This window comes from Streptomyces sp. CB01580 (assembly GCF_001905795.1).
In the GTDB taxonomy this organism is placed as follows: Bacteria; Actinomycetota; Actinomycetes; order Streptomycetales; family Streptomycetaceae; genus Streptomyces.
The window spans coordinates 1-115,343 of sequence record NZ_LIXJ01000006.1 but is presented as its reverse complement, the minus strand read 5'-3'; the positions used below and the strand labels follow the sequence as shown (position 1 = coordinate 115,343).

General features: G+C 70.7%; 95 protein-coding genes and 10 pseudogenes (1 of these 105 running past the window's edge). 57 read left to right on the top strand and 48 right to left on the bottom strand.

All coding sequences use genetic code 11. From position 1 onward, the window contains the following. The 3 genes in view from pabB to AMK22_RS12135 are tightly spaced (at most 57 nt apart) and all read left to right on the top strand, a layout consistent with a single transcriptional unit that may run on beyond the window. On the top strand, positions 1-262 hold the final stretch of the coding sequence (gene pabB / locus AMK22_RS12145) for an aminodeoxychorismate synthase component I (protein WP_073784222.1). 1,985 nt of this gene lie to the left of the window's left edge; 262 of the gene's 2,247 nt are visible here — the last part of the coding sequence; its start codon lies beyond the left edge, outside the window; its stop codon occupies positions 260-262. Positions 263-319: 57 nt separating this feature from the next. Next, positions 320-520, top strand: coding sequence for a Trm112 family protein (locus AMK22_RS12140; protein WP_073784221.1), 201 nt, complete (start codon positions 320-322; stop codon positions 518-520). 37 nt (positions 521-557) lie between these two features. Then, positions 558-2,048, top strand: coding sequence for a peptide MFS transporter (locus AMK22_RS12135; protein WP_073784219.1), 1,491 nt, complete (start codon positions 558-560; stop codon positions 2,046-2,048). A 76-nt stretch (positions 2,049-2,124) separates the two neighbouring features. Here AMK22_RS12135 and AMK22_RS12130 read toward each other — a convergent pair whose 3' ends face one another. The 7 genes and pseudogenes from AMK22_RS12130 to AMK22_RS40770 form a co-directional block, all read right to left on the bottom strand. Further along, positions 2,125-3,936 carry an ABC transporter ATP-binding protein gene (locus tag AMK22_RS12130; protein WP_073784217.1) on the bottom strand — a complete coding sequence of 604 codons (1,812 nt, stop codon included), beginning with the start codon at positions 3,934-3,936 and terminating at the stop codon, positions 2,125-2,127. Continuing rightward, positions 3,933-5,720 (bottom strand): ABC transporter ATP-binding protein, encoded by a 1,788-nt coding sequence (locus tag AMK22_RS12125; protein ID WP_073784215.1) that lies wholly within the window; start codon positions 5,718-5,720, stop codon positions 3,933-3,935. The genes AMK22_RS12130 and AMK22_RS12125 overlap by 4 nt, the downstream gene beginning before the upstream one ends. 86 nt (positions 5,721-5,806) lie before the next feature. Beyond that, positions 5,807-6,754, bottom strand: a complete 948-nt coding sequence (locus AMK22_RS12120) for an aldo/keto reductase (RefSeq protein ID WP_338014153.1) — start codon at positions 6,752-6,754, stop codon at positions 5,807-5,809. An 88-nt stretch (positions 6,755-6,842) separates the two neighbouring features. Continuing rightward, positions 6,843-7,418 (bottom strand): AAA family ATPase, encoded by a 576-nt coding sequence (locus AMK22_RS12115; protein WP_073784213.1) that lies wholly within the window; start codon positions 7,416-7,418, stop codon positions 6,843-6,845. A 60-nt stretch (positions 7,419-7,478) separates the two neighbouring features. Then, positions 7,479-8,360, bottom strand: coding sequence for a class I SAM-dependent methyltransferase (locus AMK22_RS12110; protein ID WP_073784212.1), 882 nt, complete (start codon positions 8,358-8,360; stop codon positions 7,479-7,481). Between the two features lie 321 nt (positions 8,361-8,681). Continuing rightward, positions 8,682-8,798 (bottom strand): annotated as a pseudogene (locus tag AMK22_RS40020) (IS5/IS1182 family transposase); the annotation flags it as partial. 31 nt (positions 8,799-8,829) lie between these two features. Beyond that, positions 8,830-9,075 (bottom strand): annotated as a pseudogene (locus AMK22_RS40770) (IS630 family transposase); the annotation flags it as partial. 179 nt (positions 9,076-9,254) lie between these two features. Between AMK22_RS40770 and AMK22_RS12095 the strand changes: the two are divergent. Continuing rightward, positions 9,255-9,728: pseudogene (locus tag AMK22_RS12095) on the top strand (amino acid permease); the annotation flags it as partial. A gap of 415 nt (positions 9,729-10,143) precedes the next feature. On the opposite strand, the gene AMK22_RS12090 reads toward AMK22_RS12095, so the two are convergent. The 3 genes from AMK22_RS12090 to AMK22_RS12080 all read right to left on the bottom strand — a co-directional run bounded on the left by AMK22_RS12090 (position 10,144) and on the right by AMK22_RS12080 (position 11,824). Beyond that, entirely contained in the window at positions 10,144-10,602 is a 459-nt protein-coding gene (locus AMK22_RS12090; RefSeq protein ID WP_143203554.1) for a hypothetical protein, read from the bottom strand. Positions 10,603-10,709: 107 nt separating this feature from the next. After that, entirely contained in the window at positions 10,710-10,976 is a 267-nt protein-coding gene (locus tag AMK22_RS40765; protein ID WP_242433935.1) for a DUF3761 domain-containing protein, read from the bottom strand. A gap of 206 nt (positions 10,977-11,182) precedes the next feature. Continuing rightward, positions 11,183-11,824 (bottom strand): HNH endonuclease family protein, encoded by a 642-nt coding sequence (locus tag AMK22_RS12080; protein WP_107430533.1) that lies wholly within the window; start codon positions 11,822-11,824, stop codon positions 11,183-11,185. Positions 11,825-11,894: 70 nt separating this feature from the next. Here AMK22_RS12080 and AMK22_RS12075 point away from each other — a divergent pair, with 70 nt between their 5' ends. From AMK22_RS12075 to AMK22_RS12065, 3 genes are all read left to right on the top strand, one after another. Continuing rightward, positions 11,895-12,191, top strand: coding sequence for a hypothetical protein (locus AMK22_RS12075; RefSeq protein ID WP_073784456.1), 297 nt, complete (start codon positions 11,895-11,897; stop codon positions 12,189-12,191). An 87-nt stretch (positions 12,192-12,278) separates the two neighbouring features. Beyond that, positions 12,279-12,920: a DUF6461 domain-containing protein gene (locus AMK22_RS12070; protein ID WP_073784208.1), complete on the top strand. Its 642-nt coding sequence runs from the start codon at positions 12,279-12,281 to the stop codon at positions 12,918-12,920. A 435-nt stretch (positions 12,921-13,355) separates the two neighbouring features. Then, the gene (locus tag AMK22_RS12065; protein WP_073784206.1) at positions 13,356-13,547 is read left to right on the top strand and encodes a hypothetical protein; all 192 of its coding nucleotides are present in this window, start codon (positions 13,356-13,358) and stop codon (positions 13,545-13,547) included. A gap of 193 nt (positions 13,548-13,740) precedes the next feature. Here AMK22_RS12065 and AMK22_RS12060 read toward each other — a convergent pair whose 3' ends face one another. Both AMK22_RS12060 and AMK22_RS12055 read right to left on the bottom strand, forming a co-directional pair. Beyond that, a complete protein-coding gene (locus AMK22_RS12060) occupies positions 13,741-14,100 on the bottom strand; it encodes a hypothetical protein (protein WP_242433934.1) in 360 nt (119 codons plus the stop codon). Further along, on the bottom strand, positions 14,097-14,945 hold the full coding sequence (locus AMK22_RS12055; protein WP_073784454.1) for an IS5 family transposase: 849 nt from the start codon (positions 14,943-14,945) through the stop codon (positions 14,097-14,099). The genes AMK22_RS12060 and AMK22_RS12055 overlap by 4 nt, the downstream gene beginning before the upstream one ends. A 289-nt stretch (positions 14,946-15,234) precedes the next feature. Here AMK22_RS12055 and AMK22_RS12050 point away from each other — a divergent pair, with 289 nt between their 5' ends. Next, positions 15,235-16,458: a PP2C family protein-serine/threonine phosphatase gene (locus AMK22_RS12050; RefSeq protein WP_073784452.1), complete on the top strand. Its 1,224-nt coding sequence runs from the start codon at positions 15,235-15,237 to the stop codon at positions 16,456-16,458. 175 nt (positions 16,459-16,633) lie between these two features. On the opposite strand, the gene AMK22_RS12045 is transcribed toward AMK22_RS12050, so the two are convergent. The 5 genes from AMK22_RS12045 to AMK22_RS12025 all read right to left on the bottom strand — a co-directional run bounded on the left by AMK22_RS12045 (position 16,634) and on the right by AMK22_RS12025 (position 19,161). Next, positions 16,634-17,161, bottom strand: coding sequence for a GNAT family N-acetyltransferase (locus AMK22_RS12045; protein ID WP_073784204.1), 528 nt, complete (start codon positions 17,159-17,161; stop codon positions 16,634-16,636). Further along, a complete protein-coding gene (locus AMK22_RS12040; RefSeq protein ID WP_073784202.1) occupies positions 17,158-18,072 on the bottom strand; it encodes a DUF6924 domain-containing protein in 915 nt (304 codons plus the stop codon). Before AMK22_RS12040 ends, AMK22_RS12045 begins: the two co-directional genes overlap by 4 nt. A gap of 70 nt (positions 18,073-18,142) precedes the next feature. Next, positions 18,143-18,472, bottom strand: a complete 330-nt coding sequence (locus tag AMK22_RS12035) for a NucA/NucB deoxyribonuclease domain-containing protein (protein ID WP_073784200.1) — start codon at positions 18,470-18,472, stop codon at positions 18,143-18,145. Positions 18,473-18,577: 105 nt separating this feature from the next. Beyond that, on the bottom strand, positions 18,578-18,871 hold the full coding sequence (locus AMK22_RS12030) for a hypothetical protein (protein WP_073784198.1): 294 nt from the start codon (positions 18,869-18,871) through the stop codon (positions 18,578-18,580). After that, positions 18,868-19,161, bottom strand: coding sequence for a hypothetical protein (locus AMK22_RS12025; protein WP_073784196.1), 294 nt, complete (start codon positions 19,159-19,161; stop codon positions 18,868-18,870). The genes AMK22_RS12030 and AMK22_RS12025 overlap by 4 nt, the downstream gene beginning before the upstream one ends. A gap of 346 nt (positions 19,162-19,507) precedes the next feature. Here AMK22_RS12025 and AMK22_RS12020 point away from each other — a divergent pair, with 346 nt between their 5' ends. From AMK22_RS12020 to AMK22_RS11985, 6 genes and pseudogenes are all read left to right on the top strand, one after another. After that, positions 19,508-20,227, top strand: a complete 720-nt coding sequence (locus tag AMK22_RS12020; protein ID WP_143203553.1) for a hypothetical protein — start codon at positions 19,508-19,510, stop codon at positions 20,225-20,227. Positions 20,228-20,272: 45 nt separating this feature from the next. Further along, the gene (locus AMK22_RS12015) at positions 20,273-22,249 is read left to right on the top strand and encodes a S9 family peptidase (RefSeq protein WP_199883198.1); all 1,977 of its coding nucleotides are present in this window, start codon (positions 20,273-20,275) and stop codon (positions 22,247-22,249) included. A gap of 878 nt (positions 22,250-23,127) precedes the next feature. After that, positions 23,128-23,334: a hypothetical protein gene (locus AMK22_RS39140; protein ID WP_143203552.1), complete on the top strand. Its 207-nt coding sequence runs from the start codon at positions 23,128-23,130 to the stop codon at positions 23,332-23,334. A gap of 155 nt (positions 23,335-23,489) precedes the next feature. Then, a complete protein-coding gene (locus AMK22_RS12000; RefSeq protein ID WP_073784190.1) occupies positions 23,490-24,422 on the top strand; it encodes an aminoglycoside phosphotransferase family protein in 933 nt (310 codons plus the stop codon). A gap of 144 nt (positions 24,423-24,566) precedes the next feature. Next, positions 24,567-24,819 (top strand): annotated as a pseudogene (locus AMK22_RS11995) (IS701 family transposase); the annotation flags it as partial. Between the two features lie 782 nt (positions 24,820-25,601). Then, positions 25,602-25,928 carry a hypothetical protein gene (locus AMK22_RS11985; protein ID WP_073784186.1) on the top strand — a complete coding sequence of 109 codons (327 nt, stop codon included), beginning with the start codon at positions 25,602-25,604 and terminating at the stop codon, positions 25,926-25,928. Between the two features lie 550 nt (positions 25,929-26,478). On the opposite strand, the gene AMK22_RS11980 is transcribed toward AMK22_RS11985, so the two are convergent. After that, on the bottom strand, positions 26,479-27,003 hold the full coding sequence (locus AMK22_RS11980) for a S26 family signal peptidase (protein ID WP_073784184.1): 525 nt from the start codon (positions 27,001-27,003) through the stop codon (positions 26,479-26,481). Positions 27,004-27,106: 103 nt separating this feature from the next. Here AMK22_RS11980 and AMK22_RS42020 point away from each other — a divergent pair, with 103 nt between their 5' ends. Beyond that, the gene (locus tag AMK22_RS42020; protein ID WP_338014152.1) at positions 27,107-27,241 is read left to right on the top strand and encodes a hypothetical protein; all 135 of its coding nucleotides are present in this window, start codon (positions 27,107-27,109) and stop codon (positions 27,239-27,241) included. Further along, positions 27,241-27,462, top strand: coding sequence for a hypothetical protein (locus tag AMK22_RS11975; RefSeq protein WP_073784182.1), 222 nt, complete (start codon positions 27,241-27,243; stop codon positions 27,460-27,462). The genes AMK22_RS42020 and AMK22_RS11975 overlap by 1 nt, the downstream gene beginning before the upstream one ends. Before the next feature lie 244 nt (positions 27,463-27,706). On the opposite strand, the gene AMK22_RS11970 is transcribed toward AMK22_RS11975, so the two are convergent. The 4 genes and pseudogenes from AMK22_RS11970 to AMK22_RS11950 all read right to left on the bottom strand — a co-directional run bounded on the left by AMK22_RS11970 (position 27,707) and on the right by AMK22_RS11950 (position 35,186). Further along, entirely contained in the window at positions 27,707-30,478 is a 2,772-nt protein-coding gene (locus AMK22_RS11970) for a hypothetical protein (protein WP_073784180.1), read from the bottom strand. Positions 30,479-31,091: 613 nt separating this feature from the next. After that, entirely contained in the window at positions 31,092-31,298 is a 207-nt protein-coding gene (locus AMK22_RS11965) for a hypothetical protein (RefSeq protein WP_199883197.1), read from the bottom strand. A gap of 159 nt (positions 31,299-31,457) precedes the next feature. Further along, a pseudogene (locus AMK22_RS11960) lies at positions 31,458-32,472 on the bottom strand (ISL3 family transposase); the annotation flags it as partial. A 656-nt stretch (positions 32,473-33,128) separates the two neighbouring features. Further along, positions 33,129-35,186, bottom strand: a complete 2,058-nt coding sequence (locus tag AMK22_RS11950) for a phosphocholine-specific phospholipase C (protein WP_073784176.1) — start codon at positions 35,184-35,186, stop codon at positions 33,129-33,131. Between the two features lie 425 nt (positions 35,187-35,611). Here AMK22_RS11950 and AMK22_RS40750 point away from each other — a divergent pair, with 425 nt between their 5' ends. Continuing rightward, entirely contained in the window at positions 35,612-36,463 is an 852-nt protein-coding gene (locus AMK22_RS40750) for an isochorismatase family protein (protein ID WP_242433933.1), read from the top strand. 211 nt (positions 36,464-36,674) lie between these two features. Here the strand turns inward: AMK22_RS40750 and AMK22_RS40745 are convergent. Continuing rightward, positions 36,675-36,878: pseudogene (locus AMK22_RS40745) on the bottom strand (cupin domain-containing protein); the annotation flags it as partial. A gap of 698 nt (positions 36,879-37,576) precedes the next feature. On the opposite strand from AMK22_RS40745, the gene AMK22_RS11925 reads away from it, so the two are divergent. Continuing rightward, a complete protein-coding gene (locus AMK22_RS11925) occupies positions 37,577-38,323 on the top strand; it encodes an SDR family oxidoreductase (protein ID WP_073784172.1) in 747 nt (248 codons plus the stop codon). Positions 38,324-38,638: 315 nt separating this feature from the next. Here AMK22_RS11925 and AMK22_RS11920 read toward each other — a convergent pair whose 3' ends face one another. The 6 genes from AMK22_RS11920 to AMK22_RS11895 form a co-directional block, all read right to left on the bottom strand. Next, entirely contained in the window at positions 38,639-39,565 is a 927-nt protein-coding gene (locus tag AMK22_RS11920; protein ID WP_242433932.1) for an ATP-grasp domain-containing protein, read from the bottom strand. Between the two features lie 41 nt (positions 39,566-39,606). Continuing rightward, a complete protein-coding gene (locus AMK22_RS11915) occupies positions 39,607-39,864 on the bottom strand; it encodes a hypothetical protein (protein WP_073784448.1) in 258 nt (85 codons plus the stop codon). Positions 39,865-40,213: 349 nt separating this feature from the next. Continuing rightward, complete coding sequence (locus AMK22_RS11910) at positions 40,214-42,346, bottom strand: ATP-binding protein (RefSeq protein ID WP_073784168.1); 2,133 nt, start codon at positions 42,344-42,346, stop codon at positions 40,214-40,216. Next, a complete protein-coding gene (locus AMK22_RS11905) occupies positions 42,343-43,047 on the bottom strand; it encodes a DUF4255 domain-containing protein (protein ID WP_073784166.1) in 705 nt (234 codons plus the stop codon). The genes AMK22_RS11910 and AMK22_RS11905 overlap by 4 nt, the downstream gene beginning before the upstream one ends. Next, positions 43,044-46,199 carry a DUF11 domain-containing protein gene (locus AMK22_RS11900; protein WP_073784164.1) on the bottom strand — a complete coding sequence of 1,052 codons (3,156 nt, stop codon included), beginning with the start codon at positions 46,197-46,199 and terminating at the stop codon, positions 43,044-43,046. Before AMK22_RS11900 ends, AMK22_RS11905 begins: the two co-directional genes overlap by 4 nt. A gap of 199 nt (positions 46,200-46,398) precedes the next feature. Next, positions 46,399-47,124, bottom strand: a complete 726-nt coding sequence (locus AMK22_RS11895) for a helix-turn-helix transcriptional regulator (protein ID WP_073784162.1) — start codon at positions 47,122-47,124, stop codon at positions 46,399-46,401. 225 nt (positions 47,125-47,349) lie between these two features. Between AMK22_RS11895 and AMK22_RS11890 the strand changes: the two genes are divergently transcribed. The 16 genes and pseudogenes from AMK22_RS11890 (at position 47,350) to AMK22_RS37435 (ending at position 64,771) form a co-directional block, all read left to right on the top strand. After that, positions 47,350-48,654, top strand: a complete 1,305-nt coding sequence (locus tag AMK22_RS11890) for a COG1470 family protein (RefSeq protein WP_073784160.1) — start codon at positions 47,350-47,352, stop codon at positions 48,652-48,654. Positions 48,655-49,508: 854 nt separating this feature from the next. Beyond that, positions 49,509-51,038, top strand: a complete 1,530-nt coding sequence (locus AMK22_RS11885) for a phage tail sheath family protein (RefSeq protein WP_073784158.1) — start codon at positions 49,509-49,511, stop codon at positions 51,036-51,038. A 39-nt stretch (positions 51,039-51,077) separates the two neighbouring features. Continuing rightward, on the top strand, positions 51,078-51,518 hold the full coding sequence (locus AMK22_RS11880; protein ID WP_073784156.1) for a phage tail protein: 441 nt from the start codon (positions 51,078-51,080) through the stop codon (positions 51,516-51,518). Beyond that, positions 51,515-52,009, top strand: a complete 495-nt coding sequence (locus AMK22_RS11875) for a hypothetical protein (protein WP_073784154.1) — start codon at positions 51,515-51,517, stop codon at positions 52,007-52,009. The genes AMK22_RS11880 and AMK22_RS11875 overlap by 4 nt, the downstream gene beginning before the upstream one ends. After that, positions 52,006-52,164 carry a DUF6760 family protein gene (locus AMK22_RS40015; RefSeq protein WP_003966147.1) on the top strand — a complete coding sequence of 53 codons (159 nt, stop codon included), beginning with the start codon at positions 52,006-52,008 and terminating at the stop codon, positions 52,162-52,164. The genes AMK22_RS11875 and AMK22_RS40015 overlap by 4 nt, the downstream gene beginning before the upstream one ends. 2,704 nt (positions 52,165-54,868) lie before the next feature. After that, positions 54,869-55,291 (top strand): hypothetical protein, encoded by a 423-nt coding sequence (locus AMK22_RS40740; RefSeq protein WP_242433931.1) that lies wholly within the window; start codon positions 54,869-54,871, stop codon positions 55,289-55,291. Positions 55,292-55,345: 54 nt separating this feature from the next. Next, positions 55,346-55,702 (top strand): annotated as a pseudogene (locus AMK22_RS11865) (phage tail protein); the annotation flags it as partial. A gap of 157 nt (positions 55,703-55,859) precedes the next feature. After that, entirely contained in the window at positions 55,860-56,582 is a 723-nt protein-coding gene (locus tag AMK22_RS11860; protein ID WP_073784148.1) for a CIS tube protein, read from the top strand. Then, entirely contained in the window at positions 56,579-58,345 is a 1,767-nt protein-coding gene (locus AMK22_RS11855; RefSeq protein WP_073784146.1) for a VgrG-related protein, read from the top strand. Before AMK22_RS11860 ends, AMK22_RS11855 begins: the two co-directional genes overlap by 4 nt. A gap of 60 nt (positions 58,346-58,405) precedes the next feature. Further along, on the top strand, positions 58,406-58,723 hold the full coding sequence (locus AMK22_RS11850; RefSeq protein WP_073784144.1) for a PAAR domain-containing protein: 318 nt from the start codon (positions 58,406-58,408) through the stop codon (positions 58,721-58,723). Next, complete coding sequence (locus AMK22_RS11845; RefSeq protein WP_073784142.1) at positions 58,720-59,142, top strand: GPW/gp25 family protein; 423 nt, start codon at positions 58,720-58,722, stop codon at positions 59,140-59,142. The genes AMK22_RS11850 and AMK22_RS11845 overlap by 4 nt, the downstream gene beginning before the upstream one ends. Beyond that, positions 59,142-61,103, top strand: coding sequence for a putative baseplate assembly protein (locus AMK22_RS11840; protein ID WP_073784140.1), 1,962 nt, complete (start codon positions 59,142-59,144; stop codon positions 61,101-61,103). The genes AMK22_RS11845 and AMK22_RS11840 overlap by 1 nt, the downstream gene beginning before the upstream one ends. Then, on the top strand, positions 61,100-61,663 hold the full coding sequence (locus AMK22_RS11835) for a phage tail protein (protein WP_073784138.1): 564 nt from the start codon (positions 61,100-61,102) through the stop codon (positions 61,661-61,663). The genes AMK22_RS11840 and AMK22_RS11835 overlap by 4 nt, the downstream gene beginning before the upstream one ends. Before the next feature lie 4 nt (positions 61,664-61,667). Beyond that, a pseudogene (locus AMK22_RS41755) lies at positions 61,668-61,730 on the top strand (zinc ribbon domain-containing protein); the annotation flags it as partial. Between the two features lie 315 nt (positions 61,731-62,045). Next, complete coding sequence (locus AMK22_RS11830; protein ID WP_242433954.1) at positions 62,046-62,825, top strand: NADase-type glycan-binding domain-containing protein; 780 nt, start codon at positions 62,046-62,048, stop codon at positions 62,823-62,825. A gap of 278 nt (positions 62,826-63,103) precedes the next feature. Next, entirely contained in the window at positions 63,104-64,771 is a 1,668-nt protein-coding gene (locus tag AMK22_RS37435) for an eCIS core domain-containing protein (RefSeq protein WP_443333289.1), read from the top strand. Between the two features lie 10 nt (positions 64,772-64,781). Here the strand turns inward: AMK22_RS37435 and AMK22_RS11820 are convergent, their stop codons facing one another. Beyond that, positions 64,782-65,912 (bottom strand): CapA family protein, encoded by a 1,131-nt coding sequence (locus tag AMK22_RS11820; RefSeq protein WP_073784135.1) that lies wholly within the window; start codon positions 65,910-65,912, stop codon positions 64,782-64,784. 464 nt (positions 65,913-66,376) lie between these two features. On the opposite strand from AMK22_RS11820, the gene AMK22_RS11815 reads away from it, so the two are divergent. The 8 genes from AMK22_RS11815 to AMK22_RS11780 are packed head-to-tail and all read left to right on the top strand — an operon-like array spanning position 66,377 to position 73,031. Beyond that, on the top strand, positions 66,377-67,276 hold the full coding sequence (locus AMK22_RS11815) for a LysR substrate-binding domain-containing protein (protein WP_073784133.1): 900 nt from the start codon (positions 66,377-66,379) through the stop codon (positions 67,274-67,276). Next, on the top strand, positions 67,273-68,376 hold the full coding sequence (locus tag AMK22_RS11810) for a mandelate racemase/muconate lactonizing enzyme family protein (protein ID WP_073784131.1): 1,104 nt from the start codon (positions 67,273-67,275) through the stop codon (positions 68,374-68,376). Before AMK22_RS11815 ends, AMK22_RS11810 begins: the two co-directional genes overlap by 4 nt. Before the next feature lie 25 nt (positions 68,377-68,401). Continuing rightward, the gene (catA, locus tag AMK22_RS11805) at positions 68,402-69,256 is read left to right on the top strand and encodes a catechol 1,2-dioxygenase (RefSeq protein WP_073784129.1); all 855 of its coding nucleotides are present in this window, start codon (positions 68,402-68,404) and stop codon (positions 69,254-69,256) included. A gap of 6 nt (positions 69,257-69,262) precedes the next feature. Further along, on the top strand, positions 69,263-69,559 hold the full coding sequence (gene catC, locus AMK22_RS11800; RefSeq protein ID WP_073784127.1) for a muconolactone Delta-isomerase: 297 nt from the start codon (positions 69,263-69,265) through the stop codon (positions 69,557-69,559). Further along, positions 69,559-70,314 (top strand): CoA transferase subunit A, encoded by a 756-nt coding sequence (locus tag AMK22_RS11795; protein ID WP_199883195.1) that lies wholly within the window; start codon positions 69,559-69,561, stop codon positions 70,312-70,314. The genes catC and AMK22_RS11795 overlap by 1 nt, the downstream gene beginning before the upstream one ends. After that, positions 70,314-70,961, top strand: a complete 648-nt coding sequence (locus AMK22_RS11790) for a CoA transferase subunit B (protein ID WP_073784123.1) — start codon at positions 70,314-70,316, stop codon at positions 70,959-70,961. The genes AMK22_RS11795 and AMK22_RS11790 overlap by 1 nt, the downstream gene beginning before the upstream one ends. After that, positions 70,958-72,160, top strand: a complete 1,203-nt coding sequence (locus AMK22_RS11785) for a thiolase family protein (protein WP_073784121.1) — start codon at positions 70,958-70,960, stop codon at positions 72,158-72,160. The genes AMK22_RS11790 and AMK22_RS11785 overlap by 4 nt, the downstream gene beginning before the upstream one ends. Before the next feature lie 19 nt (positions 72,161-72,179). Beyond that, positions 72,180-73,031, top strand: coding sequence for an alpha/beta fold hydrolase (locus AMK22_RS11780; RefSeq protein WP_242433930.1), 852 nt, complete (start codon positions 72,180-72,182; stop codon positions 73,029-73,031). Positions 73,032-73,231: 200 nt separating this feature from the next. Here the strand turns inward: AMK22_RS11780 and AMK22_RS11775 are convergent, their stop codons facing one another. Both AMK22_RS11775 and AMK22_RS11770 read right to left on the bottom strand, forming a co-directional pair. Beyond that, positions 73,232-73,786, bottom strand: coding sequence for a cysteine hydrolase family protein (locus AMK22_RS11775; RefSeq protein WP_073784120.1), 555 nt, complete (start codon positions 73,784-73,786; stop codon positions 73,232-73,234). Between the two features lie 382 nt (positions 73,787-74,168). Then, complete coding sequence (locus AMK22_RS11770; protein WP_073784118.1) at positions 74,169-76,532, bottom strand: ATP-binding protein; 2,364 nt, start codon at positions 76,530-76,532, stop codon at positions 74,169-74,171. 549 nt (positions 76,533-77,081) lie between these two features. Between AMK22_RS11770 and AMK22_RS11765 the strand changes: the two genes are divergently transcribed. The 5 genes from AMK22_RS11765 (at position 77,082) to metE (ending at position 83,352) form a co-directional block, all read left to right on the top strand. Beyond that, complete coding sequence (locus AMK22_RS11765) at positions 77,082-77,654, top strand: flavin reductase family protein (RefSeq protein ID WP_073784446.1); 573 nt, start codon at positions 77,082-77,084, stop codon at positions 77,652-77,654. A gap of 49 nt (positions 77,655-77,703) precedes the next feature. After that, a complete protein-coding gene (locus AMK22_RS11760; RefSeq protein ID WP_073784116.1) occupies positions 77,704-79,278 on the top strand; it encodes a 4-hydroxyphenylacetate 3-hydroxylase N-terminal domain-containing protein in 1,575 nt (524 codons plus the stop codon). A gap of 52 nt (positions 79,279-79,330) precedes the next feature. Further along, on the top strand, positions 79,331-80,188 hold the full coding sequence (locus AMK22_RS11755) for a dioxygenase family protein (RefSeq protein WP_073784115.1): 858 nt from the start codon (positions 79,331-79,333) through the stop codon (positions 80,186-80,188). A 40-nt stretch (positions 80,189-80,228) separates the two neighbouring features. Continuing rightward, a complete protein-coding gene (locus tag AMK22_RS11750; protein ID WP_143203551.1) occupies positions 80,229-80,936 on the top strand; it encodes a hypothetical protein in 708 nt (235 codons plus the stop codon). Between the two features lie 97 nt (positions 80,937-81,033). Further along, complete coding sequence (gene metE, locus AMK22_RS11745) at positions 81,034-83,352, top strand: 5-methyltetrahydropteroyltriglutamate--homocysteine S-methyltransferase (RefSeq protein WP_073784112.1); 2,319 nt, start codon at positions 81,034-81,036, stop codon at positions 83,350-83,352. A 61-nt stretch (positions 83,353-83,413) separates the two neighbouring features. On the opposite strand, the pseudogene AMK22_RS11740 reads toward metE, so the two are convergent. The 4 genes and pseudogenes from AMK22_RS11740 to AMK22_RS42285 all read right to left on the bottom strand — a co-directional run. Next, positions 83,414-83,655 (bottom strand): annotated as a pseudogene (locus AMK22_RS11740) (citrate/2-methylcitrate synthase); the annotation flags it as partial. Positions 83,656-83,940: 285 nt separating this feature from the next. After that, positions 83,941-84,774, bottom strand: a complete 834-nt coding sequence (locus AMK22_RS11735; protein ID WP_073784110.1) for a cytochrome c oxidase assembly protein — start codon at positions 84,772-84,774, stop codon at positions 83,941-83,943. Continuing rightward, entirely contained in the window at positions 84,774-85,325 is a 552-nt protein-coding gene (locus tag AMK22_RS11730) for a DUF2243 domain-containing protein (RefSeq protein ID WP_073784444.1), read from the bottom strand. Before AMK22_RS11730 ends, AMK22_RS11735 begins: the two co-directional genes overlap by 1 nt. Next, positions 85,322-85,657 (bottom strand): hypothetical protein, encoded by a 336-nt coding sequence (locus AMK22_RS42285; protein WP_079186093.1) that lies wholly within the window; start codon positions 85,655-85,657, stop codon positions 85,322-85,324. The genes AMK22_RS11730 and AMK22_RS42285 overlap by 4 nt, the downstream gene beginning before the upstream one ends. Positions 85,658-86,013: 356 nt before the next feature. Between AMK22_RS42285 and AMK22_RS11720 the strand changes: the two genes are divergently transcribed. The 3 genes from AMK22_RS11720 to AMK22_RS11715 all read left to right on the top strand — a co-directional run bounded on the left by AMK22_RS11720 (position 86,014) and on the right by AMK22_RS11715 (position 88,095). After that, entirely contained in the window at positions 86,014-86,193 is a 180-nt protein-coding gene (locus AMK22_RS11720; protein ID WP_073784106.1) for a CsbD family protein, read from the top strand. Positions 86,194-86,502: 309 nt separating this feature from the next. Continuing rightward, positions 86,503-87,135, top strand: a complete 633-nt coding sequence (locus tag AMK22_RS39135; protein ID WP_143203550.1) for a histone protein — start codon at positions 86,503-86,505, stop codon at positions 87,133-87,135. Between the two features lie 6 nt (positions 87,136-87,141). Further along, entirely contained in the window at positions 87,142-88,095 is a 954-nt protein-coding gene (locus AMK22_RS11715; RefSeq protein ID WP_073784104.1) for an SRPBCC family protein, read from the top strand. A gap of 331 nt (positions 88,096-88,426) precedes the next feature. On the opposite strand, the gene AMK22_RS11710 is transcribed toward AMK22_RS11715, so the two are convergent. The 8 genes from AMK22_RS11710 to AMK22_RS11675 form a co-directional block, all read right to left on the bottom strand. Continuing rightward, the gene (locus AMK22_RS11710; protein ID WP_073784102.1) at positions 88,427-88,831 is read right to left on the bottom strand and encodes a gas vesicle protein K; all 405 of its coding nucleotides are present in this window, start codon (positions 88,829-88,831) and stop codon (positions 88,427-88,429) included. Positions 88,832-88,833: 2 nt separating this feature from the next. Then, complete coding sequence (locus tag AMK22_RS11705; RefSeq protein WP_073784442.1) at positions 88,834-89,055, bottom strand: gas vesicle protein; 222 nt, start codon at positions 89,053-89,055, stop codon at positions 88,834-88,836. Positions 89,056-89,060: 5 nt separating this feature from the next. Further along, positions 89,061-89,873: a GvpL/GvpF family gas vesicle protein gene (locus AMK22_RS11700; RefSeq protein WP_073784100.1), complete on the bottom strand. Its 813-nt coding sequence runs from the start codon at positions 89,871-89,873 to the stop codon at positions 89,061-89,063. Next, a complete protein-coding gene (locus tag AMK22_RS11695) occupies positions 89,870-90,334 on the bottom strand; it encodes a gas vesicle protein (RefSeq protein ID WP_073784440.1) in 465 nt (154 codons plus the stop codon). The genes AMK22_RS11700 and AMK22_RS11695 overlap by 4 nt, the downstream gene beginning before the upstream one ends. Before the next feature lie 109 nt (positions 90,335-90,443). Continuing rightward, entirely contained in the window at positions 90,444-90,695 is a 252-nt protein-coding gene (locus AMK22_RS11690; RefSeq protein WP_073784098.1) for a gas vesicle protein GvpG, read from the bottom strand. An 8-nt stretch (positions 90,696-90,703) separates the two neighbouring features. Further along, entirely contained in the window at positions 90,704-91,417 is a 714-nt protein-coding gene (locus tag AMK22_RS11685; RefSeq protein WP_073784096.1) for a GvpL/GvpF family gas vesicle protein, read from the bottom strand. Positions 91,418-91,420: 3 nt separating this feature from the next. Continuing rightward, complete coding sequence (locus tag AMK22_RS11680) at positions 91,421-91,864, bottom strand: gas vesicle structural protein GvpA (RefSeq protein WP_073784094.1); 444 nt, start codon at positions 91,862-91,864, stop codon at positions 91,421-91,423. An 82-nt stretch (positions 91,865-91,946) separates the two neighbouring features. Then, positions 91,947-92,330 carry a gas vesicle protein GvpO gene (locus tag AMK22_RS11675; RefSeq protein ID WP_073784092.1) on the bottom strand — a complete coding sequence of 128 codons (384 nt, stop codon included), beginning with the start codon at positions 92,328-92,330 and terminating at the stop codon, positions 91,947-91,949. A gap of 270 nt (positions 92,331-92,600) precedes the next feature. Here AMK22_RS11675 and AMK22_RS11670 point away from each other — a divergent pair, with 270 nt between their 5' ends. The 3 genes from AMK22_RS11670 to ctaF all read left to right on the top strand — a co-directional run bounded on the left by AMK22_RS11670 (position 92,601) and on the right by ctaF (position 95,516). Continuing rightward, positions 92,601-92,822, top strand: a complete 222-nt coding sequence (locus AMK22_RS11670; protein WP_073784090.1) for a DUF6480 family protein — start codon at positions 92,601-92,603, stop codon at positions 92,820-92,822. Between the two features lie 586 nt (positions 92,823-93,408). Beyond that, complete coding sequence (ctaD, locus tag AMK22_RS11665; RefSeq protein ID WP_073784088.1) at positions 93,409-95,130, top strand: aa3-type cytochrome oxidase subunit I; 1,722 nt, start codon at positions 93,409-93,411, stop codon at positions 95,128-95,130. Then, positions 95,127-95,516, top strand: coding sequence for an aa3-type cytochrome oxidase subunit IV (gene ctaF, locus AMK22_RS11660; protein ID WP_073784086.1), 390 nt, complete (start codon positions 95,127-95,129; stop codon positions 95,514-95,516). The genes ctaD and ctaF overlap by 4 nt, the downstream gene beginning before the upstream one ends. Before the next feature lie 83 nt (positions 95,517-95,599). Here the strand turns inward: ctaF and qcrB are convergent, their stop codons facing one another. Then, positions 95,600-97,237, bottom strand: coding sequence for a cytochrome bc1 complex cytochrome b subunit (gene qcrB, locus AMK22_RS11655; RefSeq protein ID WP_443333288.1), 1,638 nt, complete (start codon positions 97,235-97,237; stop codon positions 95,600-95,602). A 670-nt stretch (positions 97,238-97,907) separates the two neighbouring features. Between qcrB and AMK22_RS11650 the strand changes: the two genes are divergently transcribed. Both AMK22_RS11650 and AMK22_RS11645 read left to right on the top strand, forming a co-directional pair. Then, positions 97,908-99,041 carry a site-2 protease family protein gene (locus AMK22_RS11650; RefSeq protein WP_073784084.1) on the top strand — a complete coding sequence of 378 codons (1,134 nt, stop codon included), beginning with the start codon at positions 97,908-97,910 and terminating at the stop codon, positions 99,039-99,041. Positions 99,042-99,418: 377 nt separating this feature from the next. Continuing rightward, complete coding sequence (locus AMK22_RS11645; RefSeq protein WP_073784082.1) at positions 99,419-100,345, top strand: glyoxalase; 927 nt, start codon at positions 99,419-99,421, stop codon at positions 100,343-100,345. Between the two features lie 155 nt (positions 100,346-100,500). On the opposite strand, the gene AMK22_RS11640 is transcribed toward AMK22_RS11645, so the two are convergent. Then, on the bottom strand, positions 100,501-101,778 hold the full coding sequence (locus AMK22_RS11640) for an ATP-binding protein (RefSeq protein ID WP_073784080.1): 1,278 nt from the start codon (positions 101,776-101,778) through the stop codon (positions 100,501-100,503). A gap of 375 nt (positions 101,779-102,153) precedes the next feature. Next, positions 102,154-103,566 carry an aminopeptidase P family protein gene (locus AMK22_RS11635; protein ID WP_073784078.1) on the bottom strand — a complete coding sequence of 471 codons (1,413 nt, stop codon included), beginning with the start codon at positions 103,564-103,566 and terminating at the stop codon, positions 102,154-102,156. A 236-nt stretch (positions 103,567-103,802) separates the two neighbouring features. Here AMK22_RS11635 and AMK22_RS11630 point away from each other — a divergent pair, with 236 nt between their 5' ends. Next, positions 103,803-104,786, top strand: a complete 984-nt coding sequence (locus AMK22_RS11630) for a LuxR family transcriptional regulator (RefSeq protein ID WP_199883194.1) — start codon at positions 103,803-103,805, stop codon at positions 104,784-104,786. A 151-nt stretch (positions 104,787-104,937) separates the two neighbouring features. Continuing rightward, entirely contained in the window at positions 104,938-105,447 is a 510-nt protein-coding gene (locus tag AMK22_RS11625; RefSeq protein ID WP_073784074.1) for a GNAT family N-acetyltransferase, read from the top strand. Between the two features lie 189 nt (positions 105,448-105,636). Here the strand turns inward: AMK22_RS11625 and AMK22_RS11620 are convergent. Beyond that, a pseudogene (locus AMK22_RS11620) lies at positions 105,637-115,254 on the bottom strand (amino acid adenylation domain-containing protein); the annotation flags it as partial. Positions 115,255-115,343 lie beyond the last annotated feature (89 nt).

The window sequence follows — 115,343 nt, the reverse complement described above, 5'->3', positions numbered from 1 at the left end:
GTACTCGGGTTCGATCGGCTACCTGGGGCTGACCGGGGGCGCCGACCTGAACATCGTCATCCGTACCGCCGTCCGCTCGGGCGGCCGCTGGTCGGTGGGGGCGGGCGGGGCGATCGTCCTCGACTCCGACCCCGCCGAGGAGTACCGCGAGGTGCTCCTCAAGGCCGCCGCTCCGGTGCGTGCCCTGCTGCACGCGGCGAGCGGAACGAACGCACCCCCCGTCACCGTGCCGGCTCTCGACGTCCCCGCCCTTCCGGGCTGATCCGCCGACGTCCGGACCGGAACGCCGTCACACCCGCACTCACCGAAGGAGAACACCATGCCCATCGACAGCCGCCTGCTGGACATCCTCGCCTGTCCCGTGTGCGCCGCACCGCTGCGGGCCGATGACCGGGAGACCAGTCTGACCTGCGGGGAGGCGGGTTGTGGCCGCTCCTACCCGGTTGTCGGGGGCATCCCGGTGCTCATAGCCAACGAGGAGCTGGCGGCCGCGTCGGTGTCCGGTTCGCTGGACAGCTGACCACGCCGGGCACGCCGCCGAGGGAGTGAGGGGCGACATGGTGAAGACGGGGGAAGCGGCACGGGCCCGCCCGGCCGACGGCCGCCACCCGCGCGGCCTGCTGACGCTGTGGAGCGTCGAGATGTGGGAGCGGTTCAGCTTCTACGGAATGCGGGCGATTCTCGTGCTCTTCCTCGCCGCGCCCGTCGGGAACGGCGGCCTCGGCCTTGCACCGCACACGGCGGCGGCCGTCTTCGGCGTGTACGGCGCGCTGGTCAACCTGCTGGCGCTGCCGGGCGGCTGGCTCGCCGACCGGCTGTGGGGCTCGTACCGGGCGGTCGTACGGGGCGGTGTGGTCATCACCGCAGGGCACACGGTCCTCGCGATACCGGCGGGCGCCGCCTTCACGTACACCGGCCTGGTGCTGGTCGCCATCGGTACCGGGCTGCTCAAACCGGGCATCTCCACGCTCGTGGGCCGGCTGTACGACGCCGAGGGCTCCGGCGAGGGCCGGGCGGCGCGGCGCGACGCCGGCTTCTCACTGTTCTACATGGGCATCAGCCTGGGCGCCTTCGCCGCTCCGCTGGTGACCGGCTTCCTCGGAGAGCGTGTCGACTGGCACGCCGGGTTCGGCGCGGCCGCGGTCGGCATGCTGCTCGGTCTGCTGCTGTGCGTGCGCGGACGCGACCGGATGCCCGGCGCGCCGGGCCGGCCGGTGGCCTCCCCGGGGGCGTCGCGCCGTGCCCTGCTCGCCGTGGGCGGGGCGGTGGTGTTCCTCGCCGGTGTGTTCGCCGTCGCGGTGCTGTGGGGGCAGCCGCCCACCCAGGCGGTGGTCCAGGCGGTCACGGCACTGACCATCGCCGTTCCGGCGGTCTGGTTCACGGCGATGTTCCGCGCTCCCGGCCTGGCCCCGGTGGACCGCCGCCGACTGACCGCCTATGTGTGGATCTTCCTGGCGGCCACCGTGTTCTGGATGATCGCCGAGCAGGGCGGTTCGCTGATCAGCCTGTTCGCGCGCGACCACGTGGACCGCACGCTGTTCGGCTGGGAGTTCCCGACCAGTTGGTTCCAGTCGCTGGGGCCGCTCTACAGCATCGTGCTGGCCACCGCGTTCGCGGCGCTGTGGCTGTGGCTGGGCGAGCGCCAGCCCAGCACGGTGGTCAAGTTCGCCCTGGGACTGCTCGGGCTCGGTCTGGCCACCTTGATCATGGCGGGGGCGGGGTGGGCCGCCGCGGACGGCGGCCGGGTCACCCCGCTGTGGCTCGTCGTGGCCTTCTTCGTGCAGATCATGGCGGAAATGTGCCTGAGCCCCACCGGGCTGAGCGTCACCACCCGACTGGCGCCGACTCGGTTCGCCAACCAGATCATGAGCCTGTGGTTCCTCTCGGTGGCGCTGGGCAGTGCCCTCAGCGCCCAGGTGGTGCGGCTCTCCACGGTGTGGTCGCCCGGGACCTACTTCGCGATGCTGGGAGCCGCCGCCATGCTCTGTGCGGCGGCCCTCGCCCTGTCCCGCGCGCGTCTGCGCCGCCTCATGCGAGGAGTCGGCTGATACACCCGGCGCCGCCACGCCGTCGAACGTCCACGACCGCCCCGCCCGAGGCCGCGGCCCGGGCGGGGCCGTCCGCTCACCGCACTCCGGCCGCGCCGGTCGCCGACATCCACGCCGCGTACAACTCGGCGTACCGGCCCGGCCGGACGACCAGTTCCTCGTGGCTGCCCTGCTGGACGATGCGGCCCCGGTCGAAGACGAGCACGTGGTCGGCGGCCTCGGCCGTCGACATCCTGTGGGCCACGGACACCGCCGTGCGACCACGGGTGGCGTTCTCCAACGCCCGCTGCAGGCGCTGTTCGGTGGCCGGGTCGACGGCCGAGGTGGCCTCGTCGAGTACGAGCAGGTCGGGGTCGGCGAGGTAGGCCCGTGCCAGCGCGACGAGCTGGCGCTCACCGGCCGACAGGGCTTCGCCGCGCTGTCCGACCGGGGTCTCCAGCTCGCGCGGCAGCCCGGCCAGCCAATCGCCCAGATCGAGGTCGCGCAGGGCTCGCCGTACGTCGTCGGCGGTGGCGCCCGGCCGTCCGTAGGCGATGTTCCTTCCGACGGTGGTGTCGAAGAGGAAGCCGTCCTGCGGCACCATGACGACCCGTCGGCGCAGCGACGAGAAAGGCACCTCGGCCAGCGGCACCCCGCCCAGCGCGATCCGCCCCGAGGTCGGATCGGCCAGCCGGATCAGCAGCTTGACGAAAGTCGACTTGCCCGAGCCGGTCTCGCCGACCACGGCCACCCGGGCGCACGGGGCGATGTGCACGGAGACGTCGCGCAGGACCGGCGGACCGCCCGGGTACGCGTAGCCGACATCCTCGAACCGCACCTCCACCGGTCCCCCGTCCAGGAGCGTGCCGGCAGGCCCGGGATCGGGCACGTCGACCGGCGTGTCGAGCACCGCCAGGGCACGGCGCCAGCCCGCGAGGGCGTTCTGCAGTTCGTTCAGCACCTCGGTGCTCATCTGGGCCGGTCCGATGAACAGGGTGACGAGGAACAGGAACGCCACCAGCTCGCCGGCGGTCAGCCGGCCGCCGACCCCCAGCAGCACCCCCAGGCTCACCACGCCGCCGATGGCCAGCGCGGCCGCGACCTCACCACTGGAGAGGGTGACCGCCACCAGCCGCTGGGCCCGGCTCTGTGCCCGCCGGTGCTCCTCCACCGCCGTGTCGATCCTGCGCCCGATCAGGTCACCCGCGTCGTAGGCGTGGATGACGGCGGCACCCACGACGGCCTCGCCGGTCGCGGCGAGCATGTCACCGCCTCGGGTGCGTACCCGGCCGTACGCCTCGGACAACCGGCGCTGCAGGCCGGGCAGGACCAGGACGAGCGGCACGAACACCACCCACACCATCAGGGCGAGCTGCCAGGAGTAGACGAACATGACCACGCTGCCGACGAACAGCTGGCACAGGCTGACCAGGAACATGCCGCCGAACTGCAGGAAGGTGCTGAACTGGTCGATGTCCGCGGTCACCCGGGCCACCAGGTCACCGCGGCGTTCGCCGGTCAGCGCGGGGGCCGACAGGTCGTGCACCCGGCGGAACGCCCTGACGCGGAGCGTCGCGAGCCCGGCCTCGACGCTGCGGTACAGGCGGTGGTTCATCCGGGAGGTGATCCAGGCGGTGGCCAGGACGGCGGCGGCGCACACGCCCGCGATCACCAGCACCAAGCCGGTACGCGGGCCGCCCTCCGCCTGGAACCCCTCGTCGAGGGTGAGCTGCACGGCGATGGGGACCACGACCCGGCCGGCCGCGGCGAGAAGGGCCAGGAGCAACACCGTCAGCAGCCCCTCGCGCAGCCCGGGCGAGACCTCCAGCGCCCGCCGGAGCGTGCCCAGGCTCCCCCGCCGCTCGCCCACGACACGGCTGTCCGTCCGGTCCTCGACGCGGCCGTTCACGCGGTCCTCCCATCGGGATGCTGCTGCTGTTCCTGCCGTTCGTAGGCGGTCACCAGGCGGCGGTAGCCGGGACAGCGGTTGCGCAGTTCTTCGTGCGTGCCGCTGTCGACCACCCGGCCCCGTTCCACGTACACGACGCGGTCGGCGAGCGCGATGGCGGACTGGCGGTAGGCGACCAGGACGAGGGTGGATGGGACCCGCGCGTCACGAAGACCACGCAGGATGCGGCCTTCGACCTCGGGATCGATGCTCGACGTGGCGTCGTCCAGCACCAGCAGGCGGGGACGGCGCACCAGGGCCCGCGCGAGCGCGATCCGTTGACGCTGCCCACCGGAGAGGGTCGCGCCGCGCTCCCCGACGCGGGTGTCGAGGCCATGCGGCAGCGCCCGGACCACGTCGGCGGCCTGGACCGCCTCCAACGCCTCCCAGACCCGGTCGTCGGGCACCTCCAGCCCGAGCAGGACGTTCCCGCGGACCGTGTCGTCGAACAGCAGGGTCTCCTGAGGGACGAACGCCACCGCCGACGACACCTCTCCGGAGCGCATCTCGCGGGCGTCGAGGCCGTCCATGAGCACGTCGCCGCGCACCGGGTCGACGAGCCGCACCATCAGCGTCGCCAAAGTCGACTTGCCCGCGCCGGTGGGCCCGACGATGGCGACGGTCCGCCCGGAGTCCACGCTGAGGGTCACGTCGTGCAGGACGGCGTTGTCGTCGTAGGTGTAGCTGACGCCCCGGGTGTCCAGGCTGATCGGGCCGGCATCCGACAGCTTCAGCCGCCCGGTGGGCAGCTCGCCCTCGGCGTCGAGGACGTGCCTCACCCGGGCCCAGCCGACGGAGCTGCGCGGCAACTCGGCGAGGACCCATCCGAACGCGCGCACCGGAAAAGCGATCATCGTGAACAGGTAGGAGATCTGGACGAGTTCGCCGACGCTGACGGCTCCCGCGGCCAGCCTCGCCGTCCCGACCGCGAGCACGCTGAGGATGCCCAGGTTGGGAAGCGCGTCGAGCAGGGGGTCGAAGGACCCGCGGGTGCGGCCGACCGCCACGTTGGCATCGCGCAGGCGGGCGGCGGCGTCCGCCATCCGGGCCGTCTCGTGCTCTTCCAGACCGAGTGTCTTGACGACCAGGGCGCCGTCGAAACTCTCGTGGGCGATGTCGCTGGTCTCGGCTCGCAGGCTCTGGGCACGCGCCGCGAGTGGCGTGAGCCTGCGCTGGTAGAAGACGTTGAGGAGCCCGATGGCGGGAAAGACGAGCAGGGCGACGGCGGCCATCACCGGGTCGACGGCGAACATCGAGACGATGGCGGCGGTGAGCATGACGACGACGCCGATGGCCGTGGGCAGCGGCACGATGGGCGCCCAGGCCGCCTCCACGTCCGCGTTGACGTTGGACAGCAGTTGGCCGGCCGGGTGGCGCTGGTGCCAGGAGACGGGCAGTCGTAGATAGCGGTGGGCGACCCGGCGGCGGTACGTCGCCTGGAGCCGGAACTGCATGATGCCCGCACCGACGCGGCGTCCGATCACCCCGACGACCCGCAGCATCGCCACACCGAAGACGGCCAGGCCGGCGGCGACCAGGGCGGCCGCGGTGGTCCGGCCCTCCTGGAAGGCGGGCAGGATGACGTCCTCGGTGATGCGGCCCAGCGTCCAGGACGTGGCGACCGGCGCCACGCCGTACAGGGCGCTGGCGAACAGGGCCGCGCAGAAGATCCAGGGTTCCTCCCGTACGGCGACGGCAAGGACCCCCAGGCCCCGGCGCAGAGTCGACCGGTCGGTTGCGGGCACGGGCGAGGTTCCTTTCGTGCGGGTCGTGCGTTGTCCGCCCGACGGTATGGCCGCGGGCGGGGCGGATCAGGGCGAGACGCCCGGTGTCACTGGCGCGCTCCGGTCGCGGCCGGCAGTGCGTCCAGCAGGCCGAGGTCGTCGTCGTCCAGCCGGACGTGGGCGGCGGCGACGTTGTCGTTCAGATAGCGGACGTTCTTGGTTCCCGGGATGGCGACGACGTGCGGGGCGCGGGACAGCACCCACGCGAGCGCGACCTGGGCGGGGGTGGTCCCACGCCGGTGCGCCACGGTGCGGACACCCTCCAGAAGACGGAGGTTGGCCGCGAAGTTCTCCTTCTGGAAGCGCGGGTTGTGGCGTCGGTAGTCGCCGTCCGGCACGTCCTCGACGGAGCCGAAGCGGCCCGCCAGGAAGCCGCGGCCGAGCGGCGAGCAGGCGATGAGCGCGATGCCTTCCCGCGCGGTGAGGGGCAGCAGTTCGGCCGTGGCGTCCCGGCTCCACAGCGACAGTTCCGTCTGAACGGCGGCCACGGGGTGCACGCTCTGCGCGAGGCGTATCTGAGGGACGGTCACGTCGGGCAGGCCCAGCATCCGGGCCTTGCCGGCCTTCACGGCCTCGGCCATGGCTCCCCAGGTCTCCTCCAGCGGCACCTCGGGGTCGACCCGGTGCAGTTGGTAGAGGTCCACGTGGTCGGTGCGCAGCCGGCGCAGGCTCGCGTCGATGGCCGCGCGGACGTGCTCGGGCCGGCCATCACGGCGCAGCCGAGTCTCCCCGGCGACGAATCCCACCTTCGTGGCGAGAAACGCCTTTTCACGGCGGTCGGCGAGCGCCCGGCCCACCAACTCCTCGTTGGTGCAGGGGCCGTAGACATCGGCGGTGTCGATGAGGTCGGCGCCGAGGTCGAGAGCGCGGTGGAGCACGGCGATCGAGGTGTTCTCGTCGCGGCCGGCGGGGTCGTAGGCGTAGGTCATGCCCATGCAGCCGAGGCCGACGACTCCCACCGAAGCGTCTCCGGGGCCGATCCGTAGGGTGCGCAACGCGTGTCCTTCCTTGGATGTCGGGCGGGGCGGGTCACAGGGCCGGACCGGGCTCCCGGGGCGGCGCCGCGGGAGCCCGTCGGCGTGATCAGGAGACGGCGCCCTCGCCCCAGGCGCGCTTGAGGATCTCGTCGACGGTCTCGTCGACCGTCTGGTGGGAGGTGTCGAGCCACAGCCCGATGCGGGGCGTGCTGTCCCGGAGGACCTTGTCCAGGTCCTTGGGCTGCCAGTCGGGTCCGTAGCCGGTCTTGGAGCGCTTCTCCTCGCGCCGGGCCACGACGTCCGGGTCGGGCGCCAGCATCACCACGGCGAGCGGACGGCTTCTGATCATCTCGGTGATCTCCAGCAGGTGCTCGCCGAGGAGGATGTCCTGCAGGACGACCGTGAACCCGGCCTCGACATAGGCGTCCGCCGACGCGGCGGCCAGGCGGTACCGCAGGCGGAGCTGCGCGACGGCCTCCGGCGGGGCTTCGGCGGTCATGTGCACCTGACCGTTGACGACCATGCGGCGGAACGTGTCGCCGCGTACGTGCGCCGAACGGGGCAGGCGCTCGGCGAGGGCCTGCGCGACGGTGGACTTGCCTGCGGCGGAGATGCCCGAGACGACGATGACGCCGGGGTTTCCGTCACCGGGGACGGCTGTGGGGTTGGTCCTGTCGTTCATGGACGGATGGATTTCCTCTCTTGTGCGGGTATGCGGGTGCCGTTGCGGCACCCGGTCGTCTCAGGCGCGTTCGAGGACCAGCAGGTCCATCGAGGCCGGACGTCGTGTGGAAACACCCCAGGTACCCGGTCGGGGGTCCCGGCGCATGCGCAGACCGTGCCGTGCCGCCACCGACAGGATGTGCTCCAGCCGGTAGGCGATGGCATACGTGGGTTCCTCCTCGGAGTGCACGTAGTAGTCACCGTGGTCGTGCGTGAACTCGAAGGCGGTCGTGCCGCGCGCGATGTTCGCGGCGACCGTGTCGTCCACCAGGTAGGCCGTGGCGAAGCACTGCCCTCCGGGCCGCAGGACCCGGGCGGACTCCGCCAGGTAGTTCTCCAGCTCGGCCGGGCGGAGATGGCTGATGAGTCCCACCAGCGCGGCGGTGTCGAAAGCCGCGTCGTCGGCGGGGAACCGCAAGTCGGCCGCGGAGAGGGTCCCTTGCGGGTTGTAGATCTCCTGGCGGATGTCGACGTGGGCGAAACGGAAGTTCGGATGGCGGGGAGTGATCGTGCGGGAGCACCACTCGACGGCGTGCGGCACGATGTCGAAGCCGAGATAGGAACCTTCGGTGAGCACGTCCGTGAGCGGCACCGCGATGCGTCCGGCGCCGCATCCCGCGTCCAGGACGTCGTGCCCGGGGCCCACACCGAGTTCGTCCCGCATGTACGCGGTGATCTGGCGGCCCACTTCGAGGAAGTCACCATTGCCGATGAAGCGGCGGTGGCGTCGGGGCGGCAGCAGCGGGTGGTCCCTGCCGCGCAGCGTGTCCCACAGGTCCAGCGCCTGCAGTCCGGCGTTGTACCCCAGGCGGCGTAATCGCTCCAGGCTTCCGGTGGTACGCGTCGACGAGGTGTACTTCGTCGCCCTGAGCGACTTCAGATCCGGCTTGGTGCCTGGCAAGGGCTGCCCCTTTCAGTGGTGTGCGCGGTGGGTGTGTACGTGCGGTTGCCACCCGTTCCGGCCGGGACGGAAGCCCTGGGCCTCGGGGTGTCCCCGGTGCTGCCTTGCGGCCGGCCCGGCCTCGGTAACGCCGCGGCCGTCTTCGAGCACGCCGAAGAACGGGGCACGGACGCCTCGGTGCCTCCCCCTGCCCTGCGTTCAGCATGTCGATCACTCAGGAGACGGTCAACCGGACTCATTCGGACAGCGTGTCTTTCCGGCCTGTTGGCAGCGGGCGGACGGTGCGTCAGCCGTCCCACTCCGTCCTTGGACTGTGTCCCATGTGGTGAGGCGAACGAGCCGTTCGTAGCAGCAGATGGCGGCCGCGAGGCCGAGAAAGGCCAGATAGTCGCGGGGGCGGCGTTCGTAGCGGTGGTTGAGTCGGCGATAGACGGATACTGAGGTTGAACTCGTGACGTCGTGCTGCTGTTCAGGCGGGGCCGATAGTTAGGCCGGTTTCGGTGAGACAGCCGTCCATGAGGTGACCGCGGTACTGGATGTGCCGTAGGCCGCGTCGGATGCGCTGCTCGAGGTGCTTCGAGGGTGCTGAAGCGACGTTGGAGAGCCGGCCGCACCGCAGGAGGGACCAGATGCCGTCGACGGGATTGAGGTCGGGGGCGTAGGGCGGGAGGCAGTAGACGGTCGGCCAGTCCCGGGCTTCGGCGAACTCCCGCAGGTCGTACCCCGCCGGGTCCGGCATGTCCGCGGATGACCCTGCGCTGCCGCTGGCGGGGGATTCCCGCCGGCGGCGCCACACGGGTGCGTCTGACGCTCTTCTGACGCACTGAGCGGGGATATCGGGCGACCGGCGTCCTAGAGTCGGTGGAGCCGACCGGCCTGCAGGACTGGAGGGGTCTGGTATCTGCACGCGCTGAGAACGCCGACGGCTCAGGTGGCCAATCGCCAGGTTCCAACGCCGAGCGCTCGGAGCGGGACCGGCCGACTGTGCCGCAGGGGCTGGCAGCACTGTCGCTGGACGCTCTGGCCTCCGTGGCCCACGGGCCAGAGGCGATCGTGATCGTGCTGGCCGCGGCCGGCAGCCGGGGTCTTGGCTTCACCTTGCCGGTCACGCTGGCGATCGTTGTACTCCTGGCAGCGCTGACGATTTCCTACCGTCAGGTGATCGCCGCCTTCCCCAACGGTGGCGGCGCGTACGCGGTGGCCGGGCGCCACCTGGGACGGCGCCTCAGCCTGATCGCTGCCGCCTCGCTGATCATCGACTACGTGCTGAATGTCGCGGTATCGGTCTCCGCCGGCGTCGCGGCGCTCACCTCAGCCTTCCCCGCCCTGCACGGCGAACGTGTCCTGCCCCTGCCGCTCGGCGTCCTCGGCCAGGAAGGCTCCACCGTCATCGTCGGCCTCAACGACGCCCAGGCCTGGGCCCGCTCTCTGGAGCGTCCGCCGCGGATCGATTTCCAGGGCGCAGTGTAGGAGTCGTCGGGTCGAACGATCGCGACGCTCCCCGCGGAACTCACGCGCCTGGTCGAGCTGCCGTGGGCGGATCCGTTCACACGGTTGGACAACGGCGACATCGATGTGGCCGTCGTCCTCGCTCCCAGCACGGAAAGCGACTTCCGGCACCTCGTCGAGTTCTCGCGCCAGCCGCAGCACCTCGCGGTCTCCCGCAGTCTCCCGCTCTCCCCCACGCTCACCCGCTCGCCCGCTCGCCGCGAAATCACATGTCGTCTCGGCCGGTCTCTCGCAGGTGTGGGCATGGTGTCCCCCCACGCCGTGGGCACCGGAGCTACTGTTCCTGGTCCACGTCCGGAATGTTCAGCAGTCGGTTCATGACCGTCATGGGCAGGGGGTTCGTGAAGCCGTCGACCAGGTCCGCCGGTGATCCCCGTCCGACCAGTTCGACCAGCACCTGGTCGATGGCGCCGACCACCCACGGTTCCATGTGGCCGACGGCTCGTGGATCGAGCATCCGCTGGAAGAGGTGGCGCAGCCGCAGGTGCTCGTCGCCCTCCTGGCGGGGAAGAGCGTCGGGGCTGTTCGCCAGGTTGGAGGCCGCCGGGAGCGGCGCGTTTGACCCTCGTGCTGGGGAGCGCGTGAAGCGGGTATCGCCCAGCACCTGGCAGACATCGGCGTAGCGGGTCAGGGTCCAGGCCAGGGTGCCGTCGGCCAGCGTCGTGCGTCTGGGCGGGCCGGGATCGTCGAATCGCAGGCGGTGCAGGGGAAGGCAGGGCCCGGATGCATTCACGGCCGATCGCATCGGGAGCGCTCTGGACCACGCTGCGGGCCGGGGCAACCGACGAGGCGTGGCCGGTCCTGGGGTGTGCGCCGTCCCAGGGCCGACCGTCTCTGGCCCTACTTGCACCAGTAGCGGACGCCGCTGTGGTGGCTGCAAGTGCCGCGGAACGTCTTCGAGTAGCTGTGGGTCCCGTCGTTGCACTGGGCTGTCGCGCCCGCCGGATGCGGACTGCCGGCCCTGCACGCGCTGGTGGTGTGCGGCGCGCACGTGCCCGTGGCTTCGGCCTGGGCGGCCGGGACCAGGAAAGCGGCGGCGACAACGAGCGCCGTGATGGTGCCGCGGAGGATGCCGCGAGGGTTTGGTGCGGTGATGGTGCGGGTCACAAGGTGCCTCTTTCTTGAGCCCCCGGCCTCGGTGCGGTGAAGCGCGGGCCAGGGGTTGATGGGTCGCCGCGGGGACAGCGGTCGGGGCGGGGTGTCCTGTCTCCCCTGTCTCGGCGGCGGGTCAGGGCCGGACGTCACCGTCCGGCGCTCAGGCAGCCTCCCGGGCCGTGTTCCTGCTCGGCCACCGGGTGCTTCGCCTGAAAGGATCAGGCGAAGCAGGTGTCGAGCATCCGGGACAGGGCGTCGACCTCGCTCTGGTTGGCGGTGAGGGCGTAGTCGGACTTCACGCTGATCCAGGCGCGGCTGTGGGTGCAGTGGTACGACTGAAGCGGCGGGCGCCAGTTGCCTGGGTCCTTGTCGCCCTTCGCACGGTTGCTGCCGGCCGACACCGCGATCAACTGCGAATGCGTCAGGTCGTTCGCGAACGCCCGCCGCTCCCCCGTCGACCACTCGGACGCCCCGGAGCACCAGGCTTCCTTGAGCGGCACAATGTGGTCGATGTCGATACCCGAGGCCGAGGCAACCGTCTTTCCGTCATACTCCGAGTACCAAGTCCCGGACACCGCCCGGCACTGAACGTCCTGGACCACGTCCCGGCCGTCGCGCTGGAGCACGGCCTCGCGAGTGTCGCAGGCGCCGTACTGGGTGATCCAGTGCGGGAACTTGGAACGGCTGTAGCCGGGGGCGTCGTTCTCACCGGCCACGACGAGGCCCGCGAGCAGCTCACGGGCCTTGGTGGCGTCGGGTGGTTCGGGGAGGTCACGGACGGTCGGGGTCCGGCCGATGGAGGCGGCGGTGTGGGGGTGGCGGCGGTAGCGGTGGAGGGGGCGGTGGTGGCCGACCGACAAGGCATCGTGCGATGAGTTCGCCTACGCCTCTACCTACAACTCCGGCGGCATGCCCGTCAGCGTGGACGGCATGAACGAGGTCGACACCGGCCACGACTGCGTACAGACCTATGCCACCCGGGTCAAGCAGGGCGAATGGCACCTGTACGACGACAGCCGTGAGGCTGCTCCGACGTGGACGGAGGTGTGTGGCCGCTCGGCCATGTCAGGTTGGATCAACTCCACCTCGATGGGTGGAGCGTTCAGCGGAGGCTTCTCGGGCAAGTACCGGATGCTGGACAAGGACCCGTACTGGGTGGACTTCCCCCGGTTCGCGCACTGCGACGCGTCCAAGGTGACCGTGGCCTGCACGGTTCCGAGGCCGTAACAGGCTGCTGAACGCTGGTGGGGGCACAGTGCTGACTCTCGCTGTGCCCCACCAGCCCCACGTCGTGCACGAAAGGGAAAATCTCCAATGACCGACGATCTCGCATGGGTCGCCGACGCCTGGCGTGGCGCAAGCCCGAGCGCCACCGACTTGTACATCACTTGCGCCCGTGGCCTCAGCCCCCAGCAGCTGGCCGAGCGCATGGCCGACCACGAGCCTGTCGAGGTCGGGCCCGCCCTCACCATCCAGGAAGCGCACCGCATGGTCGACCTCGCGGAGATCTACCGCGCGGGCCGCATCGGCCAAAGCGGCGACTGGTCATTCATCGTGGAGTGCGTGGGCAGCGAAGGCTGGACCTTGGACCCGGCCGTGTCCCGCGGCGCCGAGGTTCTGATCCTCGACCCACGGCCGGACGATCCGCCCTCCTTCTTCACGTATCTCGCCGACGGGGAGGTACAGCTGCACTTCGAGTTGGGCTTCGGCTACGACCCCGCCGGAGCCCAGCCCGACCTGCTGCGCCCGGCGCTGGAAGCGGCCGGAGTCATCCCGCCGGAAGACTGCATCGATGTCCTGCTCGGCGAGGACGAGGAGCTGTCACCTGCCGAAGAGAAGCGCCGAGTGCTGAAGGCCGCCGGTGAGTACTTCGGGCTGTCACTACCACGGCAGGCGATCGAGAACGGACAGCTTCCCACGGTGGTCACCCGCACCTCACCCCCGTCCTCCTGGTGACCAGGAGCGTACTCACACGTCCGAGGCCTCAGGGGCTACAGCATCGGGCACGGGCTGTTGATCAGCTGGGAGACACCGGTATCGGGGCGAGGCGGCGCGTGAGCAAGCAGCGGCAGGCTTGGAGGTGTATGAGGCCGTGACGGTGGATGCCGCCGCAGGCCAGGGATCTGGCAAAACCGCGTCTCAGAGGACGGTTCGTGAGCTGATATCCGAATCTGGGTGAGGTTGGGGCAAGGCTGCTGGTCCCGGGGCTTCGGCCGACTACTGCCTCCTGGCAAAGCACCGGCGTCGGCTTCGGCGAGGACGTTGAATCTGCCTGAGCGCCAGGCCGCATAGGATGCGCTCCACGAACTGGTCGTACGGATGAGGGATTGGGGACTGAAGGTGTTGGGAGGCAGGAAAAAGGAGGGCGGGCTGCCGAGGATCCCGCGGAGCGTGGATCCACGGCGAGCCCGTGTCCTGCCGGTTCCGGCCGAGGCGCAGGCCGACGCGCGCATGTTCATGCTGGGTGGCGACACCCTCCGGGCGGTCAAGGTGATCGTGGACGCGACGGGCTACGACCTACGCCAGGCCCGGGACATCGTGTATGCGCTGGTCTACGACATCGAGGTGCCGAGGGGGAGCTGAGCCGAGGCGCGACGCACGCGGATCCGGATGTCCTTCGTGATCACCGAGGTGAGACTTGAGCCAGGTGATCAGAGGACGGGTTCGAGAGCTGATATCCGTTTCTGGGTGAGGTTGGGGCAAGGCTGCTGGTCGCGGAGCTTCCGTCGGCTACTGCTTCCTGACGAAGCTGCCTGCGTCGACCTTGGTGAGGACGTTAAGCTTGACGAGGCGTTTCAGCTTGGCGCGGGTGCCTTCGATGTTCTTCGGCAGCAGTTCGTGGTCGAGGGCTTGTGCAGACGTCGCGAGCTCGGAGGGGGCCGGTGGCCTCGTTGAAGACGGTGAGGATGCGGGGGTAGTCCGGGTGCTCGGGCAGGTCTGGCGAGGCCGACTGGACCGGGAGACGGTCAGCGAGAGCAGTGACGGTCTTCCTGGTGATCGCGAGGTACTCGAGATGGGTCTCAGCCTCCCGCAGCCGGTCCTGCAGTTCGTCGATCTGCGTGCGGAGTTCGTCGGCCAGGGCCCGGGCGGCGTCTTCCTGGAGGTCGAGCGCGTCGAGCAAGGGCTCGATGTTCACGCCGTCACCGCTTCCTCGTCGCGCCAGGTGGGGGTGCTCGCTCCGGTCAGGCGGCGGACCATGACGTGGGTCATCGCCCAGTAGACGCGCGAGGCGGAGGAGGACAGGCGGTGCTCGTAGTCGCGGACCAGGCGCCGGTGCAGTATCAAGCCGCCGTAGGTCTGCTCGACCTTCCACCGCTTCGGCTGCGGGACGAACCCCGCCTCCTGCGGGATTCGTTCGACGATCTCGACCTCGATGCCCAGGCCGCTGCCGTGCGCGACGACCTGGTTCTTGAAGCCCTGATCGACCAGGGCCTTACGGACGGTTTCTCCGGCGTGCTCGACGACCTGGTTCAGCAGGGCGACCCCCGCGGCGTTGTCGTGCGTGTTCGCGGCCAGCACGATGACGGCGATGACCAGACCGAGCACGTCAACGGCCAGTCCCCGCTTGCGGCCCGGGACCTTCCTCACCGGATCCCGGCCGGTCGTGGCGGCAGGGACCCCAGCGGCCACGTGGACACTCTGGGTGTCCAGGACCAGCAGGGTCGGGTCCTCTAATCGGCGGGCCTTCTCCCTCATCTGGCAGCGCAGGAGTTCATGGATGACCTGGTCGGTTCCGTCGTCGCGCCAGGCGGCGAAGTAGTAGTACGTCGCGCTCTTCAGCGGCAGATCGTGCGGGAGGTAGGCCCACTGGCAGCCGGTCCGGCCCTGGTAGAGGAGCGCGTTCACGATCTCTCTCATCGCGTAGGCGCCCTGGTGGCCTCTGACCGAGCGATGCCGTTCCTTCCACGCCGTGATCACCGGCTCGATCAGAGCCCACTGATCGTCCGATAAGTCGCTTGGGTACGGCGTGCATTCACTCACCCCGCCACCCCAACAGACCATCGGCTGCGGACCGGCAGATTCCGCCCGCACCCACACCATCAGGCGACGACAGAACCACTCAAAGTCTTACGAACCGTCCTCTCAGAACCCCACCATTTGCGAGGTGTTCTGCGAGTGGCGACCAGGGGTACGCAAGCGGCCCTGGCCTCGTCCGTCGTCTCTCTCAGCTGCTCATTTCTGCAGACACGGGTGTGCTGTCCTCTCTGGAGTCACGCTGGTGCATATCGTGACGGAGCACGTGATCGACACAGCGGCGCTGGCAGGTGGCATGGTGAACGCATCCGAGATCGACTACGAGGCTGTTTTCCAGGCGCTGCCGCGCGCGGTGGCCTTGTTCAAGACGGACCTGGTGTACGCCGATGTCAATGAGGCGTTCCTGCGCAGCATGGGGCGTGCCCGTGACCAGGTGGTGGGCCGTTACCTGCATGATGCGTTCCCGGACGATCCGAAGAACCCTGCGGTAACCGGTATGCGCAAGCTGCAGGCGTCGTTGCGGTGGGTGGCCGCCACCGGTGAGCGCGACGCCATGACGCTTCACCGCTACGACGTGGAGTACCCGGACCGGCCCGGGGTGTGGGAGGAGCGGTACTGGAGCCCGGTCAATGTCCCCGTCTTCGACCCGGATGGGCGGGTGGCGCTGCTGCTGCACCTGGAGGAGGACATCACCGAGCTCGTCCGTACCCGACGTGGTAAGGACCGGGCGACAGCGCTGGAAGCCGAGCTGTACACCAAGGCCCGGGAGTTGCAGGAGGTCAACGAACGGCTGCGCGAGGCGCATGCCAGCGAACATGAAGTCGCTCTGAGCCTGCAGGAGGCGATGCTTCCCACCCCTGCGCCTTTAAGGCATCACCATGCAGCAGTGCGCTACCGCCCGGCTGTCGGAGCGTTGAATGTGTGCGGGGACTGGTACGACCTCGTCGAACTGCTCGACGGCCGTATCGCGGTGGCCGTCGGCGACGTCGTCGGCTGCGGCCTGGCTGCCGCCTGTGTCATGGGCCAGCTGCGCAGTGCCCTCGGCGCCGCTTCCCACATCGCCGACGGCCCCGCCCAGGCCCTGGAAGCTCTTGGTCTGTACGCCCGGTCGGTCGACGGTGCGGAGTCAACGACGACGGTCCTGTGTGTCATCGACAGCATCAACCGCTCCATTGCCTACAGCAGCGCAGGCCACCCTCCACCGGCACTGCTGCACCCCGACGGCACCGTGGAATTCCTCGACCAGGCCACCGACCCCCCTCTCGGCGCCCGCCCCGAGCACAGGCCCCGTCCTCAGACCGAGGCCCCGTTTACCGAGGGGGCCACCCTTGTGCTGTATACCGATGGGCTGATCGAACGCCGTCGCGAGGACATCGACGTCGGCCTGAACCGGCTTGCCAACTCCCTCGCCGGGCACCAGGGCACCGACCCCGAAACGCTTGCTGACGCACTCCTGGACGACCTGACCCCACCTTCCGGTACCACCGACGACACCGCCCTGGTCGTGATCCGCCTGTGACAGCGGCGGCCCCCACGGTGCTCACCATCAGGTCGTCGGCGGCCCCGCTCGGGGCCTGGAACCATGATGCCGACCGGCCCGTGTCGACGTGCTGTTCGCCATGCTCCGCGACGGAACCTTCTACGAATCACGACCCGAAGCGGCCGCCTGACTAGGGCGCGAGGCAAACCGACCTCTACACGGAAGAACCTTCCACACCCGGCAGGTGCACTGCGCCGCTCAGCGGATCCGCCATTCCCAACTCCAGCTCCCCAACCTTCTGATCCCCGCTCATCTCCCCGGTCAGTCGGAAGCCCAACCCAAGGTAGAAACCCTCGGGGCCGTCCTCGCCCGGGTGCCAGGTGGTGGTCAGTCGGGTGCCGCCACGGCGGCGGATTTCGGCTGCCACGGACTCGACCGCGAAGCGGCCGTATCCGCGTCCCTGTTCGCCGGCCGCGATGTTGAGCCGCCACAGTCCCGAGCGGATGTCGGCGCCCTTGCCATCGCCCGCGAAGTCGATGTCGAGGAAGCCCATGAGGAAGCCGACAGGCCGGTCGCCGTCGAAGATGAGGCGGGGCCAAGCTATGTCGAGGTATACGTATGCCTCGGCGAGGGACTTCATCACCGGCGCCACCAGGTGCTCCTGGTCAGGGCGAACCTTCAGACCGATCGCGACATCGAAGTTGGCGGCAGTAACCGTTTCCAGGCGGAGCGTAGTCGTCATACGGAAACCGTAGCCAGCGGATCAAGTGCTTTTCCGGCGTTGCATACCTCCTCCCTCAGACGACAACACCGCCGACCACGCCCGGACCCCGTGCGCTGCCCCGCGGAACACAGTTCTGGGCCGGCCACGGCCGCTGCGAGGGTGATCCTGACCGGATCGTCATCTTCGTCGGGCAGGTTGTTCAAGGCCAGCAACGGGAACTCTGCGGAGGCCAGCGTGCGCTCGTCGGCGATCAGGACGAAAGTACTGCTGGGCCATTCCTCGTCATCTCGCCTGATCCGCGCCCGGATCTGACCTGGTGTGAAGCCCGCGTAGGCGCGGGTGTCGATGACGGTAATCGACTTGTAGTGCTCCGATCCTCCTTCGAGGACGTGGAGCAAGCGTGCCCACTCATCTGGTTGCTCGAAGGATGTCCGCACCAGGAGCGGACCGGCGGACTCCTCGATCGTGGAGGAGGCCGGCTCGGGCTCGGCTCCCGTACGCTCGCCGGGGACGACCTGGATGAGGAAGCGGGGCTTCTTGCCGTCCGACGACCGGTCACTGGCATGGACGCGGATCAGGTAGGGGCCGGCTCCCGCGGTGGCGAGATTCTCTTTGCGTAGTGGCTCGTATCCGCTGTCGCACAGGGCGAGGAAGTCGGTCGTGGAAATCACGGTGATCTCTTCGAGCTCGGCCCAGCCGCTCTCCGTTCCCGGGTCGTCTCCGGTGTAGAGGGTGACGATGGGGTTCTCCAGGGCGTTTCCGGCGTCGATGTGCAGCCAGTCCTTCTCGGCCGCCAGGAACCCGTGTCCGCGTGGCTGCTTGTCGGCGTCGGGGTCCATGATAGCCAGGTCGCCCCACTCCTTCATCTTGAGCGGCCGGGTGCGGCCGTCAAGGAGTGGCCAGTTGGAACGCTGCATGGAGAACCCCATCGTGCTTACGGTGCCTGCCGGTTACGTCCTGGAAGGGTAGACGGGACCTGTGGCAGGCGCGTTGCGTCTCCTACTTGATGCGGACGTAGTAGCCGTCGCCGTTGAGGATGCGCTGGGCCTTGTAGAAGCCGCCGAGGCGGGCTCCGGCGCTGCGGTTGTCACCGGCGGAGATGATGCGGGTGCTGCCGCGGGCCGGATTGCCGCCCTCCTTGCTCGCGGCGAACGGGTACTCGTCGCAGTCGTACTTCTTGGGGTCGGGGTTGTGCACCTTCGCGCACATGGCCTTGCGGTGGGCGTTGATGGTCTTCTCGTTGGTGATGCGGTGCAGCGGGGTGGAGGCGCCCGGGTGACCGGTGATCTTGCGCTGGGCGTCGAAGATGTGGTTGGCGGACTGCTTCACCTTCGCGTCGCTGCGGGAGAGGGTGAAGACTGGGGAGTAGGAGGGGAAGACGCAGCCGGGGTTTTTGGTGCGCTTCTTGGGGCCCCAGAACGTGTCGTCGCAGCGTTACTTGGCGGAGTTGTAGGTGAAGCCGCCTATCGTGTAGCCGGGCTTGGTGAAGGTGAACCGGTAGGAGGCCGGGCTGGCGAGCTGCTTCTTCTTTCCGACGCTGGCGGCGTAGCCGACGGTTCCCTTGTGAGCGGCGCCGAGGGTGGACCCTTGCGGGAACTTGACGGCGGTCTTGACACCCTTGCCGCCGCCGACGGACACGTTGACGTGGATGCCGCTGGCATTGACGAGCTTGGCCTTGCCGACGGTGAAGCTCTCTGTCCGCTTCAGCTTGTTGCTCTTCAGCGTCATGGCGTGCTTGATGTCGAAGGTGGCGGAGCGAACGGCTTGCCGTTCTTGAGCAGGTCGATGCGGGCGCCGATATCCATGCACATGCTGGTACGGGTGATGGTGATGGTGTTGAGCTTGCAGCTCGCGGCGGCGCTTGTGTTGGCGTAGACAGTCTTGGCAGCCGGGGCCTGGGTGACGGTGATGCTGTACTTCTCCGGTGCGGCTTGTGCGGTTGCGGCGCTCATGCCGGTGAGGAGGAGGGCGCCGAGAGCGGCACCGCTGGCGGCTTTCCTGGGCGCGCTGATGCGCATAGATGTGTCTCCCCTCGTTGGTCGAGGGACGGCACCACGTCGGGCTGCCGTCCGTCAGGCGAGCACGCTATGCGCTTCAACATGCCTGTATCTATTGGCTGTTGGGGCACTGTCGGATAGGACAAGTCGGGATTCGGCCAAAGCCACGCTGCCCGTCAGCGTCCGCCGCGGGCATTCCCTCACCGAGCCTTCCTCCGGTACGTACGAACGGAATCCGCCCCTACGCGGACCTGCCAGCACGCGTAGTCGCTCGAACGTTCAACGCGGTTGACGTCCTGGCGTCAACCGCCCCTGCCCGGGACCCCGGTCAACTGGCGACTGTTCCGTCTCACTGAACTTTGACGTGATGCTGACCCTGCGCACCGCGCGCACCGGCACCGGCAACCTCGTCGGGCAGGACGTGACCGCGCTGGGCCTGACCGACCCGGAGGACCTGGTCGAGAAGCTGACCGACTGCGGCTGGCTGTCTTGTCCCGGTACCGCCTGTGACCTGCTCGCCCCGCCCCCGCCCCCGCCCCGAGAACCCCACCCGGGTCACGGATCCGGCCTCGTGCCCTGCGGGGACGGGACGGGCCCGTTCACGTTCGGCAGGAAGATGCGGCCCAAGCTCTCCGGATGGGCCCAGAAAGTCGTCTCGGACAAGAAGCTCTGCAAGGCCAAGGCCGCCGCCAGCACGCGGCTGCTCGTCCTGACCCTGGCCACGCACACCAGCGTCCCGGGGCAACTCGGCCCCGGCGTCACCCTGGATTCCCTGGCCGTTGGGTGCCCCGCCGGCGCCGGCGAACTGCAGCGCCTGGTCGACCAGCTGGCCGCAGCAGACTGGCTCACCGAAGCCGCCGTCATCAATGCCCACCTCACCGGGCGGGTGACCGAACGCGTCCTCCCTCCGACCTGTCCTCTTACTTTGTGGGTGGCTTCTGAAGCCCTTCGGGGGTTGACGTGGGGTCATGCTGGTGTGGTGTCCAGGTCGGCGAGGTGTGGGGACCAGGCGTTCGTGAGCAATGACTATGGGCATTGGGATGTCGCGGGCGATGGAGTCCCTCGTCTGGGCGGGTTGCTCTTGTGATAAAAGGAGGGGCCTTAGCGCCGGTTGAACGGAAAATCAGCGAGCATGATGGAAGATGTTGCGACTGAGTTATCCGCGGAGTTGGTGGCTGACGGTTATGCGCCGCGTGCCCCGGTGGTCTCGCCCGACGGCTGTTGGGTCGTCTATGAAGTGGCGGCGATCGGGCAGGCCGGCGAGCGTCCGGTCAGCCATCTTTGGATAGCGGCCGTTGACAGAAGCACGGCGCCCCGGGAGCTGGCCGCAGGCATGACGGCGGATCGGTCCCCGCAGTGGGCGCCGGATTCGGAAGCGGTCTTCTTTCTCTCGGACAGGGCCGAGGATGGCACGACCCAACTGCACCGGACTCGGCTGGCCGACGGTGATGTGGAGACCCTGACTGCCTGGAGTGGCGGGATCCACGGCTACCTTCCCCTGAGCGATCCCGACCTCATCGCCCTCTTCGCGCAGGACGAGCCGACCGATGAGGACAGGCGTCGGGCGAGAGAACGGGACGACGCCCGGGTCTGGGGCGAGCGTGTGCCACTGGACCGGATTCGGCTGCTGGACTTGCGCACCAGGCAGATCCGTACCCCGGTCACGGTCGTTGATCGTCACGCCGTCGAGATGGTCCAGCGACCTGATGGTGGCCCGCTGGCGGTGCTCACCTGGGCGACGCCCGATCTGGACCCCGGCTCGCAGGCGCCCCGACTCCACCTGCTGGATCTGGAGAGTGAGACGACGCAGGACCTCGGACCGGCAGCAGCACAGGCGTCCTCGCTCACCTGGTGGCGAGCTGAAACCGGCTGGCACCTGGCATATCTGGCTGTCACCCCACCGGGACTGGTGGGCGGCACCGCCGTGTTCGACGTTGTGGTGCCGCTCTCCGGGGCTGCGGCCGGGCCCCGCAACCTGACAGACGGGATGACCGCATGTCCCTTGGGTCTCGTCCAGGTCGCCTCTGGTCCGCCGCTGGTCGTTGTCGCCGACGGCCTGGACACCGCTGTCCACCGGCTCGACCCCGGCGGGCCGCACCTGGTGGAAGTAGCGCGTGTGGATGGTCTGTTGACGGCGTTGACCGCGAGTCGATCCGGTGATGTCGTCGCTGCCCTGGTGAGCACGGCCTACGAACCCGTAAACGTCCACGCAGGGGCCCCGAGGGGGCCGCTGGCCAGGATCAGCGATACCAGGCCTGAGTATCGCGGCATCCGGTGGGGTACTCAAGAACGCCTGTCCTACGAGGCGTCCGATGGACTGGCGCTGGACGGTCTGCTGATCCTCCCGGCTGGTAAGACCCGGAACGAGCGGCCCTTCCCCCTCGTCACGTTGGTCCACGGCGGCCCGGACGACCGGTACGCGGACCAGTTCATGCTGGGCGTGCACGTCAGCGGACAGTGGCTGGCCACCGCTGGCTACGCGGTGTTTCTGCCGAATCCGCGCGGTGGCCAGGGGCACGGTCACGCGTTTGCCGCAAGCGTCGCGGGTGCGGTCGGCATGAATGAGTGGACCGACATCGTCACCGGGATTGATCTGCTGATCACCAGCGGGGTCGCCGACCCGGACCGCCTCGGGATCGGGGGATGGAGCCATGGCGGCTTCATGGCCGCCTGGGCCGTCGGGCACACGGACCGATTCCGGGCCAGCCTGATGGGAGCCGGCATCAGCGACTGGGGAATGCAAGCGGCAACCGGCGAATACGGGGCGTTCGAGGCCGCCCTGGGCGGCAGCACCGGTTGGGAGGGAACAGGCCCGCACCCGCACGACCAGCTCAGCCCGGTCTCGTTCGCCTCGAAGATCCGTACCCCGGTACTGATCTTGCAGGGCGAGGACGACACGAACGTCTCACCGTCCCAGGCCGAGTTCTTCCACCGCGCTCTGGTCCGGTTCGGCGTCGAGCACGAGTACGTCCTCTACCCGCGAGAAGGCCATGGGATACGGGAACGCAACCACCAACTCGACCTCCTGCGCCGTACCAGGGACTGGTTCGATCGGTGGCTGGTCCTCGGTCGACGAGACATCGCCGTGACCGAGCCGATCGCCGAATGAACCACCCTCGACGCCCTGGCAAGCCCAGATTCCTCGTGATCGACAGACCGCAGAAACCCATCCGCAGTGCCTACCGCGACCGCCATCGCTGCTCAGAAGCGAGTCGTTGCTCACGGAACCGCGGACGGTACGGCGTAGGAGGAGGGTGCGTGCGGTGAAGTCCCCGCCGTAGCGGTCGGTGCGCCGGTTGGCGAGAGGAAAGAGGAAGGAGTGAAGGAGCTGGCCGTGTCCGGCGTGGAACTCCAGGAGGCGGCCCCGGCGGTGGCGGCCGAGAACTGGGTGACGGCCGTGTCGATCTCGTCGTCTGTCATCTCTTTCGGGGGGTGGTAGCCGTGTGCGAAGGAGATCGGGGAGGGGCCGAGGGGCATCCAGCCGCCGTCGGCCGGGGTGAGTGGGAGGTCCGCCCGGTGCCTCGCCAGTGGAGCGGTCAGTGGACCTCATGACTCCAGTCCCACACCACGGCCCTGACCCGAGCCCGGCGGGCAGAGGACTTCCCCACCCTCCGGGACGCTGTGCGCGAGCTGACCACGCACCAGCGGGTGCACCAGCGCCACCTGAGTGACCAGTCCTTCCCCATCGATTTGATCGCCGCTATGGCGCAGGAGGCCGAGAAGGTCCTGGCCGCTGACGGATACCTTCACAACGGTATGTGGAACGCGGCTGTTGGTGACGCCGCGAACCACTTCGCCAGGCAAGTCGATCTCGCCGCAGTCGTAGCGCAGCCACCGGTCTGGAGGTCGAGCAGCCGCACAATGGCGTCTACATCGCCTACCTGGAGGAGGGGCAGTTCCTCGACTTCCACGTCGATGAGTTCGGCTTCGGTGAGGCCAACCCGATCCTGTGTCTCAAAGCACGATCGTCTCGCCACAGCTCCCACCGTGAGCACCACCATCCTCATTGGCGCAGACGGCTACCGTGCGTGCGATCTCGCACCGGGGGAATGCATTACGTTCGATGGAGCGATCAACCCGCACGGAAGGACGCTCCTCAGTGCTGGCGAGAGCGTCATCCTCATCAGCTTCGGCTTCCGTGCGCGTGATGAGGCCAAGCGTTCGGCCACCCACCTCCCAGCAGCCCCGCGCTGAGGAGCGAGCGCCTGCTTTCGCGTTATTGGCAGAGCAATCTCCGAAATGCAAAAAAGAGCCCCGCCCTGGCCCCTACTACTTGGGTTCTATCCATCGTCGCAACACCCCAGGGTCGGGCTTGGTGGCGGCGTCAGGCCGACGCGTAAGGTGCCCAGGTGATCGAGATACCAGAGGCGTTCGCGCAGAGCACCATTGAGCGCGAAGGAGAGCCCGGAGCGGCGTGGCTCGGCGAACTGGCCAGGATCGTGGAAGAGCTGCTGGGGCGCTGGGAGTGCGTGCCGGACGGGAAGGTCATGCACGGGGGCGTCGGGGTGATCATCCCCGTGCGGCAGCGGGCCGAAGGTACTGCTGTGCTGAAGGTGTCATTTCCGCACCCCGGCAACGTCCACGAGCCCGACGCTTTCGCGGCGTGGGACGGGCGCGGAGCGGTCCTGCTGTACGAGCGCGACGACGAGCGGTTCGCAATGCTGCTTGAGCGGGTCCAGGCGTCAACCCTGGCTGGAGTCGAAGACGGCGACGAGGTTGTGACAGTCGCAGGGCGGATCAGTCGTCGGCTGGCCATTCCCGCACCCCCGGGCCTGCCCCGGCTGAAGGAGCAGGCCAATGTCTGGGAGGAGCAGCTACGCAAGGACGCTGAGGAGCTGACGCACGCACTGTCGCGCTACGTGGTGGACGCCGCCGCGGCGACCGTCCGCGAGCTGGGCCGCGTCCAGCCGGACACCCTCATCCACGGTGACCTCCACGCCAGGAACATCCTGCGCGCCGACCGTGAGCCATGGCTGGCCGTCGACCCCAAGGGATATGCAGGAGATCCCGCTTACGACGGCGGCACGCTGCTCAAGTCGCGCGCGTTGACACTCCTCGACGCGGACGACCTGCGCAAGGCGGTCCACCGCGACCTGGACGTCTTCGCCGAGGCCGCGGAAGTCGATCGCGAACGCGTCCAGCGTTGGGCCCAGTTCCGTGCCGTCCAGGCTGCGTTCTGGGGCCGCCGCCACGGATTCCGCATCGCTCGCAGCGGACTACAGTTGGACTGGCTCACCGAATTCGCTGACCATCTGGCGGAGTTGCTCACCGAACGCTCGTAGGTCGTGATCTCGCTGGGCCAGGGCCGCGGCGGAGACGGGTGCGGCCACCGTTGATCAACGTGAGTTGTGTGGACTGGCGAAGAGACGGTGGCCGCAGGTCACAGCACAGATCCCGCCCGCTGGCGGGAGGCGTTCGAGGTGGCCATGGGCCGGATCGCTGCCCGGTTCGCCCGGGTCGAACCCCGCCTGCAGGCCGGGCGGCTGGTGCTGGGCCTGCTGTCCGACCTGCCGCGCAAAAACTGCTGGACCATCGCGGAATGGGCCGGGGCTGCCAGCCCGCACGGCAATGCAGCACCTGCTCGGCCGGGCCAAATGGGACGCCGATGTGGTCTGCGATGACGTGCGTGAATACGTCGTCGAGCACCTATATGACGATGCCGCGGTCCTGGTTGTCGAAGGCTCGCATGTTCATTGGTCGGCTCCGACGACACCGTGAACAGTAGCCGAGGGCCTTTGCGATGACGGGGGCTGGGTCTGAAGGACGAGTTGGCGGATCGCGTGGTGCCCGAGGTTCGGCCCCGCGACTGGGCCGAGTTCCTGACCGCCGACTGGGACCTCGCGGCCACCGCGTCCGACCGGTTCGCCGACGAACTCGGAACTGGCGAAAGAGGAACCCGGCACACGGTACGCATCACGCTCGCGACGGCGCACCCGTCACGCGGCCCGGAGCGGCCGGGACCGTTTGGGAGGCGGGAACGGCCGGGCAGGTGCCGCCGGCCGCCGCCCACCGGTTGATCCGGCCGGATACTGAGGTGGCGACTGGTGGCCCAGGGTGCCGCCGACCTCGCCCCCTTGGCCGCCCCGACGGGCCCGGGCGGCATCTGGGCGTCCCCCGACACGCCCTGACCCCCGAGCGTCCAGCGGCCAACGCACCTGACGACGCGGGGTGTTGACTCACCGGCTGGAGACTCCGCCTACGTCCCGCGCCACCGACGGACCGATGATTGGTCTGTACCAAATCTGGCCAAGCTCTTGCCAGGAACCGCGTACCTGGGCAGGATTTGGCTCGCGATCAAGCAGGTAATCACCTGCTTTCTCATCCATTGTCGCGCTTTGGTATCCGCGGCGTCCGTGGCACCCCATGGGATCCGCCCGTCGAAGCCGGATCGCTCCGCTCCACGCTCCACCCGCACATGCGTCTCTTCCCATCACGCATCGTCATCGGACAAAGGAGTCTCCATGTTCACGAAGTCCCTGTCCAAGAAGCGCGGTATCGCCGGCGCCGTGGCCGTCGCGGCGGCCACGGCGGGCATGATGCTGGCCACGGCGCCCGCTGCCCAGGCAGTGCCCGGCGACTGCACCATCTCGTCCGGGAGCAGCCTCTCCAGTCTCTGCACCAGCGGCACTGGTCAGCACCGGATTCACGCGGTGCTCAACCCGCTCGACCCCAGACTGCCGCAGCGCATCATCCTCGGTGACTGGGCCCCCGTCGGCCAGACTTCGGTCGCCTCCAACCCGTGGGGCACGGGGTACGTCGTGAGCGTCTGGGTGGACCGCATCGACTAGTGCCGTGACCGGCAAGGTTTGCCCGGAAGGAGCATCGTCCGGTGCGTGCGATCGCAAGGCGGCCGAAAGCCCTCGTAGCGGGCTACGTGGGCTTTCGGCCAACGCCGCGAGCGTGCGTGCCGGACGATGCGACGGGGCAAACGTTGCCGGGAGCGGCACTAGTGGTCGACCGGTGACGGCGAACGCCGACAGCCGTACGAAGTGAGAGACAGGCCGGCCCGTGACTCGGGCCGGCTCTGTCGCGGTGGTCTGCGTCGTGGACGTCACGCCGCTTCGCCCGTCGAACGAGGGCGACTTGGCGAGCCGGTCGCCCGATCGGCGCGCTCGGCGAGGGCGCTCGGCCCGGGCAGTTCGGATGCTGCTCTCCGGTGTCCGGACGGACTCGGTGCGGTGGTGCTGGATTGTACACGTCAATCTCGGCCGCGGGCCCATGCCAGCGGTCGACGGCGAAGTCGGCCCGGCGACCTGGGCTGCCCTCCGCTCGGCGCCCGGTTGATCCGTCGTGCCGGTCATGGCCGTTGCGGAAACGGTGCCATAACCGCTGTCCGCCTCACCGATGGCGTTCGAGCCTGTGGATCACCACTCCGAGGATGTCGCGCGCTGCGACGTAGCCGGTGTGGCGGCAATCGTGGCTGTGAGCGGCGTTGTCGCCCATGACCACGAACCGGTCCTGCGGTACGGGCTTACCGGCCTCAACGACGAGGGCGGGGCCCAGGCCTTCGGGCACCGGGTCGCCGGGGCCTGCCACGACGCGCTTGATCATCCAGCCTCGGGCACCGGGTGGCTCGCCGGTCGGCCGGCAAGGCCTGCCGGGCGTCTCCGCGGGCTCTGCTGGCGGGTCACCGGAGGGCGGTCGCCAGCTCGCGACGACGCCCCCTCCCCTCTTGATGCCTGTGCGCCCACTCTGGCTGAGCCGTCGGATCAGCACCCGGTCGCCGCTTCGATAGGCCGGCTCCATGCTGGCGCCGGCGACAGTGATCACCACGAAGCGGCGCCGTGCCAGCAGTACGCCCAGCAGGGGCGTCCCGACCGCGATGACGGCAAACGGGTACAGCCGCAGGCCGGATGGGAGCACCTCCTCAGGTGTCGAGGGCGGTCACCGGTGTTCCGGACCGGTAGCCGCAGGCCTGCATCGCGAACAGCCGGACGTAGGCCCCGTCGGCCCGCATCAGCTGATCGTGAGTGCCCTGTTCGATGATTCGACCGTTCTCCAGCACCACGAGGAGGTCGGCATCCCGGAGGGCGCCGAGCCGGTGCGGGACGCCTTCGGGAGCCTGAGCGGCGATCGTGCGACCCCGCCTTCCAGGGCCTGATGCAGTCCGCCAGCACCACGCTCACCGCCGGGGCCCGCCCGCTCGCCGTCGCCACCGCCGACGTCCTGGTCCTCCTTCTCGACGTCCGGGCCACCCTCGCCGTCGGCGCGCTCCTCCAAGTCGTCCCCGTCGTCCTGCTGCTGGCCTCCCCCATCCGTGTGCTGCGGACGATCCCCGCCCGCGCGGCCGTGCCAATCGCCCGTGAAGGAGTCGCTTCGTGACCACCGCGTCCACCGCGGCCGCGACCTACTGGGAGCCGCTCTGGTCCCAGGGCCGCCGCTACCGACAGCTCGACGACACCGAGAACCGGCTGGTGCACTCTGCCCGGCCGGTCCCGGCGCCATTCTTGCCTGTCTCCCCGGCGGGAGCCGCAGTGGCCGTCGAGGGGAAAGCGGGTTTCCGTGGCCCCCCGCGTGGCTCCCTCACGCCGATGGCACCGTCAGCGCGGGATGTGGCCCCTGGGCGTCAGCCCTGGCGCGCGTTCGTGACCTTCCCCGTGAGGAGGGGGCCCTCCATCCACTCGTCCTCCTTGAGGATGTACACCTGCATCCGCAGGGACTTCTCGGACCCGGTCAGCGCGTTGGGGACCGTGGGCACGGACACTTCGGTGCTCGTCTCGCCCTTGGGGACGGACACCCAGAGGGAGGGGCTGTCCGTGGACAGGGGCCGCTCCGGGTCGGCTTCCTCGCCGAGCGCGGAGAGCCATTCCTTGTCGACATCCTTCGTGGACAGCTCCGTGCCCTCGCTCACCGGCAGGAAGTCGAACCGCGTCTCGATGTCGGTGTCGGCGGGCTCTGAGAGCTCCACCTTCCAGGTGAGCTTCTGGCCCTGGGTGACCGAGTCGGCGACCGGGGTCACGGTGACCGTGGGCATAGGGACGTCGTTCTCGACGAGCACGCCCCCGAAGGCGCTGCCGACCGCTGTGCCGCGCACGGCCTTGGCCGCGACCTCGTGGCGGAGGTCGTGGTTGTAGCGGGTGCTGCCCTTGACCGTGATCGGCACGTCTACGGAGCCACCGGCCTTCACCGTTACGGTGCGGACGGTGGACGTGTAGGTCTCCGGGTCGCGGACGGCGAGCTTGATCACGCCGGTGCCCTGGCCGGTGACCTGGACGGGCACGTTGTAGGTGTGGGTGCCGGAGTCGCCCTTCTTGACCGTCAGCCTGCCGATGTCGACACGCGGGAGCGCGACGGGGCTTACCACAGGGGTGCCGGGGCGCCAGCCCCAGGCGTCCATCAGCCAGAGCTTGCCGGAGCCGCTGCGCGGGGTGAGCTCCAGCGACTGCGTCTGCTTCAGGTCGACACCGGCGCTGACGGCGGCCTTCAGGGGGACGCGGACCTCACGCGCCCAGTGCGCGGCCGTCGAGTCGGAGCCGGGAAGGCCGTCGACGATGACCTGACCGAGCCTCACCCGCTTGCCGGAGGTGTCGGTGAGGGCGACGTCGAGCCGGGTGCCGCGGGTATTCGGCGGCACCATCACCCGCAGGGCGAGCGCGTCGGAGCCCGCCAGCGAGAATGCGTGCTCCGGCGTCAGACGGACCGGGGTGCCCGGCTTGGTCCAGCGGGCCGTGACCGCGTTGCGACCCGGCTCACTGGTGGTGTCCGCCCACGACGCGAAATGCGGCGACCTACCGGGTTCGGAGTCCGGCCTACATGCCTGGGTAGTGCTCGTCGTGATCTGCTGGCACACGCGCCCGTTCGTCACCGAGAGCGGGTCGTCGGGCCGGATCGCCGGGGTACGGTTGCCGCCGACGGCGTGGGTCAGCACCCGGGCGGGGCCGGCCGAGGGCGCGCTCCGGTTGGAGCCGTCGAGCAACGGGCGGACCCGGTCGTCGCCCACGAGGAAGAGCCGCGCGGCGGCGGCGATGTAGGTGGTGCCCGCCGTCTGCTGCTGCTTGGCGCTCAGCCGGGTCTCGGCCTGTGCCGAGCAGACCGGGTCCGGGTTGTTCTTGTCGTCCCAGAAGTCGTCCGCGGCCGGGGCCTCGGCCTGGCCGGGCGTCCACTCCGTGTTGAAGAAGTTGTGGTTGGCGCCGACCATGTACACCGCGCTGTGCAGCGCCGTGCCCCGGCCGATGCCCCGGGTGCCGTCGAGGTAGATCTGGCCCTGAAGATCGCTCACATCGCCGTCACAGCCCGGCAGGATGGCCATGGAGGGCACGTCGGGCGTGGGGTTCTGGCCGAAGAGGGTGGAGCCGATCAGGACGGTGCCGCGGATCCGCCAGCCCACTGGCCCCCGGTAGCCGTCCTCGGCGGGCGGCGGCGGGGAAACGCTGTCGAGAGCCGCCCGGTTGACGCCCTCGCCTCCCCGGGAGTGGCCGACCAGGAGCACCTTCGAGAGGTCCGCGGGCTCCGTCGCGCGCACGGCCTTGGGAGCCTTCGCGGGGTTCGCGCCCCACTCCGCCCAGCGGGCGAGGTGCTGGCGCACCAGGGACGAACGGGCTTGCGCCCCGAAGTCGGCCGCGCGGCCGTCCTGCGCGTTGACACCGTTCGCGGAGATGGAGACCGTCACATAGCCCTGGGATGCCAGGCGCTCCTGGTCGTGCAGAAAGCCGCGGTAGCTCGGGACCTCCTTCTTGCCCGGCTTGCACGGCCACTCCATGCCCGCGCTGTTCTTGCCGGGCTCGTAGCAGGTGGCGCTGCGACCGTGGAGGAGGAGCGCGAGCGGTCGCTTCCCCGGCGCGTCCGTCGGGCCGACGACCGTGGCGCGCATTTCCACGGGCTCGGCGTAGCCCGGCAGCCTCACCGACTTCAGGGTGTACTCACCGCTGATGGTGCGGTACTCACCGGCGACACCGGGGTCGACCGGGTTGGCGGGGAACGGGTCCTGGGGCGCCGCCGCGGCCGACGAGCGCCGGTGACCGGGTGCCTGTTCGGCCCCTGCGGCGTCAAGCCGCCGCGAACCGGCGACCACCTGGAGCTCGCTCACCGGTCCGACCCTCGCCCCGTCGAGGCGGAGCCGGAAGGTGCGTTGGTCGGGGGAGGGCTTCGGGACTCCGAGGGTCCGCTCCCCTGAGCGGAACTCGACCAGGGCACCGCCCATGCCCACGGGCTTGGGCGAGCTCCAGATCAGCTCCCCGCCCTCGACACGCCACCCCTCCGGCAGCCGCCCCCCGGAGGCGCCCGGCGGCGCGTCGGGTATGGACTCGACGGCCGGTTGCGCGTGCGCCAGCCCCGGCGCACCCGCCGCCAGAGCCACGGCCGCCAGGGCAGCCGTTAGTGCGCGTGAGACCTGTCTCACGATGGTGTCTCCTCGTCGTTGGTCGTGCTTCAGCGCCCCAGGAATCCCAGGAGCACCCCCCGCACCGGGGAGAGGATGACGTGTCGTCACCGGTTGTCCCGCCTCGGAAAATCTGACAGGAATCTGACAGGAGCCAAACAGAAGCCAGACGGGAGTCACGGGGCCGGTCCGCTGATCGAGGGATCCTGGCCCGGAGCAGCGGTCCGGTCGCGCTGGGCACCAGCTCAAGCGGCACGGATGCGGGATCGGCGCATCGCCCGAGAAGGTCGGAGAAGCAAGACCTCAGCGGCGACCGAGTAGCCGCCGAACTTGCCGTCGGCGTGCAGCTTGGTCATGACACCGACATCGGAGAGCCGATCCGTAGCCGTCGAGCGCCTCGTCGACGGAGTTGTCGCTAATCTCGCACAGGCGTCAGGGGCCTGCCGGCAGTGGCAGAGGTCGTTTCTAGGTGTTCGCTTGTGAAACACCGCGACGCCCGCCGATCACGCTGCACGTTTCTTGTTTCATGAGTTGTTGCAAACGACTGGACGCCTGAGAGTGCGATACGTGGCGTAATGCCCGTTTCGGGTTTGGGGTTGGGTGAGGGGTCCTGGTCGGCGGGGTGGGCTGGCGGTCAGGTGCGGGGCTGAGTGAACAGGCCGCGTTCGGATTCGGTGAGGATGCCTCGTGTGACCAGGCGTTTCAGCTTGCACCGGATGCTTTCGGTGTTCTTCGGGAGGATCAGCAGATCGAGGGCCTCGCACAGATCGCGGGCTCGCATCGGACGGCCGGCGTCGGTGAGGGCGGTGAGTATCTGCTGGCAGGCCGGGTGGTCCGGCACGTCGGGGCGGGCAGTGCGTCGACTTCCCCGCCCAGATCACGGCGGTGCTTGGTCTCCTCGGCCTGGGCAAGCGGCGATCGTGCGGGGCCGCTGTCCTGAAGGGGCACCGGCCTGCCCGGCGCGGCTGCGCCGCCGAGGCCGGATACGGCTCACGAGGTCGGACCGGCGCCGGCGCAGGTGGTCGCGGTAGGGATCGACCAGGGTGGGCCGGTAGCGGGGGCGATTCGGTCCGCGGGCGGTTCGGGGATGCGGGCGTAGCGCTTGACGGTATTCAGGGCGAGGTCCAGTCTGCGGGAGCAGTCGAGCAGGCCGACGCCGGAGTCGAGGAGGGCGTGGACTTTGTGCCGGCGCTCGCGGGTGGTCTGCTCGCGGACGCTTCCGGGCCAGGGCGGGTTGACGGTGGCCCAGCAGGGGGCGTGGGCGCGGACCTCGGTCAGGACTTTGTTGCACAAGTTCCGCCACAGATGCCAGCGGTCGCTGGCCTGCACCGCGTCGGGCAGGGCCCGGCGGATCGCCTCGGCGTAGGTGGCCGAGCCGTCCCGGCACACGACTTCGATCCCTTTCTTCCCGGCAGCCATGCCTCCAATGTGGCGGCTTCGCGGTCGGGCAGGACATCGACGCGTTCCCCGGTCTCGGTATCGATGATGATCGTGGCGTAGCGGTGACGGCGGCGCAGGGCGAAGTCATCGACCCCGATCACCCTCGGGATCCGTACCGCCCGCGCGGGAATTCGCCGCAGCGCCCGCAGGGCGGTGGCGAACGATACGGGAACGGCCAGTAACCGGGTGAGCCGGGCGGCCGCCCGGCCGCATAACTCCTTGACCACCCCCGAGACCTGGCTGGTCGGACGCGTGGTGCGGCGCTGAAGGCGCTCGACCAGCCCAGGGACTTGCTCGCGGAAGGTCTGCCGCCGACAGCCCAAGACCGGGCAGACCAGGCGCCGCACCCGGACGTGGGCCACGACCTGCCGACCATCCACCGGCACATCCGCCACCGTCCGAACGTGATACCCGTGCACCTTCCCCGTCGGTACCCCGCACGCCGGGCAGGGCACCCGAACATCCCGGGTCCGGGCGATGACCCCGATCACCTCGCCGTCGTCCGCCACATCATCGCTGACCAGCGCCGAGAGCCCTGAAAACACCGTCGCTAAAAGGGAGTTAACATCTCGCACGCAACTTCAACGACGCCCGTCACCTGCCGTCACCACCGACTACGGAACAGAGCCACTCGTTTGACAGACCCGCCCATGACTGAGTCCCCACAGCGGGCCAACACTTACTCCCAAACGCACCCACAGGGTTGCCGAGTGGGGCCGCTGCACGTTTCCGTGACCAGCCGTCGGACCTGGCTGCGAGAAACTGCCAACTGCAGTGCGAATCCCGGAAGCAGGAGGCCAAGGGCCCGGACCGGTACGTCCCGGGCGGGTACCCCATGGGCTCCGGGGACGTGGGGTACGTCCGGGGCGGCTCTCTGAACCTGCACGAACCGGGCGCCGTCCGGGCCAGCATAAACCAGCCTACTGCGAAGAAGGGACCGGGGCCGGCGTTCGCAGGGTCGTCGCACTTGGCGCCGCAGACGGGCCGCCGCGCCGGGGCATGGGCTTCCCGGGCCTGGAGCCCGATTCCGTCGGCGGCGGGGCGGCTGCGGACGGGCCCGGCCGGGCGGCCTCCCACGACGGGTGGTCCGCCCAACCGGTCTGGGTTTTCCTGCCGGTGTGCTAACTCGTGCGTGTGTCCAAGATCCTGATGGACTCCGGCACGTCGCGCTGCTGCCTCGCCACCCTCCGAGTGTGTGCCCCTCCGTCCGTCGGGTGGTGGGGTGCGGATTTCACACGGTTGCGATGCCCGGATCACTCACGCCGGCTTGACCGTTCTCGACGTGCCCGGCCAGGCGCCGCAGGTATCCGGCTTGGCCCTCGACGACGACCGTCAGGTCGTACCAGCGCTTGGTGGCGCGCAGGCCGATACTCTGCTCGACGGTGGCACCGGCGCGGACTGTGTAGGTTTGGGGCCCGCCGCCGTAGGCGTTGGTCACGGTGAGATGTGCGTCGGTGGCCGACGGGTTGACCAGGGTGAGCTTCAGGTTGCCGGTGCTGGCATCGTGGCGTGCCGTCACCTCCGGCTCGCCAACCTTGTTGTTGCCCTTGAAGGCGCGCAGGAAGCCGTTCGGGCCATGGACCGTGAGATCGTAACTACCGCCGGAATAAAACGAGTTCCAGCTGTCGGAGACCGGCTTTCCGGCTGCCGCCGTGTATGTCCACGGGCCGTCGGTGCGCTTTTGTGAGCGTACCTGGAAGGCGGCACCCGCCTGGTCCCCTGCACTGAACGTCAGCTTGTACTTGCCGGTCGTGAGGTCGGCGGCCCCGTCGACGTAGGGCGCGTACGCGAGCGGGCGACTCGGCCGCGACCCGGCCTCTTGCCGGGGCAGGGTGCCCTGGAAGGGTGGCCTCGGTACGTAGCTGCTGTGGCGGTTACGGTCCGGCGGGGCGTAGCCCGCGGTGTCCGGCAGGTCCGCCGGGCCCGTGACCTCGAGGGAGAAGTCGAAGGCGGACGTCAGGTCGCCGCAGATGGCGCGCCGCCACGGCGAGATGTTGGTTTCCTTCACTCCAAACCGGTTCTCCATGAAGCGCAGGATCGAGGTGTGATCGAAGGTCTCCGAGCAGACGTACCCGCCGGTGGACCACGGCGAGGCGACGATCATCGGGACGCGCTGCCCGAGGCCGTAGGGGCCTGCGGCATATCCGATACTGCCATCGTAGTGGTCGAGCGTGGTGTCGACGGTGGACAGGCCCTGGCTCGCGGAAGCCGGCGGGTAGGGCGGCACGACGTGGTCGAAGTAGCCGTCGTTCTCGTCGTATGTGATGAACAGGGCGGTCCTGCTCCATACGTCAGGGTTCGAGGTGAGCGCGTCAAGGACTTGCGAGATGTACCAAGCACCGTAGTTGGCAGGCCAGTTGGGGTGCTCGGAGAATGCTTCGGGAGCGGCGATCCAGGAGATCTGCGGCAGATTTCCGGCCTTGACATCGGCTTTGAGGATGTCGAAGTATCCGTCTCCCGCCTTGGCGTTCGTGCCGGTGCGGGCTTTTTCGTACAGAGGGTCGCCGGGCTTGGCGTTGCGGTAGTTGTTGAAGTACAGCAGGGAGTTGTCGCCGTAGTTGCCGCGGTACGCGTCGTTGACCCAGCCCCATCCGCTGGCCGCGTCGAGGCCGTCGCCGATGTCCTGGTACACCTTCCAGGAGACGCCCGCCTTCTCCAGGCGCTCGGCGTACGTCGTCCAGCCGTAGCCCGCCTCCTGGTTGCCGAGGACCGGGCCGCCGCCGGTGCCGTCGTTGCCGACGTGGCCGGAGAGCATGTAGTAGCGGTTCGGGTCGGTCGCGCCCATGAACGAGCAGTGGTAGTCGTCGCAGATGGTGAATTTGTCGGCGAGGGCGTAGTGGAACGGGATGTCTTCCCGTGTCAGGTACGCCATGGTGCCGGCGCCTTTGGCGAGGATCCAGTTGTCGTACTTGCCGTTGTTGAACGCGGTGTGGCCGCCGGCCCAGTCGTGGTCGAGGCCCGCGATGAATTGCATGCCCAGGTTGTCGGCGTTCGGGTGGTACGGCAGGGTCTCGATGCCGACGATCGACTGGTGCCATACCGGCTTGCCGCTGGGGAGTGTCACCGGGCGGGGGTCTCCGAAGCCCCGGACCCCCTTCATCGACCCGAAGTAATGGTCGAAGGAACGATTTTCCTGCATGAGGACGACGATGTGCTCGATGTCCTGGACGGTTCCGCTGCGGCGCGCCGCGGGGATGGCTGCGGCGCGGTCGATGGAGCCGGACAGGGCAACGAACCCCGCGGTGGCTCCGGCGATTTGAAGGAAGCGGCGCCGATTGACGTCGGTCATGGGTGGGGGGTCCTCCTGTTGCTTCGGTGATGTCCGTCGACGAAGAGGGGCAGACGGAGTATTTCAAGAGGACCCGGGCTCGGGGAACGTAGGCTGAGGTGACGGTCGCGCAAAATGTGGGCGGTTGGTGCGCGAGCGGTCAGCGCGTCGCCGCGCGTCGTGCTACAAGTCTCGTTCCACTGCCCTCGGATCGGCCTCCGTTCGGTAGGCCGAGGCGTCGAGGTTCGTGACCCTTTGATTGGAAGTGGTTCTGGCGTCGCCTGAAAGTGTGGGTGTGGGTTGAAGTCCGTCGAAGGGCGCCGGATGCAGTGCAGCGGGAGGTGTGGGCGGGACACGTCGGTTGTCAGGGGCGGGGGCTAGGGTCGGCGGTGTATGACCACCAGCAGCAGCGGCAGGGCAAATACTCGCGGACACGGCTTGAGACCATGACCAGCGCGCTGGTCATCTTGGTCGGGGCCGACGTGATACGCCCCTCGCTGGCCTGGCTCTTCACCGGAGGAAAGAAGCGCAAGGTCGCCCGGAACATGATCTGGTCCCGCGGCACCGCAAGCTTCGACCGCGTCGACCGGTTCTGCCGCCAGGACCCCGGGATCACCGACAACGCGCGTGAGCACATCGTGTTCCGCCTCGCAGTGATCACCGCGGCCAAAGGCGGGACGATGGCCGACATCACCGTCGGCGACCTGCTGGAGTCCCTGGACGTCGAGTACTCCCTGCGCGGAGAACGGCGCCTGGGCTCAGCCGCGTTCCGGGTCCTGCGAGAGCTGGGGGTCTTCGGCCCCGGCGTCCCGATGCTGCGGGAGATCACAAGCAACGGCCAGCTGGCCGTCGAGGAACTCGTCGATCGCTACCCGATCGCCTGCCGCCCGGTCCGCGACCTGCTGGTGGACTACCTCGGCGGTGCGGGCGGCGGCAGCCGGCGAGCCAGGAGACCGTCCTCTCCACGGCCCAGCGGTGGCGGCCCGGCCGTGTGGAGGAAGCTGATCTTCGCCGGGGTGTCGCTCGAAGTGTGCGCCGCGCTGCCGGCGATCTCCGCGACGGCCGCCGGCCACGACGCGTACGTCGCCATGGACGCCTCCGGCACCTTCAGCCGGGCCAAGCGCGAGGCCGGACTGCTATGGATGCAGCAGGCGGGCGTCATCCTCAGCGACTACGCCACCCTCATGGTCGAGGCCCTGGCCGACAACGCCGCCCCCGAATCCGGAGCCCTCTACGCCGCCCTCGACATGCCGTTCGCCGTCCTGGTCGGCCAGATTGCCGCTGCCCGGCATGCCTGAGGGCTGTCCCGTAATCCGTGGCGGATCGGCGCGCGGCGTCGGATGTGGTGCATCGCAAGACGGAGGGGCACCCGCATACCGGATGCATGCGGGCGTTGCGACGCCGCGGCGAGGTGCCGCAGCTGTCGTCGGGCGCCCGTCAGGGATTACGGGACAGCACCAGGCCGTCTCGTCGAAGTGCCGTCGTTCGGCCGGAGGCCGGGACGCGCGGCGTCCGGCCGCCGGGCACCACGAAACCGCGATCCGGTTCGAAACGGACGGCGCCCTCGATGACGTGTCCGAACGCCGGACCCGAGTGGCGGTGCGGAGGAGTGCCCGGGTCGCCGGGTTCCCACTCCACGTGCACGGTCATCGCAGAAGCGCCCTCGGGGATGGTGATCGGCGAGGCGTCCTGCAGCACCTTCACCGCCGTCATCCAGCTTTCCGATCCGTCGTACTGATCGGCTCCGTGCGCGTGCGCCGAGTCCTCGTGGGTCACCGTGTCGCACCTTCCGTAGGTCCACCAGGTCGTGGGATGGGTGCACCGTTCGTAAAAGGCCAGGTCGCGGTCCCATGACCGTACGACAGTGTCGACCGAGAACTCCGGAATTCTGTGACAGCTTCGACTCGTCGCCGCCCTGCCGCAGCCGCGCGGTCCCGCACGATGTCGCCTCCGAGGTGGCCCATGCCGCCGTGGGGCCGCCACTTTCGGCGTTCTCGAATCACAGGTCTTGAGAAACACCGTCTGGACGACCTCACCGCAAGACTCCTTGTTGCCCGTCGTTTCGACATCCCGAAGGTCTCGCCACGGAGTCCCGGCTCGCCTTCATCGGCGCGATCCGTGCCGATGAACGATTGGGGCCGGAACGAGTAACCTCCCGGTCCTTCCTTTCCGCCGACAGGTGTCTTTCATGTCGCTTTCCAGTGGCTGATCCGCTCCCCCGTCGCATGGTGCGCCATCATGCCTCGTGCGGAAACCCGACCGTCTCGTGGTGAGATCTCCCGAGATTCACCCGGGCGCCTGTCACACATTCAGTGACCACGCTGTCCTATCCGATACGAGCGAGCGGCCGATGAGACGGGCCGTCTGGCATCGGAAGAAGCAGAAGAATCTCCGAGAGAGGACTTTCCATCATGAAGGTCGTAGTGATCGGTGGTACCGGACTCATCGGCTCGAAGCTGGTCGCCAAGCTCAACGAGCACGGCCACGAGGCGGTGTCGGCGGCGCCCAACACTGGCGTCAACACACTGACGGGCGAGGGCCTTGCCGAGGCCCTGAAGGGCGCCTCGGTCGTGGTCGACGTGTCGAACTCCCCTTCGTTCGAGGACGATGCCGTCATGACGTTCTTCCACACCTCGACCACCAACCTTCTCAGGGCCGAGGCGAACGCCGGTGTGACCCACCATGTCGCGCTCTCCGTGGTCGGCACCGAGCGGCTCCAGGAGAGCGGCTACTTCCGTGCCAAGCAGGCGCAGGAGGAGCTGATCAAAGCCTCCGGGATTCCTTACTCCATCGTCCACGCCACGCAGTTCTTCGAGTTCGTGAAGGGCATCGCAGCCTCGGCGACCGACGGTGACACCGTGCGGCTGGCTCCCGTGAAGATCCAGCCCATGTACTCCGACGACGTGGCCGCCGCAGTGGGACGTACGGCTGTCGGCGCCCCCGTCAACGGCATCGTGGAGGTGGCCGGCCCCGACACCTTCCGGTTGGACGAACTCATCCGCACCGGCCTCGCGGCCGAGAACGACCCACGCGCTGTCGTGACCGATCCGCAGGCCCCGTACTTCGGAGCCGAGCTGCGGGAGAACACTCTCCTTCCCGGCCCCGACGCGCGCATCACCGAGACCCGTTTCACCGACTGGCTCGCGCGGCAGAGCTGAGTTCTCCCGGGGTGGCCCTGTGGGCAGGGCCACCCCACCTCGGTCGTGCCTTCCGCCACCCGAAGCACATCCGAGTGCCCGGCATCCGCTTCGGGCTTCGGCGGCATAGTGGCGTGCGCGCACGATCGTGGTCGTGCCTGCCCGGTCCGGGCTGTCCAGCGGACGGTGAGGAAGAGAACGTCGTGCGCGGAGACAACGTCACCGTCGGTCGCGTCGTCGTCGCTGCCGCACCGGCCCACGTCCGGCCGGTGCGGCTGGAACGACGTCGTCGAGGAGACACTGCGCCACGACGCGGGTGGTGTCGTGGTGGCGCCTTCATTCCTGCGCTTCGGGCGGTGTGTCGGCTGCGGAGAGCAGGAAGTCGGCGAAGTGTTCCGTCAGCGGCTCGCCCATGAGTGGTTCCAGGAACAGGAACTGGCCCTGCGGGTTCACCTCGAGCCATACCGGCTGCCCGTCCGGCGTCAGCTTCAGGTCCACCACGCCCATGCGCAGTCCCAGTCGGTTCAGGACTGCGCCCACCTGCCGGCCGATGTCCTCCGGAACGGACCAGGGAGATATGGGCACTTGGAGGTCGGGCCGCCAGTCGAGTTCTTCCGTCTCGATGAGCGCGGCATACATGTGCTCACCGAAGCAATTGAGCCTGATGTGCCGGCAGCCCTCGATGTACTCCTGGTAGGTGGCGGGACACACCTCGAACGACTGCGCCGGAATCGATTCCGGGTCGTCGATCCAGCGTGTCCAGAGGGACGGTCCCCGGGCACCGACCACTGGTTTGACGATGGCTCGCCCGACTTGCCTCGTGAAGGCTATGACGTCTTCTCGTGACTGGGAGACCAGGGTGCGCGGTACCCGGAAGCCGGCATCCTGTGCCACCGCGAGTTGGTACACCTTGTCGGCAGCCCGATCGGTCGCCTCGGGTGGCGAGATCCACTGGCCGTCGAAGGCGGCGGCGAGGATGCCTCCGAGAGCGCCGCGACAGTCGTTGTTCACGAGGCTGCGCTCGTGGGTGCTGCCCGCATGCGCGGCGATCTCCTGATCGGCCCTGGGCCGCCGCCACCACAGGACAGCAGCCTCCTCCGGCGCGACAGGGACACCCTCGGAGGTGAGAAGGGTTGCGGCCCGAATCCCACAGGTGTCCTCGTCGCTGTGCGAGTACCAGGACAGTGTCTGTCGGCCGGCGATGGTGTCGCTCTCCACGATGTGGAAATCGTGCCTTCGCCGGCTGCGCACCGCATGCTGCACAGCGAGAGTGTGCAGGTCGTCGCGGACCGAGACGGCCAGTATCACGCCAGTCCGCAGTCGTCGCTATGGCTCGCCTCGCCGTACGAGCACCCGGTTTCGGAGGCCACACCCGCGAGATTCTCAGCCACGATCTCAAGCCCGGTCGTCTGCCGGACCGCTTGCTCCCAAGCCCGCAGCTGCTCAGGGGTCTTCAGCTTCACGTAACTGTCCGGCTGCGCACGAAAAACGACCGGGGGAGGCATCTTGACGACGTCCTCGGCGTGCTCGTCCATCGGATCGCCCAGCTTGAAGTCAGGCATCGTGCCCACCTCGGATCGGTAGTCGACTTCGCCTGCTTCCACGAAACCACCGATGGGCCACCCGCGCATGTTCCGCGCATGCCCGGCCCGCCGTGATCTCGGCTGAGGCGCTCTCGACGACCGAGTTCTTCGAGTCCCACAACAAGTGGACTCCACAGGCCGTTCGGACACTCCGATACCCGACTCCGTCGTCGGGCACCAGCGGTTGCGGCCTCCGCACCGCCCACCGCGAGCAGAGCCGTCCTCGCTGGTCAGTCATGCATGGGGCGCTACCACCGGCGGACGAAGAACCTCCTCGCTCGTACTCGCCGAAGAGGCCCGGCTTCTTCCGGGAGAGGAAGAGAGGCATCTACCCCGCGCCGCGCCCCTGCGTACGGTCCAGCCAGGGGCCGAACTCGCTCTCCATGACCAGTCGACCGAGTTTGCGGTACTCCTGGAGCACGGCCGAGACGATCTGCTTCATCCCGAGCGGTCCCCCCGATTCCGCCGCCCGATAGGCTGCGGTCACCGCGCAGGCGCGGATCGATCCTCCCGCCAGCTCGAAGCGCCGCGCGCAGAATTCCAGGTCGAGGTCCGCGTCGCGCGGGATCGCCGTCCCGAGGCAGCGGTCCCACAGGGCCAGTCGCTGCTGGGCGTCCGGCATGGGGAACTCCGCGATCACGTCGAGGCGGCGTGTGAAGGCCTCGTCCAAATTGGCCCGCAGGTTGGTGGTGAGCACAGCGATCCCGTCGAAGGATTCCATCCGCTGCAGCAGGTAGGCCGACTCCACGTTGGCATGGCGGTCCTGAGCGTCCTTGACCTGCGAGCGCTTGCCGAAGATGGCGTCCGCCTCGTCGAACAGCAGGATGCCGTTGACGTCCGCCGCCTCGACGAAGATTCTTTCGAGGTTCTTCTCGGTCTCGCCGATGTACTTGTCCACCACGATGGACAGGTCCACGACGTAGAGGTCCACGCCGAGCTCCGAGGCCACCACTTCGGCGGACATCGTCTTCCCGGTGCCCGACTCGCCGGCGAACAACGCGATGACCCCTCGCCCCCGGCCTCCGCCGGGGCGCATCCGCCATTGGCCGAGCACCTGTTCGCGGTGGCGTGCGCGCAGGGCGAGTTCGGACAGCTGCCGACGGGTCGCGGCGGGCAGGACGAGGTCGTCCCAGCCCACGGTCGGCTCGATGCGGCGCGCGAGCCGTTCGAGCCCCGCGCCGTTCTGGGCCCGGACCGCCCTGCGCAGGTCCTGCGGGTCCACCGGACGCTCCTGCGCGGCCGCCAGCCGGGAGGCGACGGTGGCGGCCCTGCGCAGCTGCTCGGAGTCGAGCCGGTAGGACGTGACGGCCGTCGCGATTTCCTCGGCCGCCCGCACGTTCTCGGGAGGCAGCCCGACCGCGGTGCCGGCCGCGGCGAGCGCCCGGCTCCACCGCCGCGCCGCACCTGCGTGACCAGTGGGCAGGACACGGACCGGAACGGGGCTCTCCCCGCTCCATCGGGGGTCCCAGTCCTTCTTCCCGTACACGATCAGCGGCGTGCCGCTGATCGCCGCGCACAGGCTGCCGAGCAGTCCGGCTCCCTCGGGGCGTTCGGGCGCGAGCCCTTCGATCGGCCCGAGGACGACACCGCCTCCGCTCAGCCGGGCCTCGGCCGCCAGGGTCCGGACGAGCTCCGCCGGTTGCGGGACGCCGACGAGTGCCGCGACGTCGACCAGCAGCGGGCGCCGTCCCGCGGCGAGCAGCGCCCGCACGGCGAGTCCGCCGGGGTCGCCTCCCCGGTCCAGCAGATGGACCAGGCCGCTGCCCGTGCCCACTGCCGCCGCGACGTGCAGTACCTGAGGCTCCGGGGCGGGCTCGTCCTCGGGGCCGGCCATCCGGACCAGTCCGCGCAGCCTCCCGTCGGGTTCGTCGTCGCCGAGCAGGTGGGCGGTGACCCGGTCCGGTACCCGCAGCACCCGTGAGAGCAGCGGACGGTCGGCCTCCAGGACTGTCAGCAGTCCGCCCGCGACCAGCGGGGCGGACGACGAGAACCGGAAGCGGCCGGAGCTCGCGGCGGGCAGCCCGCAGAGTTCGAGTGCCAGGCCGATGGTCGGCCTTCGTCGGGTGAGGTCGTCGTTGAGGTAGCCGTAGAGCCGCTCGAACCGGGCGTCGATGTCCGGCGCCATCGCGACCAGCAGCAGATCGATGTCCAGCGGCGTCAGGCCGAACTCCGCGGCGAGCCTGCCCATCCGGCTCCCGGGCGGCGAGTCCGGTCCGGGCCGGGACGCGTACTCCGGCACCGGCCCGAACGCGTCGCGGGCCGCCAGGATCCGTTCGGCACCCTCGTGGGTGAGGTACTGCCCCCGGTAGGGATCGTCCGCTTGCGGGTCGACGGCCCGCCGGGCCGCGACGGCGCTCCTGACCCGCTGCTCGACGTGGATCAACCGCTCCCAGAGTTCCTCGACGGCCGTCGGGGCGCCGGGCAGTTCACGGACGGTACGGGAGTCCTGTGCCGTGGTCATCGAGCCGCGCTCCCGCGCCTGCGCCGACCGGGCGGCAGTTGCCGTTCGCGTTCCGCGGCGAAGCCCTGCTCACCGGGATCGGACGCCCCGTCGTAGCGCAGCCTGCGCCCCGGTTCCGCACCTTCGCCGTCCTGTGCGGGCGCGGCGCGTACCACCAGCCCTTCGGTGACCGGCGGGCCGGCGGACGTCCGTTCGCCTTCCAGCGGCGCCCACACCCGCAGGTCGATCGCGGCCTTGAGCTCGCCACCGAGCGCGGACCACACGTCGGCGGTGGACTGCCGGTCGGCGCCCGAGCCCGCCGCCTCGATCTCCACGGTCAGACCCAGTTCGGCGAGGCTGCCGGTGAGTGTCCGGGCGGGCAGCGCGCTCGACCGTACGAGGCAGCGCAACACCTCGGAGAGCAGCCGGTGTTCGTCCTGCGGGCGGTTGGTCCAGGCGGTCACCAGGTAGGTCAGCTCGAACCAGCGCGGCGGGGTGCGCCAGCCGACCACCGTTCCCTCCTCGTCGTGCTCCTCGGCGGTGCCGGTGCGGCGCCGGGTCGCGTCCTCGCGGATGCCGTGCAGGAAGACACTGACCGTGGGGGCGTTGCGCCGGGCGGCCCAGTCCTTCGTCGGCGCCTCGAAGACCAGATCGACTCCGCTCTCCTGGAGACCGGCCTCGACCAGCAACAGCCGCAGTCCCTCGTCGACTTCGTGGATCACCGGCGCCCCACCTCGTCCGGCGGGACGATGGCACCGACGACCACCAGGAACGGCGTGGTGGCCGGGCTGAACCCGGGTCCCGTGGCGGTGATGGTGCGCGGTCCCGTCCGGTCCTTCACCAGGATCAGCAGCTGCGCGACGAACGTGCCGTCCGCACGCGGGACGGTGGGCGGTGCGGTCGCCGTGATCCCCGGTTTCCAGGTGAGCCTCACCGGGGCCCCCGGCGGGAAGTCCTTGCCCCGTACGGAGGTGACGAACCCCGGTTTGCCGACGGCGGGCACCGCGACGATGCGGGGCCGGAGAATGCGCAGCGGCGTCCTGGCCACGTTGTCGCGGGTGTCGGCGTCGGTACCGGTCGTGGTCAGCGTGCCGGTGATGGTCGTCCTCAGTGCCCGGTCGGGCGTGAGCACGACCCGGACCACCGTGGAGGCTCCCGGAGCCAGGTCGGGCAGTGTGCACACCCCGGCCGAGCAGCCCGCCGGGAGCGGGCCCGCCGGGATGCGTGCGGGCAGGCCGAGCTTCAGCCGCAGGCCGGTGGCGAGGGCGTTCCGTCCGTTGCGCACGGTGTAGGTCACCACCACCCGGCCGCCGACGAAGCCGGGGTTGGGCTGGGCCCGTACGACGACGCCGGGTCCCGCCTCGGGCTCGGGCGGCAGCGGAGGCGGGGGCGCGGGCGGTGAGGTCGTCGGGGTGGGAGTGGGGGTGGGGGCCGGCGCGTCCCGGACCGGGACGACGGTCGCGGTGGCGTTGTCCGTGGGATTCGGGTCCAGTACGGCGCCGGTGACCGACCAGCCGATCCGCTGGTCCCCCGTGGTCACCCCGGTCAGCCGAACGGTGACGTCCATGCTCTCGCCGGGCCGGAGCACGCCCAGATCGCACTGCGGCGACCCGGTGGAGCACGTACCGGCGGGGGTGGTGATCCCGTCCAGCCGCACGCCGGGCGGCGGGTCGGCGGTGAAGACGGTGCCGGGCGAGGGCGCGGGGCCCCGGTTGGTGACGGTGACCGTCACCTCCCCGAAGGAGCCGACCTCCACCGCGGGGCCGGTGGGCGGCGCGGTCAGCGCCAGGTCGACCGACTGCTGGAACGCGGGCTCCTTCTGACGCCCGGCGAGTCCGTTCGTCAGCGGCGTCAGGTCGCCGCTTTCGAGGTCGAGCACCTTCAGCCGCTCCCGGGAGTTCGCCTCGACCGTCCGGCGCGAACTCAGCACCAGCCGCCGTGCGTCCGGCGACCAGGCCACGTCGCGGGGCTGGAAGGGGCCGCTGTGCGTGGTGTCGGGGAGCTCCTGCCTGCAGGCGTCGGGGTTGTCCCGCTGGGCGGACGGCAGCAGGACGCGGCACCCTTCGCCGGTGGGCGAGGTCACGAGGATTCCGTTGCGCTCGTTGATCCGGCCACCGCCGTCCTTGCGGTTGAAGGCGATCCGGGTCCCGTCGGGGGAGAACGCCGGGCTGTCGTCGATGATCTTGCATTCACCGGGGCAGGCGGTAACGCTGAGGTCCCGCTGCTGGTCGAGCGCCTCCACCGGGACGGTCCAGACGTGTTTGATGCCACCGAGTCCGCGGATCACATGGTTGCGGGTGAAGGCGAGGGTGGTGCCGTCCGAGGACCAGGTGGGCTGGGCGTCGCCGCCCGCCAATTGCCCTTCCGGCGGAACGATCCTGCCGACGATCCCCCCCGTGGCGACGTCGGCGATCAGGATGCTGCTCGGCCCCGGCTTCCCGTCGACCCTGCCGGGCGAGGACCGGGTGAACGCCAGTCTGGTGCCGTCCGGCGAGAAGGTCGGGTCGGTGTCCCAGTCGCCGGGGCCGCGTCCGGCCAGCTTCATCGGAGCCGCATTCGAGCCGTCGGCGTCGGCGAGCCAGATCTGTTCGGGGGGCCCGCCCTCGCCGTTGCCGAAGACGGTCACCACGATGCGCCGGCCGTCCGGTGTGTAGCTCTGCCTCTCGGTCCACGGGTCGTAGCCGTCCGCCGGATCGAACAGGGGGTCCTTGGCCGGGTCCTCGTTCGTGTCGGCCTCAGGGTCCTCCTTGAGGATGGTGAGTCCCAGGTCCCGCGGGTCCGAGCCGTCCTGCCTGACGTCCTGGAGCGTCACGGCGTGCGCTTCCCGGGTGGTCCGCCGGGTCACGACGACGGTCCCGGAGTCCATCGGCCCGGTCCAGGTGGGCGATTCGACCTCGCGGTCCTCGCCCAGCACCAGGCCGGGCTCGTTCTCGTCGAAGGAGGTCACCCGGTAGACGTGGTCGTAGTCCTTGCACCCACAGGTCGTGTCGGGGCTGAGGAAGACCAGGTCGTTCCCGTCCGGAAGCCAGGCGGCGGAGCGGGTGCGCCAGCCGGCCTGGACACCGGCCAGCAGGGGGCGGTCGTTCCCGAGGCCCTCGGTCACCCGGAGGCGGGGGCCGGTCTCCTCGTCCTCGGTGAGGGTGTACGCGACGCGGGCACGACGGGTGTCGTCGTCCACCGGGTTCCACACCGGTTCGGTCGCGTCGCCGGGCGGCCCGTCGCTGATCCGGGTCGCCCGGCCGCCGGACACGGCCCGTTCGTATATCTGCCGGCCCCTCAGGAGGTCGCCGTCCGCGGAGTACGCGATCCTGGTGCCGTCCGGGGAGAACGTCGGATGGGTCTCGTCGGTGTCCGATTCCGTCAGCCGTCGCAGGCCGGATCCGTCGGTCCCCACCGCCCACAGGTCGTGCTGGACCCTGCCGCCGGGCCCCCGCTCCGCGGAGTCGAACACCACGGTCCGCCCGTCCGGGGAGAGTTCGGGGTGGGCGGCGTCACGGTCGGTGGTGAGTCTGCGCACCGTTCCGCCCGCCTCGCGCACGTACACCTGCGGGCGCGCCGTGTCGCGCAGGCTGGTGAAGACCAGTGCCCCGCCGCGTGCGGAGGGGTCCTGGTCGTAGTGGGTCGGGGCGGTGCCGAACAACGGGACACTGGTGCCGGCGTCCGACGGGGAGACCCGGCCGAGGCTGCGGTGTCCGGTACCGGCGAAGGCGATCCGTCCCGCGTCCGCCGGGGCTTCGTCCGTCGCGGCGGCGACTCTCGGCGCACCCTGCGGCGCGGATGCGGAGCCCGCAACCAGAAGCGGTGCCAACAGCACCACCACGCCCGCCAGTCGGTGCAGCCGGGTCTGCCTCACCGGGCCAGCAGTGCCGGTCACGGCCCACCTCACAGTCTGTTTGATGACGCTCCCCTCACCAGCATCCCGCGCACCCGCGGCCGGGAACAGGCCCCGAGTACCCGGGGCGGGGGAAGGAGCCGCTGCCCTTTGCGTCCGTCTCTGCGGCTCCGGGAACACGGGCATGCTCCCGTGCGGCGGCGTCGGCCACGCCGTCCGCACGGGAGGCACGAGGCGGGACTCAGATGAGTCCGTGCCGCATGGCGTAGCCGACGGCGTGTGCCCGGTTGCGCAGTTCGAGCCGCGTCGCCATCTCGTGCAGCACGTTCTTGACGGTGCGTTCGGAGTACGAGGTCTTCTGCGCGATCTCCGCCGTGCCGAAGCCCTCCGACACCAGCCGGATCATCTCCGCCTCCCGTGCGGTGAGGGTGGAGAGCGAGAGCCCCCGGGGGTCGAGGACCGAGCGCTGGAGGCTGCTGACGTGGGCGAGGAGCTTTCCGAGCAGATCGCCCGGGAGTACGCCTTCGCCGTTGGCTATGGCCGTCACCAGGTGGACGAGACGGTCCTGGTCGGCCTCCCCGCGCCTGAGCACGGCGGCCACACCGCACTCGATCAGGGTCTGGAGCGCGCCCGATTCGAAGAAGCCGACAACAAGCCCGGTGCGGGTCGCGGTGTTGCGCTGGAGGCGGGACAGGAGCCGGACGGTGGGCTCGTCCACCATGTCCACCACCACTAAGGAGACCTGGGCCCGGTCCGCCTCGGACTCCGCCGTCAGTTCTATCTCGGGACGCGGGCGCAACTGGTGGATCACGCCGGTCTGAAGGATCAGGTCCTCCGCGTACACCGCTACGGAGACCCTGCCCGACGGGGCCTTCCTCGCGCTGCGCTGGGAGGCACGTTCCGAAGCGCTGGGCCTGCGGAACTGCCCTTGCGTCACCGCTCCGTCGTTCACGTCTGTCGTCGTCATCGTTCCGTGCCCGTCTTCCTCAGGTGCTACTGCTCGGTATGCCGGTCACCTTCCCGTTCACGCCGGGTTCCGTCAGGGGGACCTGGCCCGGGAGAGGGGCTCGGGGACACCGTGCCGTTGGGCCGCCGGGGCACAAGCCCTGCCCGTTCGTTGCCCTCGCGTCTCTGCTGTGCCACCGCGCCCGCGGCTTAACGTCGCATCGTGACCACATCTGCCGAATTCGAAATGTCCACGGTGACGGTGTCGCCCGGCGCCGAGGCGACGACGGCCCTGACCGTGCGCAACGACGGCGACATCGTCGAGGCCTACACGCTCGAAGTGGTCGGCGACTGCGCCGCGTGGAGCACCGTGGAGCCGGCACGTGTCTCGCTCTATCCGGGCACTTCCGAGGTGGTGACCGTGCGGCTCGCGCCGCCCCGCTCCCCCGAGGTCCGGGCCGGAGAGACGCCCCTGGGGGTACGCGTCCTGCCCGCGGAGCGTCCCGAGTCGGTGGCGGTCCCCGAGGCCACGGTGGTCGTCGAGCCCTTCCACGAGCTCCGGGCCCAGTTGGATCCCCGTCGGCGCCGCGGCTGGCTGGGCGCCCGGTTCCAGACCTCGGTGCAGAACAGGGGAAACACCCCGGTCGACGTCGCGCTCACGGGGACACAGGCCGGGGAGGAACTCCGTCTGGCCTTCTCCCCGGGCCAACATCGCCTGGAACCGGGCGAGTCCGCCGAGACGGGCCTGCGGGTACGGGCCCGGAAGCTGATCTGGTTCGGCGAGCCGTCCACCTGGCCGTTCGAGGTCGAGGCCGCCGAGAAGGAGGAAGGGGGTGCCGAGAACGAGCAGCCCCGCCCGCCGGAGACGCTGTCCGGCGAGTTCACCCAACTGCCCGTGCTCCCCAAGTGGTTGCTGATCGTGCTGGCCGCACTGCTCGCCCTGTTGCTCGCGTGGTTCGCGCTGGTCCGGCCCGCGGTGCGGAGCACCGCGAAACAGGCGGTGACCGAGGCCGCGGAGAAGGAGAGGCCGGGCAACGGTCAGCAGGGCGCGACTTCGGCCGGCGGCTCGGGCGATCCGACCGGCGGTCAGGGGCAGGACGGAGGCCAGGAGCCCAATCCCGGCCGGTCCACCGGGCCCGGCGGTTCCGGTTCGGGCGGTTCCGGCTCGACGACGGGCACCGGCGCCGGCGGCAACCAGCAGATGTCGGAGACGATCGACGTGCAGACCGGGGCCGGGGCCGAGAGGAAGGGGACGTACCGGGTGCCCAGGGGGAAGGTGTTCGGCGTCACGGACATCGTGGTGGCGAACTTCCAGGGCGACGAAGGGGTGCTGACCATCACGTTCGGGAACCGGAAGATCACCACCATCGCCCTGGAGACCTTCCGCAATCAGGACTATCACTGGGTCACCCCCATCCAGATTCCGGAGAACGCCGCGGTCACCGCTTCCGTGACGTGCGACAAGCCGGGCACTCCAGCTACCGGAACCCAGGCATCCGGATGCCACCAGGTACTCAATGTCAGCGGCATACTGAGCGACCTCGCACCGTAGAACAAAGCGCCGGGCCTCCCACTTCCCCCCGTGCGGGACGACAACAGCAGAAATTCCGAGCCGGGGAAACCCGGCTTGCCGATGGTCGGCGAAACCCATTCCCCGCACGCCACGGTGATGCGGACGCGCGGCACCCCGCGAAACCACCGCGAGTGTCGAACGTCCGGATTCCGTATGCCCGCCACTCCCTCCCGCCGTCTTCCGGGCGGGTATCGCACGAGCGCCGGTACTGGTCCGCCGGGTTCCTCCGGCCGCGAGGAGCCCGGTCGGTCGACCGATCGCGCGCGGCCCACTCTGGCCGATTGCGATCGCCCCTCAACCGGACTACGTCCACGGGCCGCCCCGCCGACCGCGGAGGCGGGGGCGCCGCCGGACGACGCGGGGCACAGTGGAGGGGCGGCCGCATCGGGGCGCGCGGGCGCCGTCCGACGCGGATGCGGCGATGTGTCGCGTCCCTGCTCGCGCGCCCGCCGGGGATGACGGGACCGCCGTCGCCACGGACGCCCACGAGCGGTTCCGGGGCCCCGGCGAGGGCCGGCCTCGCCTGCCTCCGTTCACCGTCGTTCACCGGGTCCGGGCATCCGCACGTCCGGTGACCGGGCGGCCGACGGACCGTCATGCACCTTGATTGGAACCCGAGTTCGTCCTTCCCTCACCCCATGGGGCGAGGGAACCGCTTCGGTCCGGGCCCGGGGAGCCCGCCGCGAACGTCCGCGCGGGGAAGAATTCCCCGTCGCCCGGGTGCCTGGAAAGGCAGCGTCGTTGCCCCGTGCCCAGGACTCCGGGGCCTACTGCCCGCCGGGGCGGCCCGACAAGACTGGGCGTCGATCGGACGACCACCCGAAGGAGCGAGCATGCCGTCGTACCTCACCCCCGGCGTATACGTGGAGGAGGTGCAGTCCGGAGCACGGCCCATCGAGGGCGTCGGCACGGCGGTCGCAGCCTTCGTCGGTTTCGCGGAGACCGGCCCCTTCCACCGGCCGACGCTGGTGACCAGCTGGGACCAGTACGTCCAGACCTTCGGCACCTACGCGCCCGACACGTACCTGACGCTCGCGGTCCACGGATTCTTCGCCAACGGCGGCGGCGCGGCCTACGTCGTGCGCGTGGGCGGCCCCGCGCAGGACTCGGCGGGCGGATCCGCCACCGCGGCGGCCGCCTCCGCCGCTCTCGGGGGCTTCCTGGTGTCCGCGCGGCCCGGTACGAGTGGTGACCTCTCGGTGGAGGTCGCCGACGCCGAGGGTGAGAACCCTCCGGAGGACCGGTTCCGGCTGCTGGTGCGGCAGTCCGGCAAGGTGGTGGAGACCTTCGACGTCTCCATCCGCAAGAGCGTCAAGGGCTACCTGGTCACCCAGGCCCGCCAGTCCAAGCTGATCGAGGTCGTCGAGCAGCCCGGCACGGCCCAGAGCCGGCCCGAGAACCAGGTCCTCCCGCTCTCGCCCGCCGCTTCCGGCCCGGGGACCGGCGCCGTGCGCATCGGCCCGGCCGAGTTCCTCGGGGACGCGTCGGAGCGCACGGGGCTCGCGGGGCTCGAGGCGATCGACGAGATCACCATGGTCGCCGTGCCGGACCTGATGAGCGCCCACCAGCGCGGGGACATCGACGCCGAGGGCGTCAAGACCGTCCAGCTCGCGCTGATCTCGCACTGCGAGCAGATGGGCGACCGGGTCGCCGTGCTGGACACTCCGCCGGGCATGGGCGCACAACGGGTCCGTACCTGGCGCAACGACGACACCGGTTTCGATTCGCGCTACGCGACCGTGTACTACCCGTGGATCAACGTCTTCGACCCGGCGGCCGGCCGCAACTCCCTGATGCCGCCGAGCGGTCATGTCGCCGGCGTGTGGGCGCGCAGCGACGGCGAGCGCGGCGTGCACAAGGCCCCCGCCAACGAGGTCATCCGCGGCGCGCTGGACCTGGAGATCCGTCTCAGCAAGGGCGAGCAGGACCTGCTCAACCCGATCGGCGTCAACTGCGTGCGCGCCTTCCCCGGCCGCGGCATCCGGATCTGGGGCGCCCGCACGCTCTCGTCCGACCCCGCCTGGCGCTACCTCAACGTGCGCCGCCTCTTCAACTACCTGGAGGAGTCGATCCTCCTGGGCACCCAGTGGGTGGTGTTCGAGCCGAACGACGACCGCCTGTGGTCCAGCATCCGGCGCAACGTGACCGCCTTCCTCACCGAGGAATGGCGCCGGGGCGCTCTCTTCGGCCGCACGGCCGAGGAGGCGTTCTACGTCAAGTGCGACCGCGACAACAATCCGCAGGAGTCGATCGACCTCGGCCAGGTCGTGTGCGAGATCGGCGTGGCACCGGTGAAGCCCGCCGAGTTCGTGGTCTTCCGCCTTGCGCAGTTCTCCGACAGCACCAGCCTCGTCAACGAGTGACCCGGCAGGGTCCGCAAACGGAACAGGTGACACAGAGTCATGGCAGAGGGCGACGCTCTTTCCACCCACGTCTTCGGCGTGCAGCTCGGCGGCTATCTCGTCGAGTCGATCCAGGAGGTCAGCGGTCTGACCGTCGAGGAGGAAGTCGTCGAGGTCCGTCAGGTGACCGCCGAGGGCAAGCAGATCATCCGCAAGCAGCCCGGCGCCCGCCAGGCGGGTGAGGTGACGATCACCCGCGGGATCGACAAGAGCAGCGAGTTCACCAACTGGATCAAGGAGACCCTCAACAAGGGGGCCGTCGACGCCGCGCGCCAGAACCTCACCATCGAGATCAAGGACTCGAAGGGCGACACGGTCCGGCGCATCCAGCTGATGCAGGGCTGGGCCAGCAAGTGGGAGGGCCCGTCGCTGAAGGCCGGCGAGTCCAGCGCGGCCACCGAGACGGTCACCATCACCTTCGAGGAGATCGTGGTCGAATGAGGCGCAGGACCGTTACGTCGGGCGGGCTCGACGAAGTCCTCGACACCCTCGCGGCGGCCCCGTCCGCCGCGCGCGAGGAGGCCCCCGCGCCGCCTGCCGCGCGGGAACGGGAGCGCCAGGACCTGCGCACCGAGTTCGAGTTCGAGCTGCCGCGCGGTTACGTCGACGACGAGGGCCAGGTGCACCGGCAGGGCTCGATGCGGCTCGCGACGGCACGGGACGAGCTGCGCCCGCAGATCGATCTGCGGGTGAAGGAGAACCCCGCGTACCTGAGCGTGGTGCTGCTGAGTCAGGTGATCACCCGGCTCGGTGCCATCACCGATGTGCACGCCGGGGTGGTCGAGCGGATGTACGCCACCGACGTGGCGTTCCTGCAGGACTTCTACCGGCGGATCAACAGCGAGGGCCACACGCACGCCGCGGTGACGTGCCCGTTGTGCCACGGCTCGTTCGAGGTGGACCTCTCGGGTGGGCGCCTGGGGGAATCGTGACGTACGCGCTTCCCCGCCTGCGGGAGGAGATCGCGTACGTCGCCTACCACTTCCACTGGCAGCGTGAGGACATTCTCGACCTCACCCACGGCGAGCGTCAGCAGTGGGTCCGTGAGATAGCGCGGATCAACACCCGCGTCAACGAAGGCGGGTGATCGTATGAGGTTCGGCGACTGGTTCCGCCGAGCGGACCGCACGCGGTCCGACGCCCCCTCCCGGGGCGGGGACGAAACCGGAGGCGGACCGACGACCGGGACCGACCCGGGCGCCGACCTGAGCGGCCGGACCGACGGGCGGGACGGCGACTGGGACGGCGGCTGGCGGCAGGTCGCGCCGCCGACGGTGACCGTGGCCCGGTCCTCGATCGGGGTGAGTGACGGGCTTCGGTTCAGGTCCGGCCTCGCCTCGTGGCAGAACGTCGCGATCGGCGGCGAACTCGGACACGCAGTGATGCCGTCCGCGCCCGTGGGTCTCATCCGCGGGGTCACCCGCCCCGCGGGCACGCGTACGGTGTCCGACGGTGGACCGCTGCTCCTGCGCGCCGCCCGGCCCGCTGCGGACGGGAGCGCCGAGCCCGCCGTGGACCTGCCGCCCGCGGCGGGCGGCCCGGTCGGCCGGGGAACGACCGGTGGGAGGCGGGGCCCGGCGGCCGTCCAGCGGTCGAGCGCTCCGGTGCCTCCGGCCTCCTCCGGTCGTGGAACACCGGGTCGCGCCGCTCGCACGAGCAACACGACCGCCGCCGGGGCCACGTCGGGGACGCCCCCGACGAAGAGTGCGGCATCGGCCGAAGACCCGGGGCCCGCTCCGGCATCGGCATCGCAGCGTGCCGAGAGCGCCGCACCGGCACCGGCCGCACCCGAGCGCACCCGCCCCGCCGCGGTGCGCCCCCGGCGGACAGCTCCGCCGCTGATCGTCGCCCGGCGCCCGGCGATGCCGCTGCGGCACATCACCGGGCTCCCGCCCGCCGCGGGATCCGCACCGTCCGCCCCCGTCACGGGCGACGGCGCCGTCCAGCGGACCACGTCCGACCGTCCGGGCCGTCCCAGTGCGGATGCGTCCGCGCCCGACACCTCACCCGCACCCGCACCGGGCGGCTCCGCCGTGCCTCCCGACGTCACGACGGTGCGGCCCGCCCTGGGCAAGCCGCTGCGGGAACTGCCCTCCGGGGCCGTGCCCGCCGACCCGGCGGGGCAGGGCGGGGTCGTACCGTCCGGCCCGGCGGAACAGCGCGAACCGGGCATGCCCGTACTCCAACGGCAGACGTCGCAGGCATCGGACCCGGTGACCGCGCGTCCGCCGGAGGCGACGGCACCACCCGCGCGCCCGCGGCCGTCCCCGCGTCCCGGCGCCGCTGAGCAGTCCCGGGTGCCCCGGTCGTCCCCGTCCCTCCAGTCGGCACCGGCTCGGGAACGGGCTTCGTCCCCCGGGCGGGAACGGTCCCAGGAGCCCGCCGGGCACGAGCCGTCGAAGCCCTCGGGGCCTGTCGGGGCATCGGCACCACCAACGCCCGGCGGGGCCGGCTCGCCGAGGCGTACCCGCAGCGGGATCGGCGCCCCGCTCCCCTCGCTCCCCTCGACGGCCAGGCTCCGGGACGACGCTCCCCTGCTCGGTGACCGCCGTCGGACGCACCCGGGAGCCATGGGGCCAGGGCAGGGCGCGACGCCGGCACGGGAGCCCTCGGCTCCCCGGCCGCCCGCACCGGCCGGTCCGGTACGGACACCGGCGCGGCCGGACGGGCCTTCCGGGATGCCCGTGCTCTCTTCTCCCGCGTCTGGGGCTCCCTCCTCGGCCGCACCGGGCCCCGCGGCCGTCCAGCGCGCGGCGGACACCCGTACGCCCACGAACGCTCCGGCCACCGGCCCCTCTCCCTCCACGCCCCGGACTCCCCCGGCTCCTCCGGTTCCTTCGGCTCCCGCCGCTCCGGTACATGTCCGGAGGGTCGCCCCGGAGCGGGCTCCGAGAGGCGCCCACGGACCCACCGTCGATGCCGGAGGGCAGGCACCCGCCGTCCAGCGGTCGCGTGCCCTGCTCCCCAGCAGGGCACTGGAGGTCAGCACCGGCTCGGCAGAGGGCTTCTCGGCCCCGGTGACGACGGCGGGCGGCGGCACGGCCCGGCCGGTCGTGGCAGCCACGTGGCGTCGTGACGTGCCGCAGCCGGGGGCCGCCGTGCCACCACCGGGGCACGGAAGTGCGTCGCCCGGACGGCACCGGCCGTCGACCGGTGCGTCTCCCCGGTCGACGGCCCGTCACCCGCACACCGGGCCCGCCGCCCCCGTCCCGCCGCACCGGACCCACGCCGACGGCAGGAAGGCGGCGCCCGAACCGCCGACGCGCGCGCGACGAACACCCGAAGGTCCGGGCCCCGGCGGGACCGTCCAGCGCTCGGTGTCCAAAGACCCCCGGCCGGCTCGCTCTCGGAACGGGGCGCCCTCGGGCCGGACGACATCCGGTGGTCCCGCCCGCCCCGCACCGGACGGCTTCGGGGCGAGGCCCGCGACCGGTGCCGGACGGGCAGGGCGCGGGCCATGGATCGGCGACTCCCTCCTGCGGCTCGTGCGGCGTTCGGCGGGTGGTGGGCCGACCACGCCGTCCCCGCTCGGCTCCCACCCGCCGACGCAGGAGCACGGGGAATCCCGCCCAACCCGCATCCCCGCTCCGCCGTCCCCGGCTCCGCTCCCCGCGCCGGCTCTCCCGTACACGTCACCGTCCTCGCCCGGAGCTTCGTCCGTACCGCACGCGTCGACGTCCCTCTCCAGGGCGTCCGCGCCGTCCGCCACTCGGCCGGTTCCCGTGGTGCGGCCGCATCCGCCCGCGACGGGCGGGCCGGGGCCGGGCGCCCCGGCCGTACAGCGGATGGCGATGCCGGTGGTTCCCGAGTCCGCCGGACCCGCGTTCACCGGTCCGGCGTCCGGAGACGGCGCCGTGCCGGGCGGAGCACCGGCCCTCTCGGTGCGGGTGCCGCAGTCACCGCGTCCCGCACCCGCTCCGGCCGCCGGAACGAACGGTCCGGGAGCCGCGGCGCGGGCCGTGCAGCGCGCGGCGGCCGAAGCCGGGATCACCGGCGTTCCGGTCAGGGCGGCCCCGGTGAAGCCCGCCGGTCCGTCGGCGAGGACCAGGCCGGCCGACCCGCCCGAGGCGGCGGCTCCGGCCGCTCAGCGGGTGACCGGCGCGGAGATCGAGGAACTGGCACGTCGCCTGCTCGATCCGGTGAGCCGGTTGATCCGCGCGGACCTGCGCCGGGGCCGGGAACGCGCCGGCCGGTTGTACGACGGCCGCCGCTGACGACGCTCCTGCCCGGCAACGCACTCGGAAACAGCAGAGAAGAAGAAAAAGCACATGACGGACAACATCTTCGCAACGAGCGTGTTCTTCAGGCTGGTGATCGGAGGCAACGACCTGGGTGCCTTCCATACCTGCTCGGGCCTGGGTGCCGAGGTGGAGCTGGAACAGTACGCCGAGGGCGGCAACAACGGCTTCACCTGGCAGTTACCGGGGCGGATCACCTGGACCAACATCACGCTGACCCGCCCGGTCACCGCCGACACGCTCAAGATCGCGCGGTGGCTGAACGACACGATCCAGCGCGTCGAACGCAAGGACGGGGAGATCGTCGCGCTCCGCCCCGACCTCAGCCGCATCATCAGCTGGCAGGTGCAGGGCATCGTGCCGGTGCGCTGGCAGGGCCCCTCCTTCGATCCCGCCAGCTCCCAGCCGGCGATCGAGACGCTGGAGATCGCGCACGAGGGATTGGAGCCCTCCTGAGCGTCCATCGGATCGCCTGCGGACACCAGCGGTCCGTCACGCGTGAAGCCCTGTTCGTCACACGTGAAGTCCCGGAAGGAGGAACGCGATGTCACCCGTCGCCCGCACGAGTCGTGCTCGCGCCCAGCTGACCATCATGGAGCCGCCGGCGGAGGTCGGCGCCAAGCCGGGCGGGAGGATCGCCCAGCTCACCTTGCAGTTCAACCCGGCGCGGCTGTCGCTGAACAAGAGCACCGAATGGCGGCGCACGCCGTCCCGGATGGCCGAGCAGTCCGCGCTGCCCGAGTTCGTGGGCAGCGGACCCCGGACCCTGTCCATGGAGGTCTTCCTCGACGCCACGGCCACCCATGACAACTCGGTGGAGAAGGCGGTGGAGCAGCTGATGCTGGCGTGTGCGCCCACCCCGAACAGCCTGGCCCGCAAGACGCCGGCCAGCCCCTGGGTGCGCTTCGACTGGGGAACGTCCCGGACGACCTCGTTCGACGGGGTGATGTCCAGCCTGTCCATCTCGTACACCCTCTTCGACGTCGACGGGAAGCCGTTGCGCGCCACCTGTTCCCTCTCGATCGAGGAGGCGAGCAGCGAGACGCCCGGCCAGAACCCGACGTCGGGCTCCCGGGAGGCGCGGCGCACCCATCGGGTCGTCGTCGGTGACAGCCTGCCGCTGCTCGCCTGGCGGGAGTACGGCGACGCCACCGCGTGGCGCACGATCGCCCACGCCAACGACATCGACGACCCGATGCAGTTGGTCCCCGGCAGGGAGCTGGTCGTGCCCGGCCTGGAGGCCCCGGCCGCGGAGGGCGGCCGGTGACCGCCCCCGGCCGCTCCTTCGCCGCCGATCCGATCGTCGAGGCCCCCGGTGAGCTGCCCCCTGTCTGGGCGGCCCAGTTGGTGAGCTGCGTGGTCGACGAGAACATCGGCCTGCCGGACACCGCCGTGCTGACGTACCGGGACCCCGATCACAAGCTGCTCACCGCCACCGGGCTCACCATCGGCACCCCGTTGAACATATCCGTGGTCACCGTGCAGGAACGGGCGCGCGAGCGGCTGTTCACCGGCGAGGTCACGGCGGTCGAGCTGGACAGCGACACCACTGGTTCGTTCACCGTCGTCCGGGCCTTCTCCAAGGCCCACCGGCTGCAGCGCGGACGGAAGGTGGTGGCCTACCGCAACATGAGGACCGCGGACATCGTCCGCAAGGTGGCCGCGGGCGCCGGGCTCGCCTGCGGAAGGATCGAGGCCGCGCCCGTCACGTACAAGCAGCTGACCCAGCCCAACGTCTCCGACTGGGAGTTCCTCCAGTACCTCGCGGGCGAGAGCGGCGCACATGTACGGGTGGACGACCGGGGTCTGTTGCAGTTCGTGAAGCCGAAGCCCGCCGCTTCGGCGCCCTCGCCCGACACCTCCGCCGCCCGGAACCCGATGGTTCTCGAGTACGGGCGCAATCTGCTGGCCCTGCGCGCCGTCCTGACCGGTGCGGACGGGGCGGACGACGTGGAGGTGCGCGGCTGGGACGTGGAGACCAAGACGCGGCTGGTGGCCCGTGAGCAGTCCGTGCGCAGCGACACGGTCTCCCCCGGGATGAGTCCTTCGCGGGCGGCCGGCGCGTTCGGGTCGGGCAGCCGGCTGACGGTCGCCGACACCCCGTACCGGACCCAGGCCGAGGCCACGGCCGTCGCCGGTTCCCTGGCCTCCTCGGTGAGCTCCGGTTTCGGGGAGATCGAGGCGGTCGCCGAGGGGAACCCCCATCTGCGGGCCGGTGAACCGGTGGCGCTCGGCAACGTCGGGCCCGCGTTCTCCGGCCGCTACACGGCGACCGCCGCGCACCACGTTCTGGAGCCGAACGGCGGCTACCGCACGACCGTGCTGGTGAGCGCCGCTCCCGACCGTTCCCTGGCGGGACTGGCCGGTGGCGCGAACGCGCCCGCGCGCGGCCCGCGCATACCGGGCCTCGCGATCGGCGTGGTCACCGACATCCGTGAGGGCAGGGGCGAACGGGGCTGGGTCCGGCTGAAGTTCCCCTGGCTCGACGACACCTATGTGTCCGACTGGGTCCGTACGGTGCAGTGGGGCGGCCAGGGCGGCGGCGGTGTGTTCAGTCCCGAGGTCAACGACGAGGTGCTGGTCGGATTCGAGCAGGGCCTGCTGGACAGCCCCTACGTGCTGGGCGGCCTCTACAACGGGGTCGACAAGCCGTCGCCCCACGACGTGCCGCTGGTCGACCCGACCAGCGGCAAGGTCAACCGCCGCTCGCTGGTGTCCCGTTCCGGGCACCGGCTGGAACTTCTGGACAGCCCGCGCGGAGCGTCCGGTGTCCGGCTGGCCAGCGGTGACAAGCGGCTCGATGTCACGCTGGACGAGCGGCAGAACGAGATCGCGCTGAAGGTGTTCGCCCCGGGCGGTACCCGGGTGCTGAGCTCCGTGACCCTTTCCGCGTCCGGCATCACGCTCGATGCCGGTACGGGTGAGGTGAACGTGAAGGGGAGCTCGGTGACCGTCAACGGCAGGACGGGGGTCACCGTCGACGGTGGCCTGCTCGCCGTCCTCAAGGCCAAGCTCATCCGGATCAACTGACGCCCCGACGAGGCCCGTTACGGCGGCCATAGTCCTTTCGCAGCAAGGAGAACAGCGACCATGCCCCCTGCAGCCCGGACGGGCGACTCCACCGTTCACGGCGGCCTCATCGGCACCCCGCCACCGGGTGCCGCGGCCGTGGCCACCGTGCTGATCGGCGGCAGACCGGCGGCCGTCGTCGGCAGCCTGCACGTGTGCGTGGTACCCCCGCACGCCGCGCTCGGACCCGGGAACGTCATCATGCCCAACCCCGCCTCCGCACTCACCGGTCAGGTGCTGATCGGCGGCCTGCCGGCCGCCCGCATGCGGGACACCACCAGTTGCGGCGCGCAGATCGTCAGCGGCGCGTTCAACGTGCTGATCGGAGGTCCGGTGTGAGCGGCGGTTTCATCGGGCGCGGCTGGGGCTTCCCGTTGCGGGTCGGTCCCACGGGCGGCATCGGCATGGTCGAGCGGGACCAGGAGATCGAGGAGGCGATCGGGCTGATCCTCGGCACGGCGCCGGGCGAGCGGCCGATGCGGCCGGAGTTCGGCTGCGGCATCCACGACTATGTCTTCGCCCCCGGCGACGGCGCCACGGCGGGCCGCATCGCGCGCGAGGTCCGCACGTCGTTGGAGCGCTGGGAGCCACGTATCGAGGTGACCGATGTGGTGATCGCGTTCGACGCCGTCGAGGAGGGCACCCTGTACATCGACGTGCACTACACCGTGCGTGCCACCAACGACCTGCGCAACCTCGTCTTCCCCTTCTACACCATCCCCTCCTCCGAGGGCTCCGAGGAAGCGGGGGTGCGCTGATGGCCCTGCCCTCGCCCAACCTGGACGACCGGCGCTTCCAGCAACTCGTCGACGAGGCCAAACGGTACGTCCAGCAGCGCACCCCCGAGTGGACCGACCACAACGTGTCGGATCCCGGGGTCACGCTCATCGAGACGTTCGCGTACATGGTCGACCAGTTGCTGTACCGGCTGAACCGGGTGCCGGACAAGAACTACTCGGCCTTCCTCGACCTGCTCGGCGTCACGCTGTTCCCGCCGACGGCGGCGCGGGCGGAGGTCGACTTCCGGCTGTCGGCCCCGCAACCGGAGACCGTGCTGCTCCCGGCGGGCACGGAGGTCGCCACCTCGCGCGGCGAGGCCGAGGAGGCGGTGGTGTTCTCCATCCCCGACGACCTTCCCATCGTGCCGAGTTCGCTGGTCCGGCTGGTCACCGCGCCGGTTTCGGGCGAGCAGACCGACCGCACCGCGCCACTCGGTGCGGGCCAGGACGTCCCGTGCTTCCAGACCCGGCCGGAGCCGGGCGACGCCGTGCTGTTCGGACTGCCGACCGCCGTTCCCCGGTGCATCGTCGCCGTCCGCCTGGACAGCCGCGTGGAGGGCGTGGGCGTCGACCCGCGCCAGCCACCGCTGGTGTGGGAGGCGTGGGACGGTGCCCGCTGGGTGACGTGCCGGACGGGCACCGACAGCACCGGCGGGCTGAACAGGCCTGGCGAGGTCACCGTGTTCGTCCCCGCCGGGCACACCACGTCGGTGGCCGCGGGGACCCGGGCGGGGTGGCTGCGCTGCCGGGTCACCGCGCCGGAGCCGGGCCAGCCGTTCTACTCCGAGTCGCCGACGATCCGGGAGGCCGAGGTGTTCACCGTCGGCGGCACCGCGGACGTGGAGCACGCGGAGACCGTCCTGGACGTTCCGCTCGGAGTCTCCGAGGGCGTCGCCGGGCAGCGGTTCTCCGTGAGCAGGGCACCGCTCCTGCTGGACGGGGAGCCGCCGGTGGTCCAGGTGTCCTCCGCGGAGGGCTGGCAGGTGTGGACCGCCGTGGAGCACTTCGGCGCCTCCCGGCCGGACGACCGTCACGTGCGGATCGACGCCGTCACCGGCGAGTTCGCGTTCCCGCCCGAGGTGCGCGAGCCCGACGGGACGATGCGCGCCTGCGGCGCCGTGCCCGAGAAGGGCGCACAGCTGCGGGTCCCCCGCTACCGGACGGGCGGAGGCGCGGCCGGGAACGTCGCCCGGGGCGCCATCAATGTGCTGCGCAGCTCGGTGCCGTACGTGGCGAGCGTGAGCAATCGCGAGGCGGCCCGGGGCGGGGTCGACGGCGAGACGGTGGAGAACGCGAAGGTCCGGGCGCCCAACATCCTCCGGGTGCAGGAGCGGGCGGTCACGGCCGCGGATCACGAGATCATCGCCCGCGAGGCAGCTCCCTCGCTGCGCAGGGTCCGGTGCCTGCCCGCCGCCGCGGGCGAGGGCGGTGCGGTGCGGGTCCTGGTGGTCCCCGACGCGGTCCCCGACGAGGGCGGGAACCTGCGGTTCGAGCAGCTGATCCCGTCGGACTCGGTGCTCTCGGCGGTCGCGGCGCGGCTCGACGAACGGCGGCTGGTCGGGACCCGGCTGGTGGTGGAACCGCCCGCGTACCAGGGCGTCACCGTGGTCGCCAGGCTGGTGGCATCCGGTGGGGACGCGGACCGGGTCCGCACGGAGGCACTCGCGGCGCTGTTCCGCCACATCGACCCCCTGCGGGGCGGGGCGGACGGCGCGGGGTGGCCGTTCGGCAGGCCGGTGCAGTACGGCGAGGTCTTCGCGGTGCTCCAGAACGTGCCGGGAGTGGGCCTGGTCGAGGAGGTGCGGCTGTTCCCGGCGGACCCGATCACCGGCCGGCGCGGGGCGGCGCAGGACCGGATCGACGTCGCCGCGGGTGCCCTGGTCTTCTCGCACCAGCACCAGGTCGTGGTCGCAGCGGGCGGGCACGGTGAGGGCTCATGACCAGGGCCGCGGTGCCGGGGCTCGCCAGCCGCTACCCGATCGGCGGGATGCTGCCCGCGCTGTACGCGGACGACGACCTGGCCCAGCGGTTCACCGCGGGCCTGGACACCGTGCTGGCCCCCGTCCTGTCCACCCTGGACAACCTTCCCGCCTACTTCGATCCGGCGCTCGCCCCGGCCGACTTCCTGCCCTGGCTGGCGTCGTGGGTGGGCGCCGATCTCGACCCGGAACCGCCGCTGGAGCTGCGGCGGGCCGTCGTCGCCCGGGCCGTCGAGCTGCATCGGTGGCGTGGCACCCGCCGGGGGCTGATCGAACAGCTCCGGCTCTGCTTCGGCGTCCACTCCGACATCCGTGACGGCGGAGGCGTCGCATGGTCGTCGGAGCCGGGAGCCGCGTTGCCCCCGGCGCCGACCGGCGAACTGCTGGTGCGGGTCTGGGCGCCGCACGGGGGCCAGGTGGACGCGAACCGTGTCCTGGACGTCGTCGCGGCGTCCTGCCCCGTACACCTCACGTGCCGGGTGGAGATCCTGCCGGGCCCGCCAGAAGAGACAGGAGACTGACGCGATGCGCTCGTGTCCGGCGTGCGGTGCGGCCAACCGCGAGGGCGACGAATTCTGCGGGAACTGCGGCTCCTATCTGGGCTGGTCCTCCCAGTCACCGCGGAACCCTCCCGCCGCGGAACCCGTCGACCCGGCGGAACCTGTCACCCCGGCGGAGCCGGGCGCCGGGCCGACGGTCCGGCCCTCGGCTTCTCCCGGGACCGGTGACGCCCCGGACCCCGCGCCCGGGGCGCCGGCCTCCCCGCGCCCGGAGCCACCGGTGGAACCGACGCGGTCGCGCGCGCCGGAGTCCGCCGGACCGCCCCCCGCGGTGCCCGAAGCGGCCCCGAAGCCGCCCCGGCGGCCTGCCTCTGTCCCGCCGGAACCCTCGGCGGAGGAGGACGTGCCCGTGGTCGCGGTGCGGCCGGCCGAGCCGATCGCCCGGCGCCCCGTCGTCAGGCCCGTGGCAGCGGAGGAGGACCCCGAGGGACCACCGTGCCCGGCGTGCGGCACCCCGAACCTTCCGGGACGCCGGTTCTGCCGACGCTGCGCCGCACCGCTGGACACCCGCGAGCAGCCGAAACCGCTGCCGTGGTGGCGCACTGTGTGGCCCTTCCGCCGCCGCGCGCGGGGCGGATCGGGCCGGGCGCTGCGGCGGACGCTGCTGGTGCTGGCGGTCGTCGGGGTGCTGTTCGCGGGCTTCCTGCTCCTGCCGGCCGGGCGCTACCTCTTCGAGGACGTGCGGGACAAGCTCGGCGGGACGGCGGAGATCGGCCCGGCGAAGGCCACCGCGAGCTCCGAGGCCCCCGGTCATCCGGCGACCGCGGCCATCGACGGGGTGACCAACACGTACTGGGGGGCGCCCACGCTCGGTTCGTCCTTGACCTGTGTCTTCGACAAGCCGTTCCGACTGGTCGGCGTCGTGGTGCACACCGGTGTGTCGAAGGAACCCCAGGAGTTCCGGCAGGGGGGCAGGCCCACTCGGGCCGATCTGATCGTCACCACGACGGACGGCGAGGTCCATGAGAAGGCGGTGGCTCTCGCCGACAAACCGGGCCCGCAGACCGTACGGACCGGCATCAGCGACGTCGTCTCCGTCCGGCTCGTGCTGCGGGCCGCGTCCGGCCAGGGCGAGGGGCGGCCCATCGCGGTCGGGGAGGTCGAATTCTTCAAGCGGACGTGAGGCCGGTCACCGCTCGGGAGCCGACCGGAGCGGCGACGGCGCCGCCGTGGTGGTGCCCGCTCGAAGGGCCTCGGCGGCGCGTGCCTCCTGGGCTCGTGGACGCCCTTGCACATCGGGCCGGATCAAGGCTCCCTCGCCGGGGCTCCGGGCCCATGGTCTGCCCGTTCGCCCTCTCTTCTCCGCCTCTCAGCACCTGGATCGGGCGGCGAGGCGCGACGTATGCAGAAGGAGACACATCCCTACGCGGGAAGAGGACCCCCTTGCGCGATCACGACCACGTGAGACCGACCGCCGCGGCGACCTGGCATGCATCGGCCCGTAGACCCGCGACGGACGAGCGGATGCCGCCCGAGGGCGTCCTTCCGCTGCAGAGCACGGCCGGGAACGCGGCCATCGTCCAGATGCTCCGTCAGGCCGGGCATCCATGGGCCCAGGAAGAGCACCGGCACAGCACGGACCGCGGACACCGACGGGCCGAGCAGCCCACGGCGCGGCGGTCCGCCGTCCACGACGTCCTGCGCACCGGTGGCAGGCCCCTCGACGATGCGACCCGGACCGAGATGGAGGCACGTCTCGAAGCCGACTTCTCCGATGTCCGCGTCCACGACGGCAGCGCCGCCCGGGCGTCCGCCGCCGAAGTCGGCGCCCGCGCGTACACATCGGGCAGCCACGTCGTGATCGGCGCCGGCGGCACCGACAAGCACACCCTCGCCCACGAGCTCACGCACGTGATCCAGCAGCGCCGCGGAGCCGTGGCGGGGACGGACAACGGCGCGGGGCTGTACCTCTCGCACCCGGACGACCGCTTCGAGCGGGCGGCGGAGGCGAACGCGGCGCGCGTGATGGCTGGCCCGGTACCGGACGCACCGGCCGCCCACGGCCGCGTGGCGCAGAACACGGCTTCCGGCACCGGCACTGTCCTGCAGCGCCGCACCACCACCTCACTGAACGACCAGCTCGCGGAGAACGACCTGCCGGACAACGTGGCCGAGGTCGTGCAGAGGTACGACAAGCTGACGGACCTGGACCTCAATGCGCAGGCAAAGGAACTGAAGACGATTCAGGGCCTGCTGCCGGACGGCCCGAGCAGCATCCGCGACGTCGTGGAGAGGGAACTCAAGCACGTCGATGACGAACTGGCGGCTCTGCAGACCACGATGAGCACTTCGGACGGCCCCTACGACCTGATGACCCAGCAGGGAATCCTCTGGACCGACGAGGACTTTTTGAAGAACACGGCCGCCATGGAAAAGACCGGCAGGCCCTACTTCGAGCAGATCTCGGCCGACAACCTCCAGGGGCTGCGGGAAGAGAACGCGAACATCTCCGACGACGTCGAGTGGTACAGCGGAATGCGGGGCGAGTTGGAGCGGGTGCTGAGCGGCTTCATGGTCCGCCACTACGCCCCGAAGGAACGGATCGAGGGCATACTCGGCGGCGGGCTGCAGTCCAGGGCGAAGCTCGAAGCGGAACACGGTGGCGCCGTGAACAATACGGACACGTACGACGTTCACGCCCTGGCGAACACGGGCTTCGTGTTCTTCTACATCGAAGCGCCCGAGAGCGGCTTCCGTGATTCCCGCTTCGGCAAAGAAGCACAGGCAGCGCTACACCGGGCCTCGGAAGGCCGTTCTGGAGCGCCCCGAACTGCTCCACCAGAACGTCCTGGTCGGCCCGGACATCATCCCCGGCCTCGTCGAACGGCTCCTGGCCGAAGTGGCCCGGATCAGTACGGTGGATCCGCAGGCGGGAGAGGCACTGCGCGGCAGGAGTGCGAAGGACCTGGCACTCTTCCTCCTGCTCAAGGACGTGGTCCGCCCGCAGGCCATGGTGCCGAACTCCGTGCACATCGACGAGCAGGACATCGAGTACGCGAAGTGACCACGGGCCCGCTCCCGTCCCCTGCGCGACGGGGCGGGCGCCGGGGCTGGCTCCTCGGGTCGTGACACGTCCGTGTCATGTACGCTGCGCGGCGCGCGGGGTCCGCAGCGTGAGTGTGCCGTCGGGCCCGCCGTCGACACGGGTGCCGAACGCCCGGCTGTGCCTGTCCAGGACGGCGCGCAGCCACTCGGTGTCCTCCGGCGAGGCGGGCTCGAGACGCATTCTGCGCGCCTGCAGGGGCACCATCCGCACGTCGACCAGTCGGCCGGTGTCCGCCTCCACGGACACCAGGTACAGCATCCGCAGGTCGTCCCGGTAGGTCTCGTAGCCGCCGATGCCCTCGTAGTCGTCGACGAGGTCGCCGCAGCCGTACAGGACGAGCCCGTCCTTGTACACCTCCAGCGGGCGGGGGTGGTGCGAGGAATGGCCGTGCACGACGTCCACGCCCGCGTCGAGGAGTGCGTGGGCGAAGCGGACCTCGGAGCGGGAGACGCCGTAGCCCCAGTTGGGGCCCCAGTGGACCGAGGCGACCGTGATGTCCCCCGGTCGCCGGATCTGCCGCAGACGATCGGCGAACGCGGCCGCGGCGGCCACCGAGGGCTCCGCGACGACGTCGACGCCGGCCCGCTGCCCGGTGGCGGCCCAGTCCACGGGGATCCCGCTGGACGGCATCCCGAAGGAGAAGACCAGCACCCGCCCGCCGGCGCGCAGGGGCACGATCGCCGGCCGTCCCGCTCGCACCGCGTCCCGGCCCGCGCCCGCCGTCCGCAGCCCCGCCTCCGCCAGGGCGTCGAGCGTCTCGTCAAGACCGCGCGGGCCGAAGTCGAGCACATGGTTGTTGGCCAGCGCGCAGACATCCGGGCGGGCCGCGGCCAGGCAGGGCAGGTTGGCCGGGCTCATCCGGTAGTGGACGTCCTTGCCGGGCGCGAAGTCCCCGTCGCCGGTGACGGCGGTCTCCAGATTGACCACCCGCACGTCGGGGGCCGCGCGGTCCAGGACCGCCAGCGCCTCGCCCCACGGCCGACGGAAGTCGACCGGCCGGGGAATCGGCCCGTTCGCCGCCTCGGCCAGCTCGACGTAGGCCCGGGCGTCGTGCACGTACGGCTCCCGCAGCGCCGGATCACCGGGGTGCGGAAGGATCTGATCGATGCCCCGGCCGAGCATCACGTCCCCGCCGAGGAACAGGGTGACCACGCCCTCGTGCATCCTCCCAATCTAGCGACCTGGGGAGCGATAGGGAGTGGATCAGGGAGCGTCGTCATGCGGCTTCGATTGCAAGGCGGAGGAGGGAGTCGATGCGGCGCATCGACAACCGACGACAACGCCGCAAGCGGAGTCGCAGGGCGGCGCGAGCCCGCTCCCTATCGGTCCCCAGGTCGTAAGGCCGTCGCGGACGGTGCACGAGGGATCCGCACGACGGGGGCGCCGCGCGAGCGCCCCGGCGCCGCCCGGTTCACCGCCCTGCGCCACTTCGCCGCTTCGCGCCGGGCGGCACCGAGCGCGCCGCCCCACGAGGAACAGGACGGCCGCCTCTCTCGGCCCGGACCATCCTGGGGGCTATTGATATTCCATGCGTCTCAATAGCCTGTAATCAGGTATTTGTGTCGTATGGGAGTCACTCCTACGCTGAGCGTATTCGAGGGCCCCGGCAACAAGAAAGGGGCTGCCCGATGGAGCTCAGGCACCTCCGGTATTTCGTGGCCGTCGCCGAGACACGTCATTTCGGCAAAGCCGCGGAACAGCTGCACATGGCCCAGCCTCCGCTCTCCCAGGCGATCCGCCGCCTGGAGGCGGAACTGGGAGTGGAACTGCTGCGCCGGACGACCCGGCAGGTCTCCCTGACAGGAGCCGGCGAGGTCTTCCGTACCGACGCGGAGCGCATCCTCAAGGCCGTCGACGAGGCGGTCGCGCGGGTGGGGCGCTTCGCCTCGGGGGCGGAGGGGGTGCTGCGGATCGGCCTGACCGGCTCCGCTTCGTACCGACAACTGCCCGCTCTCGCACGGCTGGTGAAGCGCGAGATGCCTCAAGTGATATTGGAGGTGCACACCGAGATGCTCACGCCCGCTCAGGAGGCCGGGCTGATCGAGCGCCGCCTCGACATCGGCGTCCTCAGGCCACCGGTCCGCCAGGAGGGCATCACCCATCGCTCCCTGGCCGCCGAGACCCTGGTCGTCGCCGTTCCCGAACGCCACCCGCTGGCCGAGGCGGATACCGTCCGGGTCGAACAGCTCCGGCACGAGGACTTCGTCATGTACGGTGCCACGCTCGGCTCCGTCGTCGACGACGCCGTCGTCCGCAGCTGCCTGGCCGCCGGGTTCTACCCGCACCGCGCCTACGAGGTCACCGAGACCTCGGCCGCACTGGCGCTGGTCGCCGCCGGGCTCGGCATCGCCGTCCTGCCCGACTCGATCCGCTCCGCGCCCCGTGAGGGCGTGCTGTGCAGGGACATCGAGGACGCCCTCTCCATCCCCCTGTCCCTGGCCTGGCGCGAGGACGACGAATCCCCTCTGCTGCGCAACCTCCTCGAGGTGCTGGAGCAGAACGACATGTTTCTCGAAGGACCGGCATGAAGATCGTCCAGGTGGAGGCAATCCCCTTCGCCATTCCCTACGCGAAGCCGCTGAAGTTCGCGAGCGGCGAGGTGCACACCGCCGATCACGTCCTGGTCCGTGTGCACACCGACGAGGGGCTGGTCGGCACCGCCGAGGCACCACCCCGGCCGTACACCTACGGCGAGACGCAGGAATCGATCGTCGCGGTGATCGAGAAGATCTTCACGCCGCAGATCCTCGGGCTGACGGCACTGGAGCGGGAGGCGGTGCACGAGCGCCTCGACCGGACCGTCGGCAACCCGGCCGCCAAGGCCGCCATCGACATGGCGCTGTGGGACATCCTCGGCCGCGCCGCCGGCCTGCCGGTCTCCGGACTGCTCGGCGGCTACACCGACCGCATGCGGGTCAGCCACATGGTCGGCTTCGCACCGGCCCGGGAGATGATCGCCGAAGCCGAACGCATCCGGTCGACCCACGGCATCACCACGTTCAAGGTGAAGGTCGGGCGCCGCCCGTACCGCGACGACGTCGCCGCCGTCCGCGCCCTGCGCGAGGCGCTCGGCCCGGACGTCGAGCTCTACATCGACGGCAACCGCGGCTGGACGGTGTCCGAGTCGGCCCGCGCCCTGCACGAGATGGCCGACCTCGGGCTGACCTTCGCCGAGGAACTCTGCCCCGCCGACGACGTGCTGGGCCGCCGCTGGCTGGTCGCACGGAGCCCGGTGCTGTTCATCGCCGACGAGAGCGCCACCCGCACCGGCGAGGTGACCCGCGAACTCCTCGGCGGCTCCGCCACCGCCATCAGCATCAAGACCGCCCGCACGGGCTTCACCGCCTCCCAACGCATCCTGCACGAGTGCGAGGGACTGGGAGTCGAGCTGGTGATGGGCAATCAGGTCGACAGCCAGATCGGCACGTTGTGCTCGGTCGCCTTCGGCGCCGCCCACCGCTCCGGCTCACGCCACGCCGGCGAACTGTCCAACTTCCTCGACATGACGGACGACCTCCTCACCGAGCCGCTGACCATCGAGGACGGCACCCTGCGCGTACGCGAGGGCGCCGGCCTCGGCATCGACATCGACCCCGACAAGCTGGCGCGCTACCGCCAGGACCGCTGACCCACTCTCAGAAGACGGGACGATCATGACCGACATCATCACCGAGCAGGCCACCGCCGCCGCCTCCGGAGCCGCCGCCACCGAGCAGTTCCGCAGCAAGCAGCGTCAGGAAGCGGCCGCCGTCGACACCGGGCGCGTCGACGCCCTGGTCACCGAACTCCTGACCTCCGCCCACGACATCATCCGTCGCCACGGGTTGACCTACGCCGAATACGACGCGCTCAAGGCGTGGCTCATCCGGGTCGGCGAGGACGGCGAGTGGCCGCTCTTCCTGGACGTGTGGGTCGAGCACGTCGTCGAAGAGGTCGCCAACGAGAACCGCGAGGGGACCAAGGGCACCATCGAGGGCCCCTACTACGTGCCGGACGCGCCCGCGCTGCCCGCCGAGGCGGCCCTGCCGGTGCGGGAGGACGAGGCGGGCACCGCGCTGCTCTTCCAGGGCCAGGTCACGGGGGTGGACGGAACCCCGCTGCCGGCGGCCAAGGTGGAGATCTGGCAGGCGGACGACGAGGGCTACTACTCCCAGTTCGCGCCGAACCTGCCCGAGTGGAACCTGCGGGGAACCGTGATCGCCGACGAGACGGGCCACTTCAGGATCCACACGATTCAGCCCGCGCCGTACCAGATCCCCACCGACGGCGCCTGCGGCAGCCTCATCCAGGCGGCGGGCTGGCACCCCTGGCGCCCGGCCCACCTGCACCTCAAGGTCTCCGCACCCGGGTACCGGCTCATCACCACCCAGCTCTACTTCCGCGGCGGCGAGTACGTCACCGACGACATCGCCTCCGCCGTCAAGCCCGAACTGATCCTCGACCCCACCCCGGTCGCGGACGGCACGGGTCACGAGGTCACCTACGACTTCTCTCTCGACAAGGCGTGATCGACCGTGCTCTTCGCCGTACGCATGGACGTCGACATCCCGCGTGACCTCGACCCCGAGGTCCGCGGGGACCTGGTGGCACGCGAGAAGGCGTACTGCCGGGAACTGCAGAAGTCCGGGGAATGGGTGCACATCTGGCGCTGTGTCGGGCAATACGCCAACATCAGTGTCTTCGATGTCGCCGACAACGAGGCGCTGCACCGCATCCTGTGGGGCCTGCCCCTCTTCCCCTACATGACGATCGAGGTCACGCCCCTGGCCCAGCATCCGTCCGACCTGGCCGCAGACGAGGTCGTGGCGTGATGGACAAGGTGGTCGCCACCGCCGTGGAAGCGACGGCCGATGTCCCGGACGGCGCCTCCCTCGCCGTCGGCGGGTTCGGGCTGAGCGGTGTGCCGAACGTACTGATCCAGGCGCTGCACGAACGGGGCGTCAGCAGTCTGAGCGTGGTCTCCAACAACTGCGGGGCGATGGATTCCGGCCTCGCGGTACTGCTGGCGGCCGGCCGGATCGCCCGGGTTACGGGCTCCTACATCGGCGCCAACAAGGAGTTCGCGCGCCAGTACCTGGCCGGGGAACTGGAGGTGGAGCTGATCCCGCAGGGCACCCTCGCCGAGCGCCTGCGCGCCGGTGGCACCGGGATCCCCGCCTTCTACACCCCGGCCGGGGTCGGCACCCAGGTCGCCGACGGCGGGCTGCCCTGGCGCTACGACGGCTCCGGCGGGGTGGCACTGGCCTCGCCCCCGAAGGAGGTGCGCGAGTTCGACGGCGCGGAGTACGTGCTGGAGCGCGGCATCCGCACCGACTACGCCCTGGTCCGCGCGGCCCGGGGCGACCGGCACGGCAACCTCGTGTTCAACAAGTCCTCCCGCAACTTCAACCCGCTCGCCGCCATGGCCGGCAGGGTCACCATCGCCGAAGTGGAAGAACTGGTGGAGCCCGGGGACATCGAGCCGGGCGCGGTTCACCTGCCGGGCATCTTCGTGCAGCGGGTGGTGGCGCTCACCCCGGAGCAGGTCGCGGACAAGAGGATCGAGCAGCGGACGGTGAGCAACTGATGGCCTGGACGCGTCAGGAAATGGCCGCCCGTGCGGCACGTGAGCTGGAGGACGGGCAGTACGTCAACCTCGGCATCGGCCTGCCCACCCTCATTCCCAACCACCTGCCGCCGGGAGTCGAGGTCGTCCTCGAATCGGAGAACGGAATCCTGGGCACCGGCCCCTACCCCACCGAGGACCAGGTCGATCCGGACCTGATCAACGCCGGAAAGGAGACGGTGACCGTCCTGCCGGGCGCGTCCTTCTTCGACTCCGCCCTGTCCTTCGGCATGATCCGCGGCGGGCACATCGATGTCGCCGTACTGGGCGCCATGCAGGTCTCCGAGAAGGGGGACCTGGCCAACTGGGCAGTTCCGGGCAGGTTGGTGACCGGAATCGGCGGTGCCATGGACCTCGTCCACGGGGCCCGGCGGGTGATCGTGGTGATGACCCACACCGCGAAGGACGGCTCGGCGAAGATCGTGCCCGAGTGCGCGCTGCCGCTGACCGGCAAGGCGTGCGTGAACCGGATCATCACCGATCTGGGTGTCCTCGACGTCACCGACGACGGTCTGGTCCTGGTGGAAACCGCACCCGGCATCACCACCGCGGAGATCATCGACCGGACGGACGCCGAACTCCGCATCCCCGAAGGAACTCCGTCATGAGAGACGTCTACCTCGTCGACGCGGTACGCACCCCGATCGGCCGCTACAACGGCGCCCTCGCCGGCGTACGCCCGGACGACCTGGCCGCCCACACGATCCGCGAACTCCTCGCCCGAACGAGCGAGCTGGACCCGACCCGCATCGAGGACGTCTACTTCGGCAATGCCAACGGCGCGGGCGAGGAGAACCGCAACGTCGCCCGCATGGCCGTCCTGCTGGCGGGTCTGCCCACCACCGTGCCCGGGGTGACGGTCAACCGGCTGTGCGCCTCCGGCCTCGAAGCAGTCGTCCAGGCCGCCCGTGCCGTCGCCGTCGGCGACGCCTCCATCGTCGTGGCCGGCGGCGTGGAGTCGATGACCCGCGCGCCGTATGTACTGCCCAAGAGCGGCAGACCCTTCCCGGCCGGCCACGCCGAGCTGTACTCCACCACCCTCGGCTGGCGCATGGTCAACCCCGCGATGAACCCCGAGTGGACCATCCCGCTGGGCGAGTCCGCCGAACTCATCGCCGAGAAGCACCGGATCAGCCGCGAGCAACAGGACGAGTTCGCCCTGCACAGCCACGAGAAGGCCGCCAGGGCCCAGGCCGAGGGACGTTTCGACGCCGAACTCGCACCGGTGGCCATCCCGCGGCCCAAGGACGGAACGGTCGCCTTCGCCGCCGACGAGTCCGTCCGCCCGGACACCTCGCCAGAGGCGATGGCGAAGCTGAAGCCGTCCTTCCGTACCGAGAACGGCACGGTGACCGCGGGCAACGCCTCCCCGCTCAACGACGGCGCCGCCGCGGTGCTTCTCACCGACGAGGAAGGTCTGAAGGCCACCGGCCGGGAGCCGCTCGCCCGCATCCGTACCACCGGCGTGTCCGCCGTCGACCCGCAGTACTTCGGACTCGCCCCCGTCGAAGCGGTGAACCGGGCGCTCGCCAAGGCCGGCCGGTCCTTCGCCGACCTGGACGTACTCGAACTGAACGAGGCGTTCGCCGCGCAAGTCCTCGGCTGCCTCGCCGAATGGCCCGAGTTCGACCCCGCCGTCCTCAACCCCCAGGGCGGGGCGATCGCTCTCGGCCACCCGCTGGGCGCGTCCGGCGCCCGTCTCGCCGGCACCGTCGCCCACCAACTCGCCCGCAAGGGCAGCGGGACCGGTGTGGCCACCCTCTGCATCGGCGTGGGCCAGGGACTGGCCCTCGTCCTCGAACGCTGACCCCGCCCAAGGAGGCACGGTGTCCACGCCCCACCTGCTGCACCACCACCTGGTCGGCGCGGCCGACGCACCACCCCTGATCCTCGGCCCGTCCCTGGGCACCTCCAAGGCGGTCTGGGAACCCCAGCTGCCCTCCTTGACCCGCCGTTTCCGGGTGCTGCGTTTCGACCTGCCCGGACACGGCGGCTCACCCAGCGCGCTGCTGCGCGATCCCGCACCGGGGCGTACCACGGTCGACGACCTGGCATCCCTGGTGCTCGATCTCGCGGACCACCACGGCTGGGACAGCTTTCACTACGCCGGCATCTCCCTGGGCGGAGCCATCGGGACCCATCTCGCGGCTTTCCACCCGGAGCGGGTCGCCTCCCTGGCCGCCGTCTGCTCCTCCGCACGCTTCGGGGCGCCCGAGACCTGGCGCCGGCGGGCGGAACTCGTCCGGCACGAGGGCACCGCCCCTCTTCTTCCGAACATCCCGGACCGCTGGTTCGCCACCGCGGACACCGCGGGCACCCCTTTCGGCCGCAGGCTGCTCGACAACCTCGCCGAAGCCGACCCGGCGGGGTACGCGGCCTGCTGCGACGCCCTCGCCGCGTCGGATCTGCGCCCCGCTCTGGGACGGATCACCGCGCCCACCCTCGTGGTCGGCGGTTCACACGACACGGCCACTCCCCCGGACCACGCCGAGGAACTCGCCGAGGGCATCCCGCGGGCCACCCTGGAGGTCATCGACTGCGGACACCTGGCCGTCGAGGCCCCTCGCGCACTGCAGACCGCTCTCGCCGCTCACCTGTCCGCGAGCCTCGTCGGGGGCGGGACGCGGACATCACGGTCCGACCAGGCCGTCGGACATCAGGACTCTCTCGGAAGCTGATCCGAGTCTGCCGTGATCACCGTGCGGGACAGGCCCGCCCTGACGAGCAGTCAACAGCCGTGCATGGAAGCGCTTTTGCCTGTAGCAGCATCGACCACCTGAAAAGGAACCGCTCCGTGGCGACCAGGCGCGACGAGCTCGCCGTCCGATGCGAAGCCACCATCACCGTCGCCGCCGTCGGAGAATGACCGCGGTCGAGATCAATGCTGTTCCCCACGCCAGTCGGCGCAGGGCATGACCTCGAATCCCCGGCTGGGGAAGACGGCATCCATGAAGAAGTCGTGCATCGCCGGATCACCGTCGGCGCAACCGTCGCGCAGCACGGTCACCCCGTAGCCACGGTCCGCCGCGTCGTAGCACGTCGCAGCCACCATCGCGCTGGTCGCGACTCCTGCGATCGCGACGGTGCCGACACCGTTCGCGCGGAGCACCAGGTCGAGGTCCGTGCCGGCGAACGCGCTGGCGCGGCGCTTCATCACGACCACGTCCTCGTCGGCGACCGGCAGGGCGATCTCCGGTCCGGCCGATCCCTCGTGGAAGGCGTCCCCGGCTTCGTAGAACGTCCTGAAGAGTGCGTTGCCCGGTGGCAGGTCGGTCCCGTTGCTCCGGAAGGCGAAGTGCACGAACACGACGAGGCCACCGGCCGCACGGGCGCGCGGCAGCAGTTCGGTGAGCGGCGGTACGACACGCCTGGCGAACGGGTAGCTGCTCGTGATGCCCTGCTGAATGTCGCCGATGATCAGTGCGGTGGTCACGACAGACTCCCGTCCAGTCCTTCTGTCCAGCGCTCCGTGGTCGGCAAGACAGCCATTCCGGTGGTCATGGTAGTGGCGATGCCCAACCGTGCGTGGACGAAGCCACCATGCGCCGTCGCGATGGTCCCGGTGAGGCAGGGGCGGACGCATCCGCGTCGGCACCCCGCGCCCGGTCCGGGACTCGGGCACGTATCGGGTGGACCTCCTCAGGTGTCGACCGGGAGTCCCAGCAGTGCTTCCGGGGGCTGGATACCGGAGCGTCGGCGGAGGGGTTTGCCGCGCTCGGACGGCCGGACGATCAAGGTGTCGAAGCCGGCGCTGCGACAGTGCCGTGTTCGTCACGGCGGTGGCGGGCTCGACGGGGCGGCCGTCCTCCCCCGCGTCAGGGCGCTGGAGCCCGATGTGGACGGGCTTCGCCACCGGATTCGTCCAGGGACGCGGTCCAGGAGGCGACTTGGGTGCGGGAGGTGAAGCCCAGCTTGCCCAGGATGCGCTCGACGTGACCGTCCACGGTGCGGTGCGAGATCACCAGGCTCTCGGCGATGGCGCGATTGCTCTGTCCCGTGGCGATCAGGCGCGCCACCTCCAGTTCCCGGTCCGTGAGCGGGCAGCTGCGGGCGACACGCGTCGCAGCCGTGGGCTTGACGGCTGCGGCGATCTCCAGTGCGAGTTCGATCGACTCCGCCTTGGTCAGATGGGCCAGTCGCCGGGTGACCTTCTCCACCCGTTCCGTGCCCAGCGTTTCGACGACCTGTCGGGCCATACGCCGGGATTCCGCGGTGATGTGGGGTCCGAACGCGTCGATGGAGGTGCCGAGCCGCTGCCACACCGCTCCGGCGGCGGCTCCCAGCATGGCCGCGTTGTCCGCGTGCCGATTGGACATGGCGATCCAGGACATCAGCTCCAGTACCAGGGCCGTGCAGACGCCGTCCGTGAAGTCGCGCTGGATCTCCAGGGCCGCCGTCGCGGCCTGCTTGGCCGCGGGCATGTCGCCCGCGCGCCAGTGTTGCAGGCCGCTGATCCACAGGGCGTAGGCGTGATTCCAGCGTTCTTCGTGCCGGGCGCTCACGGCGAGCACCTCCTGGCAGGTCTCCAGGGCGTTGCCTGCGGGCTCCTGGAAGTTTTGTGCCATGGCCAGCTGGAACTGCGCGGTGAGCACCGCGCCGGTGCTGCCGAGCGCGCGGTGGCCCTCCACGGCCCGGTGGTACAGGCCGATCGCCGTGGGCAGGCTGCCGCTGAAGAGGTGGTGGAGGGCCCGCCAGTTCGCGGCGTGCGCGGCCAGCTCGGGGTCGTCCAGTACCTCCGCCACGTGCTCCAGTTCCGTCAGACGGACGGCTGCGGCCTCGCGGTCGCCCTGCAGAAGCGTCGCCCAGGCCGCCACCCACAGCACCGAGCCCCGCTCGACGGTGTCACCGTCGAGCACGCCGAGGATGCGGTCCAGCCATCGTCTTCCCTCGCTGAGCGAGCCGCCGGCGATCCAGTGGTAGCACAGGTAGGACGCGAGCCGGCCGCCCGCGGGACGCTCGTCGGGCGTGGCGAGGGACCATTCCAGAGCCGCGAGCAGGTTGGCGTGGTCGCGCCGCATGGCGGCGAGCATCTCGTGCTGCCCGGGCCCGCACCAGCGCTCCACCATGGAGCGGGCCCGGTGCAGGTAGTGGTCGCGCATCCGGCGCCGTAGCACCGACGGTTCCCCGAGCGCGTCGAGTCGCTCGGCGCCGTATTCGCGCACGGTCATCAGCTGCCGGTAGCGAATCTGTTCACCTGTGCGTTCGGCTATCACGATCGACTTGGCGACGAGCCGGTCGAGGACGTCGACGATGCGCTCGGAGGCGAGGTCACCGAAGGCGCAGACCTCCTCGACCGCCTTCAGGTCGCATCCGCCGGGGAAGACCGACATCCGTGCCCACAGCAGGCGTTCGTCGTCGGAGCACAGTTCGTGGCTCCAGTCGATCAGTGCGCGCAGGGTCTGCTGTCGCGGGCGTGCCACCCGGCTGCCGCCGGTGAGCAGTTCGAAACGGCGGTCCAGGCGCTCGACGACCTGGCCGACGGACAACGTGCGCAGCCGGATGGCGGCGAGTTCGATGGCGAGTGGCATCCCGTCGAGCCGTTCGCACAGCTGTTGGACAGCGGGGCGGTTGGTATCGGTGACGGCGAAGTCGGGGGCGACGCTCCGCGCCCGGTCGACCAGTAGCTGAACGGCTTCGCTGTGATCGACGCTCGCGGCGTCGTGCAACTGCTCGGCCGTGGGCACCGACAGGGGCGGGATCACCGTGACCAGCTCGCCCGCGATGCCGAGCGGTTCGCGGCTGGTGGCAAGGACGCGCAGGCCCGGTGCCGTTTCGAGGAGTTCGGCCAGCAGCTCGGCGGTGGCGGTCAGCACGTGCTCGCAGTTGTCCACGACCAGCAGCACCTGCTGGGATCCCAGATGATCGACCAGTTGCTGGGTCGCAGACCGGTTCGACTGGTCCAGGACGGTGAGCGCCGAGGTGAACGCGGAGGCCACCTCGCGAACGTCGTCGAGGCTGGCCAGCTGGACGATCTGAGTACCGTCCCGGAACGCTCTGCGGACCCTGTCCGCGACCACCAGGGCGAGCCGTGTCTTGCCGATGCCGCCGGGGCCGGTGAGCGTGACCAGCCGGGAGGTCGACAGGTTCCTGCGTACGTCGGCGATCTCCTGCCGGCGCCCCACAAAGCTGGTGAGGCCGCCGGAGCCGACCAGACAACCGCGTCCACTGTCGTCGTACATGGTCCTCGATGTCCTCGCCTCGCCCGTTGCGCTTCCACCGACGCTATGCCGAAGGACACGTCGTGCCAAGAACTCGGACACGAAGAGAGAGTCGTTTTCCCCGGTCAGCGCCATGATCCATAGGGCCGCGCCCGGGGCCCATATCTTCCGCGACTCAATCCGATCACAGGTTCGACATGAGGGGTACCCACGTGGGTGGAGCGGGTACCCAAGGGGGTCATCTCACCCGAGACCACGGCCGCGCCCGTGTCCAGAGTTCTGTCACCACGACGCGGGCCGGTGCTGTGGCGGGCACGGCATCGGTCCGCGTGCCACACCTCCGACAGTCAGGAGCGGGGCAATGTCACCCACGAGGACGAGCCGCCCGGTGGAGGCACCCGGAAGAGCGTCCGGCGCAATGATCGTCGGCACGGGCTTCGCCGGACTCCACTCGGTGCGCACGACACGCGACAAAACGGCCCCGTCGGGGCGCGCCCGGGGCCGGACGTCCGGCCGCGGATGCCGGACGAGCGAGCACCTCGCGTCCGCAGGCTCTCCGGGGCGGGCCACATGAACCAGCGCCATCTCAGGAACGCCTTCGGCCGCTTCGCCACCGGTGTCACGGTCGTCACCTGCGCCACCTCCGACGGCGGACGCCACGGCGCCACGGTCAACGCGTTCACGGCCGTCTCCCTGGAACCGGCCCTGTGCCAGGTGACCCTCACCCGTCAGTCCAAGGCGTGCCTCTATCTGAAGGACGCGCCCTTCGCGGTCAACATCCTGGCGGCCGACCAGACCGACACCGCCTGGCACTTCGCCGGCCGGCCCGTGGAGCCGGAACCGCAGTGGTCCGACGGGCCGCTCGGCCCCGTGCTCACGGGAGCGGCCGCAACGATCTCGTGCCGCCCCTGGCGCACGTACGACGGCGGCGACCACCTGATCGTCATCGGCGAGGTGGTCGAGGCCGACATCACCGACCTGGAGCCGCTGCTGTTCCACGCCGGAACCTTCCGCCACCTGGGCCGGCGGGACGCGGGCGTCCACTGGGGCGCCTGCCTGGACAGCCCCGAGAGCGGATGGTTCACCGGCGCACCCGCCTTCACCGCGATGCACGCGGAGCGCGTGACGCACCACGCCTCGTAATCCCCGATCACGCGCCTTTCACCCACCTTCGAGATCACCTAGGACGGACATGACTCAGGAAGACACCCGCACTCCGGCCGCCCCGCCCGCGGAGGGCGTGCGCAAGACCCGCCCGCTGACGGGCGACGAGTACATCGAGTCCATTCGTGACGGACGGGAGGTGTGGGTCTACGGCGAGAAGGTCAAGGACGTCACCGAGCACCCCGCCTTCCGTAACTCTGTGCGCATGACCGCGCGGCTGTACGACGCGCTGCACGACCCGGACAAGCAGTCGGTGCTCACGGTGCCGACCGACACCGGCAGCGACGGTTTCACGCACCCGTTCTTCCGCACGCCGCGCAGCCGCGAGGACCTGGTCGCCGACCGCGACGCGATCGCCGAGTGGGCGCGGATGACCTACGGCTGGATGGGCCGCAGCCCCGACTACAAGGCGGCCTTCCTGGGCACCCTCGGCGCCAACAGCGACTTCTACCAGCCCTTCGGCGACAACGCCCGACGCTGGTACACCGAGTCCCAGGAGAAGGTCCTCTACTGGAACCACGCCATCATCAACCCGCCGGTCGACCGCGACCGCAACCCCGACGAGGTCAAGGACATCTTCGTCCACGTCGACGAGGAGCGGGACGACGGCCTGGTCATCAGCGGCGCCAAGGTGGTGGCCACCGGATCGGCCATCACCCACTACAACTTCATCGCCCACTACGGCCTGCCGATCAAGAAGAAGGAGTTCGCGCTGGTCTGCACCGTTCCGATGGGCACGCCCGGCATGAAGCTGATCAGCCGGCACTCCTACGCGATGAACGCCGACGTCATGGGCAGCCCCTTCGACTACCCGCTGTCCAGCCGCTTCGACGAGAACGACACCATCTTCATCCTCGACAAGGTGAAGATCCCCTGGGAGAACGTCTTCATCTACGGCGACGCCGAAAAGGCCAGCACGTTCTTCCCCGGCTCGGGCTTCCTGCACCGCTTCACCTTCCACGGCTGCACGCGCCTCGCCGTCAAGCTCGACTTCATCGCCGGACTGCTGATGAAGGGGGTGGAGGTCACCGGCACCAAGGACTTCCGCGGCATCCAGACCCGCGTGGGCGAGGTCATCGCCTGGCGCAACCTGTTCTGGGGCCTGACCGACGCCATGGCGAACAACCCGGACTCGTGGAAGGACGACGCCCTCCTGCCCAAGCTCGACTACGGCCTGGCCTACCGCTGGTTCATGACCCTCGGCTATCCGCGGATCAAGGAAATCATCATGCAGGACCTGGGCAGTGGGCTGATCTACCTCAACTCCAACGCCAAGGACTTCTCCGTCCCGGAGATCCGCCCCTACCTGGACAAGTACGTGCGCGGGTCCAACGGCTACGACTCCGTCGAGCGGGTCAAGCTGATGAAGCTGATCTGGGACTCCATCGGCAGCGAGTTCGGCGGCCGGCACGAGCTGTACGAGCGCAACTACTCGGGCAACCACGAGCAGGTGCGCGCGGAGATGCTCTTCACCGCCCAGGCATCCGGGGCCGCCGACGCCATGAAGGGCTTCGCGGAGCAGTGCATGGCCGAGTACGACCTGAACGGCTGGACCGTGCCGGACCTGATCAACCCGGATGACGTGAGCATCCACCGCCGCTGATCACTTCGCCGGGGCGGTCCGGTGCCGCCCCGGCCCATCTCGGAGCCGCACGATGAGCATCACCGATACTTCGACGTCCCCCACCGCCGCGGATTCCGGCGCGCCGGCCGGCGCCGTGTTCCGGGCCGACAACCGATACCGCGGCACAGCGGAGACCTCCGCCGAACGCGTCGACACGATCCTGAGGGCCCTGCTCGGCGCGGTGCACCAGGTCGTCTCCGACCACGAGATCACCTATCCCGAGTTCCAGGCGGCCAAGAGCTGGCTGATGGAGGTCGGAGAGGGTGACGAATGGCCCCTCCTCCTGGACGTGTTCGTCGAGCACGCCGTCGAGGAGGTGGCCTCCCGCAGCCGACAGGGCACCAAGGGCTCCATCGAGGGTCCCTACTACCTGCCCGGCAGCCGGCGTCTGCCCGCCCACTGCGAACTGCCCCGCCGGGCCGACGAGAAGGGCACACCGCTCTCCTTCACCGGCCAGGTCCGCGACGTGAACGACACTCCCCTGCCGGGCGCGGAGGTCGACATCTGGCACGCGGACGCCGACGGCCACTACTCCGGCTTCGCGCCGCACCTGCCCGAGGGCAACCTGCGCGGTCTGGTCGTCACCGACGACGAGGGCCGGTTCTCCATCCGCACCATCCGGCCGGCACCGTACCGGATCCCGGCCGACGGCCCCACGGGACGCATGATCGCCGCGGCGGGACGGCCCCCCTGGCGTCCCGCTCATCTGCACGTGATGGTCCGGGCCGAAGGACACCGGCAGCTCACGACGCAGCTGTACTTCGAAGGCGGCGCGTGGGTGGACGACGACGTCGCCCGGGCGACCAAGCCCGAGCTGTTCCTGCGCCCCGTGGCGGACGGGGAAGGCGGCCTCGTGCAGCGGTACGACTTCGTCCTCGAACGGGCCTGAGACCAAGGATGCGGATGTGCCTGAGACCAAGGATGCGGATGTGACAGCGCAATCTACCCCGAACTGCCCGGAGTTCGCACCGGCAGTCCACGCCTCGGGCGCCGTGTGGACGGGCCCGCACGACGTTCCCTCCGACTGGCGGGGCTGCGCCGTGACCATGGGCGTCTTCGACGGATTCCACCGCGGCCATGCCGCGCTGGTCCGGCGGGCGCGCGAGCGGTCGGCTCACCACGGGCTGCCGTCCGTGCTGCTGACCTTCGACCCGCACCCCCTCACGGTGACCTGTCCGGAGCGCGCGCCCACGCACCTGACGTCCCTCGAAGAACGCGTCCGCCACGCCCACGGCCTGGGCATCGACGTCGTGCTCGTGCTGCCGTTCACCACGGCGCTGGCCGACATGGCGGCCGACGAGTTCGCCGACCGGTTCCTCGGCCGCACGCTCGGGGCCCGCGCCGTGGTGGTGGGCGAGAACTTCCGCTTCGGCCGGGGAGGAAGCGGCGACACCGCCCTGCTCGGCCGCGCGGGAAGGCGGCTCGGTTTCACCGTGGACGCCGTGCCGCTCGTCGCCCACGACGGCCTTCCCTGCTCCTCCACTCTGATACGCAGCCGCCTGGCGGCCGGTGACCTCAGGGGGGTCGAAGAGCTGCTGGGGCGCCCGTGGCGCACGGCATTCTCCGCGCCGCCCGCGCCGTCCGGCGGCATCGCGTCCCTCGCGGGACCGCCACAGGCTCCCGTCACGGTGCAGTGAGGTGACCGCTCGGGCCGTCCTGGCTGGGTTCGCCATCCCTTCGCGCTCTCGTCCCGTCCCCGGGATCTCAGGGATTCATCTCGCGAAGGAGATCTCCGTGACACCGAAGTCCGCAGCCGCGGCAACACGGGCCACCGTGTACGGCTACCCCCGTCAGGGCCGGAACCGGGAACTGAAGAAGGCCGTCGAGGGCTACTGGAAGGGCCGCGTCACGGCCGACGCCCTCCGGGCCACCGCCGCCGACCTGCGCCGGAGCAACTGGCGGCAACTCGCCGACGCCGGCATCCACGAGGTGCCGACCGGCGACTTCTCGTTCTACGACCATGTCCTGGACACCACCGTCATGGTCGGTGCGATCCCCGAACGCCATCGGGACGCCGTCACCGCCGATGCCCTGGACGGCTACTTCGCCATGGCCCGCGGCACCCAGGAGTTGGCGCCGCTGGAGATGACCAAGTGGTTCGACACCAACTACCACTATCTCGTCCCGGAACTGGGCCCCGACACCGTCTTCACCGCCGACTCGGCCAAGCAGACGGGCGAGTTGAAGGAGGCCCTCGCGCTCGGACTCACCGCCCGGCCCGTGCTCGTGGGCCCGGTCACCTATCTGCTGCTCTCCAAGCCGGCTCCCGGCGTGGCCGCCGACTTCGATCCGCTCACCCTGCTGGATGGGCTGCTGCCGGTGTACGCCGAAGTCCTCGCCGACCTGCGAGCCGCCGGCGCCGCGTGGGTGCAGTTGGACGAGCCCGCCCTGGTCCAGGACCGCACCCCTGCCGAGCTGAACGCCGCCGAGCGCGCCTACCGCGGCCTCGGCACGCTCACCGACCGTCCGAAGCTGCTGGTCGCCTCCTATTTCGACCGGCTCGGCGACGCCCTGCCGGTCCTGGCCAAGGCCCCGGTCGACGGTCTTGCGCTGGACTTCACCGAGGGCGCCGCCGCCAATCTGGACGCGCTCGCCGCCGTCGGCGGACTGCCCGGCAAGCGACTGGTCGCCGGAGTGGTCGACGGCCGCAACATCTGGGGCAACGACCTCGCCAAGTCCCTGTCCACGCTGGGCACGCTGCTGGGCCTGGCCGACCGGGTCGACGTGTCGGCCTCCTGCTCCCTCCTCCACGTGCCGCTGGACACGGCACCGGAGCGGGACATCGAACCGCAGATCCTGCGCTGGCTGGCGTTCGCACGGCAGAAGACGCGGGAGATCGTCACACTCGCCAAGGGCCTCGCCCAGGGCACCGATACGATCGCCGCCGAACTCGCCGCGAACCGGGCCGACCTCGCGTCCCGCGCACACTCGCCCATCACCCACGACCCGGCGGTCCGCGCCCGTGCCGCCGCCACGACGGAGGCCGACGCGCGCCGCTCCCAGCCGTACGCCGAGCGCACCGCCGCCCAGCGCGCACACCTCGGCCTGCCGCTGCTGCCGACCACCACCATCGGCTCGTTCCCGCAGACCGACGAGCTGCGCGCCGCGCGAGCGGACCTGCGGGCCGGCCGGATCGACACGGCAGGGTACGAGGAACGCGTCAAGGCCGAGATCCAGCAGGTGATCGCCTTCCAGGAGAAGACGGGCCTGGACGTCCTCGTGCACGGCGAGCCCGAACGCAACGACATGGTCCAGTACTTCGCCGAACAGTTGACCGGCTACCTCGCCACCCAGCACGGCTGGGTGCAGTCCTACGGCACCCGCTACGTGCGCCCGCCGATCCTGGCAGGTGACATCTCCCGTCCCGAGCCGATGACGGTCCGCTGGACGACGTACGCGCAGTCCCTCACCGACCGCCCGGTCAAGGGCATGCTCACCGGGCCGGTCACCATGCTCGCCTGGTCCTTCGTCCGCGACGACCAGCCGCTCGGGGAGACCGCCCGGCAGGTCGCCCTCGCCCTGCGCGAGGAGGTGAGCGACCTGGAGGCGGCCGGTACGTCGGTCATCCAGGTCGACGAGCCCGCCCTGCGCGAGACCCTGCCGCTGCGCGCCGCCGACCGCGACGCCTACCTCGCGTGGGCGACCGAGGCGTTCCGGCTCACCACCGGTGGCGTACGTCCGGACACCCAGATCCACACCCACATGTGCTATGCCGAGTTCGGCGACATCGTCCAGGCCATCGACGACCTCGACGCCGACGTCATCAGCCTGGAGGCCGCGCGCTCGCACATGCAGGTCGCCCGCGAACTCTCCGACCACGGCTACCCGCGCGAGGCCGGACCGGGCGTCTACGACATCCACTCCCCCCGCGTCCCGAGCTCCGAAGAAGCGGCGGATCTGCTGCGCACCGGTTTGAAGGCCATCCCGGCGGAACGGCTGTGGGCCAATCCCGACTGCGGACTGAAGACCCGCGGCTGGCCCGAGACCCGCGCCTCCCTGGAGAACCTGGTCGCCGCGGCCCGCACGGTCCGCGGTGAGCTCTCCCCGTCCTGAGCGGCCGGAACACCGGGGCCGGGGTGCTCGGCGCCCCGGCCCCGCCGAGCACCGCACGGCCCGCGCCGAAGCACGTGCGGAAGAAGTTCTCCGCGTACCCAGGTCCGGGTCGGGCGGGATCGGGTCGGGGCACCGGAGGCGGCGCTGGTCGGCCGCGACCACCGTGGGCAGTTTCACGAACAGGGTCAGGGACTTGGCGCGGTTGGCGGCGAGACCGCCGTCGTCGTCGGTCGGGTCCTCGACGCCGAAGAAGCTGACGGCCGCGCGCAGCACGTCCATCGGGTGGCAGGTCTCGGGCAGCCGCCCGACGGCCAGGGCATCTCCGTGTTCCTCGGCCCACGCCATCCCGCCCGGTCCCTGGCGTCCCTTTCCCTGTGACTTCCCGGGGTCGCTCTTCCCTGTGACACCGGAGCTGCGCCCGCGCACACGGCCAAGTCCGCCGCCCTGGGGTTACGGCTGACGGACCGACGCCTGCGGGGCCCACTCCGGGCACCCGCGTCCGGCACCACGCCCTGCGTCAGTCCTCGGGGCCGCCGCCCGCGGTCCGGTTCGCCCGGCCTTCCCCCCATCGCCGTGACGTGTCGGTTTTCAGACAGGTGTCGGAGCGGCTCCGGTCTCGACGACGCGTGGCGGTGCCGTACGCCGACGGTCGGGTCGCCATGTGGTCACCAAGGCGGCGGCCAGGAGCAGTTCGGCGCCGTCACCGCCGTAGTACATGATCTCCGCGCCCCCTCGGACCTGGTCGATCGGCGCGTGGATGTGGACCCGGAAGCCGCCATACATGAGTTGCGAGACCACCGCGTGCATCGCGACGGCCACCCCGAGACAGACCAGACGTGCGCGCACGCCCGGTCGCGCAGGGGCGGGGTCGGGACCGGCGATGGCGTGGGTGAACAGGCATCCGGACAGGAAGAAGTGCGCGTGCAACAGCCAGTGCGCCGCCGGTACACCCACGATCGCGTTGTACAAGGGGGTGAAGTAGAGCGGGACGAGGCTGCCGACGGAGAGCGTGAGGGCCACCGCCGGTCGGGCGACGAACCGGGCCGGCGTGCTGCGCAGCATGCCGGTCAGCCGACGGGCCCGGGGCGCGGGCAGGGTGCGCAGCAGGAGGGTGACGGGCGCTGCCAGGACGAGCGCGAGCGGCGAGTACATGCCGATGAGCAGATGCTGGATCATGTGCGCGCGGAAGTCGTCGTGGGCCAGGGACGCCACCGGCGACAGCAGAGCCGCCCCGAGCAGGACGGTCCCGGTCAGGAAGCTCGCCGTTCGCCACGGGCTCCAGCCCAGGACCGGATTGCGGCGGCGGGCCCGGTGTGCCAGCAGCAGGTACGCGCCGGCGGCCGCCGACAGGGCGAGCGCGGGCAGCAAGATCTCAAGGGCCCCGTCGCCCAGGGGCTGGTGCACGGACACGTCATGTCCCATCAGGCGTGCCGACCTTCCTCACGGCGGGCGGGCGCGGTCGGATCGAAGGGCCGGCCGCTGCGCTGCAGCAGGTAGCCGGCAGCGATCAGCACAGCGCCCAGGACCAGGAAGCCGATGTCCCACCAGACCTGGCCGTTTCCGGAGTGGACGTGGTGGATGCCCAGGACGTGGTGGTCCAGGACGCCCTCGACGAGGTTGAACAGGCCCCAGCCGACGAGCATCCAGCCCCACAGCACCCGCGACCGCCACACCCGTAGACGGTCGCGGGTGACGCGCGCGTACAGGATGGCCAGTCCGATCAGTACGGCGAGCCAGCACACGGTGTGGAAGACGCCGTCCCACACCGTGTTCATCTCCAGTCCGGAGACCGTGTTCGGGTCGTAGTACTTGATTCCGATACGGTCGTGGTCGGTGCTGCTGAGCATGTGGTGCCACTGCAGGACCTGATGCAGCAGAATGCCGTCGGCGAACCCGCCCATCCCCACCCCGAGCACGATGCCCGGCAACCTGAGACACCCCGACACCGAACCGTCCCGCGTCTCACCCGTCATCGTGGCCACCGTCGGCCTCCCTTCCCGCACCTGGATCCGGAGTTCTCTCCGAAGGAGCTTCCCTCTTCGCGGTGCTCGCCCATGCCTATCTGCTCCATTCGGCCCAACCACCACCAGGAGCGCCCCTCGGAGCCCGGCGGCAACGGCTCGCCGCCGGGCTCCGAGGAGTGCACCGTGGCGCGCAACCGATGACCGTTCAACTCGCCCTCCGCTGCGGCATCCGGAGCCGCGGGGATGTCCCAGTCCGGCAGGGACAGCAGCGCGCCACGCCCCTGCGTCACCCTGAAGGAGCCGCCGAACAGGGCCTTGCCCGTGGTGGCGCCCAACGCCACCACGAGCTCCGGATCGATCCGGCGCAGTTCGGCTGCCGGCCAAGGGCGGCAGGCCGTGATCCCCCGGAGGTTCGACGCCTTGTGAATATGCCACTTCTGCGCCCCCGTGAGGGGCGCGAACTTGAAGTGCTTGCGCTCGCATCGGTCGGCGACGCCGGGCAGCGGACCGTGGCCACGTCCCTCAAGCCACTATCCGGCTCGACCGGCTGGTAACACGGCCCCAGTGGCACCACCGCATCGGCCCGCTTTCAATGAGTCGTTTCCACTTTCAATGAATCGTTTCCACACCGCGCCGATGACTCGGACAGGAACTACGTTTGAAAGAGAGCTCTGAACAGCCCAGCGGAGGAGTCGCAATGGCTCACGGAAGCGGCAAGGACAAGATCAAGGGCAAGGCGAAGGAAACCATGGGCAAGTTGGCGGGAGACCGCCGCAAGGAAGCCGAGGGAAAGGCCGAGCAGGCCAAGGGCGAGATCAAGAAGAAGATGAGTGGCGGCCGTGACCGCACCCCGCCTCATGTACCGCCCGCTCGGTAGCCATCGATGACCCTTCCGCCGCACGACCGGAGAAGGTCGGCGGGGCGGAAACGTGAGACGGCCCGCACGGCCCCTCCGGGAAGTGCGGGCCGTTCGCGGCTCTGGAGCGTTCTCCCGCTCCTCCGGGCCCATTTCCAAGGGCTCCCGCGAAGGCCCGGTCGACGGCGTGAGCACGAAACAGCGGAAGCAGCGGAACAGAGCCGGAGGAATCCGTTCTCGCACTGTTCCGCTCGAAACCCGTGAGAACTCGGCACCCAAAGGAACCCGACGTCTGTGAGAGCTCGACGTCGTTGAGAGGGTGAACAACCCATGACCGATGTGAACAGACTGTTGCTCGCCGTGGCGGTGGCAGGCGGTTACGTTCTGGGGCGGACCAAGAAGGGGCGGCTCGCCCTCGCGGTAGCGTCCTATGCGGCCGGCCGTCAGTTCGGGGTCGAGCCACGGAAAATCGTCACCGAGGGCGCGAAAAGGCTCGGGGAGATTCCCCAGGTCGCGGATCTGGGCGATCAATTGCGGGGCGAACTGATGGCGGTCGGTCGCGAAGCCGTATCAGCGGCCGCCGATCGTCGTCTCTCCGCTTTCGCCGATGCTCTTCACGAGCGGACTCTTCGCTTGGAGGGCTCCGGTGAGGAGGAGGACCGGGACGGTCCGGACGGGAAGGACCTCGATCAAAACGACGAGGAAGAGGGACACGAGAAGGAGCACGCACACGAGGACCGCGCGAGAGGACCGCGCGCCCGCGGCACCTCGGAAAAGAAGCCTGGTGACCGCGCGGGCAGAGGCAACGGCACGAGGAGGACGGGCGACCGCAAGCGGGCGGCCGGGGGGACGACGCCTTCCAAGAAACCCTCACCCCGGCGGCAGACCGCCGAAAGGGCCGCTCCCGGGAAGAAGACTCCTTCCTCGGAGAAGGCACCGTCACGCGCCGGGCGCCGGAGGTGACCAGTCATGGCACAGCGGCTCAAGGAGGCCGAGGTTTCGGGGTTCGACCGGTTCCGCGACGAACTGGGGGACTATCTGTCGGCTCGCGTCGGAGACCTGGCGGAGCGGGCGAGCGACAAGCTGTTCGACGTGACGGACCAGCTCGTCGATGTCGCGCGCAACGGCGGGTCGCTCTCCCGAGTGGGTGCGAGCCTTCTCGGCGGCGGCTCCCCCGTCAAAGCGGTGCTCTCCGGAACGGCGAAGAGCGTGAAGGACGCGCTCCTGGACAAGACGGGGAGCCTTCTCGGCGGCGGCAAGGGACACGCGCCGGGAGACAAGAAGGTCACCAACATCGTCGAGGTGATCGATGTGGGAGTCCCCTTGCGCACGGCCTACGACCACTGGACACACTACGAGAAGTTCAGCGGGTTCACCAAGGGTGTGCGCAACGTCTCGCGGTCCGACGAGACGACGAGCGACTGGAAGGCCAAGGTCGGCCCCTCGACCCGTGGCTGGAAGGCAACCGTCCAGGAGCAGGTGCCCGATGAGCGCATCGTCTGGAGATCCGAGGGCCCCAAGGGGACGACACGGGGTGCCGTGAGCTTCCACGAACTGGCTCCCGGCCTGACACGCATCGTGCTGGTCGTCGAGTACTTCGCATCGGGGCTGTTCGAGAAGACGGGCAACCTCTGGCGCGCGCAGGGCCGGAGACTGCGGCTGGACCTCAAGCACTTCCAGCGCCACGTCACTCTCGCCGACGAGGAGCCCGAGGGGTGGCGCGGTGAGATCCGTGACGGCGAAGTGGTACGAACCCACGAGCAGGCCGTCGAGGACGAGGAGGCGCGGTGGGACCGCGAGTCGGACGAGGAGGAGAGCGAAGGAGACGAGGAGGAAGAGGGGCCGGAGGCGGACGACGAGTGGGAGGAGGACGAGGAAGAACCCGAGGACGAGGACGGGCGTGAGGACGACGAGCCGGACTGACCGACGTGTCCCCCCTTCGCGCCCCGCCCTGGGCCGCGTCGTCGAAGTGCCGCCTGCCGTGCGACGCCCGGCGCACACGCTGGCCGAACGACGGCACTTCGACGACACGTCCGTCACCGCCGCCGTCACGTTGTACGCCGACTCTGTGTTGCAGGCCGACCACCGCTTCGCAACCGGCCTTCGACGTGCGCGTGGACGGTGACGGCATCGTGCGCGCCCGGTTGCCCGGAGCGGGTCAGGCGCTCCGTGAGCCGCAACCCGTCCGCTGCAACCCGCGGGGGCCGACCGCGCGGGGGCCGACCGCGTCCGGTGACCGCAGGACGCCGCGCTCTCATTCCCGGGGAGGCAGCAGAGTGCCGAGCGGGCCGAGGTCCAGGTTGAGGTCGCTCATGGTGAGGCCGTACCGGGCACAGAGTTCGGTCATCCGGTCGTGCAGAATCATCAGTGTCGCCCCCAGTCGCTCCTCCTGCTCCGCCGTGAGGTCCCCCGCCTCGACCCTGTGCAGCGCCTGCCGCTCCATGAGCTGCCGCAGCAACTCGACGATGGTGAGGACGAGTTTCATCAGGTCGCGTTCGACCGTGTCGGGATCCGCGTTCACCCTGCGGGCCGGCCGCCGAGCGCCTCGCGGGACGTGCGGGACGTCCTCGTCCCTCGTGGGCAGGGACCGCAGCGCGCGGTCGGCGGCTTCGGCGATCTCGCCGAGACGGCTGTGCGGCAGGTGCTGCTCGCCTGTCATCGTCACCTCCACGGGCGTGGAGAGGTCTCCCACGGGGCGGGGGTCCGCTCGCTGATGGAGACGATCAGCGAGCGCAGGGAGATGCGCACGAGGTCGATGTCGGCGATCGACAGCACGATGTCGCCGGTGAGGACGACCCCTCCACTGAGCAACCGGTCCAACAGGTCGATCAACGCCACCTGCCGGTCGGGAAGCGGCTCCTCGGACGGCACCGGTGGCCCCATGGCCGTCACCGCGCCACCCCCTCCCCGCCCTGCGGCAGGTCGGGAGTCGCGAACGAGTACGGAGCCCAGGGGCCCGTGATCTCGACGCGCACGCCCTCGAACCCGTCTGCCGCCGACGCCACGTGGGCCCGGAATTCGTCGGTGCAGCTCGACGGGACGAGATAGGCGTCGTTGGCGACGTTCTGTCCTGCCCCGGACGCGAGCACGCCCTGCTGCGGGCGGTGCCTGACCCTGCCGACCGAGTAAGGGCGGGCGGCCGACTCGATTCGTTCGGTCACGTGTCCGGCATGGCGATAGGCGTCGTCCCGGGCGCTGCGCTGGACCCTGCGACGGCTCAGATAGGCCCGTCCGGGGCCCAGGCCCTCATCGGCGGACGGTTCCTCCCGGCCTTCCGCCATCGGCTCGTCGACGAAGACCTTGACGCCCCATTCGGCTCGGGAGGCCAGGGCCTCGAGCCGGGAACCGAACGCGTCGCAGCGGTCCGCGAGCACGGACCGCACCCGCTCGTCGTCGTGGTACAGGGTCACCAGCCGCAACGGCAGGACGGTGGTGCGTGCCGCCAGCGCCTCGACCACCCGGTGGTGCGCCCTGGCGGTGGACTCCAACCAGTCCAGGTCCTCCAGATGGAGCCGCAGCACGTTCTCCTCGAACTCGCTTGCCGGTACGAAGCTGACGGCGATCACCAGGCCGTCGCAGTGTTCCGAGCGCACCAGGCGGACCGGCGCCCCGGAGACCCCGAAGAGACCGGCCAGCGTCCGCTCCAGCCCTCCGTCGTCGCGTGCGACCGCGTACGCGTAGCTGATGGCGTCGGCGGTCATGGCTCGTCCCGTTCATCGGCCCGGTGCGGCCGTTCCCGCTTCCGTTCCCGTTCCGGCCCCCGCTCCTGTTCCCGTTCCTGGTGAGGAGCGCCGCGGCGGATCTCCGCGGTGGATTCCCCCTGTCGGCCGGTCAGCGGTTCGGCACCTCGGCGTAGTTCCTCGATCTCGGCGCGCAGACGTTCGTTCTCGTCGGTGAGCGAGCGGTATCCGTCGTGAGCGCGGGAGGAGAGCGACGGGTCGTGCTCCCACCAGTCGATGCCCATCTCCTTGGCCTTGTCCACCGACGCGACCAGCAGACGGAGCTTGATGGTGAGCAGTTCGATGTCCAGGAGGTCGATGCGTATGTCGCCCGCGATGACGATTCCCTTGTCCAGGACCCGCTCCAGTATGTCCGCGAGGTTGGCCGACGTGCCCTGGCCGTAGGGTCCGTAGGGTGCGGACCTGGACGGCAGGTCTCCCAGCCTCCTGGCGACGGGTTCGGTCACAGCCACTGCACCTCGTTTCCCTGTTGTCCGGCGCGTCGGCGACACGCCGGGGGCGTGCGGCCCCATGGAGGAGGGCGTTGCCCGTTCAGGCGCTGTTCCCCCGGCCACGGGCCCTGATCTCGTCCAACCGGTCAAGGAGTTCGTCCTCGCGCCGGTCGAACGTCTCCTCGTCGATCTCGCCCGACAGGAGCCGACATTCGAGAGCGGCGAGTTCCCGTTCGACCGGCCCGGGGTCGTAGTACTCGTTCTCCGCCGCCTCCACGACGCGCTCGATCACCCACGCCGCCCCGCGCACGGGGGCCAGGGGCAGAGTGACCAGTTGGGTGAGCAGTCCCATCCCTCCTCCTAAACGAAGCTGTACGGGGCCAGCGGTCCACGCAGCCGCAGGTCGTAGTCCGATCCGAGTCCTTTCGCGAGTTCCTGTTCGGCGGCGAGGAAGGACTTCTCCTTCCCCTGCTCCACCAGGAAGGACGCGTTGAGGAAGTCGTCCCCCGCCGACTGTGACGCGTGCTCCTCCCGGGCGAAGCCGCGCAGAGAATCGACGATCGTCTCGGCCGTGCGCCCCTGCCGGTCCCGCACCTCGCCGGCCACCAGCTCGCCGAGCGTGAACGGAAGTTGCGGATCCTCACGACCGCCTCTGATCTCGTCGTTCAGCCTGCGCGCCTCCTCGGAATCGCGCAGGATCTGCCGTAGCAGTGCGCTCTGGTCCTGGCCGGCTTTCAGGTTGTACTCGACACACCCTTCCAGTGCCCGCAGACGCTCGAGGAACCACTCGGTGCGTTCCTCCAGCACTGCGCGTACCGCGTCGTCGTCCGTCGTGATGAAGCCGAACTGCAGGGGAAGTACGGTGCCGTCGCCCATCAGACGCTCCTGCACCGCGTGATGTGCGGCGAGATCCCGGCGTTTGGGCCGCAGCTCCTCCGGGGCGTCGCTGACGACGGCGGACAACTTCTCCGAGTCCACGGTGCGCAGGGTCGTCGGCGGGTCGCCCACGCCGGGCAGGCCGTCCAGCCGCTGCGGATGCGTTCTGTCGACGACGGTGTACACGTACACGGCCATGGCTCACTCCCTCCGGCGCCGGGCAGCGGGCCGACGCCTCGGCCGCTCCCGTTCCTCCTCGGCCTCCGCGGTCTCCTCGTCGTCGTCCCGGCCTCCCTTGAGAGCGTCGCTCAGGACTTCGGCCGCGCCGCTCAGTGCGCCCTTGGCCTTGCCGCGGGAGCCGCCCTCGGTCACCTCTCCGACCACGTCGGTGAGTTGAGCGGGCGCCTTGCGCCCCGCCTCCAGGTCGAGGCGGTTGCACGCCTCCGCGAAGCGCAGGTACGTGTCCACGCTGGCCACGACGACGCGGGCGTCGACCTTCAGGATCTCGATGCCGACCAGTGAGACCCGCGCGAAGACGTCGATGACCAGGCCGCGGTCGAGTATCAGGTCGAGGATGTCGTAGAGATTGGCGGAGCCTCCGCCGCCGGTGGCGACGGTTCCCGCGCCTTGCGGCACCACAGTCATGGGTGCCTCCCTTCAGGTAAAGCCTCCGGCGCCGGGCGCGGCCATACCCTCCTTCTGGCGTGTGCCGACGGCGTCCGGTGTGTCAACGGCCCCGGTCCACCTGCCCCCGCGTGTAGCGGCGGGTGCGTTCGTACGCCACCAGTTCGCCTTCCTCGTCCAGCAGGACCCGGTAGCTCGCCATGACGCTGGTGGTGCCGGGAACGCGTTCCAGCTCCAGCACCTCTATGTCGGCCTGCCAACCCTCATCGGTCGGCCTGACCGCCGACACCGATTCCGGTGCTCGCCCCAACAACTCCCGCAACTGGTCGGCCGCCCGTCGCATGGCCTGCGGCGCGGTCACGGCGTGTGTCGCACGTCCGGCTCCATTCGTCCGGTCGTCGCCCTGCCGGTCACCGGCCTTTTCGGCGGCCTTCCTGCCCGACGGTCGCTTGAGGCGCTGCGTCTCGTCTTCTTCGGCTGCGGCCATGTTCACTCTCCGAAGGCGGAGATAACCTACTGTTCTCACCACAATGCGGCGCTACTTCATGATATAGGGCTTTCCGCCGTCACCCTCAGCCGTGAGTTCTCCCGCGCAAAGGGGCGCGGACCCGACGGCACGGCAGAGACCCGTCCCGTCGCAGGTCGGAGCGGCAGAGCGTCGGACATCGACCCGATGACGCCGGGCACCAACCCGATGAAGAGCGGACCTCTCCGCAAGGAAATGGTGCGATTGATATCAAATGGGTAGATACAGAGTATGACCATGGGGAATCCGGATCCTGATCCGCGCCATACGACCGGCCTGGAGCCCGGCGGCGGCGTTCCTCCCGGCGAGACGCCCCCCGCCGAAGGCAGCACCTCCGAAGCAGGGCCGCGCAACGAACCCCCCAGGGGATGGGCGGCAGGGCCACTGATCGCCATTCTTGTCGTCGTCGTATTCGTGGCGGCCTTCTTCCTCGTCTATGCCGTGTTGGTATGACAGGCAGTCTCGACGTGCCTGCACAACGGGACGCCGCGCGCACCGGCGACGAGTGGAGTACACCCACCTCGCCGACCTGATCCCGGTACGCAGAAACCGCTTTCTGGCGTCGGCCCCACGGCTGATGGGACGGCCACCGAAACGCATCGCCCCGGCAGGGGCGCACGGCATTCTCCGTCGACCTGAACTGCTCACCCGTTCGGCGGCGAATCCTCCGCGGAGGGGGTTTCGTTCATATCGGTGGAGAGCCGCTGCCCGCTTCGGCTCCCCGTGACGGTGTCCGGAACTCGGGGTGCCGGACACCGTCACGGCTCTGCGTGGGCCCCGTCGTGACCGAAGCGGTGCCGTCGCTCCTCGTCCGCACCGCCCTCCGTCCGGGAGGACGGGCCACACCCCTCCCCGGCAGCGCTACGCCGTGGCCTCACCGCGATGTCACCGGCCTCCCGTGCCACCGAACGCGGACGCCCACCGGTGCCTGCGGCGGGTCGTCGGCTCACAGGAAGGTGTCCGGCCGTCAGAAGGAGACCACCCAGCTTGCGCGGCGGCGGGCCCCGTCACCGCCGCCGTGCGGAACCACGGAGGCACCATGTCACAGCTGGAACACCTGCAGCGGACACCGCCGGAGAAGGCTGTGACCGACAACCCCCGTGTGCGCATGGGCTGCCGGATCCGGGAGATCGTGACGACCACCGATCACAAGACGATCGGCAACATGTACCTCGTCACCTCGTTCGCCTTCTTCCTGTTCGCCGGGGTTCTGGCGATGGTCATGCGCGCCGAACTGGCACGACCGGGGCTCCAGATCCTGAATCCGACTCAGTACAACCAGCTTTTCACCGTGCATGGCACGGTCATGATGCTGCTGTTCGCGACGCCCACGTTCGCCGGGTTCGCGAACGCCGTCATGCCGCTGCAGATCGGCTCGCCCGACGTGGCGTTTCCGCGGCTCAACGCGCTGACCTACTGGCTCTTCCTCTTCGGAGGGCTGATGGTCGTCGGCGGTCTCGTCGTCCCCGGCGGTGCCGCCTCCTTCGGCTGGTTCGCCTACGCCCCGCTGAACAGCGCCATCCGCACGCCCGGGGCCGGCGGTGACCTCTGGGCCATGGGGCTGGTCCTGAGCGGCATCAGCACCACGCTGGGGTCCGTCAACTTCATCGCCACGATCGTCTGCCTGCGCGCCCCGGGAATGACGTTGTTCCGGATGCCGATCTTCACCTGGAACATCCTCTTCACCTCGATCCTGGTCCTGCTGGCGTTCCCGGTGCTGACGGCGGCCCTGTTGACGCTGATGGCCGACCGCAAGTTCGGGGCGCACGTCTACGATCCCGCCAACGGCGGGGCGCTGCTCTGGCAGCACCTGTTCTGGTTCTTCGGGCATCCGGAGGTCTACATCGTCGCGTTGCCGTTCTTCGGCGTCGTGACCGAAATCCTTCCCGTGTTCAGCCGCAAACCCGTCTTCGGTTACGTCGGGATGGTGGGGGCCACCATCGCCATCACCATGCTCTCGGCCTCCGTCTGGGCCCACCACATGTTCGCCACGGGGGCCGTGCTGCTGCCCTTCTTCTCGCTCATGTCGTTCCTGATCGCGGTGCCGACCGGTGTGAAGTTCTTCAACTGGATCGGCACGATGTGGCACGGAAGCCTGTCGTTCGAGACACCGATGCTCTGGGCCCTCGGCTTTCTCACCACGTTTCTCCTGGGCGGACTGAGCGGCGTCCTCGTCGCGTCGCCGCCACTGGACTTCCACGTCACCGACAGCTATTTCGTCGTGGCCCACCTCCACTACGTGCTGTTCGGCACCATCGTCTTCGCCATGTTCGGCGGCTTCTACTTCTGGTGGCCCAAGATGACCGGCAGGATGCTCGACGAACGGCTCGGCCGGATCCACTTCTGGACGCTGTTCATCGGCTTCCAGACCACCTTCCTCGTACAGCACTGGCTCGGTGAGATGGGGATGCCCCGCCGGTACGCGGACTATCTCGCGAACGACGGCTTCACCGTGCTCAACACCGTCTCCTCGGTGGGCGCCTTCCTCCTCGGGATCTCCACACTGCCCTTCCTCCACAACGTCTGGAAGACGGCCCGGCACGCTCCGATGGTGACGGTGAACGACCCCTGGGGATTCGGCCGTTCACTGGAATGGGCCACCTCCTGTCCCCCGCCGCGGCACAACTTCGAGTCACTGCCGCGGATCCGCTCCGACTCCCCCGCGTTCGATCTCCACCATCCGGAGGCACTCGCGCCGAAGGCGGCGGGGCCGGGCGGAATCACGCCCGCACCGGACACGATCGGAGGGCGGGGCGCATGAGACCGGAGGCACGACTCTTCGCCGGCGTGGCACTGTTCTTCCTGTTCACCGGCGCCGCCTACATCTGGTTCGCGCGCGAACCGGCCGGCGCCACGGCGCTCACCGTCTCCTTCCTCATGTCGGCGCTCGTCAGCTTCTTCTGTTGGGCGAACCACCGCAGGAGGGGCGCGAGGCCCGAGGACCGTCCGGACTCGGACATCCAGGAGCGTTCCGGCCTCGTGGACTTCTTCCCGCCGCACAGCGCCTATCCGGTGACCGTCGCCGTGGGCATGGTGCTGATGGCCCTGGGCGTGGTCTATGCGCTCTTCCTGTTCCTCATCGGCCTCGCCGTCACCCTGTGCGGGGTCTTCGGCATGACGTTCCAGTTCGCCGACCGGGAGGACTGAGACCGCTCAGGAGCAGCGGCGCGTGCCGACGCCGGACCCGGCATACGGACGCGCCGCTGTCCCATGACCGGGGCCACCGTCCCTCACCGCTCGTCCGACTCGCCGACCGGGTCTCTGAGCCTCTCCTCGATCTGTGCGCGCTGTTCCTCCGTCGTCGGCATGTCGACCCGGTCGCCGTAGTACCAATTGCTCAGCCGGAAGCGGACGCGGGCCCGGCGCGAGGCCCTCCTGCCGGGCGCGGCCAGCGGCCGGGGAACATCCCTCACCAGCGCCCGGTAGCGCCGCTTGCCGTCGAGCGGCCGGTGGCCGCCGCTGATCGCGCCATAGACGTTCTGCTCCACACGCCCCGTCTCCAGTCCCTTTTCCACCAGCTGACGTTCGCGTGCCTGCAACGCGAGACACACGCGCTTGGTGACGAGATAGGCGATCAACGGCCCCACGACCAGCACGACCCTGAGGATCCATGTCAGTGTCTCGATGGAGACGTCGAAGACGAACGCCGTCACGTCGTTGCCGCCCGCGGCCAGCAGCACCGCGTAGAAGACGATGGCCGCCACGCCCAGGCCCGTGCGCGTGGCACGGTCCCGGGGGCGGTCGCACAGGTGGTGTTCGCCCACGTCACCGGTGATCCACTTCTCGAAGAAGGGATACAGGTAGAGAACCAGGAAGAACACCCCCGGCAGCAGCACCGCCGGAACCAGCACGTTCCACATCAGTGTGTGTCCCGCCACCACGTTCTCCCAGGCGGGCATGAGCCGCAGCGCGCCCTCAAGGAACCCGACGTACCAGTCCGGCTGCGACCCGGTGGAGACCTGATCCGCCCGGTAGGGGCCGTAGCTCCACACCGGATTGATCTGAGCGGTGGCGCCGAGCCACGCGATGACAGCGGCGACCATCATGCTCAGTCCCGCCGACTTGGCGGTGAAGTGCGGGAACATCGGCTGTCCCACCGCGTTGCGGTTGGTCCTTCCCGGTGCCGACCACTGAGTGTGTTTCAGGTACACGACCATTCCCAGGTGGAGGATCACCAGGCCGATGAGAAGACCGGGGACGAACAGGACGTGGACGACGTAGAGGCGCGGGAGGATCGACTGACCCGGGAACGTTCCGCCCCACAGGAAATGACTCAGGTACGTGCCGACGACGGGCAGGGAACCCACGATGGTGTCCGCGGTGCGCAGTCCGGTTCCGGACAGCAGGTCGTCCGGCAGGGAGTAGCCGCAGAAGCCCTCCAGGAGGGCGAGGAGGAACAGCGTCACGCCCACCATCCAGTTGCCCTCCCGGGGCCGGCGGAACGCTCCGGTGAAGAACACTCGGAGCAGATGCGCTCCCAGGGCCGCGACGAAGATCAGGGCGGCCCAGTGGTGCATCTGCCGGACCAGCAGCCCGCCCCGCACGTCGAAACTGAGGTGCAGCGTCGTGGCGTACGCCTGAGAGACCCTCAGGCCGTGCAGCGGACCGTAGGAACCCAGGTACGTCCCCTGCTTCATGCTGGGATCGAAGAAGAGCGTCAGAAAGGTGCCCGTGACCACCAGGACGAGCAGGCTGTACAGGGCGAGTTCGCCCAGGAGGAAGGACCAGTGGTCGGGGAACGCCTTGCGCATCATCCCCCGGGCGGCCTCCGAGACGGGCGCGCGCCGGTCGGCCGCGACATAGCCCGCCTCGGCGATCCGGCGCGTCTTCTCCTTGAGCGCTCGCCTGCGTCCGGGGAACAGAAGCACCGTTCGACTCCCTCCTCGGCTTGCGGGTGGCACACCCGGGAAGCGCGCCCGCGGCGCACAGCGCGCCCCTGTGCACTATGCGGACTGTCCTGCGCGTACTCCCGCATTACGCAGATCAGGGGCACGGCACTCGCACGGTGCCGCCGGACGGGGGACATCGGTCTTCGGGCACGTCCGGCCGGGCCCGGCGCACGCACGCACCGGTCCGGGGCGTTTCTCCCAGGGTGCGGCGCACAACCGCCGAAGCTCCCGCGACCGGTGGGCGACGGCGCTGCGTCGCGGAAGAGGCGGAAGTGGGACCATGGGGCATGTGGGACGTCCCACTCGAATGGGGCGACCGGGCGAGAGAAGGGCTGTCAACATGTCCGACTCCGAGTTCTAACGCCGTGACCGGCCCGATGACGCCGGCCTCCCGAGGACCGGCCGCGTGGAGGCGGTCCGCAGGATCCGTCTCACAGGCACCGGACCCCTCGGGTGTGGACCATCCTGATCATCATCGTGCCGGCGGTCGCCGTCGTCGTTCCGCTGATCCGAACCGGGCCCGACGGGTCCGGAACCTGTTCGTCGCAAGTCCGCCGGACGCCGACGCCCTCTTCGGCCCGTCGGCCATGGGCGGAGACCTGTCGTACGTCGAGCGGCGCCGGAGAGACGCCGAGCAAGGAGGGACGCCGTGCGGGCCACCTTGACGCTGGGGCGGATCGCGGGGGTCCGGGTCGGGGTCCACTGGAGCGTGCTGTTCATCTTCGTCATCATCGCGTTCGGCCTCGCACAGGGCCGGTTCCCCCACACGTATCCGGGCCATGCCCCGGTCGTGTACTGGACGGCGGGCCTCGGGGCCGCCCTGGTCTTCCTGGCCTCACTGCTGGCGCACGAACTCGCGCACGCCGTGGTGGCCCGGCGCAACGGGGTGGCCGTCGACGACATCGTGCTGTGGCTGCTGGGCGGGGTGGCCCGGCTCAAGTCGGAGGCGTCGAGCCCGGCGGCGGAACTGCGCATCGCGGGTGTCGGTCCGCTGGTCAGCCTCCTGCTGGGCGGACTCTTCGTCCTGGGTGACTGGCTGCTCACCCTGGTGTCCGCGCCCGGGCTCCTGATCGAGGTGGTGGCCTGGCTCGCGGGCATCAACCTGCTGCTCGCCGTCTTCAACGCCCTGCCGGCCGCCCCGCTCGACGGCGGACGGTTGTTGCGCGCCTTCTTGTGGTGGCGTACGGGAGACCGGCTGCGGGCGACCGCCGGGGCCAGCGCGGCGGGACGCGTCCTCGGCTGGCTGCTCGTCGTGCTGGGGCTGGTGGCGTTCATGAGGGGCGGCGGGTTCGGAGGACTCTGGCTGGCCCTGATCGGCTGGTTCCTCATCGCTGCCGCCACCGCCGAGGGGAGGCAGGCCCAGCTGCGCGGCCTGCTCGCAGGGGTGCCGGTGCGTGACGTCATGACGAGGGATCCGGTCACCGCGCCCGTGGGCCTGACGGTGGCGGACCTGCTGGCCGACCCGCGTTACCGGTACCGGCACTCCGCGTTCCCCGTGACCGGCGAGCACGGAGAAGCGGTCGGGCTCGTGACCCTGAACTCCGCCAGGCAGGTGCCGCCCGGGCAGGACGGGACGGTGACGGTCGGCGAGGTGATGGTGCCGCTGTCACAGACCGTCGTCGCGGGTGCGGACACCGCGCTCGCGGATCTGCTGCCCCGCATGGAACCCGGCGCCGAGCACCGCGTCCTGGTCGTGGACGAGGGCGAACTCGTCGGAATCCTGTCGCTGTCCGACGTCAGCCGTACGGTGAACTGGCTCATGAAGTCCGCCCCGCGGCGGTGAGAGCGCCTCCAGGGCGTGTTGCGAAAGTGGCGTCGTCCGCCCGAAGGGCGGGGCCCGCGGGGCCTGCGGCGCCCCGGCACTCGCCGTCCCGGCTCCGCACGACGGGCCCAGGGGGCGGACGCGGGCATCGGAGCCGGGCATCGGGGTCGGGCGTCGTCCTGGGGGCAGCACCGGTGTCGTCCGAGGAGCGGGCGGCGGCGAGGGCCCGGCGTTCGTGGCGTGACCCGCTCTCCGAGGTGCAGCCGAGCGCGGACCTTTTTACTCTACGTAGGCATGCGGTTCCGGTACGCAGTCGCAGGGATGCGACGGAAGGCCCCGGCAGGGACTGCCCGGGCCGAGAACATCCCGACAGTCGTTCCCGACTCGGAGGAGCCCTCATGAGGAAACGCGTTCTCGCCTGCCTTCTGCCCCTGGCGGCCGTATCCGGCCTGCTGGTCACCCGCACGGCCCCCACCTCGGCCGACGCCCCGGAGGCCGCCGCCCAGGACAGCACTCGAATAGCGGTCGGCCCTCAGTACGACACGACGCACGTGTACGTCGAACCGGGCAAGGTGCCCGCCTTCACCGCCAGTTGGAAGGCCACCTTCGGCGGGACGAACACCGCCGTATCGGTCACCGACGTCACCCCCACCCCCAGTCGGACGAAGTCCGAACTCATCTTCTCGCCGGTCGGCACCCTGTCCGTCTTCGACTTCCAGACGCCCGTCCCGTACCCGTTCGGAACAGAACGCACCGGATGGCTCGTGACGAGCATGGACGTCGGCATCCGGCACGCGCGCGCCAGCGGGGCCGATGTCATCGTCTCCCCCTTCCCCGACCCCCTCGGCCAGGACGCGGTCATCCAGTTCCCGGGCGGGGTCAACACACAGATCTACTGGCACACCAAGGCTCCGGCGTACAAGCCGCTGGAGACGGTCCCGGAGAACCGGGTGTACGTGTCGCCCGACGCCGTGAGCGCGTTCCTGCGCTCCTATCTGAGGTTCACCGGCGGATCGATCGTCTCCGACACGCCGAAGGCGGACGCGGGCGAGATCGGGCTGACCGGGAAGACGTACCGCAGGATCCGCCTCACCTCGCCGTTCGGGAAGACCGTCGTCACCGTCTCCGACGGACATCTGCCCTACCCGTTCGGGCGAGAGGTGACCGGATACCAGGTGGCGAACCTCGCAACGACGCTGGGCAAGGCCAGGGCCGCCGGTGCCACGGTGTTGTGGGGGCCCCGCCCCTCGGCGGGCCGCAACAGTGCACTCGTGAAGTTCCCCGGCGGATACACCGCCGAGATCCATGACGGCGCGTCCCGCTGACCCCGCGTTCGACGGCTACCGGCCCGCCGGGCGGCGACGAGGACTTGGCGGAGCCGCCCCGGAGGCGGCAGGGCCCTGCGGGTCGGGCGGACCGGTGCGTCGCCGAATCCGCGACACCCCGCCGTCGGGGCGGAGCACGCCGCGGGAACCGGGGCTCATAGCCGGCTGAATTTCTCGATGTCCTCCGCGAACTCCTCGATCGCCTGCGCGGTGAGGGTGGGCCGTGTATCGGCGATGGCGGTCATGTAGTCCTCGGTGGTGGCCGGCCGGCCCTGGCGCCGGGTGACTTCACGCTCGAACGCCGCCTGCGCGCCCTTGCGAGCCGCGAACTCGATGTCGGCCGGGGTGAACAGCTCGCTCGCCGCCACCAGTTGGGCCAGGTCGACCGATTCGGTGGCGGTCCTGAGATAGCGGGCCCAGATCGCCGAGCGCGCGGTCGCGTCCGGGGGCCCGATGGGGATGACGCAGTCGAATCGTCCGGGGCGCAGGAAGGCCGCGTCCAAAGAGCGCACCGAGTTGGTGGCGCAGGCCAGCAGGCGCGCGTCCTGTTCACGGAATACGGGGATGAGTTTGAGCAACTCGTTGGTCACCCCGTGCCCGGGATCGACCGCCTTCCCGGACCGCACGCCGGCGATCTCCTCGACCTCGTCGATGAAGAGCAGCACCGAGTCCAGTTCCGACAGTTCCGCGAATGCCTCCCGCAGCGCCGTGGCCAGCCCCTCGCTCGTGTCGGCCGCGAGCCGGGACGGGAAGAGTTCCACGAACGGCCAGCCGAGCCGTGAGGCGACCGCTTTGGCGAAACTCGTCTTGCCGGTGCCGGGCGGGCCGAACAGGATGATGGCCTTGGGCGGAACCACACCGTAGCGGTCGGCCAGCGCCGGCTCCTTCAGCGGCAGCACGACGCGACGCTCGACGACCTGCTTCTCCCGGTCCAATCCGGCCATGGCGTCCCAGAGGTCCCCGGGCAGCATGCGCCCGCCCAGCGTCGCCAGGACGTCGGCGTTCGCGGCTCCGGGCGGATCGAGTTTCTCGTAGTAGGTCAGGTCGTCACGGAACCGGTAGCCCGCGTTCTCCAGAGCCTTCGTCCCGGCCGCGCCCGCGGGCAGCAGCGCACTGACGTGGCGCACGCCCAGTGCGCGCAGGCGACGCTCCAACTCGGCGAGGAGGGCGCTGCCGATCCCGCGCTCGCGCCAGCGGGAGGCCAGGGCGACCAGAAGGATCCAGCCTCGCCCACCGTACGCCTGAGCCACGGCCATGCCGACCAGTTCCTCGCCGACCACCGCGACCACCGCGGGCTGACCGGCCTTGGCCGCGGTCATCACCTCGGAGACGGGGAAGACCGGGTCGCGGCAGCCCTGCCGACTCTGGTCCCAGACCTGGATCGCCCGGTCGAGATCGTCGTCGTGATAGTCGCGCAGATGCCATGCGGGCATCACCCACCACCTCATCCGGCCCAGAGGTGCCATTGTCCCCCGTCGGGCACCGATCCGCTCGGTGACGGTCGCATGGGCGAGGCCTGCGAGGTGCTCGTCGTCGCACTGGCCCTGGTAGTGGGCCCGGGGCCCGGTCACTGGCGGTCGAGCCGCCGGTGGCGGGGGCGGTTGTCGCCGTGGTCGAACCGGACGGTACGGCCCGCGGTGGGCAGGGAGACGGACGAGGGTGCTCAGAACAGGGCCGCCATGGTGTTGCCGCGGACGCTTGCCGTCCCCACCCCGCGACGGCCGGAGAGTGCCTTCGAAGTCCTTGGCCCGGCACCGGAGTCCGCTCCCCGCGGAGAGATCCCGGCGCCGGGCCCGTCCTCGACGGACTCAGCCCGCGAACCGGGCCATCCACTCCTCGACGTCGTCCGCGGACCGGGGCAGGCCCGCCGACAGGTTCTCGTGACCGTCGTCGGTGACGACCAGGTCGTCCTCGATCCGGACGCCGATGCCGCGCCACTCCTCGGGCACGGTGAGGTCGTCCGGCTGGAAGTACAGGCCGGGCTCGACGGTGAGCACCATGCCCGGCTCCAGTACGCCGTCGACGTACTCCTCGTTCCGGGCCTGCGCGCAGTCGTGGACGTCCAGGCCGAGCATGTGGCCGGTGCCCGCCAGCGTGAAGCGGCGCTGGAGGCCGAGCTCGTACGCGCGGTCCGCCGGGCCTTCGATGAAGCCCCACTCGACCAGCCGCGCCGTCAGATGGCGCTGGGCCGCCTCGTGGAAGTCCCGGTACGCGGCACCCGGCTTGACTGCCGCGATGCCGGCTTCCTGGGCCTCGTACACCGCGTCGTAGACCTTGCGCTGCAAGGGGGTGAAGGTGCCGTTGACCGGCAGGGTGCGCGTGACGTCGGCGGTGTAGAGGGTGTGCGTCTCGACACCGGCGTCGAGCAGGAGCAGGTCTCCCGGGCGCACCGGGCCGTCGTTGTCCGTCCAGTGCATGATCGTGGCATGCTCGCCCGCGGCGCAGATCGTGCCGTAGCCGACGGCGTTGCCCTCCAGACGCGCACGGCGGAAGAACGTGCCCTCGATCCACCGCTCGGACGATGCGATCGCCCGGGAGAGCTCACCGACGACATCGGTGAATCCGCGGACCGTGGAGTCCACGGCCTTGCGGAGCTCGGTGATCTCCCAGTCGTCCTTGACGAGGCGGAGATCGCCGAGCGCCTCTTCGAGTTCGGCGTCGCGCTCCTCCTCCGTGGCGACGGCTGCCTCCAGGGACGGGGCGATGCCCCGGACGATCCGGGTCGGTACACCGGGGGCGGCGGCCAGGTCGTCGGCCGCCGTGCGGATGTCCCTGCAGGGCAGACCGAGCACCCGCTCCGACTCGGCGAGGGTGCGGCGCCGGCCCATCCACAGCTCCGCCGAGGCGCCGGTCCAGAACTCGTCGTCGTCCCTGTTGTCCCGCGGCAGTCGGTAGCAGCGGGCGTCGTGGCCGCCGTCCGCCCGGGGTTCGAGGACGAGAGCGCTGTCCCGGGCCCGGTCCCCGGTCATGTGGACGTAGCCGGAGTACGGCCGGAACGGGTAGACGTCGTCGTTCGAACGGATCTTGAGGTGTCCGGAGGGGATCACGAGCCGTTCGCCCGGAAAGCGCGCGGAGAGCGCGGCGCGGCGGCGGGCCGCGTACGGGGCCTGCTCGTCGAGGCCGAGGTCGTTCCGCTCGGTGTCCGCCCACCCCGTCCGCATCAGCGCGGACAGTTCTTCGGAGATCCCTGAGTACAGACCGTTCTTCCGGCGTTTCGCCACGGCATACACCCTTCTTCTGGACGGGTTCGGTCACTCGGCGGCGAGGGCGGGAGCGTCCACGCGGATGGGGTGTCCCCGCGGACGGACCTGACCCGGGTGCGGTCGGGGTGCCCTCGCCACCGCCGGTCGTCGGCGGCTCCGGGGACGGTATCCCGTGCCGGGCGCGCCTGGTGCCGGAAAGTGACACTGGCACGGATCGGCCACGGCCCCGGCCGGAGACGTCGATAATGCGGCGCATGACGAACGCGCGACTCGGCGAGGCCCTTCGGCTCCTGGGCATCGATCACACGGCGGGCCGGGTCTATCTGGCGCTGCTCGAACTGGCTCCCGCCCCGCTCGGCGCGATCGCGGCCGCCGTCGGTCTGGACGGTCCTGAACTGGCCGCTGCTTACGGCGCGTTGGTCGACGCCGGTCTGGCCAGCGCCGCGGAGGAGGGCGGGGACGTGGTGGCCCCGGTGCCGCCGACCGCCGGTCTGGAGGTCCTCGCCCGGCACCGCGTGGCCGAGGTGGAGGAGTCGCGCCTCGCCGTCGGGGGCGCTTTCGAGTCGTTCCGTCGGCAGCGGCTCGCCGCGTACAACGACCATCTCGTCGAGGTCGTCACCGGCGAGGCGATCGGCCCGAGGATGCGTCGCGCCTGGATGAGCGCCCGCGACCAGATCCGGCAGTTCGAGTCCCCGCCGTACTTCCCGTTGACGGGCGCCACGGAGGACGCGCTGGCGACGCTCGCCCGGGGTGTGACGCAGCGTGTCGTGTACTCGCGGGAGTCTCTGGAGCACCCCGGTCATCTGAGGGACGCCGTCGAACCGTGCGTCAAGGCGGGCGAACAGGCCAGGGTACTGCCGTCGGTGCCGGTCAAGCTTCTCGTCATCGACGAGGCGTACGCCCTCGTGTCGTTGTCGAGCAAGGAGGCCGACGTCCACAACACCATGCTGGTCGTGCAGCCGTGCGGCCTGCTCTCCGCTCTCATCGCGCTGTTCGAGCAGTGCTGGCAGAACGCGCTGCCCCTGCACGGCCGCACCACGCGCCCCGGCGGCCTGTCCCCCACCGACCGCCGACTGCTGTGGCTCCTGGCGGGTGGCGCGGGCGACGACGTCATCGCCCGCGAGCTGGGGATCAGCCGCCGCACCCTCTTCCGCCGCCTGCAGATCCTGATGGCCCGGCTGGGTGCCGTGAACCGCTTCCAGCTGGCCCTGCAGGCACAGCGCAGCGGATGGCTGTGACGGGACGCCGCGTCCTGGCCCGGCGCACCGGCCGTACCACCGGCGGGCGAAGCACCGCGCGGCGTCGTGCGCGCCGAAGCGGCCCCCGGGAACGCCGGTGACCGGCTTTCCTGGAACATGGAGCCATCCGTGTGAGACCGAGGAGGAACCCGTGCAGTTGCGCAACGTCACTCCGGACGATGTCGATGCCTACATCCGGATGCAGTGCGATCCCGGGATGATGGCCGATCTCGGCGGACCTCTGCCGCGCGAGGGGATCGCGGACAAGGTCCGCCGGGATGCCCGGAAGGCGGCGGACGACCTCGCGTGGATCAAGATGATCATTCCCGATCCGGCCGAACCCGACGTGGTGGCGGGCACGGTGAACCTCTGGTCCCACGACACCGACGACGGACCGGTCTCCGAGATCGGGTGGATGGTGCTGCCCGAGTTCCAGAGGCGGGGACTGGGCAAACGTGCCGTCCGCGTCCTCCTGGAACAGGCCCGGGATCAGGGCCGCTGGGGCCTGGTGCACGCCTTCCCGGCGACGGGCAACGCGGCGTCGAACGGCATCTGTCGCTCCGTCGGTTTCCGGTTCCTCTCGGAAACCGACAGGACGTTCGCGGGCCGTGTCCTCAGGACCAACCACTGGGTCATGGATCCGCGGGTGCTCGCGGCCTGACGGGAAGGACGGCGAGGCCCGTCCGGAGCACGAGACGGCACGCGGGACACCAGGAGTACGGCGAAGCCCCGGTCGGCCGGCCGCACCGCGCCGCACGCGAGGAGGCGGGGCGGTCGCCGCTCCGCACGCAGGGGGCGGGGCGCTCGCCGCCCCGCCCCCGCCTCCGGTGGTCACCGGCTGTCGGTCATGTCACCTTCCCTCGGCGAGTTCTCCCAGCGCCCGCGCGTAGGCATCCGCCAGACCGTCGATGGTGCTCCGCTCGTACTGTGCCGAGGAGTAGGACCAGCTGACGGTCAGCCGGCCGTCCTGCACCAGCGCGCCGACGTCGATCAGATGCGGCCTGGCTTCACCGAGGTCGAAGTCACGGCCGACCACGTCCAGTTCGCGGCGGATCAGGCCGCCTGCCCCGCCGTCACCGCCCGCCATGTCGAACCGGCCCAGGTAGTTGAAGCTGATCTGCGGCTGGGGCGCGTCCGGGATGAGGCCCTCGCCGAGCCAGCGCAGGGCGCCGTGCCCGACACCGCGGTGCGGGACGGCTCGCAGTCGGCGCTTGACCGCCCGGACGGTCTCCGCCCAGCCGGCCCCGGCCGGGGTGTGCAGCGCCACCGGATGCAGGGCCGTGAACCAGCCGACCGTGCCCGACAGGTCGATGTCCTCGAAGAGGTCCTCCCGGCCGTGACTCTCCAGCGCGACGACCTGGTCGTCGTGGCCGGTCCAGTCCGACAGGACCCGGCCGAGCCCGGCCAGGAGCAGGTCGTCGATCCGGGTGCGGTAGCGACCGGGCGCGGCATGCAGCAACGCGTGGGTCCGCTCGGCGCCCAGGGTGACCGCCACCGCGTCCAGCTCCGCCCCGGTGTTGGGGGCGTCCGGGCGGTCGACCGGCAGGATGCCAACGGCCGCGCGCACCGCGTCGGCCGCGGCCCGCCAGTGGTCCAGCTCCGCGTCGAACCCGCCCTCCGCGACGTGCCGTTCCAGTCGGCGCGTCCACTGCCGCACCGACGAGGTCCGGGGCCGCGCCTCGACAGGTTCACCGGCCGCCGCCTGCGCGTAACCGGCCTCCAGGTCGTCGAGCAGGATCCGCCAGGACACGCCGTCGACGACCAGGTGGTGCGCGGTGAGCGTCAGCCAGGGCGCACGACCGGGGCCCCGGTCGGCGTACAGGACCCGCAGCAGCGGGCCGTCGCCCAGCCGGAACCCGGCCTGCGCCGCGCGGACGACGGTGTCCCAACGGGCCTGCGCGGAGGCCTCGTCCGCCGTGCCGGACAGGTCGTGCACGGTGAACAGGGCGTCCGGGTCGGTGTCGTCGACGGCCGCGACGTGCCCGGTCCACCGGCCGTCCGGGCCGGTGGGCGCGTAGGTGGAGCGCAGCGCCCCGTGCCGGGCCACCAGGGCCGCCACGGCCGCCCTCAGTGCCGACGGGTCGGTGCCAGGGGCGAGTTCGAAGGAGTTCGTCATGTCGAAGTGGGCCGGGGCGAGGGGGTGCGTCGCGAAGAACCAGCGCGCGATCGGTGTGAGCGGCAGTTCTCCGGTCTCGGTGTCCTCGGCGGTCACCACGGGGGACGCCGTGTCGCGGGCCGCGTCGGCCTCCGCCGCCAGAACCGCGACGGTCTGGCCCACGAACACGTCCCGCGAGGACAGTTCGAGACCGGCGCGGCGGGCCCGGGACACGACCTGGATGCTGAGGATGGAGTCGCCGCCCAGGTCGAAGAAGGTGTCGTGCACCCCGACCTCGTCGACCTTCAGCACGTCCGCCCAGATGGCGCAGAGCGTCCGCTCGGTCTCCGTGCGCGGGCCGACGCGCCCGGCGACCGACCCGGTGTCCGACGGTGCGGGCAGCGCCTTGCGGTCCGTCTTGCCACTCGCGTTCACCGGCAGCGCCGGCAGAGTCACGTAGGCCGACGGCACCATGTAGTCGGGCAGTGTCCGGGCCAGATGGGACCGCAGTTCCTCGGGCGGGCACGGTGTCGCGCCCTCGGCGGGAACCGTGTACGCCACGATCCGCCTGGCGCCCGGCCGGTCCTCCCGTACGACGGCCGCGCCCTGTTCGACCGCGGGATGGGCGGCGAGCGCGGCCTCGATCTCGCCGAGCTCGATCCGCAGGCCGCGGATCTTCACCTGGCCGTCGGCGCGGCCGACGAACTCCAGCCGCCCGTCGGCCCGCCAGCGCACCACGTCGCCGGTCCGGTAGAGCCGCGCGGCGCCCTTCGGGTCGGCCGGGTCGGGGACGAAACGGGTGGCGGTCAGGCCCGGGCGGCCCAGGTAGCCGCGGGCCACGCCCGCGCCCGTCACGTACAGCTCCCCGGGTACGCCGACCGGGACGGGGCGCAGCCGTCCGTCGAGCACCGACACCTTCGTGCCGGAGACCGGGCCGCCGATCGGGGGCACGGTCGCCGCGGTCGCGGGGGCAGGCGGCAGCGTCCCGCTGAGGGTGGCGACGACCGTGGTCTCGGTCGGGCCGTACGCGTTCAGCATCCGGCGGCCGTCGGCCCAGCGGGCGACGAGGTCCGCGGTGACGGCCTCACCGCCCGACAGCAGCGTCCGCAGACCCGGCGCGCGGCCGGCCGGGATGCTGCCGAGGACGGTCGGCGGGATGAAGGCGTGCGTGACGCGTTCCCGCTCCAGGACATCGGCGAGGTCCTCCCCGGCGAGCGGGCCGCTGGGCAGCGGGGCGCCGTCCGTGTCCCGGGCGCCGGGGTCGGTGGGCAGGACGAGGGTGCCGCCGCCGCTGAACGCCATCAGCAGTTCGAGTACGGACGCGTCGAAGCCCGACGACGCGAGCTGGAGGAACCGCCCGCCGTCTCCGGACGCCCGGAACGCGGCGGCGTGCCCGGCCGCGTCCCGGACGGTCCGGGCCTCGGTGTCCATCCCGTCGAGGTCGCGGACGGTGCGGGCGAGGGAGGCCAGACCGGTGTGCGGGACCACCACGCCCTTCGGACGGCCCGTCGAGCCGGAGGTGTAGATGACGTACGCCGCTGCCGACGCGGGTACCGGCACGCGCACGGGCCGCGCGTCCGCCCCGGTGTCGGCCCGGCCGAGCGCCGGGTCGTCGACCGTGAGGACGACGGGCACGGCGCCCCCGGGCCGGGCGGGCGCGGCGCCGAGCGCGTCGGCGCCGGTCCGGTCGGTCACCAGCACGATCGCGCCGCAGTCGGAGAGCACGTGGTCCAGCCGCTCGGCGGGCCAGCCCGGGTCGACCGGGACGTACACGCCGCCGGCCCGCAGTACCGCGATCACCGTGACCACCCATTCGGGCGAGCGGGGCAGCATCACCGCGACCCGTGATTCGAGCCGGACGCCGCGGGCGCGCAGCAGCCCCGCCATCCGGTCCGCCCGCTCGTCCAGTTCGCGATACGTGATCTCCTCGCCACCCCATGCCAGCGCGGGCGCGTCCGCGTGCGCGGCGGCCCGTCCGGCGAACCACTCGCCGAACGCGACCGGAGTGGAACCGTCGCGGCCGGTGCCCCAGTGCGCGGCGCGGCGTGCCTCGTACGGGGACAGCGGGGCCACGTCGGCGAGGGTCGCCGCCTCCCCGGAGGTCAGCTCCCGCACCATGCGGGCCAGGTGCTCGGCGAGCCGCCGCGCGGTGACGGTGTCGAACAGCAGCGGGTCGTAGGCCAGGTCCATGCTCAGCCCGCCGGTGTCGCCCCTGCCGCCGCCCGCGATGAGCGTGAGCGGGTAGTTGGTGGCCTCGACGGCTTCCACCTCCCGCAGCCCCACCCCGTGCCGGGCGGCGGCGTCGGCGTCCGCCGGATAGTTCTCGAACACCACCAGGGTCTCGAACAGCGCCGTGCCGGAAGGGACTTCGGTCTCGATGTCGCTCAGCGCCACGTACTCGTGCCGACGGGCCTCGACGGCCCGTTCCTGGATCCCGCTCAGCCAGGGCACGACGGGGTGGTCCATGGAGACGTCCACCCGCACCGGGAGGGTGTTGATGAACAGGCCCAGGATACTGTCGGAGCCGGGCAGTTCGGCGGGCCGCCCGGAGACCGTCGCTCCGAACACGACGTCCCGCGCCCCGCTGTGGTGCGCGAGGAGCAGCGACCAGGCGCCCTGCACGACAGCGTTCGGCGTCAGCCGGTGGCGTCGCGCGAACACCCGCGCCCGCTCCGCCTCGGCCGCCGACAGCACGACCGGCACCCGCTCGGTCGAGCGTCCCTGGCGTTCCCGGGAGGCCGGACGGTCGCAGGGCAGAGACACGGGCTCGGCGAAACCGGCCAGCCGCTCCCGCCAATAGGCGCGCCCCTCGGCGTGGTCGCGTGCCCCCAGCCACTCCAGGTAGTCCCGGAACGCCCCCCGCGCCGGGGCCGGTCTCGCGGTGTCCGCGCCGGTCAGTGCCGCGTACTCGGCGATCACGTCCGACAGGAGCGCGGCGCTGCTCCACCCGTCCAGGAGCAGATGGTGGAAGGTCCAGAGGACCTGTACGGTCCCGCCGGGCAGCGTTGCCAGGGTGAGCCGGGCCGGTGGCGCCGTACCAAGGTCGACGCCTCGTTCGCGGTCCGCCGCGAGCAGGGCCGTGACCCGCGCGGCGCGGTCCTCCTCGTCGGCGCAGGTGGACCAGTCGAGGAACGCGACCGACAGCGGCGCCTCGCGGTGCACGACCTGTACCGGCCGCTCGGTCTCCTGCCACGCCACCGACACCCGCAGCGCGTCCGTCCGCTCCGCCACCCGCCGCCAGGCACGGGCCAGCGCCGCGGCGTCGGTCACGCCGTCGAGGACACAGGCGAACTGCTCCAGGTACGCGGCGGAGTCCGGTGCGGCGAGGGTGTGGAACAGCATTCCCGCCTGGAGCGGCGTCAGCGGCAGCACGTCGGTCACGTTCCGTCCGTCGCCGACGACCCGGTCCACCTCTTCCTGCGTCAGCGCGACGAGCGGGAAGTCGACGGGCGAGCAGCGGCCCGCCGTGGGCTGTGCGCAGTGCGCGACGAAGTCGGCGAGCGCGGCCGTGAAGGCGTCGGCCAGCCTCCGCACGGTCTCCTCCCGGTGCAGCCCCGGCGAGTACGTCCAGGAGAAGACGAGCCGGCCGTCCTGGACACCGCCGACGACCTCCAGGAGATGGCTTCGCCGCTCGCGACCGCCGCGGTCGCCTCCCGCGTCGGGCAGTTCGGCGCGGTAGAGCCCGCCGTTCGGGGCCTGCGCCGGAGAATCGGTGCCGGGGTGCGTGGAGGGCGACGATCCGGAACGCGGGACGGCCTGGGACGCGGACCGCGGGGCGGAGGGGGCCTCGGGCCTCGGGGCGGCCGTCACGCCGAACTGGCCGTGGTAGTTGAAGCTGACCCCCGGCCGATCCGGGAGGGCGCCCGCGCCGCGGAAGTGGAGTGCGCCGTAGCCGACGCCCCGGTCGGGCACGGCGCGCAGCCCCTCCTTGACAGCGACGATCGTGTCCCGCCAGGCGTCGCCCGCGGGCAGCGGAAGCGCGACCGGGTACAGCGACGTGAACCAGCCGACGGTACGGGTCAGGTCGATGTCGTCGAACAGTTCCTCGCGCCCATGCCCCTCCAGGTCCACCGCCACCCGGTCCTGCCCGGTCCAGCCGCGCAGGGTACGGGCGAGGGCCGCGAGCAGCACCTCGTCCACGCGCGTGCGGTACACCTGGGGCACCCGGTGCAGCAGTGCCGCCGTCTCGTCGGCGCCCAGCTCGCACAGCACGGTCCGCTCGGCGGCCACGGTGTCGTCGCCGCCGGGCGTGTCCAGCGGCAGCGCGGTCGGCGCCCCGTCGAGCACGGACGCCCAGTAGCCGCGCTGGTCGTCGAAGCCGCCGTCGCGGAGGTGCGCGGCGAGGCGGTCGGCCCACTGGCGCACCGAAGTGGTCTTCGCACCGAGATCGGGCGACTCGCCGGAGAGTGCCTGCCGGTACGCCGTCTCGATGTCGTCCAGCAGGATCCGCCAGGACACCCCGTCGACGACCAGGTGGTGGGCGGTGAACTGCACCCGGGGCCGCTGCCCGGCTCCCCGCGCGACGAGGACCCGGAGCAGCGGGGCCCGGTCGAGGCGGATGCGGGAGGCGGCTGAGGAGGCCAGCGCGGTCCAGGCGGCCTCGGGGTCGGGGGCGGCGGAGAGGTCGTGCTCCTCCACGACGCCGCCGAGGTCGGGCAGATCGGCGACGGACACGATGCGCGCGGTCGGTGAACCGGACGGGGTCTCGGCGAAGACCGTGCGGAGCGCGTCGTGGTGGCTCAGCACGGCCCGCACGGCCGCGCGGAACGGGGACACGTCCAGGTTCTCGGTCAGCTCGAACGCCATCGACATGGCGAAGTGCGCCGGGTCCTCGGTGTGCGTGGCGAAGAACCACTCCCGGATGGGCGTCGGGGCGACCTCGCCCGTCACCTCCCCCTGCTCGGCCGACAGGGCCGGTCCGGCGCCCTCGCCGTCCCGGCCCGCGGCGTCCCCGGACGCGGCGAGGCCCACGAGCCCCGCGAGGGCGGCGACGGTCTGCCGGGCGAAGACGTCGCGGGACGACAGGCCGAGACCGGCCCGCCGGGCCTGGGCGACGAGCTGGATGCTCAGGATGGAGTCGCCGCCCAGGTCGAAGAAGTTGTCGTGGACGCCGACCCGTTCGACGCCCAGCACGTCGGCCCAGATCGCGGCGAGGGTCTCCTCGACGGGCGTGCGCGGAGCGACGTACGCGTCGGTCGCCTCGGCCGTGGGCGTCGGAAGGGCCTTGCGGTCGACCTTGCCGTTGGCGTTCAGCGGGATCGCGTCCAGCGTCGTGAACGCCGACGGCACCATGTACTCCGGCAGCGTCGCGGCCGCGTGCTCCCGCAGGACCGCCGCGTCCACCCGTCCGCCCGGCGCGGGCACCACATGCGCGACGAGCCGGGCGGGCGCGCCCGGCCGGTCCGCGAGTGCGTCGACGACGACCTGTGCCACGGAGGCGTGGGCCGCGAGCACGTGCTCGATCTCCCTGGTCTCCACCCGGAACCCGCGCACCTTGACCTGGCCGTCGCCGACCCGCCGCACGTATTCCAGCGTGCCGTCCGCGCGCCGCCGCACGATGTCGCCCGTGCGGTACAGCCGCTCGCCGCTCCCGCCCGGGTCGGCGACGAACGAAGCGGCCGTGAGGTCGGGCCGGCCCAGGTAGCCGCGGGCGAGTCCGGTCCCGGAGACGTACAACTCGCCGGCAACGCCGACCGGGACGGGCCGCAGCCAGGCGTCGAGGACGGTCACCCGCGTGCCGGTGACGGGGCCGCCGATGGGCGGTACGCCCGCCCCGGCGACGAGCGGTGCGCTGATGGTGGCGCAGACGGTGGTCTCGGTCGGCCCGTACGCGTTGAGCATCGTGCGCCCCGGCGCGCACCGGTCGGCCGTCTCGGCGGGGCACGCCTCGCCCGCGACGGTCAGGACCGGCGGCAGGTCTGCCGTGCCGAGCGCGGCGACCAGGGCGGGCGGCAGGGTGGCGTGGGTGACCCCGGTCGCGGCGACGACCGGACCGAGCCTGGCCCCCCAGTCGGCGTCCCGCCCTCCCGGTGTCTCGTCGACGACGAGGGCGGCGCCGGTCAGGAGCGCCATGGACAGCTCCCACCAGGAGGCGTCGAAGCCCGGCGAGGCGAACTGCAGCACCCGCGCACCGGGACCGGCACCCAGCTGTTCCGCCTGTGTACGGGCCAGTGCCGCGATCCCCGCGTGGGTGACGGCGACGCCCTTGGGACGGCCCGTCGATCCCGAGGTGTAGATGACGTACGCCCCGGCGCCGACCGGCACATGGACGCCAGGGTCGCCCGGGGCCTGCGCGGCGAGCGCGCGAACGGTCTCGGGCGCGTCGAGCAGAAGAGCCCGGGGCATACCGGAGGCGGGCAGCCTGCCGAGCAGTGCGGTGCGGGTGAGGAGCAGCTCGGCGCCGCTGTCCGTCAGGATGTAGCCGATCCGGTCCTCGGGATAGCCCGGGTCCACCGGAATGTACGTGGCGCCCGCCTTGAGGACGCCCAGCACGGCGACGACCTGGTCCACGGAGCGCGGCAGCAGCAGGGCGACCCTCGACTCCACGCCGACGCCCGCCTCCATCAGGTGCCGGGCGAGGCAGTTGGCCCGTCGGTCGAGCTCGTGGTAGGGGACGGGTTCCGCGTCGGGCGCGGTCGCGCTGATGAGCGCCGGGGCGTCGGGCGCCTCGGCGACGCGCAAGGCGAAGAGCGCGGGCGCGGAGATCACGGACTTGGAGGTCGCGGACTTGGAGAGGGGTTCGGGCGTGGAGCGGGGTTCGGGCGCCATTTTCTGGGCGCCGGCTCCGATGTCGGCGATTCCGTTGTCGGCCGTTCCGCGGTTGGCGGTCGCGTTGTCGGCGGTTTCGTGGTCAGTGGCGAGGGTGTGGAGCGGCGTGTCGGCCGGGGCGGCGAGCAGCCCCTCCGCCAGAGCAAGCCAGTGCGCCGTCATACGACCGATGGTGTCGGCGTCGTACAGGTCGGTGTTGTACTCCACGCCCGCACGCAGCCGGCCCTCGTCCTCGAGAAAGCCGAAGGTCAGGTCGAACTGAGCTGTCTCCCGGTCCAGTTCGACCGGCTCCACATGGAGGCCGGGCAGATCGAGGTCCGCGGTCGGGGTGTTCTGGAGACTCACCATCGCCTGCACGAGAGGGGTGCGGCTGGTGTCCCGCTCCGGAGCCAGTTCCTCGACGAGCCTGCTGAACGGCACGTCCTGGTGAGCAAAGGCTCCCAGCACCGTCTCGCGCACAGCCGCCAGGAACTCACCGAATCCGCGCGACTCGTCCACATCCGTCCGCAGGACCAGGGTGTTGACGAAGAAGCCGACCAGGTTCTCCCACTCGGTGCGCTCACGACCCGACACCGCCGTGCCCAGCGCGATGTCGCGCTGCCCGCTCCACCGCGAGAGAAGCAGTTGGGTGATCGCCGTCAGGCTCATGAAGAGGCTCGTGCCGTGCGCGCGGCCGACCTCGCGCAACCGGTCGGCCAGGGCCCCGGGCACATCGAAGGAGCACAACGCACCGGCGGTGGTCCGGACGGCCGGGCGGGGACGGTCGGTGGACAGGTCCAGGGGTTCGAGTCCGGCCAGCCGCTGCCGCCAGTAGGCGAGACCGTCGTCCACCGATTCGCCACCGCCATCGGCCGTCGACCGCGGCGCACGCTGGTGAACGGCGAAGTCCGGGTACTGGAAGGGAAGTTCGGGGAGATCCGCGGCCACCCCCCGGATGGCGGCGGCGTAGAGTGCGCTCAGCTCGCGAGTGATCACGCCCATGGACCAGCCGTCGGTGACGATGTGGTGCATCGCGAGCACCAGTACATGCTCCTGCGGCCGATCGGCTCGGCGCGCCAGAAGCGTACGGAACAACGGTCCGTTGCGCAGATCGAAGGGAGCGACCGCCTCCTGGGCGAGAAGGGCGTCCAGTTCGTCCTTCCCCGTGACGTCGACGGCGCGGAGGAGATCGAAGGCGTCGGTGGGGGCGATCGCCGCCGTGGCCCGTTCGACCGTGGAGGTCATGCCGTGCACCACTTGGACGCCGCGGCCGTCGACCTCGTCGAACGTCGTACGCAGCGCTTCGTGCCGGGCGACCAGGGCGGCGAGCGCGACACGCAGAGCGGACAGATCGAGTGCGCCGGTGAGACGGAGGGCGTCGACCACGTTGTACTCGACGGTGGTGTGCGCGAACTGGTCGAGGAACCAGAGGCGTTCCTGTGCGTAGGAGAGGGGAAGCCGTCCGTCGGCCGGTCGCGGAGGGGGCGTGAAGACCGGTTCCGGTGCCGCTGCGGGAGTGAGGGAGGCGGCGAGTCGGCCGACGGTGGGGTGGTCGAACAGAGCGCGCGGCGAGAGCACGACGCCGAGGGCGTCGCGTGCGCGGGAGACGACTTGGAGAGTGGCCACTCTGAAGAAGATCACTGGCCTGCCGACTCCACAGTCAAGTAACCGTTCGTTGTCGACAGATCCAAGCGGTACTTGCCCGATGGGTCGTT

What these genes read in the sequence shown, in the direction of transcription:
- AMK22_RS12140 (WP_073784221.1), top strand. Translation starts at nt 320, where the DNA reads ATGCCCATCGACAGCCGCCTGCTGGACATCCTCGCCTGTCCCGTGTGC.
- AMK22_RS12135 (WP_073784219.1), top strand. Translation starts at nt 558, where the DNA reads ATGGTGAAGACGGGGGAAGCGGCACGGGCCCGCCCGGCCGACGGCCGC.
- AMK22_RS12115 (WP_073784213.1), bottom strand. Translation starts at nt 7,418, where the DNA reads ATGAACGACAGGACCAACCCCACAGCCGTCCCCGGTGACGGAAACCCC.
- AMK22_RS12075 (WP_073784456.1), top strand. Translation starts at nt 11,895, where the DNA reads ATGAACGAGGTCGACACCGGCCACGACTGCGTACAGACCTATGCCACC.
- AMK22_RS12070 (WP_073784208.1), top strand. Translation starts at nt 12,279, where the DNA reads ATGACCGACGATCTCGCATGGGTCGCCGACGCCTGGCGTGGCGCAAGC.
- AMK22_RS12050 (WP_073784452.1), top strand. Translation starts at nt 15,235, where the DNA reads ATGGTGAACGCATCCGAGATCGACTACGAGGCTGTTTTCCAGGCGCTG.
- AMK22_RS12045 (WP_073784204.1), bottom strand. Translation starts at nt 17,161, where the DNA reads ATGACGACTACGCTCCGCCTGGAAACGGTTACTGCCGCCAACTTCGAT.
- AMK22_RS12040 (WP_073784202.1), bottom strand. Translation starts at nt 18,072, where the DNA reads ATGGGGTTCTCCATGCAGCGTTCCAACTGGCCACTCCTTGACGGCCGC.
- AMK22_RS12030 (WP_073784198.1), bottom strand. Translation starts at nt 18,871, where the DNA reads ATGACGCTGAAGAGCAACAAGCTGAAGCGGACAGAGAGCTTCACCGTC.
- AMK22_RS12025 (WP_073784196.1), bottom strand. Translation starts at nt 19,161, where the DNA reads ATGCGCATCAGCGCGCCCAGGAAAGCCGCCAGCGGTGCCGCTCTCGGC.
- AMK22_RS12020 (WP_143203553.1), top strand. Translation starts at nt 19,508, where the DNA reads ATGCTGACCCTGCGCACCGCGCGCACCGGCACCGGCAACCTCGTCGGG.
- AMK22_RS12015 (WP_199883198.1), top strand. Translation starts at nt 20,273, where the DNA reads ATGATGGAAGATGTTGCGACTGAGTTATCCGCGGAGTTGGTGGCTGAC.
- AMK22_RS11985 (WP_073784186.1), top strand. Translation starts at nt 25,602, where the DNA reads ATGTTCACGAAGTCCCTGTCCAAGAAGCGCGGTATCGCCGGCGCCGTG.
- AMK22_RS11975 (WP_073784182.1), top strand. Translation starts at nt 27,241, where the DNA reads ATGCAGTCCGCCAGCACCACGCTCACCGCCGGGGCCCGCCCGCTCGCC.
- AMK22_RS11950 (WP_073784176.1), bottom strand. Translation starts at nt 35,186, where the DNA reads ATGACCGACGTCAATCGGCGCCGCTTCCTTCAAATCGCCGGAGCCACC.
- AMK22_RS40750 (WP_242433933.1), top strand. Translation starts at nt 35,612, where the DNA reads ATGACCAGCGCGCTGGTCATCTTGGTCGGGGCCGACGTGATACGCCCC.
- AMK22_RS11925 (WP_073784172.1), top strand. Translation starts at nt 37,577, where the DNA reads ATGAAGGTCGTAGTGATCGGTGGTACCGGACTCATCGGCTCGAAGCTG.
- AMK22_RS11915 (WP_073784448.1), bottom strand. Translation starts at nt 39,864, where the DNA reads ATGCCTGACTTCAAGCTGGGCGATCCGATGGACGAGCACGCCGAGGAC.
- AMK22_RS11910 (WP_073784168.1), bottom strand. Translation starts at nt 42,346, where the DNA reads ATGACCACGGCACAGGACTCCCGTACCGTCCGTGAACTGCCCGGCGCC.
- AMK22_RS11895 (WP_073784162.1), bottom strand. Translation starts at nt 47,124, where the DNA reads ATGACGACGACAGACGTGAACGACGGAGCGGTGACGCAAGGGCAGTTC.
- AMK22_RS11890 (WP_073784160.1), top strand. Translation starts at nt 47,350, where the DNA reads ATGTCCACGGTGACGGTGTCGCCCGGCGCCGAGGCGACGACGGCCCTG.
- AMK22_RS11885 (WP_073784158.1), top strand. Translation starts at nt 49,509, where the DNA reads ATGCCGTCGTACCTCACCCCCGGCGTATACGTGGAGGAGGTGCAGTCC.
- AMK22_RS11880 (WP_073784156.1), top strand. Translation starts at nt 51,078, where the DNA reads ATGGCAGAGGGCGACGCTCTTTCCACCCACGTCTTCGGCGTGCAGCTC.
- AMK22_RS11875 (WP_073784154.1), top strand. Translation starts at nt 51,515, where the DNA reads ATGAGGCGCAGGACCGTTACGTCGGGCGGGCTCGACGAAGTCCTCGAC.
- AMK22_RS40740 (WP_242433931.1), top strand. Translation starts at nt 54,869, where the DNA reads ATGCCGGTGGTTCCCGAGTCCGCCGGACCCGCGTTCACCGGTCCGGCG.
- AMK22_RS11860 (WP_073784148.1), top strand. Translation starts at nt 55,860, where the DNA reads ATGTCACCCGTCGCCCGCACGAGTCGTGCTCGCGCCCAGCTGACCATC.
- AMK22_RS11850 (WP_073784144.1), top strand. Translation starts at nt 58,406, where the DNA reads ATGCCCCCTGCAGCCCGGACGGGCGACTCCACCGTTCACGGCGGCCTC.
- AMK22_RS11840 (WP_073784140.1), top strand. Translation starts at nt 59,142, where the DNA reads ATGGCCCTGCCCTCGCCCAACCTGGACGACCGGCGCTTCCAGCAACTC.
- AMK22_RS11835 (WP_073784138.1), top strand. Translation starts at nt 61,100, where the DNA reads ATGACCAGGGCCGCGGTGCCGGGGCTCGCCAGCCGCTACCCGATCGGC.
- AMK22_RS11820 (WP_073784135.1), bottom strand. Translation starts at nt 65,912, where the DNA reads ATGCACGAGGGCGTGGTCACCCTGTTCCTCGGCGGGGACGTGATGCTC.
- AMK22_RS11815 (WP_073784133.1), top strand. Translation starts at nt 66,377, where the DNA reads ATGGAGCTCAGGCACCTCCGGTATTTCGTGGCCGTCGCCGAGACACGT.
- AMK22_RS11810 (WP_073784131.1), top strand. Translation starts at nt 67,273, where the DNA reads ATGAAGATCGTCCAGGTGGAGGCAATCCCCTTCGCCATTCCCTACGCG.
- catA (WP_073784129.1), top strand. Translation starts at nt 68,402, where the DNA reads ATGACCGACATCATCACCGAGCAGGCCACCGCCGCCGCCTCCGGAGCC.
- AMK22_RS11795 (WP_199883195.1), top strand. Translation starts at nt 69,559, where the DNA reads ATGGACAAGGTGGTCGCCACCGCCGTGGAAGCGACGGCCGATGTCCCG.
- AMK22_RS11790 (WP_073784123.1), top strand. Translation starts at nt 70,314, where the DNA reads ATGGCCTGGACGCGTCAGGAAATGGCCGCCCGTGCGGCACGTGAGCTG.
- AMK22_RS11785 (WP_073784121.1), top strand. Translation starts at nt 70,958, where the DNA reads ATGAGAGACGTCTACCTCGTCGACGCGGTACGCACCCCGATCGGCCGC.
- AMK22_RS11770 (WP_073784118.1), bottom strand. Translation starts at nt 76,532, where the DNA reads ATGTACGACGACAGTGGACGCGGTTGTCTGGTCGGCTCCGGCGGCCTC.
- AMK22_RS11765 (WP_073784446.1), top strand. Translation starts at nt 77,082, where the DNA reads ATGAACCAGCGCCATCTCAGGAACGCCTTCGGCCGCTTCGCCACCGGT.
- AMK22_RS11760 (WP_073784116.1), top strand. Translation starts at nt 77,704, where the DNA reads ATGACTCAGGAAGACACCCGCACTCCGGCCGCCCCGCCCGCGGAGGGC.
- AMK22_RS11755 (WP_073784115.1), top strand. Translation starts at nt 79,331, where the DNA reads ATGAGCATCACCGATACTTCGACGTCCCCCACCGCCGCGGATTCCGGC.
- AMK22_RS11735 (WP_073784110.1), bottom strand. Translation starts at nt 84,774, where the DNA reads ATGGGACATGACGTGTCCGTGCACCAGCCCCTGGGCGACGGGGCCCTT.
- AMK22_RS11730 (WP_073784444.1), bottom strand. Translation starts at nt 85,325, where the DNA reads ATGACGGGTGAGACGCGGGACGGTTCGGTGTCGGGGTGTCTCAGGTTG.
- AMK22_RS11720 (WP_073784106.1), top strand. Translation starts at nt 86,014, where the DNA reads ATGGCTCACGGAAGCGGCAAGGACAAGATCAAGGGCAAGGCGAAGGAA.
- AMK22_RS39135 (WP_143203550.1), top strand. Translation starts at nt 86,503, where the DNA reads ATGACCGATGTGAACAGACTGTTGCTCGCCGTGGCGGTGGCAGGCGGT.
- AMK22_RS11715 (WP_073784104.1), top strand. Translation starts at nt 87,142, where the DNA reads ATGGCACAGCGGCTCAAGGAGGCCGAGGTTTCGGGGTTCGACCGGTTC.
- AMK22_RS11710 (WP_073784102.1), bottom strand. Translation starts at nt 88,831, where the DNA reads ATGACAGGCGAGCAGCACCTGCCGCACAGCCGTCTCGGCGAGATCGCC.
- AMK22_RS11705 (WP_073784442.1), bottom strand. Translation starts at nt 89,055, where the DNA reads ATGGGGCCACCGGTGCCGTCCGAGGAGCCGCTTCCCGACCGGCAGGTG.
- AMK22_RS11700 (WP_073784100.1), bottom strand. Translation starts at nt 89,873, where the DNA reads ATGACCGCCGACGCCATCAGCTACGCGTACGCGGTCGCACGCGACGAC.
- AMK22_RS11690 (WP_073784098.1), bottom strand. Translation starts at nt 90,695, where the DNA reads ATGGGACTGCTCACCCAACTGGTCACTCTGCCCCTGGCCCCCGTGCGC.
- AMK22_RS11685 (WP_073784096.1), bottom strand. Translation starts at nt 91,417, where the DNA reads ATGGCCGTGTACGTGTACACCGTCGTCGACAGAACGCATCCGCAGCGG.
- AMK22_RS11680 (WP_073784094.1), bottom strand. Translation starts at nt 91,864, where the DNA reads ATGACTGTGGTGCCGCAAGGCGCGGGAACCGTCGCCACCGGCGGCGGA.
- AMK22_RS11675 (WP_073784092.1), bottom strand. Translation starts at nt 92,330, where the DNA reads ATGGCCGCAGCCGAAGAAGACGAGACGCAGCGCCTCAAGCGACCGTCG.
- AMK22_RS11670 (WP_073784090.1), top strand. Translation starts at nt 92,601, where the DNA reads ATGACCATGGGGAATCCGGATCCTGATCCGCGCCATACGACCGGCCTG.
- ctaD (WP_073784088.1), top strand. Translation starts at nt 93,409, where the DNA reads ATGTCACAGCTGGAACACCTGCAGCGGACACCGCCGGAGAAGGCTGTG.
- ctaF (WP_073784086.1), top strand. Translation starts at nt 95,127, where the DNA reads ATGAGACCGGAGGCACGACTCTTCGCCGGCGTGGCACTGTTCTTCCTG.
- AMK22_RS11645 (WP_073784082.1), top strand. Translation starts at nt 99,419, where the DNA reads ATGAGGAAACGCGTTCTCGCCTGCCTTCTGCCCCTGGCGGCCGTATCC.
- AMK22_RS11640 (WP_073784080.1), bottom strand. Translation starts at nt 101,778, where the DNA reads ATGCCCGCATGGCATCTGCGCGACTATCACGACGACGATCTCGACCGG.
- AMK22_RS11630 (WP_199883194.1), top strand. Translation starts at nt 103,803, where the DNA reads ATGACGAACGCGCGACTCGGCGAGGCCCTTCGGCTCCTGGGCATCGAT.